126 protein-coding genes, 3 pseudogenes and 1 riboswitch (2 of these 130 only partly in view) are annotated in these 107,184 nt (G+C 64.3%); of the genes and pseudogenes, 60 read left to right on the plus strand and 69 right to left on the minus strand.

What is annotated here, in order from left to right:
* The 5 genes in view from JG743_RS22130 to JG743_RS22150 are tightly spaced (at most 7 nt apart) and all read left to right on the plus strand, a layout consistent with a single transcriptional unit that may run on beyond the window.
* Positions 1-1,179, plus strand: the 3' portion of a protein-coding gene (locus tag JG743_RS22130; protein ID WP_202292867.1) for a bifunctional alpha/beta hydrolase/class I SAM-dependent methyltransferase. It extends 633 nt beyond the left edge of the window; 1,179 of the gene's 1,812 nt are visible here — the last part of the coding sequence; the start codon falls outside the window, past its left edge; it ends in the stop codon at positions 1,177-1,179.
* Positions 1,180-1,186: 7 nt separating this feature from the next.
* Positions 1,187-2,530 (plus strand): phosphatase PAP2/dual specificity phosphatase family protein, encoded by a 1,344-nt coding sequence (locus tag JG743_RS22135; protein WP_446720870.1) that lies wholly within the window; start codon positions 1,187-1,189, stop codon positions 2,528-2,530.
* The gene (locus JG743_RS22140) at positions 2,527-2,961 is read left to right on the plus strand and encodes a hypothetical protein (RefSeq protein WP_202292868.1); all 435 of its coding nucleotides are present in this window, start codon (positions 2,527-2,529) and stop codon (positions 2,959-2,961) included. Before JG743_RS22135 ends, JG743_RS22140 begins: the two co-directional genes overlap by 4 nt.
* Before the next feature lie 7 nt (positions 2,962-2,968).
* Positions 2,969-3,637, plus strand: coding sequence for a lysophospholipid acyltransferase family protein (locus JG743_RS22145; protein ID WP_202292869.1), 669 nt, complete (start codon positions 2,969-2,971; stop codon positions 3,635-3,637).
* On the plus strand, positions 3,637-4,584 hold the full coding sequence (locus tag JG743_RS22150) for a phosphatidate cytidylyltransferase (RefSeq protein WP_202292870.1): 948 nt from the start codon (positions 3,637-3,639) through the stop codon (positions 4,582-4,584). The genes JG743_RS22145 and JG743_RS22150 overlap by 1 nt, the downstream gene beginning before the upstream one ends.
* Before the next feature lie 380 nt (positions 4,585-4,964).
* On the opposite strand, the gene JG743_RS22155 is transcribed toward JG743_RS22150, so the two are convergent.
* Positions 4,965-5,399 (minus strand): hypothetical protein, encoded by a 435-nt coding sequence (locus JG743_RS22155; protein WP_202292871.1) that lies wholly within the window; start codon positions 5,397-5,399, stop codon positions 4,965-4,967.
* 116 nt (positions 5,400-5,515) lie between these two features.
* Between JG743_RS22155 and JG743_RS22160 the strand changes: the two genes are divergently transcribed.
* Positions 5,516-5,701: a hypothetical protein gene (locus tag JG743_RS22160; protein WP_202292872.1), complete on the plus strand. Its 186-nt coding sequence runs from the start codon at positions 5,516-5,518 to the stop codon at positions 5,699-5,701.
* Between the two features lie 79 nt (positions 5,702-5,780).
* On the opposite strand, the gene JG743_RS22165 is transcribed toward JG743_RS22160, so the two are convergent.
* On the minus strand, positions 5,781-6,740 hold the full coding sequence (locus tag JG743_RS22165) for a hypothetical protein (protein WP_202292873.1): 960 nt from the start codon (positions 6,738-6,740) through the stop codon (positions 5,781-5,783).
* A 317-nt stretch (positions 6,741-7,057) separates the two neighbouring features.
* Here JG743_RS22165 and JG743_RS22170 point away from each other — a divergent pair, with 317 nt between their 5' ends.
* Both JG743_RS22170 and JG743_RS22175 read left to right on the plus strand, forming a co-directional pair.
* Positions 7,058-7,297, plus strand: coding sequence for a hypothetical protein (locus JG743_RS22170; protein ID WP_202292874.1), 240 nt, complete (start codon positions 7,058-7,060; stop codon positions 7,295-7,297).
* A gap of 28 nt (positions 7,298-7,325) precedes the next feature.
* The gene (locus JG743_RS22175) at positions 7,326-7,559 is read left to right on the plus strand and encodes a hypothetical protein (RefSeq protein WP_202292875.1); all 234 of its coding nucleotides are present in this window, start codon (positions 7,326-7,328) and stop codon (positions 7,557-7,559) included.
* Between the two features lie 84 nt (positions 7,560-7,643).
* Here the strand turns inward: JG743_RS22175 and JG743_RS22180 are convergent, their stop codons facing one another.
* Both JG743_RS22180 and JG743_RS22185 read right to left on the minus strand, forming a co-directional pair.
* Entirely contained in the window at positions 7,644-9,650 is a 2,007-nt protein-coding gene (locus JG743_RS22180) for an AI-2E family transporter (protein ID WP_202302858.1), read from the minus strand.
* 151 nt (positions 9,651-9,801) lie between these two features.
* Positions 9,802-10,155: a cupin domain-containing protein gene (locus JG743_RS22185; protein ID WP_202292876.1), complete on the minus strand. Its 354-nt coding sequence runs from the start codon at positions 10,153-10,155 to the stop codon at positions 9,802-9,804.
* Between the two features lie 177 nt (positions 10,156-10,332).
* Here JG743_RS22185 and JG743_RS22190 point away from each other — a divergent pair, with 177 nt between their 5' ends.
* The 3 genes from JG743_RS22190 to JG743_RS22200 all read left to right on the plus strand — a co-directional run bounded on the left by JG743_RS22190 (position 10,333) and on the right by JG743_RS22200 (position 13,969).
* Positions 10,333-10,554, plus strand: coding sequence for an alkylphosphonate utilization protein (locus JG743_RS22190; protein WP_202292877.1), 222 nt, complete (start codon positions 10,333-10,335; stop codon positions 10,552-10,554).
* A gap of 89 nt (positions 10,555-10,643) precedes the next feature.
* Complete coding sequence (locus JG743_RS22195) at positions 10,644-11,600, plus strand: IS5 family transposase (protein WP_202292878.1); 957 nt, start codon at positions 10,644-10,646, stop codon at positions 11,598-11,600.
* 392 nt (positions 11,601-11,992) lie between these two features.
* Positions 11,993-13,969: an acyltransferase family protein gene (locus JG743_RS22200; protein ID WP_244672865.1), complete on the plus strand. Its 1,977-nt coding sequence runs from the start codon at positions 11,993-11,995 to the stop codon at positions 13,967-13,969.
* A 201-nt stretch (positions 13,970-14,170) separates the two neighbouring features.
* Here the strand turns inward: JG743_RS22200 and JG743_RS22205 are convergent, their stop codons facing one another.
* Positions 14,171-14,926, minus strand: coding sequence for a haloacid dehalogenase type II (locus tag JG743_RS22205; protein WP_202292880.1), 756 nt, complete (start codon positions 14,924-14,926; stop codon positions 14,171-14,173).
* An 83-nt stretch (positions 14,927-15,009) separates the two neighbouring features.
* On the minus strand, positions 15,010-15,894 hold the full coding sequence (locus tag JG743_RS22210; protein ID WP_202302860.1) for a DMT family transporter: 885 nt from the start codon (positions 15,892-15,894) through the stop codon (positions 15,010-15,012).
* Between the two features lie 247 nt (positions 15,895-16,141).
* On the opposite strand from JG743_RS22210, the gene JG743_RS22215 reads away from it, so the two are divergent.
* Positions 16,142-17,032, plus strand: a complete 891-nt coding sequence (locus JG743_RS22215; RefSeq protein WP_202292881.1) for a LysR family transcriptional regulator — start codon at positions 16,142-16,144, stop codon at positions 17,030-17,032.
* A gap of 57 nt (positions 17,033-17,089) precedes the next feature.
* On the opposite strand, the gene JG743_RS22220 is transcribed toward JG743_RS22215, so the two are convergent.
* Positions 17,090-17,764, minus strand: a complete 675-nt coding sequence (locus JG743_RS22220; RefSeq protein WP_202292882.1) for a protein-L-isoaspartate(D-aspartate) O-methyltransferase — start codon at positions 17,762-17,764, stop codon at positions 17,090-17,092.
* Positions 17,765-17,927: 163 nt separating this feature from the next.
* Between JG743_RS22220 and JG743_RS22225 the strand changes: the two genes are divergently transcribed.
* The 3 genes and pseudogenes from JG743_RS22225 (at position 17,928) to JG743_RS22235 (ending at position 20,491) form a co-directional block, all read left to right on the plus strand.
* Positions 17,928-18,245 (plus strand): hypothetical protein, encoded by a 318-nt coding sequence (locus JG743_RS22225; protein ID WP_202292883.1) that lies wholly within the window; start codon positions 17,928-17,930, stop codon positions 18,243-18,245.
* A 379-nt stretch (positions 18,246-18,624) separates the two neighbouring features.
* A complete protein-coding gene (locus JG743_RS22230; RefSeq protein WP_202292884.1) occupies positions 18,625-18,987 on the plus strand; it encodes a hypothetical protein in 363 nt (120 codons plus the stop codon).
* 221 nt (positions 18,988-19,208) lie between these two features.
* Positions 19,209-20,491, plus strand: a pseudogene (locus tag JG743_RS22235) (DUF763 domain-containing protein).
* Positions 20,492-20,517: 26 nt separating this feature from the next.
* On the opposite strand, the gene JG743_RS22240 reads toward JG743_RS22235, so the two are convergent.
* The 6 genes from JG743_RS22240 to JG743_RS22265 form a co-directional block, all read right to left on the minus strand.
* Positions 20,518-20,976 carry a hypothetical protein gene (locus JG743_RS22240; RefSeq protein WP_202292885.1) on the minus strand — a complete coding sequence of 153 codons (459 nt, stop codon included), beginning with the start codon at positions 20,974-20,976 and terminating at the stop codon, positions 20,518-20,520.
* Positions 20,973-21,269, minus strand: a complete 297-nt coding sequence (locus tag JG743_RS22245) for a hypothetical protein (protein WP_202292886.1) — start codon at positions 21,267-21,269, stop codon at positions 20,973-20,975. Before JG743_RS22245 ends, JG743_RS22240 begins: the two co-directional genes overlap by 4 nt.
* An 87-nt stretch (positions 21,270-21,356) precedes the next feature.
* Positions 21,357-21,791 carry a hypothetical protein gene (locus JG743_RS22250; protein ID WP_202292887.1) on the minus strand — a complete coding sequence of 145 codons (435 nt, stop codon included), beginning with the start codon at positions 21,789-21,791 and terminating at the stop codon, positions 21,357-21,359.
* 230 nt (positions 21,792-22,021) lie between these two features.
* Positions 22,022-22,615 (minus strand): DUF6456 domain-containing protein, encoded by a 594-nt coding sequence (locus JG743_RS22255; RefSeq protein ID WP_202292888.1) that lies wholly within the window; start codon positions 22,613-22,615, stop codon positions 22,022-22,024.
* Between the two features lie 182 nt (positions 22,616-22,797).
* Complete coding sequence (locus tag JG743_RS22260; protein WP_244672866.1) at positions 22,798-23,604, minus strand: GcrA cell cycle regulator; 807 nt, start codon at positions 23,602-23,604, stop codon at positions 22,798-22,800.
* Positions 23,605-23,690: 86 nt separating this feature from the next.
* Positions 23,691-24,029, minus strand: a complete 339-nt coding sequence (locus JG743_RS22265; RefSeq protein ID WP_202292890.1) for a hypothetical protein — start codon at positions 24,027-24,029, stop codon at positions 23,691-23,693.
* A gap of 208 nt (positions 24,030-24,237) precedes the next feature.
* On the opposite strand from JG743_RS22265, the gene JG743_RS22270 reads away from it, so the two are divergent.
* Positions 24,238-24,870, plus strand: a complete 633-nt coding sequence (locus JG743_RS22270) for a LexA family transcriptional regulator (RefSeq protein WP_202292891.1) — start codon at positions 24,238-24,240, stop codon at positions 24,868-24,870.
* 3 nt (positions 24,871-24,873) lie between these two features.
* Here JG743_RS22270 and JG743_RS22275 read toward each other — a convergent pair whose 3' ends face one another.
* Positions 24,874-25,473, minus strand: coding sequence for a hypothetical protein (locus JG743_RS22275; protein ID WP_202292892.1), 600 nt, complete (start codon positions 25,471-25,473; stop codon positions 24,874-24,876).
* Between the two features lie 208 nt (positions 25,474-25,681).
* Between JG743_RS22275 and JG743_RS22280 the strand changes: the two genes are divergently transcribed.
* Positions 25,682-26,731, plus strand: coding sequence for a tetratricopeptide repeat protein (locus JG743_RS22280; protein WP_202292893.1), 1,050 nt, complete (start codon positions 25,682-25,684; stop codon positions 26,729-26,731).
* Between the two features lie 476 nt (positions 26,732-27,207).
* Here the strand turns inward: JG743_RS22280 and JG743_RS34780 are convergent, their stop codons facing one another.
* Positions 27,208-27,495 carry a hypothetical protein gene (locus tag JG743_RS34780; protein WP_244673244.1) on the minus strand — a complete coding sequence of 96 codons (288 nt, stop codon included), beginning with the start codon at positions 27,493-27,495 and terminating at the stop codon, positions 27,208-27,210.
* 48 nt (positions 27,496-27,543) lie between these two features.
* Here JG743_RS34780 and JG743_RS22285 point away from each other — a divergent pair, with 48 nt between their 5' ends.
* Together JG743_RS22285 and JG743_RS22290 are read left to right on the plus strand one after the other, a co-directional pair.
* Entirely contained in the window at positions 27,544-29,661 is a 2,118-nt protein-coding gene (locus tag JG743_RS22285; protein WP_274608546.1) for a tetratricopeptide repeat protein, read from the plus strand.
* 23 nt (positions 29,662-29,684) lie between these two features.
* Positions 29,685-30,464, plus strand: a complete 780-nt coding sequence (locus tag JG743_RS22290; protein ID WP_202292894.1) for a hypothetical protein — start codon at positions 29,685-29,687, stop codon at positions 30,462-30,464.
* A gap of 42 nt (positions 30,465-30,506) precedes the next feature.
* On the opposite strand, the pseudogene JG743_RS22295 reads toward JG743_RS22290, so the two are convergent.
* The 4 genes and pseudogenes from JG743_RS22295 to JG743_RS22310 form a co-directional block, all read right to left on the minus strand.
* Positions 30,507-31,531, minus strand: a pseudogene (locus JG743_RS22295) (ABC transporter substrate-binding protein).
* The gene (locus tag JG743_RS22300) at positions 31,532-32,308 is read right to left on the minus strand and encodes an ABC transporter ATP-binding protein (protein WP_202292895.1); all 777 of its coding nucleotides are present in this window, start codon (positions 32,306-32,308) and stop codon (positions 31,532-31,534) included. It lies immediately after the preceding pseudogene.
* Positions 32,305-33,093 (minus strand): ABC transporter permease, encoded by a 789-nt coding sequence (locus JG743_RS22305; protein ID WP_202292896.1) that lies wholly within the window; start codon positions 33,091-33,093, stop codon positions 32,305-32,307. Before JG743_RS22305 ends, JG743_RS22300 begins: the two co-directional genes overlap by 4 nt.
* A gap of 343 nt (positions 33,094-33,436) precedes the next feature.
* Positions 33,437-34,045 carry a Ykof family thiamine-binding protein gene (locus tag JG743_RS22310; protein ID WP_202292897.1) on the minus strand — a complete coding sequence of 203 codons (609 nt, stop codon included), beginning with the start codon at positions 34,043-34,045 and terminating at the stop codon, positions 33,437-33,439.
* A riboswitch (TPP riboswitch) is annotated at positions 34,036-34,148 on the minus strand. It overlaps the preceding gene by 10 nt.
* Before the next feature lie 210 nt (positions 34,149-34,358).
* Between JG743_RS22310 and JG743_RS22315 the strand changes: the two genes are divergently transcribed.
* Positions 34,359-34,709: a hypothetical protein gene (locus JG743_RS22315; RefSeq protein ID WP_202292898.1), complete on the plus strand. Its 351-nt coding sequence runs from the start codon at positions 34,359-34,361 to the stop codon at positions 34,707-34,709.
* Between the two features lie 54 nt (positions 34,710-34,763).
* Here JG743_RS22315 and JG743_RS22320 read toward each other — a convergent pair whose 3' ends face one another.
* Together JG743_RS22320 and JG743_RS34205 are read right to left on the minus strand one after the other, a co-directional pair.
* A complete protein-coding gene (locus JG743_RS22320) occupies positions 34,764-35,267 on the minus strand; it encodes a porin (protein WP_202292899.1) in 504 nt (167 codons plus the stop codon).
* A gap of 14 nt (positions 35,268-35,281) precedes the next feature.
* Positions 35,282-35,713 carry a porin gene (locus JG743_RS34205; RefSeq protein ID WP_244672867.1) on the minus strand — a complete coding sequence of 144 codons (432 nt, stop codon included), beginning with the start codon at positions 35,711-35,713 and terminating at the stop codon, positions 35,282-35,284.
* Positions 35,714-37,284: 1,571 nt separating this feature from the next.
* On the opposite strand from JG743_RS34205, the gene JG743_RS22330 reads away from it, so the two are divergent.
* From JG743_RS22330 to JG743_RS22340, 3 genes are all read left to right on the plus strand, one after another.
* Complete coding sequence (locus JG743_RS22330) at positions 37,285-37,857, plus strand: hypothetical protein (RefSeq protein ID WP_244672868.1); 573 nt, start codon at positions 37,285-37,287, stop codon at positions 37,855-37,857.
* A 708-nt stretch (positions 37,858-38,565) separates the two neighbouring features.
* Complete coding sequence (locus JG743_RS22335) at positions 38,566-38,769, plus strand: hypothetical protein (protein ID WP_202292901.1); 204 nt, start codon at positions 38,566-38,568, stop codon at positions 38,767-38,769.
* A gap of 208 nt (positions 38,770-38,977) precedes the next feature.
* Positions 38,978-39,178, plus strand: a complete 201-nt coding sequence (locus tag JG743_RS22340; RefSeq protein WP_202292902.1) for a hypothetical protein — start codon at positions 38,978-38,980, stop codon at positions 39,176-39,178.
* A 68-nt stretch (positions 39,179-39,246) separates the two neighbouring features.
* On the opposite strand, the gene JG743_RS22345 is transcribed toward JG743_RS22340, so the two are convergent.
* Both JG743_RS22345 and JG743_RS22350 read right to left on the minus strand, forming a co-directional pair.
* On the minus strand, positions 39,247-39,474 hold the full coding sequence (locus JG743_RS22345; protein WP_202292903.1) for a hypothetical protein: 228 nt from the start codon (positions 39,472-39,474) through the stop codon (positions 39,247-39,249).
* Between the two features lie 413 nt (positions 39,475-39,887).
* On the minus strand, positions 39,888-40,142 hold the full coding sequence (locus tag JG743_RS22350; protein ID WP_202292904.1) for a DUF2934 domain-containing protein: 255 nt from the start codon (positions 40,140-40,142) through the stop codon (positions 39,888-39,890).
* 185 nt (positions 40,143-40,327) lie between these two features.
* On the opposite strand from JG743_RS22350, the gene JG743_RS22355 reads away from it, so the two are divergent.
* Positions 40,328-40,540 carry an RNA-binding protein gene (locus tag JG743_RS22355; protein ID WP_202292905.1) on the plus strand — a complete coding sequence of 71 codons (213 nt, stop codon included), beginning with the start codon at positions 40,328-40,330 and terminating at the stop codon, positions 40,538-40,540.
* A 3-nt stretch (positions 40,541-40,543) separates the two neighbouring features.
* Here the strand turns inward: JG743_RS22355 and JG743_RS22360 are convergent, their stop codons facing one another.
* Together JG743_RS22360 and JG743_RS22365 are read right to left on the minus strand one after the other, a co-directional pair.
* The gene (locus tag JG743_RS22360; protein ID WP_202292906.1) at positions 40,544-40,753 is read right to left on the minus strand and encodes a hypothetical protein; all 210 of its coding nucleotides are present in this window, start codon (positions 40,751-40,753) and stop codon (positions 40,544-40,546) included.
* A gap of 108 nt (positions 40,754-40,861) precedes the next feature.
* Entirely contained in the window at positions 40,862-41,161 is a 300-nt protein-coding gene (locus JG743_RS22365; RefSeq protein ID WP_202292907.1) for a DUF1236 domain-containing protein, read from the minus strand.
* Between the two features lie 199 nt (positions 41,162-41,360).
* On the opposite strand from JG743_RS22365, the gene JG743_RS22370 reads away from it, so the two are divergent.
* A complete protein-coding gene (locus JG743_RS22370) occupies positions 41,361-41,690 on the plus strand; it encodes a DUF982 domain-containing protein (protein WP_244672869.1) in 330 nt (109 codons plus the stop codon).
* A gap of 9 nt (positions 41,691-41,699) precedes the next feature.
* Here JG743_RS22370 and JG743_RS22375 read toward each other — a convergent pair whose 3' ends face one another.
* A complete protein-coding gene (locus tag JG743_RS22375) occupies positions 41,700-42,017 on the minus strand; it encodes a hypothetical protein (RefSeq protein ID WP_202292908.1) in 318 nt (105 codons plus the stop codon).
* A 164-nt stretch (positions 42,018-42,181) separates the two neighbouring features.
* Between JG743_RS22375 and JG743_RS22380 the strand changes: the two genes are divergently transcribed.
* The 3 genes from JG743_RS22380 to JG743_RS22385 all read left to right on the plus strand — a co-directional run bounded on the left by JG743_RS22380 (position 42,182) and on the right by JG743_RS22385 (position 43,338).
* Positions 42,182-42,505: a hypothetical protein gene (locus JG743_RS22380; protein ID WP_202292909.1), complete on the plus strand. Its 324-nt coding sequence runs from the start codon at positions 42,182-42,184 to the stop codon at positions 42,503-42,505.
* A gap of 195 nt (positions 42,506-42,700) precedes the next feature.
* Positions 42,701-42,832: a hypothetical protein gene (locus JG743_RS34600; RefSeq protein WP_274608504.1), complete on the plus strand. Its 132-nt coding sequence runs from the start codon at positions 42,701-42,703 to the stop codon at positions 42,830-42,832.
* Positions 42,833-43,056: 224 nt separating this feature from the next.
* Positions 43,057-43,338, plus strand: a complete 282-nt coding sequence (locus JG743_RS22385) for a hypothetical protein (protein ID WP_202303169.1) — start codon at positions 43,057-43,059, stop codon at positions 43,336-43,338.
* 30 nt (positions 43,339-43,368) lie between these two features.
* Here JG743_RS22385 and JG743_RS22390 read toward each other — a convergent pair whose 3' ends face one another.
* From JG743_RS22390 to JG743_RS22400, 3 genes are all read right to left on the minus strand, one after another.
* Positions 43,369-43,785, minus strand: a complete 417-nt coding sequence (locus tag JG743_RS22390) for a hypothetical protein (RefSeq protein WP_202303171.1) — start codon at positions 43,783-43,785, stop codon at positions 43,369-43,371.
* A 152-nt stretch (positions 43,786-43,937) separates the two neighbouring features.
* Positions 43,938-44,159 (minus strand): hypothetical protein, encoded by a 222-nt coding sequence (locus tag JG743_RS22395; protein ID WP_202292910.1) that lies wholly within the window; start codon positions 44,157-44,159, stop codon positions 43,938-43,940.
* A gap of 215 nt (positions 44,160-44,374) precedes the next feature.
* A complete protein-coding gene (locus JG743_RS22400) occupies positions 44,375-44,674 on the minus strand; it encodes a DUF1236 domain-containing protein (RefSeq protein ID WP_127284198.1) in 300 nt (99 codons plus the stop codon).
* 224 nt (positions 44,675-44,898) lie between these two features.
* Between JG743_RS22400 and JG743_RS22405 the strand changes: the two genes are divergently transcribed.
* From JG743_RS22405 to JG743_RS22420, 4 genes are all read left to right on the plus strand, one after another.
* Positions 44,899-45,690: a DUF1236 domain-containing protein gene (locus JG743_RS22405; protein ID WP_202292911.1), complete on the plus strand. Its 792-nt coding sequence runs from the start codon at positions 44,899-44,901 to the stop codon at positions 45,688-45,690.
* 226 nt (positions 45,691-45,916) lie between these two features.
* On the plus strand, positions 45,917-46,873 hold the full coding sequence (locus JG743_RS22410; protein ID WP_202292912.1) for a diguanylate cyclase domain-containing protein: 957 nt from the start codon (positions 45,917-45,919) through the stop codon (positions 46,871-46,873).
* 232 nt (positions 46,874-47,105) lie between these two features.
* Entirely contained in the window at positions 47,106-47,402 is a 297-nt protein-coding gene (locus JG743_RS22415; protein WP_202292913.1) for a GYD domain-containing protein, read from the plus strand.
* 401 nt (positions 47,403-47,803) lie between these two features.
* Positions 47,804-48,052: a hypothetical protein gene (locus JG743_RS22420; protein ID WP_244672870.1), complete on the plus strand. Its 249-nt coding sequence runs from the start codon at positions 47,804-47,806 to the stop codon at positions 48,050-48,052.
* A 67-nt stretch (positions 48,053-48,119) separates the two neighbouring features.
* On the opposite strand, the gene JG743_RS22425 is transcribed toward JG743_RS22420, so the two are convergent.
* From JG743_RS22425 to JG743_RS22455, 7 genes are all read right to left on the minus strand, one after another.
* Entirely contained in the window at positions 48,120-48,527 is a 408-nt protein-coding gene (locus JG743_RS22425; RefSeq protein ID WP_202292915.1) for a hypothetical protein, read from the minus strand.
* Between the two features lie 277 nt (positions 48,528-48,804).
* Complete coding sequence (locus tag JG743_RS22430; RefSeq protein WP_202292916.1) at positions 48,805-49,587, minus strand: hypothetical protein; 783 nt, start codon at positions 49,585-49,587, stop codon at positions 48,805-48,807.
* A gap of 296 nt (positions 49,588-49,883) precedes the next feature.
* Positions 49,884-50,291, minus strand: coding sequence for a TadE/TadG family type IV pilus assembly protein (locus JG743_RS22435; RefSeq protein ID WP_202292917.1), 408 nt, complete (start codon positions 50,289-50,291; stop codon positions 49,884-49,886).
* Complete coding sequence (locus JG743_RS22440) at positions 50,281-50,670, minus strand: TadE/TadG family type IV pilus assembly protein (protein ID WP_244672871.1); 390 nt, start codon at positions 50,668-50,670, stop codon at positions 50,281-50,283. The genes JG743_RS22435 and JG743_RS22440 overlap by 11 nt, the downstream gene beginning before the upstream one ends.
* 55 nt (positions 50,671-50,725) lie before the next feature.
* Positions 50,726-51,910, minus strand: a complete 1,185-nt coding sequence (locus tag JG743_RS22445; protein WP_244672872.1) for a pilus assembly protein TadG-related protein — start codon at positions 51,908-51,910, stop codon at positions 50,726-50,728.
* A gap of 209 nt (positions 51,911-52,119) precedes the next feature.
* Complete coding sequence (locus JG743_RS22450) at positions 52,120-52,356, minus strand: hypothetical protein (protein ID WP_202292919.1); 237 nt, start codon at positions 52,354-52,356, stop codon at positions 52,120-52,122.
* A 1-nt stretch (position 52,357) separates the two neighbouring features.
* On the minus strand, positions 52,358-52,528 hold the full coding sequence (locus JG743_RS22455) for a hypothetical protein (RefSeq protein ID WP_202292920.1): 171 nt from the start codon (positions 52,526-52,528) through the stop codon (positions 52,358-52,360).
* Between the two features lie 94 nt (positions 52,529-52,622).
* Here JG743_RS22455 and dinB point away from each other — a divergent pair, with 94 nt between their 5' ends.
* Positions 52,623-53,903, plus strand: coding sequence for a DNA polymerase IV (gene dinB / locus JG743_RS22460; RefSeq protein ID WP_244672873.1), 1,281 nt, complete (start codon positions 52,623-52,625; stop codon positions 53,901-53,903).
* A gap of 49 nt (positions 53,904-53,952) precedes the next feature.
* Here the strand turns inward: dinB and JG743_RS34670 are convergent, their stop codons facing one another.
* Together JG743_RS34670 and JG743_RS22470 are read right to left on the minus strand one after the other, a co-directional pair.
* On the minus strand, positions 53,953-54,642 hold the full coding sequence (locus tag JG743_RS34670) for an excalibur calcium-binding domain-containing protein (RefSeq protein ID WP_342215658.1): 690 nt from the start codon (positions 54,640-54,642) through the stop codon (positions 53,953-53,955).
* A gap of 14 nt (positions 54,643-54,656) precedes the next feature.
* Positions 54,657-55,100 (minus strand): SRPBCC family protein, encoded by a 444-nt coding sequence (locus tag JG743_RS22470; protein ID WP_202292922.1) that lies wholly within the window; start codon positions 55,098-55,100, stop codon positions 54,657-54,659.
* 352 nt (positions 55,101-55,452) lie between these two features.
* Here JG743_RS22470 and ade point away from each other — a divergent pair, with 352 nt between their 5' ends.
* Positions 55,453-57,162, plus strand: coding sequence for an adenine deaminase (gene ade, locus JG743_RS22475; protein ID WP_202292923.1), 1,710 nt, complete (start codon positions 55,453-55,455; stop codon positions 57,160-57,162).
* Between the two features lie 120 nt (positions 57,163-57,282).
* Here ade and JG743_RS22480 read toward each other — a convergent pair whose 3' ends face one another.
* From JG743_RS22480 to JG743_RS22500, 5 genes are all read right to left on the minus strand, one after another.
* A complete protein-coding gene (locus JG743_RS22480; protein ID WP_202292924.1) occupies positions 57,283-58,557 on the minus strand; it encodes an FAD-dependent oxidoreductase in 1,275 nt (424 codons plus the stop codon).
* Between the two features lie 56 nt (positions 58,558-58,613).
* The gene (locus JG743_RS22485; protein WP_202292925.1) at positions 58,614-59,993 is read right to left on the minus strand and encodes a pyridoxal phosphate-dependent decarboxylase family protein; all 1,380 of its coding nucleotides are present in this window, start codon (positions 59,991-59,993) and stop codon (positions 58,614-58,616) included.
* Positions 59,994-60,070: 77 nt separating this feature from the next.
* Positions 60,071-60,799, minus strand: a complete 729-nt coding sequence (locus JG743_RS22490; RefSeq protein WP_202292926.1) for a GNAT family N-acetyltransferase — start codon at positions 60,797-60,799, stop codon at positions 60,071-60,073.
* 69 nt (positions 60,800-60,868) lie between these two features.
* The gene (locus tag JG743_RS22495; RefSeq protein ID WP_202292927.1) at positions 60,869-61,603 is read right to left on the minus strand and encodes a class I SAM-dependent methyltransferase; all 735 of its coding nucleotides are present in this window, start codon (positions 61,601-61,603) and stop codon (positions 60,869-60,871) included.
* A 32-nt stretch (positions 61,604-61,635) separates the two neighbouring features.
* Positions 61,636-62,523, minus strand: coding sequence for a ketopantoate reductase family protein (locus JG743_RS22500; RefSeq protein WP_244673215.1), 888 nt, complete (start codon positions 62,521-62,523; stop codon positions 61,636-61,638).
* On the opposite strand from JG743_RS22500, the gene JG743_RS34215 reads away from it, so the two are divergent.
* The 4 genes from JG743_RS34215 to JG743_RS22515 all read left to right on the plus strand — a co-directional run bounded on the left by JG743_RS34215 (position 62,452) and on the right by JG743_RS22515 (position 65,007).
* The gene (locus JG743_RS34215) at positions 62,452-62,619 is read left to right on the plus strand and encodes a hypothetical protein (RefSeq protein ID WP_244673245.1); all 168 of its coding nucleotides are present in this window, start codon (positions 62,452-62,454) and stop codon (positions 62,617-62,619) included. The two genes, JG743_RS22500 and JG743_RS34215, sit on opposite strands and share 72 nt — an antisense overlap.
* A complete protein-coding gene (locus JG743_RS34785) occupies positions 62,601-62,828 on the plus strand; it encodes a hypothetical protein (RefSeq protein WP_202292928.1) in 228 nt (75 codons plus the stop codon). The genes JG743_RS34215 and JG743_RS34785 overlap by 19 nt, the downstream gene beginning before the upstream one ends.
* Before the next feature lie 134 nt (positions 62,829-62,962).
* Positions 62,963-64,363, plus strand: a complete 1,401-nt coding sequence (locus tag JG743_RS22510; RefSeq protein ID WP_244672874.1) for a sensor histidine kinase — start codon at positions 62,963-62,965, stop codon at positions 64,361-64,363.
* Positions 64,360-65,007 (plus strand): LuxR C-terminal-related transcriptional regulator, encoded by a 648-nt coding sequence (locus tag JG743_RS22515; protein ID WP_202292929.1) that lies wholly within the window; start codon positions 64,360-64,362, stop codon positions 65,005-65,007. Before JG743_RS22510 ends, JG743_RS22515 begins: the two co-directional genes overlap by 4 nt.
* A 156-nt stretch (positions 65,008-65,163) precedes the next feature.
* Here JG743_RS22515 and JG743_RS22520 read toward each other — a convergent pair whose 3' ends face one another.
* Positions 65,164-65,748: a hypothetical protein gene (locus JG743_RS22520; protein WP_244672875.1), complete on the minus strand. Its 585-nt coding sequence runs from the start codon at positions 65,746-65,748 to the stop codon at positions 65,164-65,166.
* A 414-nt stretch (positions 65,749-66,162) separates the two neighbouring features.
* Positions 66,163-66,642: a hypothetical protein gene (locus JG743_RS22525; protein WP_202292930.1), complete on the minus strand. Its 480-nt coding sequence runs from the start codon at positions 66,640-66,642 to the stop codon at positions 66,163-66,165.
* A gap of 546 nt (positions 66,643-67,188) precedes the next feature.
* Between JG743_RS22525 and JG743_RS22530 the strand changes: the two genes are divergently transcribed.
* Entirely contained in the window at positions 67,189-67,299 is a 111-nt protein-coding gene (locus tag JG743_RS22530; RefSeq protein ID WP_202292931.1) for a putative RiPP precursor, read from the plus strand.
* Positions 67,300-67,308: 9 nt separating this feature from the next.
* Here JG743_RS22530 and JG743_RS22535 read toward each other — a convergent pair whose 3' ends face one another.
* Positions 67,309-67,716, minus strand: coding sequence for an EamA family transporter (locus tag JG743_RS22535; RefSeq protein ID WP_202302883.1), 408 nt, complete (start codon positions 67,714-67,716; stop codon positions 67,309-67,311).
* 719 nt (positions 67,717-68,435) lie between these two features.
* Between JG743_RS22535 and JG743_RS22540 the strand changes: the two genes are divergently transcribed.
* The 4 genes from JG743_RS22540 to JG743_RS22555 are packed head-to-tail and all read left to right on the plus strand — an operon-like array spanning position 68,436 to position 73,520.
* Positions 68,436-69,635, plus strand: a complete 1,200-nt coding sequence (locus tag JG743_RS22540; protein WP_202292932.1) for an acyltransferase family protein — start codon at positions 68,436-68,438, stop codon at positions 69,633-69,635.
* Complete coding sequence (locus JG743_RS22545; RefSeq protein WP_202292933.1) at positions 69,632-70,744, plus strand: glycosyltransferase family 2 protein; 1,113 nt, start codon at positions 69,632-69,634, stop codon at positions 70,742-70,744. Before JG743_RS22540 ends, JG743_RS22545 begins: the two co-directional genes overlap by 4 nt.
* Positions 70,744-71,745: a glycosyltransferase family 2 protein gene (locus tag JG743_RS22550; RefSeq protein ID WP_244672877.1), complete on the plus strand. Its 1,002-nt coding sequence runs from the start codon at positions 70,744-70,746 to the stop codon at positions 71,743-71,745. The genes JG743_RS22545 and JG743_RS22550 overlap by 1 nt, the downstream gene beginning before the upstream one ends.
* Complete coding sequence (locus JG743_RS22555) at positions 71,742-73,520, plus strand: ABC transporter ATP-binding protein (RefSeq protein ID WP_202292935.1); 1,779 nt, start codon at positions 71,742-71,744, stop codon at positions 73,518-73,520. The genes JG743_RS22550 and JG743_RS22555 overlap by 4 nt, the downstream gene beginning before the upstream one ends.
* Before the next feature lie 71 nt (positions 73,521-73,591).
* Here the strand turns inward: JG743_RS22555 and JG743_RS22560 are convergent, their stop codons facing one another.
* The 4 genes from JG743_RS22560 to minC form a co-directional block, all read right to left on the minus strand.
* Entirely contained in the window at positions 73,592-75,010 is a 1,419-nt protein-coding gene (locus JG743_RS22560; RefSeq protein ID WP_202292936.1) for a hypothetical protein, read from the minus strand.
* Positions 75,011-75,431: 421 nt separating this feature from the next.
* On the minus strand, positions 75,432-75,704 hold the full coding sequence (minE, locus tag JG743_RS22565) for a cell division topological specificity factor MinE (RefSeq protein WP_126055418.1): 273 nt from the start codon (positions 75,702-75,704) through the stop codon (positions 75,432-75,434).
* Positions 75,701-76,516, minus strand: a complete 816-nt coding sequence (minD, locus tag JG743_RS22570) for a septum site-determining protein MinD (RefSeq protein WP_202292937.1) — start codon at positions 76,514-76,516, stop codon at positions 75,701-75,703. The genes minE and minD overlap by 4 nt, the downstream gene beginning before the upstream one ends.
* A gap of 115 nt (positions 76,517-76,631) precedes the next feature.
* Positions 76,632-77,396, minus strand: a complete 765-nt coding sequence (gene minC / locus JG743_RS22575) for a septum site-determining protein MinC (RefSeq protein ID WP_202292938.1) — start codon at positions 77,394-77,396, stop codon at positions 76,632-76,634.
* Positions 77,397-77,667: 271 nt separating this feature from the next.
* Here minC and JG743_RS22580 point away from each other — a divergent pair, with 271 nt between their 5' ends.
* Positions 77,668-78,123 (plus strand): hypothetical protein, encoded by a 456-nt coding sequence (locus JG743_RS22580; protein ID WP_202292939.1) that lies wholly within the window; start codon positions 77,668-77,670, stop codon positions 78,121-78,123.
* A 66-nt stretch (positions 78,124-78,189) separates the two neighbouring features.
* Here the strand turns inward: JG743_RS22580 and JG743_RS22585 are convergent, their stop codons facing one another.
* The 11 genes from JG743_RS22585 to JG743_RS22635 form a co-directional block, all read right to left on the minus strand.
* Complete coding sequence (locus JG743_RS22585) at positions 78,190-78,651, minus strand: phasin (RefSeq protein ID WP_202302885.1); 462 nt, start codon at positions 78,649-78,651, stop codon at positions 78,190-78,192.
* A gap of 663 nt (positions 78,652-79,314) precedes the next feature.
* Positions 79,315-79,740 (minus strand): globin family protein, encoded by a 426-nt coding sequence (locus JG743_RS22590; protein WP_202292940.1) that lies wholly within the window; start codon positions 79,738-79,740, stop codon positions 79,315-79,317.
* Positions 79,741-79,884: 144 nt separating this feature from the next.
* On the minus strand, positions 79,885-80,034 hold the full coding sequence (locus JG743_RS22595; protein ID WP_202292941.1) for a hypothetical protein: 150 nt from the start codon (positions 80,032-80,034) through the stop codon (positions 79,885-79,887).
* A 66-nt stretch (positions 80,035-80,100) separates the two neighbouring features.
* Positions 80,101-80,367 (minus strand): hypothetical protein, encoded by a 267-nt coding sequence (locus JG743_RS22600; RefSeq protein ID WP_202292942.1) that lies wholly within the window; start codon positions 80,365-80,367, stop codon positions 80,101-80,103.
* Between the two features lie 14 nt (positions 80,368-80,381).
* Complete coding sequence (locus JG743_RS22605; RefSeq protein ID WP_202292943.1) at positions 80,382-80,708, minus strand: DUF2934 domain-containing protein; 327 nt, start codon at positions 80,706-80,708, stop codon at positions 80,382-80,384.
* 94 nt (positions 80,709-80,802) lie between these two features.
* Positions 80,803-81,621: a transglutaminase-like domain-containing protein gene (locus JG743_RS22610; RefSeq protein ID WP_202292944.1), complete on the minus strand. Its 819-nt coding sequence runs from the start codon at positions 81,619-81,621 to the stop codon at positions 80,803-80,805.
* 4 nt (positions 81,622-81,625) lie between these two features.
* Complete coding sequence (locus JG743_RS22615; protein WP_202292945.1) at positions 81,626-81,901, minus strand: DUF1488 domain-containing protein; 276 nt, start codon at positions 81,899-81,901, stop codon at positions 81,626-81,628.
* The gene (locus JG743_RS22620) at positions 81,898-82,224 is read right to left on the minus strand and encodes a hypothetical protein (protein WP_202292946.1); all 327 of its coding nucleotides are present in this window, start codon (positions 82,222-82,224) and stop codon (positions 81,898-81,900) included. Before JG743_RS22620 ends, JG743_RS22615 begins: the two co-directional genes overlap by 4 nt.
* A complete protein-coding gene (locus JG743_RS22625) occupies positions 82,221-82,463 on the minus strand; it encodes a hypothetical protein (RefSeq protein ID WP_202292947.1) in 243 nt (80 codons plus the stop codon). The genes JG743_RS22620 and JG743_RS22625 overlap by 4 nt, the downstream gene beginning before the upstream one ends.
* Positions 82,464-82,554: 91 nt before the next feature.
* Positions 82,555-82,914, minus strand: a complete 360-nt coding sequence (locus JG743_RS34220; RefSeq protein WP_244672878.1) for a hypothetical protein — start codon at positions 82,912-82,914, stop codon at positions 82,555-82,557.
* Positions 82,911-83,174 (minus strand): hypothetical protein, encoded by a 264-nt coding sequence (locus tag JG743_RS22635; RefSeq protein WP_202292949.1) that lies wholly within the window; start codon positions 83,172-83,174, stop codon positions 82,911-82,913. The genes JG743_RS34220 and JG743_RS22635 overlap by 4 nt, the downstream gene beginning before the upstream one ends.
* Before the next feature lie 510 nt (positions 83,175-83,684).
* Between JG743_RS22635 and JG743_RS22640 the strand changes: the two genes are divergently transcribed.
* The 4 genes from JG743_RS22640 to JG743_RS22655 all read left to right on the plus strand — a co-directional run bounded on the left by JG743_RS22640 (position 83,685) and on the right by JG743_RS22655 (position 85,997).
* Positions 83,685-83,876, plus strand: a complete 192-nt coding sequence (locus tag JG743_RS22640) for a hypothetical protein (protein ID WP_202292950.1) — start codon at positions 83,685-83,687, stop codon at positions 83,874-83,876.
* Between the two features lie 135 nt (positions 83,877-84,011).
* Entirely contained in the window at positions 84,012-84,206 is a 195-nt protein-coding gene (locus JG743_RS22645; protein WP_202292951.1) for a hypothetical protein, read from the plus strand.
* A gap of 78 nt (positions 84,207-84,284) precedes the next feature.
* The gene (locus tag JG743_RS22650) at positions 84,285-84,455 is read left to right on the plus strand and encodes a hypothetical protein (protein WP_244672879.1); all 171 of its coding nucleotides are present in this window, start codon (positions 84,285-84,287) and stop codon (positions 84,453-84,455) included.
* Positions 84,456-84,602: 147 nt separating this feature from the next.
* On the plus strand, positions 84,603-85,997 hold the full coding sequence (locus JG743_RS22655) for an FAD-binding oxidoreductase (protein WP_244672880.1): 1,395 nt from the start codon (positions 84,603-84,605) through the stop codon (positions 85,995-85,997).
* Between the two features lie 172 nt (positions 85,998-86,169).
* On the opposite strand, the gene JG743_RS22660 is transcribed toward JG743_RS22655, so the two are convergent.
* Entirely contained in the window at positions 86,170-86,751 is a 582-nt protein-coding gene (locus tag JG743_RS22660) for a TetR/AcrR family transcriptional regulator (RefSeq protein ID WP_202292954.1), read from the minus strand.
* 194 nt (positions 86,752-86,945) lie between these two features.
* Between JG743_RS22660 and JG743_RS22665 the strand changes: the two genes are divergently transcribed.
* Entirely contained in the window at positions 86,946-88,079 is a 1,134-nt protein-coding gene (locus tag JG743_RS22665) for an alpha-hydroxy acid oxidase (protein ID WP_202302887.1), read from the plus strand.
* A 34-nt stretch (positions 88,080-88,113) separates the two neighbouring features.
* On the opposite strand, the gene JG743_RS22670 is transcribed toward JG743_RS22665, so the two are convergent.
* On the minus strand, positions 88,114-88,800 hold the full coding sequence (locus JG743_RS22670; protein WP_244672881.1) for a BA14K family protein: 687 nt from the start codon (positions 88,798-88,800) through the stop codon (positions 88,114-88,116).
* 101 nt (positions 88,801-88,901) lie between these two features.
* A complete protein-coding gene (locus tag JG743_RS22675) occupies positions 88,902-90,041 on the minus strand; it encodes a KamA family radical SAM protein (protein ID WP_446720871.1) in 1,140 nt (379 codons plus the stop codon).
* A gap of 346 nt (positions 90,042-90,387) precedes the next feature.
* On the opposite strand from JG743_RS22675, the gene JG743_RS22680 reads away from it, so the two are divergent.
* The 3 genes from JG743_RS22680 (at position 90,388) to JG743_RS22690 (ending at position 91,982) form a co-directional block, all read left to right on the plus strand.
* Positions 90,388-90,597, plus strand: a complete 210-nt coding sequence (locus tag JG743_RS22680; protein ID WP_202292956.1) for a cold-shock protein — start codon at positions 90,388-90,390, stop codon at positions 90,595-90,597.
* 116 nt (positions 90,598-90,713) lie between these two features.
* Complete coding sequence (locus JG743_RS22685) at positions 90,714-90,950, plus strand: hypothetical protein (protein WP_202292957.1); 237 nt, start codon at positions 90,714-90,716, stop codon at positions 90,948-90,950.
* A gap of 96 nt (positions 90,951-91,046) precedes the next feature.
* Positions 91,047-91,982 (plus strand): hypothetical protein, encoded by a 936-nt coding sequence (locus JG743_RS22690; protein ID WP_202292958.1) that lies wholly within the window; start codon positions 91,047-91,049, stop codon positions 91,980-91,982.
* Between the two features lie 54 nt (positions 91,983-92,036).
* Here JG743_RS22690 and JG743_RS22695 read toward each other — a convergent pair whose 3' ends face one another.
* From JG743_RS22695 to JG743_RS22705, 3 genes and pseudogenes are all read right to left on the minus strand, one after another.
* Positions 92,037-93,215, minus strand: a complete 1,179-nt coding sequence (locus tag JG743_RS22695) for a multidrug effflux MFS transporter (RefSeq protein WP_202292959.1) — start codon at positions 93,213-93,215, stop codon at positions 92,037-92,039.
* Positions 93,216-94,130: 915 nt separating this feature from the next.
* Entirely contained in the window at positions 94,131-95,198 is a 1,068-nt protein-coding gene (locus tag JG743_RS22700) for a cyclic nucleotide-gated potassium channel (RefSeq protein WP_202302891.1), read from the minus strand.
* 177 nt (positions 95,199-95,375) lie between these two features.
* Positions 95,376-96,934 (minus strand): annotated as a pseudogene (locus JG743_RS22705) (serine hydrolase).
* Positions 96,935-97,217: 283 nt separating this feature from the next.
* Between JG743_RS22705 and JG743_RS22710 the strand changes: the two are divergent.
* The 3 genes from JG743_RS22710 (at position 97,218) to JG743_RS22720 (ending at position 98,881) form a co-directional block, all read left to right on the plus strand.
* A complete protein-coding gene (locus tag JG743_RS22710; RefSeq protein ID WP_202302893.1) occupies positions 97,218-97,586 on the plus strand; it encodes an ArsR/SmtB family transcription factor in 369 nt (122 codons plus the stop codon).
* Entirely contained in the window at positions 97,583-98,110 is a 528-nt protein-coding gene (locus JG743_RS22715) for an SRPBCC family protein (RefSeq protein WP_202292960.1), read from the plus strand. Before JG743_RS22710 ends, JG743_RS22715 begins: the two co-directional genes overlap by 4 nt.
* A gap of 195 nt (positions 98,111-98,305) precedes the next feature.
* Positions 98,306-98,881: a dihydrofolate reductase family protein gene (locus tag JG743_RS22720; protein ID WP_202292961.1), complete on the plus strand. Its 576-nt coding sequence runs from the start codon at positions 98,306-98,308 to the stop codon at positions 98,879-98,881.
* Between the two features lie 58 nt (positions 98,882-98,939).
* On the opposite strand, the gene JG743_RS22725 is transcribed toward JG743_RS22720, so the two are convergent.
* On the minus strand, positions 98,940-99,344 hold the full coding sequence (locus tag JG743_RS22725; protein ID WP_202292962.1) for a VOC family protein: 405 nt from the start codon (positions 99,342-99,344) through the stop codon (positions 98,940-98,942).
* A 147-nt stretch (positions 99,345-99,491) separates the two neighbouring features.
* On the opposite strand from JG743_RS22725, the gene JG743_RS22730 reads away from it, so the two are divergent.
* The 4 genes from JG743_RS22730 to JG743_RS22745 all read left to right on the plus strand — a co-directional run bounded on the left by JG743_RS22730 (position 99,492) and on the right by JG743_RS22745 (position 105,702).
* Entirely contained in the window at positions 99,492-100,190 is a 699-nt protein-coding gene (locus JG743_RS22730) for a helix-turn-helix transcriptional regulator (protein WP_202292963.1), read from the plus strand.
* Between the two features lie 87 nt (positions 100,191-100,277).
* Positions 100,278-101,939 (plus strand): acyl-CoA synthetase, encoded by a 1,662-nt coding sequence (locus tag JG743_RS22735; RefSeq protein ID WP_202292964.1) that lies wholly within the window; start codon positions 100,278-100,280, stop codon positions 101,937-101,939.
* Between the two features lie 93 nt (positions 101,940-102,032).
* A complete protein-coding gene (locus JG743_RS22740) occupies positions 102,033-102,926 on the plus strand; it encodes a hypothetical protein (protein ID WP_202292965.1) in 894 nt (297 codons plus the stop codon).
* A 178-nt stretch (positions 102,927-103,104) separates the two neighbouring features.
* Positions 103,105-105,702, plus strand: coding sequence for a bifunctional diguanylate cyclase/phosphodiesterase (locus tag JG743_RS22745; RefSeq protein WP_202302895.1), 2,598 nt, complete (start codon positions 103,105-103,107; stop codon positions 105,700-105,702).
* A gap of 94 nt (positions 105,703-105,796) precedes the next feature.
* Here JG743_RS22745 and JG743_RS22750 read toward each other — a convergent pair whose 3' ends face one another.
* Entirely contained in the window at positions 105,797-106,687 is an 891-nt protein-coding gene (locus JG743_RS22750) for a LysR family transcriptional regulator (protein WP_202302897.1), read from the minus strand.
* A gap of 107 nt (positions 106,688-106,794) precedes the next feature.
* Here JG743_RS22750 and JG743_RS22755 point away from each other — a divergent pair, with 107 nt between their 5' ends.
* A protein-coding gene (locus tag JG743_RS22755; protein WP_202292966.1) for an aldo/keto reductase crosses the window boundary here: on the plus strand, positions 106,795-107,184 show its 5' portion. It continues 774 nt past the right edge of the window; only the first 390 of its 1,164 coding nucleotides appear in the window; it begins with the start codon at positions 106,795-106,797; its stop codon lies beyond the right edge, outside the window.

Here is a 107,184-nt window from a genome sequence, read left to right on the forward strand (position 1 = left end):
ACAAGGCCGATCGCCTCCAACATACTGGTCGAGCTCTACACGCATGCGGCCCGCATCGTCGCGGACGCGCGCGCCATCACCGTGCCGACGCAATTGCTGATCTCGGGCGCCGACTGGGTGGTGCGGCACGGGCCGCAGCACGAATTCTTCGTCAACCTCGCAAGCCCGGCCAAGGAGCGGCACGTGCTGCCCGACTTCTTCCACGACACGCTCGGCGAGCGCGATCGCAAATACGCGCTCGACCTGATCCGGCCGTTCCTGGAAAAGCAGTTTTCGGCGCCGGAAAAACCGATCGACCTCACAGCGGCCGACCGCGCTGGGTACACGCGCGACGAGGCCGACAGGCTCGCCTCGCCGCTGCCGCTGCTCTCGCCGAAAGGTCTCTACTGGGCATTGAGCCGCGCCTTCATCCGCATCGGCTCCTGGTTCTCCAACGGCCTGAAGACCGGGATTACCACCGGTTTCGATTCCGGCTCGACGCTCGACTATGTCTATGAGAACGAGGCACGCGGCGTCAGCCATATCGGCCGCATGGTCGACCGCACCTTCCTCGACGCCATCGGCTGGCGGGGCATCCGCCAGCGCAAGCTCCATCTGGAGGAATTGATCGACAATGCCGCGGCGCAGCTCAAGGCCGCCGGCCGGCCCGTGCACATCGTCGATATCGCCGCCGGCCATGGCCGCTACGTGCTCGATGCCGTCGCCAAATGCCCGACGCCCCCGGCGAGTGTGCGGTTGCAGGACTATTCCGAGCTCAATGTCGGGCTCGGCACCAAGCTGATCGCCGAACGGCACCTGCCGACCAGCGTCACCTTCCGCCAGGCCGACGCTTTCGACGCTGCGATGCTGGCCGCGCTGAAGCCGGCGCCGGACCTCGCCATCGTCTCCGGCCTCTACGAGCTCTTCGCCGACAATGCGCTGATTTCCCGCTCGCTCGGTGGGTTGGCCAGCGCCATGCAGCCCGGCGCGCTGTTGATCTACACCAACCAGCCCTGGCACCCGCAGCTGGAGATGATCGCGCGCAGCCTGACCTCGCATCGCGGCGGCCAGGCCTGGGTAATGCGGCGGCGCACGCAGGGCGAGATGGACCAGCTGGTGCAGGCCGCCGGCTTCGAGAAGATCGACCAACGCATCGACCAGTGGGGCATCTTCACCGTCTCGGTCGCCCGGCGCGTCTGAGGAAGCCGTGCCCGCCGCCACAGATCCTCTCCCAGCCCCCGTCGCGACCGAGCGGCCGAAGGACGCCTTCGGCGCCATCCTGCTCAGGGCAGCGCTGTGGCTGGCGCTGCTCGCGCCGCTGTTCTACTCCACCTACGGCTTCGCCAACTGGCTGGCCTCGCGCCGCGACGATGTCGGCAGCATAGTCTTTGCCTGGGAGCGCGACATCCCGTTCATGGCCTGGACGATCGTGCCCTACTGGTCAATCAACCTGTTCTACGGCCTGTCGCTGCTGCTCAACGACACCAAGGGCGGCGTAAACCGCCTCGCCGGCCGCTACCTCACGGCGCAAGCGGTGGCGGTGACCTGCTTTATCCTGTTCCCGCTCAGGGCGACCTTCGTGCGGCCGGAGACAACGGGCCTGCCGGGCTTCCTGTTCGCGGTGCTCGGCGGTTTCGACAAGCCGTTCAACCAGGCGCCGTCGCTGCACATCGCGCTCCTGGTGATCATCTGGGATCACTGGCGGCACCGGCTGACCGGCATCGTCGGGATCGCCTGGCACGCCTGGTGCTTCCTGATCGGCGCCTCGGTGCTGACGACATGGCAGCACCATTTCATCGACATCCCGACCGGCGCATTGCTCGGCCTGTTCGCGCTGTGGCTGTTTCCGCGCGAGGGCGAGTTGCCCTTCGCCGGCTTCCGACTGGCCACCGACAGCACAGCGCGGCGGCTAGCCTTGTTCTATGCGCTGGGCGCCGCGCTGTTGCTGGCGGCCGCGGCCGGCGGCGCCCTCGTCTCGGCGGTTGCGCTTGCCCTGCTCTGGCCAGCGCTGGCGCTCGCCATCGTCGCCTTCGGCTATGCCGGAGCCGGCGCCAAGGTGTTCCAGAAGGCGGCGGACGGCAGCGTCTCGCTGGCCAGCCGCCTGTTGTTCTGGCCCTACCGCATCGGCGCCAAGGTCAATCTGTGGGCATGGACGCGCAAGCTATCGCCAACGGTACCGGTCGCCGACGGCGTGTTCCTCGGCCGCTTCCCGACCGCGGCCGAGGCCAATGGCTTCGGCACGGTGATCGACCTTGCCGCCGAACTGGAAAGGCCGGGCGGCGCATCCTGCCGCTGGATCAGCCTCGCCGTGCTTGATCTCTTGCCGCCGTCCGGAGCGAAACTTGCCGAAGCGGTACCGGCGGTCGAGACGGCTCGCCGCAAGGGGACGGTGTTGATCTGCTGCGCGCTCGGCTTCCAGCGCAGCGCCACGGTCGCCGCCGAATGGCTGGTCGGCACCGGCCGCTCGCACACACAAGCGCAGGCGCGGAAATTGCTCGCCGCCTCCGGCCGTCCGGTACACATTCACGCTGGGGCGGACGAAGCGGCATGAGCAGCAATAGCTATCAGGACAGAGCCGGCGCCTTCGCCGCCGGGCTGATGGTGCAGGCGGTGTGGCCGCCGCTGCTGGTCTCGGCTTGCGTGCTTGCAGCACCCGTAATCGGCCTGGTCACCGGACCGCAAGCGACTGCGCTGTCGGCGGCAGCCTGGCTGGTGGCGGCGGTGGGAGCCCTCGCCACCCTCGCCTTCTCCGCGCTCCTGTTGTTCGATGCGCTGCTGTTCCGGCTGATGGCAAGCCATGACAGCGAGGCTTCGGGCGGCGCCGCGGTCGATGAATTGCTCGCCCGCATGCGGCTGAAGCCCAAGCCGCCCGCCACCCGTCCGCTCGACCAGCGCATATCGGGCACGCGGCGGCTGCTCATGAGGCAGCGCCTTGCCTTCGCTCTGTTCACGGCGGCTTCACTCGTGGCGGCGTATCTCTGAGACCCCGATGACAAAACTCCACATCCGCGCCAACTCCTTCACCCTCCTGCAGACCATCACCTCGGTCGGCCTGTCGGCGCTGGCCTGGGTGGTGACTGGTGTCCGGCCGATCTGGAACGGTAGCCAGCCGTCGGAGCGGCAGCGCATCTATTTCGCCAACCATGCCAGCCATGGCGACTTCATACTGCTCTCGGCCTGCCTCAGCGAGAAGGTGCGCGCCCGCACCCATGCGGTTGCGGCGGCCGAATATTGGGGCAAGTCGCGGCTGCGCCGCTACATCGCCGAGGACATGCTGTCCTCGGTGCTGATCCACAGGCAGTGGACCGAGGAGTCACAGAACCCGATCTCGATCATGCTGTCAGTGCTCGACCAGGGTCATTCGCTGATCCTGTTTCCCGAGGGCACCCGCAACACCACGGACGAGCCGCTGCTGCCGTTCCGTTCCGGCCTCTACAATCTGTCGATGGCGCGGCCGGAGGTCGAGCTCATCCCGTGCTGGATCGAGAACATGTCGCGGGTCCTGCCCAAGGGCCAGTTCCTGCCGGTGCCGCTTCTGTGCCGCGTCGTCTTCGGCCCGGCTGTCACCATCACCCCCGGCGAGGAACGGCGCGCCTTCCTCGAACGCGCCCGCCAGACGCTGCTCGCGCTCAACCCCCGCCCTGACCGAGACGATTGATGCCATTGCCGCCGATACATGAAACCTTGATCCTGGTCGTCGGGCTGGTGGCCGTGCTGTCGACGGCCAGCCTTACCGCCGGCATCCTGTCGTGGCGGGCGCCGAAGCCGCTGTCGCCGACGCTCGTAAACCTCACCCAGCGCATCAACGCCTGGTGGGTGATGGTGGTGGCGATCACCGTCGCCTTCTTCTTCGGCCGCACCGGCATGACCATCCTGTTCGCGCTGATCTCGTTCGCGGCGCTGCGCGAGTTCGTGACGCTGACGCACAGCCGACGCAGCGACCATTGGGTTCTGCTCGGCATGTTCGGCATCATCATCCCGTTCCAGTACTGGCTGGTGTGGACGGCGTGGTACGGGCTCTTCACCATCTTCATCCCGGTCTACTGCTTCCTGCTGATGCCGGCGATCACCGCGCTCAACGGCGACACCGAGCGCTTCCTCGAGCGCGTCTCGGCGCAGCAATGGGCGATCATGATCTCGGTCTACTTCGTCAGCCACGTGCCGGCGCTGCTGACGCTCAACGTGCCAGGCTTCGAGGGGCGCAACCTGCTCCTGATCGCATTCCTGATCATCACCGTGCAGGGCAGCGACGTGCTGCAATACATCTTCGGCAAGCTGTTTGGAAAACACCTCCTGTCGCCGACCGTATCGCCGTCAAAGACCTGGGAAGGGCTGGTCGGCGGGCTCGCGGCGTCGAGCCTGCTCGGCGCGCTGTTGTCGTTCCTGACGCCGTTCTCGCCGCTGCAGGCGGCAGCGGTGGCCCTCGTTGCCTGCCTGATGGGCTTTCTTGGCGGCCTCGTCGCCTCGGCCATCAAGCGCGACCAGGGCGTGAAGGACTGGGGCCATCTGATCGAGGGCCATGGCGGCATGATGGACCGCGCCGACAGCCTGGTCTTCGCCGCCCCGGTGTTCTTCCACACAGTGCGCTATTTCTGGTCGGCGTGAGGCCGCGTTCAGCTTGCGACCGCAAGCGGCGTCCGACACCAGCCGATCCCATTCAGGTGGCGGCCGCTGCAAAGAAGAGCCCGCCGGTGTGCAGCCGGCGGGCAGATTTGGTGTCGATAGCGAGAGAACCTCGCTGGGTTAGAAACGCGCGGTCGACGATTTGGTTTCGTGCCGGGGCCGGGCAGCGGCCCTATGGTAACGACAAGCAAAAAGCTCGCCCGGCGTGACCGGCGAGATGGCTCTTGGAGGTTGGGAACTGCCCCGCCTAACTTGCCGCAGTTTCATGACGGTCCGATGAACCAACCACGCGCCCTTTCGGGCGCCGGCTGGCGGTGCATCGCCCCGATACCGTTGGTTAGACCTGGCGGCCGCCCAAGCGCCTAGTCGCGTGCCCTGCGGATGGAAGAGATGAGCTCGTCGACACGATCCACCGGGTGAGCATGCGGCTTGCCAAGCGATCGAGCATCCAGTCGGTTGTCATAAATGCGCACCAGCAGATCGCAGGCCACTTTGGCGCGCTGCCAGGTGCGACCCACCAGTGAGCGGCCTCCCAAGCTACCAGGAGCGTTTTCAAACTCATCCCACACCATCCAGTTTCCCGAAGGTTCTGGACGACAGCGGAATCTTGCCTTTCCATGATCCTGCATGGCCTCGAAACGGGAAAGGCGCACTGTTGGTTCGATGACAATCGAGGCGATGGTTAACTGCGCCGAGGGTTGTGGCATCCTCCGCGATCGTGCCACGGGCGATAGCTTGTTCGCGACGCTGAAGAGATTCTTCGCACCAGCCGCGTCCGAGAGCTGCAGCGCTGCCACAAACAACCGCCGCCTCGACCAATTGTGACCTCGAGCCGGCAAGCGACAAATGCGCGAACCGGAACCAACACTTCTCAGTCCTCGTTCATCCGATGATGCAAGAGAAGGACACAGAGATGGCCACCAAGAAAAAGAAAGGAAACGAGGAGGCGAGCCGCGTGGTGAAAGGGCAAGAGCTCGAGGTGGAGCACCTGACGGAAATTACCGACGTCTCGCCGAAACAGGCGCGCGCCTTGTTGCGCAAGCATGGTGCCGACTGGACCAAGCTCAAGGACGAAGCCGAAGATTTGAAGGAAGACTGAAAGACTCGGCGCGGCTTCTTCCGCACGGACAGGCATTTCTGGTCGGCGTGAGGGAGATCGCAGCTGAGGCGCCGCGCCTTCACCCATCAAGGGCCACTGAACCCTGCCCCGAATGCCGCAGCCAGTGCCGGTCGAAGACGTCAAGGATGGCGCGGAACTCGGTCGGCGGGATTTGGTGGACGCCGCCATCGCTGCCGCCGACGAGGAAGCGCGTGAGCTGCCGGTCGACCTGCTCCGGCTGCTCGATGGTGATGCCGAGCGATGCCAGATCCCCCGATATCGACTGATCGGGCAGCAGGTATCCGCCCCACGAGGCGGCGCCCGGCACCGGAGCGCGCAGACGCACGATGAGGATCCGTGTCAGCGACGGCTGCGCCTCCGGGCCGATGATGGCGGTGCCGCACATATAGCCGCCAAGCACGCTGCCCGGCTGCGACTGCGGGAACAGGCTGATGAAGAACTGGGCATCGCCGCCGACTTCCTTCAGATGCACGTAAAGGGCGCGCTTGGCCGGCGTGACCGGGCCGCCAAGCACCAACTGGCCGGTCGGCAAGGACTCGCGATAGGTCGCGGTCAGGCCATGCAGGCCCGGCCCTGGCTCGATCGACAGGATGCCCTTGATGAACTGGCCGCGATAGTAGGGCGACCAGGCGCGCGAATAGCATGCGTAGATCCCGGCGAGCGCGTTGGCCTGGCTGCGCTCCTCATGAGTGAACGCAGTCTCGAACTGAGTGCTGGCGCGGCGTTCGAGCTCCGCTCTGTCGACGCCGTGACGGTCCGAGATGGTGGCGGTGAAATCCGGCAGGTCGCAGTCGGCGATCCAGGCGCCCGGGTGCTCCAGGCGGAGCAGCTTCGCCCAATCGTCATAGACGCTGTGCTCACGTGGTTGGGCGCGGCCCTGCAGCCATTTGTCGGCGCGGCCGAGATCGAACGCGGTCTTCGGATTGACGGCCCGGAACGCCGCCGCCAGCTCCTTGCGGGTGACGGTTCCCAGCAGGGCTGACGTCAGGCGCAATTTCTGCGCGATATGCTGTGCCATGCCGCTGCCCCTTGCTGCCCGCCGTCAGCCATAACATGCCCTGGCGCATCCTCCCATTGTACTTTTCCACAAGCTAATATTCCAGGAATTCCAAAGAATTCCACGGCATTCCGCACGTGCTGCCTTCTCGGTTGACCGGCCGGCGCTAAGCTCGCCGCGGGCAAGGGGCAGACCGTCAGGACAACACACGGAATGTGGGCTGGGCACGTCTTCCTTCGCAGAGCAGTGACACGCTTCAACCAAGCAACGGCGAAGCCAGGCTCAGGGAGCCTGGAGCAACCGAACCGTAATGCCACTCAACCTGAAGGAACGACCAGATGACCTCGAACGCCTCCTCCAAGCTGACCTTCATTGTATTTACCGCCGGATGCATCGCATTGGCGCTGCTCTTCCGATACGCGCCGACCGGTGACTCTGCGTCGAAATATGTCAAAGGCCCAGCGGCGCAGGCCGCGCAGCCGACGCGCATCGACATCGACAACGCGGCACACGCGATCCGCTTCTACATCGACGGCAAGCAGGTCGCGCTGCTCGACGAGTCCGGTTTCAAGCAATGAGGCCGTGGAACCAAGGAAGGAATCCGTCATGAAAGTCGTTCTAGCCGCGCTGTCCGCGCTCCTCTTCATGCTTGTGTTCGCGCAGGCCGTGGAGGCCAAGAAGAAAGTTCCGGCGAACCAGGACAACGCCGCCAAGGTCGAGGAAATCCGGCCGCCGCTCGACAACACATCGACAGGCGGGATAAGGCCTGCCGCGGAGGCAAAGGCGCCGGCCACCGACGGGTCGCAGTACCCGCCGGCGCTGTATCTCAATTTCCAGTAGGCGACGACCGGGTCGGCACGACGGAGGGGCGCGAGGGACCGCTGTCGGCAGAGAACCGGCGCACGCACATGGCCGAAGGCGCCGTCAGCCGGCAGCCGCCGCCGGCACTTTCCTGGCGGCAGGCCGGGCGCGGCGCGGGCGGCGCTTGGCGGCGAGCTTGAGGGCCACCGGCGGTGCGCTCGACAGCGCGCCGGTGACGGCGTCGACCATGCCATAGGCGACGAAATCGGCATTGAGGTCGCCGGCCTCGGCGGTGGCGGCCTGCTTGTCGCTGTTGCCGGTTTCCGACCAGAAGACGATGCCGACCCTGAGCTTCGGCCTGCGGCGCTTCAGCCTGCGCACCAGAAAGCGTGCATGCTTGACGGAGTCCCGGTTGAGGAAGCCGATGACGACCGTGTCGAGCCCGTCGAGTTCGAGATGGCGCACACCGTCGGGCTCGATATCGGTGAAGCCCGCCTTCGTCACCGCGGCGCCCTGCACTTCCAGCACCTGCGCCAGCATGGCAGCGGCGGCATCGTCGAGTTCGCCGCGCCCGCCGGCGCATAGAACCGCAATGCCGGTCCCATCCGGCAGGTTCACCTCTTCGGCCTCCTCGGTCTCCTTGTCCTCGCCGGCCTTTCGCTCGGACGCCTTGCGTTCGCCGGCCTTGTCATCGCCCGATCCGGCGGCTTCCGGCTCGACCTCTTCCTCTTCGGCTTCCTGCTGGGCGCTGTCGTCGAGGTTCGCCACCAGGATCTCGGCGCTGCCGGCCACCAGGCGCCGCTGCTCATCGTCCAGCACGCCGCGCATGCGATCGTGCTCGCCGAGCAGCAAAGCGGGGATAGCCACCTTGTCGTAGAACTCGAACAGATATTTGTCTTCCAGGAATTCCTCGGCGTGGTCGGTCGCCTCGTCGGGGTCGCCGGCCAAGAGTCGCTGGTAAAGCCGGGCATGGGGCTCCAGCACCGGCTCGTTGCCGAACAGCACGTCGAGGAACTCGAATTGCGGCACATGGCGGCCGAGCACGACCAGGCAGACGGTGAGCGGCGTCGACAGGACCAGGCCAAGGGGACCCCACAGCCATGTCCAGAAGATCGCCGCGACGATGATGGCGAGTGGCGAGAGGCCGGTGCGCGAGCCGTAGAGCCAGGGTTCGATCACATTGCCGGTGATCAGCTCCATCACGATGAACAGGGCCGCCGTCCACAAGAGCAGCGCCCAGCCGGGCGCCACGGCCAGCGCCAGGAACAGCGGCAACAGCGCGCCGATGATCGGGCCGATATAGGGGACGAAGCGCAGCGCCAGCGCCAGCATCCCCCACAACAGCGCATTGGGGATACCCAGCACCCAAAGACCGATGGTGATCGGCACGGCATAGACGATGTTGACCACCAACTGCATCAAAAGATACTGGCCAACCCGCTTGCCGGCATCCTGCAGCGCCTGCGTGGTGCGGTGGAGATCGCCATAGCCGACGAGGCGGATGAAGCGGTCGCGCAGATCCTCCCGCTCCATCAGCATGAATATGACCACGACGATGACCAGGCCGGCCGAGGCGAGCGGGCTGAGCAGCGGCGCGATCAGGTTCTGCAGCACCTGTAGCGGCTTTTCATGCGCGACGATCTCGACCGGGATCGGATCGCGCTTCGGCGCCTCGGTCGCCGATGGCAGTTGCGGCTCCTGGCGCTCGATCTCCTGGCCGACGCGCTCGATCACCCCGCTCAGCCTGGCGATGATGCCGCCGCCGAGGCCGCTTTCCTTCAGCGAGCGGATCTTGGTCAGGATGTTGATCTGATAGACGGGGATGTTCTGGGCGAGATCGCTGACCTGCGTGGCGACGACGAAGGAGAACAGGGCAAGGGCGGCGAAGGCGCCGAGCACGCTGGCAATGACGGCGGGAAGGCGGGGGATCCCGGCGCGCTTGAGCGAGGCGACGACCGGCGCTATGGCGAAGGTGAGCAGCAGCGCGATAGCGATCGGCAGGAAAACCTCGCGGCCAAAATAGAGCGCGGCGACCGTCGTCACCACAGTGGCGACCGTGGGCAGGACCGTGCGCGGATGGCCCCTCGATGCCGCGAGGAGACTGGCCAGTCCCGGCTCCGATGCCCGCATGCCGTTCCGACGATTCACCTGATGCCTCCGCCCTGCCAAAGGCCATGATCGGCCATATTTAGCCGGCAGGCAACGCGCTCGCCCATCGCCCGGTTCCGGTGGGGCGGCGGCGAAGCTGCAGATCTCTCCGTGTGCCTGGCGGCGGGCCGCCTCAGCCCACCCTGACGACGAAATGCTTGGTCACCGGCTCGACGATCTTCCAGGTTCCCTTGAAGTCGGCTTCGACAACGAAGGCATCGCCCGGGCCGACCTCGACCGGCGTTCCGCCGTCGGGGGTGATGACGATGCGGCCGGCGATCATGTGCACGAATTCGTAGTCGGTGTAGGTGGCGTGGTAGGTCCCCGGCGTCGCCTGCCAGGTGCCCGACATCACCTTGCCGTCGGCGGTGGTGTGCTGGACTGCGGTCTTCATCGTCGGCCTGCCCTCGACCACCACCCAGCCCGGCAGGTCGCCGGCCTCGGCATTGTCGACGGCGCCGAATTTGAGAATGGTCTGGTCGGTCATGGTGGGCTCCGTTTGAACTCAGCCGGCAGTGGCTGGCGGTGCATAGCCGATGCGCGGGGGCCGGGCAACGCGGCTGGGGTGTGTGGTTCCGATATCTGCCGGCCCGCTTGACCATGCCGCCATCGGCGGGATAGGCCGGGTCAAAAGCTCCCTATTCCACCCGATGAAAGACCGGCCATGACAGAGACGATCGTAAGAGACAGCAATGGCACAGAGCTCCGCGAGGGCGATTCCGTCACCCTGATCAAGGATCTGAAGGTCAAGGGCACATCGGAGACGATCAAGCGCGGCACGCTGGTCAAGAACATCCGCCTCACCGGCAATCCCGGCGAGATCGAGTGCAACACCAAGCAGGTCAAGGGCCTGGTGCTGAAAACCGAGTTCTTGAAGAAGGCGTGATTGGGCGGGCCTTACCTTCTCCCCTTGTGGGCCTGTTGCGTAATTGGCTGGTTGTGATTCTCTGAGGGCGGAAGCCGGGGAGAGTCGCAATGGCGGTGAAGCAGACAGGTCAGTTGAGCTTGGCGGAAGCGTTTCTTGGCAGCAAGCTTCCAGGTGGCTCTTCGCCACTCGATCGGCTGTCTGGTCTGGTGAAGTGGTACCGCTTCGAGAAGCTGCTTGGCGCGCTGCGCGATGGCGGGCCGGGACGCGCGGCCTGGCCGCCGCTGGTGCTGTTCAAGGCGCTGCTGCTGCAATCGCTCTATGGGCTGTCGGATCGCGAACTGGAGGAAGCGCTGGGCGACCGGTTGTCGTTCCGCCGCTTTGTCGGGCTTGGTCTTGAGGAGAGCATCCCCGATCACACGGTGCTGTCACGCTTTCGCAATCTGCTTGTCGGCGAAGGGTTGATGGAGAAGCTGTTTGGCGAACTGGACCGACAGCTGGAGAAAGCCGGTGTGATCCTGAAGCGTGGCACGATGCTGGATGCCACGCTGATCGATGCCGTCTCGGCGCCGCCGACGCCGGAGCGGGTGTCGAAGGACGCAGACGCTCGCATAACCGCACGCAAGGGCAAGGGCGGCCTCACCTTCGGCTACAAGGCTCATGTCGGGGTGGATGAGGGATCGGGCCTGATCCGCACGGTGATCACTACACCGGCCAACGTCAACGACACAGTGCCGGCCGATCGCTTGATCTGCGGCGACGAGAAGACGGTGTGGGCGGATGCCGCCTATGACACCCATGCCCGCCGTGCCCGGCTCAAGGCTGAGGGCAAGAAGGTGCGCATTGCGCGCCGCCCCAACAAGCATCATGCGCTGCCGGCGCGGCTCAAGCATTACAATCGTCTGATCGCCAGACGGCGAGCGGCGGTGGAGACCACCTTCGCCACGCTCAAAAACCGCATGAGGCTGACCACGATCCGTTATGTCGGACTGGCCAAGGCTGCTGGTCAGGTGACGATGGCGGCGATCGCCTTCAACATGCGCCGATGGGCCGCCATCACGGGATAGGTGCGCCTAGCGACCGGCCAAAGGGCCGGACCACCACCCTTAAACCCCCAACCAGAAGCCCAATCCCAGAAGCAAAGCGAAAGCCAACGGCGAAATCGCTCCGCAAGCCTCTCCCCGATAACTACGCAACAGGCCCCTTGTGGGAGAAGGTGGCCGAGCGCAGCTCGGACGGATGAGGGGTGCTCCAGCTTGGCGCCAGCCTTCCCCTCACCCGGATTGCCCGCCGATTTGTGAAGGACAAATCGGGGCAATCCGACCTCTCCCACGAGGGGAAAGGCAGGGCGCCCCCTCCACTTATGTTGCACTGCGTTAAATATGTTGCATTGCGATATCGACGCTCAGGGTCGAGTCTGCCCCTGGGTGGGCTGCCAACGACCAGACGAGGCGTCGTATTGACAGCACAATTCCCGGCCTCGGCCGCATTCCGACCCGACATCGAAGGCTTGCGCGGGCTGGCGGTGGCCGGCGTGATCGCCTTCCATTTTGGGCTCACGGCGCTCCCGGGCGGCTTTGCCGGCGTCGACATCTTCTTCGTCATCTCGGGCTATCTGATCACCCGCCATCTCGTGAACGAGATCAGCGAGACCGGACGGCTCGACCTTTGGCGCTTCTATGCGCGGCGCGCGCGCCGGCTGCTTCCGGCCGCGCTGTTCGTCATTCTCGCCACGCTGGTCGCCGGCGCCTTCATCCTGTCGCCGGAGGAGCAGTCGCTCTATTCCAAGGGCGCCATGTTCGCCTCGGCCTACATGATCAATCTGTGGCTGATCCGCTGGTCGTTCGACTATTTCGCGTCCGACGCCGCCAACAATCCGTTCATCCATTTCTGGTCGCTGTCGGTCGAGGAGCAGTTCTACCTCGCCTGGCCGGCGCTGCTGATGCTTGCGGCATGGCTGAGGCCGGGCAAGCGGGCGGTGATCCTGGTGATCGGGCTTGCCGGCCTTGTCTCCTTCGCCGTCTGTGCCTGGCTGACCACCGTAGCCCAGCCCTGGGCCTTCTATTTCTCGCCGTTGCGCGCCTGGGAGTTTGCCGCCGGCGGACTGGCGACGCTGGTGCCGGCAGCGGCCTTGCGGGAGCGCCGCGGCCTGAGCGCCGCGATGGCCTCGGCGGGCCTGGCGCTGATTGCCATCGCCTATCTTTCCTTCAGCGAGGACGCCCCCTTCCCCGGCCTGCTGGCTTTGGTGCCGGTGGCCGGCACCGTCCTCATGCTGCTGGCGGGAGCGGCCGGCGCCAGGAATGGCCTCAGTGCCGTCCTGGCGCTGCCGCCCTTGCAGTGGGTCGGCAAGCTTTCCTACTCGCTCTACCTCTGGCACTGGCCGGTCATCGTCTATGCCGGCATGCTCACCGCCGATCTCTCCACCGCGCAGCGCCTGTTCTGCCTGGCGCTGACGCTGGCGCTGTCGGCCTTCACCTACCTGTTCATCGAGAACCCGATACGCCGCAATGGCTGGCTTATGGCCAATGCGGCGCGGGCGCTGGTGCCGGCCGTCCTCCTGACCGGCACCGGCGTCGTCGCCGCCTACGCCAATGCGCGGCTGGCCGTGCACGACCTCGACCCCGAGCAGCGCGTCATCGCCGAAAGCGCGGCGCGCCCCTCCACCGCGCGCGCCAGGAACGGCTGCGTGCTCGACTACGAGACGGTGACGCCGAAACCCTGCGTGTTCGGCGCCAAGGACGCGCCGCGCACGATCGCGCTGTTTGGCGATTCGCATGCCGACCATTGGTCGACGCCGTTGATCGAGGCGGCCGAGAAGAAGGACTACCGGGTGGTGACCTGGCTCAAATCGTCCTGCCGGGCCTCCAGGCTGACGATCTGGGCGACGAAGCTGAAGCGCGACTACACCGAATGCGACGAATGGCGCGAGCAGTCGATCAGGGAGATCATCGCCATGCGGCCGGCGCTGGTGGTGATCTCGGAGATCGCGCTGAGCAGCTCGCGCAAGATGTCGGAGGGCATGGACGAGCCGGAAAGCCAGGACGCCGACTGGAAGGTCGGCCTGCGCTCGACGCTGGAGACCTTCAGCAAGGCCGGACTCAAGGTCGCCTTCATCCGCGACGTGCCGTTCAACGACGAGCATGTCGACACCTGTGTGGCGCGCGCGCTTTGGCGCGGCGAGACGCCATCGCTCTGCGACCAGACGCGCGCCTATGCCGCCAATGACGGCATGGCCGCAGTGGAGCGCGACATCGTGCAAAGCGTGCCAGGCGCCTTCTATGTCGACCTCACCAGCCAGTTCTGCGACCAGACCACCTGCCACGTCTTCATCAACGGTAAGCTCGCCTTCCGCGACCGCCATCACCTCGCGACCCCCTTCGCGGAATCGCTAGAGCCGGTGGTGGAAAAGACGGTGCTGCGGGAGATGGGGAGCTAGGGGGCGAGAGCCTTGCCTATTGCGGTCTTTCAGTTGCCAGCGGCGCTTGCCGGAGCTGCGGTACTCATGCGCAGACCGACGGCATTTCTGATGGAACGCCAATAGACGCTCGAACGAGCAGCGACGAAGGCAGCGTGGCGATCGCCTTCGTTCACCAATATCTGGCGAATCACGAGAGATCGGTTCGGCCGACGCGTGCTGTCAGGCGACAGGCGGCCTGGCGGCTCTCATGTCGGCCACCCGCAATTCTTCAGCGTGCGCCTTCACGAGGTCGCTCATGCTGTCGAAGCGGAAATCCACCGTCGGCATGTCGCCGGGGTTCATGGTGGCGCCGAAGCCCTGATCGGCATGCCGGCGATAGATCCAGCACGATGTGAGACCGAAGCGGTTGGCGGGAGCGTGATCGTGGAACATGCTTTCCGCCGTATGCAGGATCTGTCGCTTCTCGAGCCCGATTGTCCCGAGCTTTTCGAGCATATAGTCGAAGTTCCGGTCGGAAGGCTTGTAGGAACCGATATCTTCCGCCGTGTAGATCGCATCGAAATCCACGCCGAGCTTCTTGTTGCTGAACGAAAAGCTCTCGTTGTCGACGTTGGAGAGGATGATCAGCTTGTAGTGCTTCTTGAGATACCGCAGGGCTTCGGCGGAGTCGGCAAAAGCCGGCCAATCCTTGACGCTTTCGCCATACGCCACACAATCCTCGCGGGTGACGACGACACCCCATTCCTCCGCCAGTCGCTTGTAAACGATCGACAGAAGGTCGCGGTAGCGTTTCCCCGGAGTCCATTTCTGCTGACTGGATTCGTGCCGGGCATGCGCCTCCAGAATGTCGTTACGGCTCAAGTTGCGGGCAGCCCGTTCGGTCAGCGGCTTCAGGCCGTCGATCATGCCGGATTCCCAATCTATCAGGGTACCGTAGCAGTCGAAGGTCAGGGCTTTGAAATCTGTGAGCTTCATGGGTTTACCTCCTTGATGTCCATGATTGAATCGACGCTGGAATAGATCGCGATCGGTGCATCGTACGAGCCGTGTTCGACTGATTATCCGATGTGCTGCTGACTGAGCTCCAGGTCCTTCCACGCTGCGCTGCGCGACGATGTGAACCAGACACCAAACAGTGTCACCGCAAGGCCAACGAACATCGCCGTCGAAAGCGGCTCGCCGAACATCGACCAGCCCCAGAGCATCGTCACCGGTGGGCTGAGATAGATCACACTGCTGACCTGCGAGGCCGAGTAGAGGCGCAGGCTCAGATAATAGGTGCTGTAGCAGAAGAAGGTCGAAAACAGCACCAGCCATGCGATGCCGAAGCCGAAACGGGCATCGAGGGGCGGCATCAGCCCGCCATTCCATTCGGCGCACGCGGCGAATGGGATCGCCGCCGTCAGGCATTGAATGCACAGGCTCTGATGGATGGGCATATTGATCGTCCCCATCCGCTTCTGCACTACCGTCGCCAGCGCCAAAACCATCATGGAAGTGACGGTCAACAGATATGCCCAGGCCGGAGCCGTCCCGAAGGTCAGGCTGTCCAGCGAGACGATGAGCACGCCCGTCACTCCGAGAGCCGTTCCGATCCATTGCCTCCGTGTCAATCGGTGTCCCAGAACCGGCTGCGACAAGGCCGCGATGGCGAGAGGGACAAGATCGGAAATCAGCGCGACTAGGCCGGTCGGCACGCGCTGGCCGATGGCAAGCGCGAATCCGCCCAGATAGAGGAACATCATCGCCACGCCGAAGACCATCTGCTGGATCAAGGCACGGGCGCTTATGCGCGGCCTGATCAGCAGGGCAAATGGCAAAAGGATTAATCCCGACATCAAGGTCCGCCAGAACAGGACCAGCATGACATCGGCATTCTCGCTGGCGTAGCGGATGCCGACGAAGCCAGAACTCCAGCTTACGACCAGGGCCGTCGCCATCATTGGCCACACGAGGAGATGGGTTTTGGTGTGCAGGAGCGTCACGGGATCTCTTTGGTCTGGCGCCCGTGGCCCGGAAGCGGATCACGGCCAATGTTGGCGCGGACTATTGACGACACGCAACGCATGTTGCACATGACAAATTTCGATACGTTCATGAAATAGCCACGAAAACGAGCATAGCAGCTTGCCTGAAAAGCGTCGGTGGATCAGAAATTGGCGCGCTGCTTTGGTTCGAGCGAGGATTGTCATGGCCGGAGTGATGAGCCGTCGCCTGGATGTCGACGCCTTACGCGCACTGGTCGCGATCGAGAAGAACGGCGGCGTCACGCGCGCGGCTGAGATCCTCGGCTTGTCGCAGTCGGCTGTCAGCCACAAGATCAGGCGACTGGAAGCGAGCCTCGACTGCGAAATCCTCGCCCGGAAAGCAAACGCGCCGATGTTCACCACGGCCGGACAGGATCTGCTTGGCTATGCGCGGCGCATTCTGGGCATCCATGACGAGGCGGTCCTGAGCCTGTCGAAAAGCACGTTGCAAGGCAAGATCGCGCTAGGAATGACCGAGGATACGACCTGCACGGACCTTTCGCGCATTCTTGGCCGGTTTCGCCGGCTCTACCCAGAGGTGAGCGTCCGCACGCAAGTGCGCATGAGCCTCGTATTGCAGGAGCAGCTCAGCCAAGGAGCCCTTGATGCCGCCATCATCCAGGTATTCCAGCACGAGGTCCGTCCCGCCGACATCCTCCTGTTCCGCGAGACTCTGCATTGGGTGAAATCTCGCGACCTGGTTCTGTCGAAGGGGGAGCCGATTCCATTTCTTTCCTTCGATGAAAACTGCTTTTTCAGGCGCTGGGGCATCGACGTCGGGCAGGACGAGGGTACGGTGTTCGAGACCGTGTTCGAATGTTCCAGCGCAGCCGGAATCATTGCAGGCGTGACCGCGGGACTCGGTGTCGCACTTTTGAGTCAGCGGCACCTGCAGCCCGAAATGGAAATTGTCGACAACCAATTCCCCAAGCCTCCGGACCTGGCTTATGTGATCAGGCGCGCGCGCACCCCCCGAAACCCCGCGCTAGAGACCTTGGTCAGGGAGATCGAGGCTGAAGTAAAGCGCTACGGGGCGCTTCAAATCGCCGTCTGAGCGCGTCGGGCCGCGAACGGTCGGAAAGGCGCGGTCGCGCCAGCCGTGCGCACCTCATCAGACGGTTTCGAGCCGGCTGAACCGAACCGGGATGAGTTTGCGTGTCTTGAGTTGCCCAGCCGCGTCCTTGTCGATGACAGTCAGAAACTGACCCTCTTCAGACGCCAAAGGCAGAACCAAACGTCCCGCCGGCTTGAGCTGATTCAGCAAAGCCGGCGGCGTACGCTCGGCCGCCACGCTCACCAGGATCTTATCGAATGGGGCGTGCTCGGGCCAGCCGCGAGACCCGTCTCCGACACGGATGGCGACATTGGAGATGCCAAGGCCCTGCAGCAGAGCCTCGGCTTGGCTTGCGAATTCCTCGATGATTTCGACGCTCCAAACTTGTCCGGCGAGTTCCGCGAGGATCGCGGTCTGATAGCCGAGACCAGTCCCGATCTCGAGCACTGACTCGTGGCGTCGGGGAGCAAGGAGATCGGTCATCAGGGCGACCATGAAGGGCTGTGAAATGGTCTTGTCGAAGCCGATCGGCAGCGGCATGTCCTGGTAGGCATAAGGCGCGACCGAGGCTGGCACGAAGAGATGCCGGGGAACCTGCCGCATCGATGCCATCACGCGCTCGTCGAGCGTCGCCTTGCCGATTTCCTCGCTTGAAAGGTCGGCAAGGATCGCAATCATCTCGACCATGTGCCTGCGTAACACCGTAAGGTGCTCTTCGTTCATCGGTTTCATGACGGCGGGGCTTTCCACGACCAGTCTGCCAGATAGCTTTATATCCTGTTTGTGTTGTCACGGTGATGCCCGCAGGCCCGCGTATCAGACCCAAACCACTTTTTATCGGAACAGCAGCGCGTCTCGGGGGTTTTATTGGATCAACCTTGAAAAGGAGGTAGCCATGAAAAAGCTCCTGCTCGCCTCCGTCATCGCTGTTGCGTCTGCGGCGGCCATGATCGGACCGGCCGGTGCTGACAGCCTGCGGTTCGGCATCGGCATCGGCCCCGCCTATGACGATGACTATTATGGCGGCTATGGCCCCTACTATGGCGATCCTTATGTCTATCGCCCGCACTATCGGTACAATGTCTACGACGACGGCTACCGTCCGCGCTACTACATGCGCCATCACCGCAATTGCTGGACCGAGTACCGCAGGCACTGGCGCCACCACCACCGCGTGATCGAGAAGATCCGCATCTGCGAACGGCGGTGGTAAGCGGTTGATACCGGCGTCCCCTTCTTCCATTGCGGGAGAAGGGGAATCGCGCTTGCAGATCCCGGCCGATCGGATCATCTGTTCAGCGCCGGGGGGTCGGCGGAGGCAAGGATTTGACGCAGCGAAGCGGCAGTGCCGACCTGCCTCTGCATGGCGGGCGGCTCCCGAAATGGCTGGGCTGAAGCGCGGGCTGGACCCGCTTGCCGGCGAGCTTGACATCCATGTTTGCGGTGGCGGTCAACATTGACGCCCCCTTGCCGCTGCTTCGCGGCAATCTCCTCCTCATGGGCCAGATCGACACCGGCGAATATTAGCGATCGGGAACATAGGCCTCCTGCGGTGCGTTTAGCCGATGATCAGCCTTCAGGAGGAGGTTGCCATGAAAAAACTGCTACTTGCTTCAGTGATCGCCGTTGCCTCCGCGGCAGCCACGGTCGCGCCGGCGGATGCGCGCGGATTGGGATTTTTCGGTCCCGCTTTCGGTCCGTTCGGCGGCTTCAGTCCGTTCTACGGTGGACCGTTCTATGGTGGACCATTCTATGGCGGCGGACCGTTCTACGACTATGGCGGGCGCTATTACGGCCCGCGCTATTACGATGACTATTATCCCGGTTACGTGGTCCGCTATCCGCACCGCTACTACTATCGGCACCACCATTACCGCCACTGCCACGTGAAGTGGGTGAGGCACTGGCACCATCACCACCGGGTGCTGGAACGCGTGCGGATTTGCCGTTACTGACCTTCGTCATCCTCGGGCTTGACCCGAGGATCGATGCCGTGACGCTAGTCGTACATGCGGCGGATCAGAATTCCGCATTGCCGCAACGCTCGAAAGTCACAGCAATGGATCCTAGCGCGCGTCGCTTCGCTCCTTGCTCCGCCCTGGGATGACGAAGCAGCGGGCGCCTTGCAAATGCCACCCCTGCCATCTACCTCTCCGGTATCCAGGGAGACAATCGCGTGACGCAGCGAAGCGGCAGCGCCGACCTGCCGCTGCATGGAGGGCGGGTCCCGAAATGGCTGGGTGAGCGCATGACGCGGCTGGGCGCGGTGCTGTGCGAAGCCATCATCCACCATTACGGCCGCGACGAGCTGCTCAGGCGGCTTGCGCATCCCTTCTGGTTCCAGTCCTTCGGCGCCGTGATGGCATGGACTGGCACTCTTCCGGCATCACCACCTCGGTCATCGGCGCGCTGAAGCGCGGCCTGAACCCGCTCGCGGGCGAACTCGGCATCCATGTCTGCGGCGGGCGCGGCGCGCATTCGCGCAAGACCCCGGGAGAGCTTATCGCAATCGGTGACCGCGTCGGCCTCGACGGCTCGGTGCTGGCCACCGCCAGCCGGCTGGTGGCGAAGGTGGACAGCGCCGCCGTGCAGGACGGCTACGACCTTTACCTGCATGGCTTCATCGTCACCGATGACGGGCGCTGGGTGGTGGTGCAGCAAGGCATGAACGGCGACGCCCGCCAGGCGCGCCGCTACCACTGGCTGTCGGAGGGGCTGACGAGTTTTGTCGACCAGCCGCACGCGGCGATCGAGGGCGAGCGCCAGGGCGAGATCGTCAACCTCACCGACCATCGCGCGGAAAAGGCGCGCGGCGGCCAGATCGCCCTTCTGAAGACGATGAGCCCGGAGAAGATCCTGACCGAGCTTGCGGTGCTGGAACCGCAGCCCGAGCCCGAGCCGGCCGCGCAGCCGCTGCTTCCCAACCTGATCATGCCCGCGCATCACGACGTGCGCGAGAGCGACATCGTCATGCGCCGCCTGCACGGCAACATCTCGGCGGCGATCGAGAGCGGGCCGAAGGATTTTCCCGAGCTGCTGCTTGTGCCCGGCGTCGGCCCGCGCACGGTGCGGGCGCTCGCCATGGTGTCGGAAGTGGTGCACGGCGCGCCCTACCGCTTCTCCGACCCGGCGCGCTTCTCGCTCGCCCACGGCGGCAAGGACCGCCACCCCTTCCCGGTGCCGCTGAAAGTCTATGACGAGACGATTTCGGTGCTGAAATCGGCGGTGAGCAAGGCGAGGCTCGGGCGGGATGAGGAGCTGCAGGCGCTGCGGCGGCTGGATGGCGAGTCGCGGCGAATGGAGCGCTATGTGACGGGGCCGAGCCTGAAGGAGATCGTGGCCGGGGAGATGGACCAGTCGCATCTGCTGGGCGGGCGGAGTGTGTTTGGGTGGGAGAAGGCGCCTGAGGGTCCTGAGGTGGAGGAGCCGAATTTGGGGAAGACGGCGCGAGAGGTTTGATCGGCCCTGTCCGAAGCTCGGCAAATTCAAACTGCCGTTGAGTCCTCGACCCTGCCCGGCATGTCCGCAGGCTGCTTCATTTTCAGACCGGCGATCAGGCAGAAGGTCAAGGCAGTCAGCCCACCTATTACGGCAGAAACGGCACAGACGATAAGTTTGATCGACGTGGAAGATTCATAGCCCGGGGATTCAACGGACCACAGGAAAATGACACCTGCCGCGGCGCCGGCTGGCAAAGCCCAGCCGATGCAGTTCAGGCCAGCCAATCCATGCCTGAAGTAAAGGGCGCCAACGATCAGCGCCCCAAGGCCGATGCTTACGGGATAGCTGATCGCCATGAACACGAGAACGATGTCCAGAAGCTTCTCCATATGTCCCGGGCCTGAGTAGGGATAGCCCGATCCGACAAGCATGCCGACACAGTAGATGATCGGGCCAGTTGCCGGTGCCAGCGCGGCGGCCAGAAGAAATCGCCAGAGCTTCATCGATCCTCACCTGCAGTCCCATTTCCCCTGGGCGATCCGCCATTCTGAAACAGGCCGCTATTTTGCAGCCGGACCCAGCGCAGGACGGCCCCGGCACCAGCCACAAGCGCGATCAAACCGATTGCCAGGTACACCCAGAAACCGACCTGCAGCGATGCAAGCCTTGGCTCCGACGCCGGAAATTGAGACAGCCAGGCAAGCGTGACCGCTTGCCCGATGGCAAGCAGCGCCATGATCAGCGACACCGCGGCGATGGCGAAATGGGCCAGGAATTGCCTCTTCCATGGCTTCATGTCTGTCTCGCTGTCAGCCGCATGTGCTGGTGCTCCGGCTCCATCACGAATTCCAGCTCGATGGTCTTTCCAGTTCCCATCGGTCCATCATTGGTCAGCGCCCAACATCCAGGCCGTGTGTCTCATCTCGTCACTGACCTCCAACCCGTTGAGGTCCCGGTAAACGAACTGCGCGAGCACGATGGACGAGGTCTCGAGTTCCTTGGACTTGAATGATAGCCCCAGGTAGTCCGCCACGTCCTTTCGACGAAGTTTCCATGCATATGTGGCGCAGAGGATGATGTGGTGGACGTTGTAGTCGCTGCTTTTCAGGCGACCAACCGTTTCCTCCAGGGCCTGGTCTTGCTTGCCTTCCTCCCAGAGAACTTCGCACTCATATGCGTGCCGTTGATCGGGTTCAGCGCCATAGGTCTCGTCCAGGAACTTCCGCAATTCAGCGAATTTTTTCTCGCGCAGAAGCGTCATGCGGATTTCTACATTCCTCTTTATGTCCTCCAGAATTTCATCGTCGCCCTCATCCATTCGGCTCCTCCTTTTGGTGCTCAACCGCATGGGAGTTGAACTCACAGCGCCTCGTGCAGAAAGACCAGCACCAACTGCTTGCAGCGATAGTCCAGCACCTTGTCCCGCTCCGCCGATTGCGTTGCTTTAACAACAACGCAAGATGATCGCATGAATACCTGTCTTTCGCCAATTTGGCTTTTCCATCGCTGATTATGGTTATTCCACCATCAACCAGTGTTTTCTAATATTCACCCCGCCCGCCGCCCCATCATCCCATAGTGAACCGCCAGCAGGTCCAGCCCGACCTTCAGCAGCTTGACCACCACATCGCGCCCGTCGCCGGTGCGTTCGGCGATGGCCTTCACTGACTGGCCCTCGAGGCAAACCTTGCGCACTACGTCGGCCACCTCCCAGTGGGCAAGGGCTGCGGCGGCATGGGCGTGGGCGCGGCCGGCGTTGAGCACGCGGTCGGGGATGCCGTTCACCCGGCTGCCGTCGACGCGCTCGTTCCAGGACTGGGGCTGCAGGCCCTCGCGATGGGCGCGCTCGAAATCGTTGCGAAAGCGCCCTCCTGCCTCGCGCTGCTGGCGGGAGAGCGAGGTGATGCCCACCAGCGGGTCGACGTTACGCAAGCGCACGATGCCGCCGGTCGAAGTGTAGCCGCCGTTCGAGACCTCGTAGAGGCGGCGCGCCTCGGCGGTGCCGGCGGTGAGGCGCTGGCGGCCGAAGGCGTCTTCCTTCAGCGCGAAGTCATGGCCGACCTCGCGGCGGATGCGCACCTGCTCGGCCTCGCCCTTCGGCAATTTCGGCGGCTGCGGTTTTTTGGCGGTCCTGCGGGGCATGAGGGTCCTTGGGTTGGTTGTGGGCGGGTGTTCCAGGACTTGGGTTCCTCGCCCCCACAAAGTGGGGGGAGAGGTGGCCGCGAAGCGGACGGAGCGGGGGAGCGGCGTGCGTGACTTCTCAAACGGTCAGAGCGCGGATTGCGGGAAGCATGAGAACATTGGCGACTTCGGCGTCCGCACCCTCACATGCCCCTCCCGCGATGCCCATGAAACCGTGCATGATGATGCGCGCAATAGCTGCGCGTCGGTCGCGTGCGCAGGCCGCAGCACAGCATCTCCGGTCCGGGGCGAGCGCCCGGGGCATCCTTCTGCGGATCTTCCTCCAGCGCGAGATCGAGCGGCGCGCGGCAACGGCCGAACAGGCAGTCGATGAAGCGCATGGCGGCGACATGCGGCTGGCGGCCGGGCGGCGTTGGCCGCGGGGCCGCTGGGATCTTGTAGAGCTGCGCTTCGGATCTCTCGCGCTCCAGCCCGCCCGGCGCGAGCCATGCCGGCGGCAGCGTGCGGGCGGGTTTTCTTGGCCTGGGCTTGGCGGTGGTGCGGGCCGTAATCGCGGATGCATCCGCGGAGGGCCTTATGACGGACATGCCGGCGGGACAGCGCCCCCCTCTGCCCTGCCGGGTATCTCCCCCACAAGGGGGGAGATTGGCGGTTTCGGCGCTGGCGCCCTCCATCAACTGAGCGTGTCCGGAAAGCGCCGACGGTTCGCAGAGCGTCACCCCTCCAGCGGCAACCCTGCTCCGCTTGCCTGGACGATCGGGCCGCATCGCATTCTTCCTCGGCCGTCCGTCGGCGCGGCCACCCTTGGGGTTGGCGAAGCCGATGGCGCGCAGGCCGGTGTTGCGATGGACGATGCCGATGATGGCATTGCGCGACACGCGCGCGCCGCGCAGCGCGCTGAAGCGCGCGGCGATGCCGGAGGCCCAAAGCCCCTCCCTCAGCCATGTCGCGATTTCGGTGAGTTCCTTCTCGGTATAGGCGGCAGGCATATCGGCATCCATCGGTTTGCGGCCTCGCGGGCGAGCGCCAGGGTTCGGCCCGAAGGCCGTCGCGAAATCGTTCGGGTGAGATCGGATCAGGCGGGGCCGCGTGCCTCGCCCTCAAGGCGCAGAAGCGCTGCCTCGGCCGCCTGCCTGGTCAGGCCGGACACCGCCCGGCCGGTTGCGCGATCGAAGAGGATGACGGTGCCGTCCTCGGTGCGGATCAGGGAGGTGGCGTCGGCCCGCGGCGGGCTGGCGGCCTGGCAAAGACAGGGGGCCGGAGCCGGGGGAGGAGCGGCTCCGGCCGTTCCGGCCGACCGGGGTGCGGGCGGTTCGACCGGATCCGGGACGAAGGTCCCGGTGTTCGTCCGGACCGGGGAGGAGGACAGCCCGGACGATCTGGATTGAGAAGGCGATTGGAAATGCACGCTCATGCCGCCTCCCCTTGCGGCGCGCGATGGCCGGCCGGCCCCGAAATGCTCATGGGCAGCTCAGAGACGCTCGTGGGCAGAGCCGAAACGCTCGTAGGCAATGCGGAAATGCTTGCGGGATGCTCATTCATGCGCTAAGCGTACGTTATGTACGAATGGTGCGCAAGCGAAATCGTACACTTTGGACGACAATTTTTGGGCATTTTGTACGATGATGGATTCTCGGCACAGACTGCAGCAGGCGCGCGCCCAGGCCGGCTATGCCTCGCCCAGCGACGCGGCGCGGGCGCTGCGCGACATCAACAAGAACACGCTGATCAGCCACGAGAACGGCAACCGGCCGCTGTCGCGCAAGGCGGCGGAGAAATACGGCCGCCTGTTCAACGTCGACCCCGGCTGGCTGCTGTTCAATGCCGACGGCAGCGAGGCCGCGCCGGTCAGCCTTGCGCCCTCGCCGGTCACCGTCGACGTGCCGATCGTGTCCTGGATCAGCGCCGGCGAGCTCGGCAGCCAGGACGGCGTCGTCAACCTCTCCGACTATCCGACCATCCCCACCGCCGACCTCGAGGAAGGCGAGTGGATCGCGCTGCGCGTCGACGGGCCATCGATGAACAAGATCTCGCCACCGGATTCGATCATCTTCGTCAACCTGCGCGACAAGCGGCTGGTGACCAATGGCTGCTACGTGATCTCGGACGAGACGGGACGCGCCACCTACAAGCGCTGGCGCCCCAACGACACCCCGCCCTTCCAGCCAGCGTCCTATCTCGACATCCCGCCGCCGGAGCTGGAGGGAGCGATCACCATCATCGGCCGGGTGAAGCGGTCGATGATCGATATGTGAGCGTTACAGCTGCGGCAGGGCTTTGCCTTCGGCTTTCAACTCATCGAAGTAGCGGTTCATCGCTTCAGGCGCCAACGCAACCAGGTTCTTGAGGTAGGGGCTGCCGCGCAGATCGACACTCAACGAGCGCTTGCCCGTTTGACTGATCTCAAGCGCGTCGAAGCCACCTTTGCCTCGACCGTACTGATATTGAAACTCGACGAGGTTGCGGTCAAAGACCTCGCGGTAGGGCTTTAGGACGTGGCAACCGGTTTCGATGATCGACGTCTCGGTGGCAAACAGCCGCGCTCGCAAAGGGGATAGCGATAAGACGAAGGAAATCAAAAGAACACCTGCCACGGCAATGCCAAGCAGCACTCTGGTTGTCGTCCTGGTCATGGGATAGTGAAGGAAAGCGGCGTTCTCGGAGCTAAAGCTGTATTGGGCGTATCGAACGGCCTTCTCTTGAGCCGTCCTTTCCATGACTGTGAGGAATCCGTTCAGGATCAGGAAGAGCACTGCGGCGCCTGTCCCACAGAAAAGCGCGGCCGCCAGATAGGCATCCAAGAAGCGCACGCCGCATGAGTATGAGGCAAGAGCCCCATCACTGAGCGTCATTTCCATTTCGAAGACTCGCCCCCAGCACTCACCCAAATGCATCACATCATATTTGGACGATGCTAGGACAGGTCAAGTGTTTCTTGGCTCCCGCCAAATGGCCTTCGTGAAATAGCTCACGAAATCCGAAAGATGCTCTTTCTCGATACGGAAATTTCTGCTTGCATGCCGATCGTCGGCCGAGGTCAATGGTTTTCGGGGGAGAACCGGCGAAATGACGAACCGGGAAGGCGTGGGCGAAAGCCGGCTGATACGGCTGGTGCGAAAATGGCGCCTTCTGCTGTTGCTGCTGCTGACCGGCCTCGCCGCGCTGGATGTCCGCGGCGCGATGGGAATTGCCAGCAATCTCGCCTATGCGGCCTGCATCGGCAATGCGGCCGATCCGGCCCGCCGGCTCGAAGCCTGCACGCAAATCATCGATAACCAGGCCGAGGGTCCTGACAGGCGCGCGACAGCCTACTTCAAGCGCGCCTACGCCTGGTCCATGGAAGGCGATCTCGACCGCGCCATCGCCGATAGCGACCAGGCGATAGGCCTCAATCCTGAATACGCATCGGCTTACTACAACCGCGGCTACGACTGGGCCACGAAGGGCGATTACGACCGGGCCATTGCCGATCACGGTCAGGCGATCGCCTTCGACCCGAAAAGCAGCGCTGCTTACAACAACCGGGGCCTTGTCTGGTCGTACAAGGGCGACAATGACCGGGCCATCGCGGATTACAACCTGGCGATCATCGCCGACCCCAAGAACGCATCCGCATACCTCAACCGCGGCGGCGCATGGGCGGCGGAGGGCGCCTTCGATCACGCCATCGCCGACTACAACCAGGCCATTGCCTTCGATCCGACACTCATCGGGGTCTATGAAAATCGTGGCCTGAGCTGGGGCGGCAAAGGCGACTACGACCGCGCCATCGCCGATTTCAACGTGGCCATCGACCTCGATCCGAAACGCGCCTACGCCTATTACGGCCGGGGTCTAGCCTGGTCAAACAAGGGCGACGACGACCGCGCGATCGCCGACTACGACAAGGCCGTGGACCTCGACCCGAAGCTAGCCGATGCGTACTACGCGCTGGGCTTCGCCTGGGCGCACAAGGGTGATCACGACCAGACCATCGTCGACTACGACCAGGCAATCGCACTCAATCAGAAATCGGCCGATTTCTACAGCGCCCGAAGCGCCTCCTGGAAGGCGAAGGGGAACCGCGAACGCGCCGAGGCCGACCGGAAGATGGCGGCTGGCCTTGGCGGGAAGTAGGTGGCCAGGCAGGAAGGTCGCGTTCCTTCGCGCCTCCAGTGCCTTCGCTTGGCTCAGGCCGGGCGCGCAATCCAGCCACTGCAATTTGTGCTTGCATTCTGGAACAAAATGAGAACTATACAGTAACTGCAGCGACAGATGCAGTATCGGGGGGAGGATCACCAATGTCACGCCGGACAGGCGCGTTTGCGCGCGCATTAGCTGCATGGCGTTCGCGCCATTGCTCTTTACGGCTGGTGCTGGCCGGGCTGGCGATGCTCGCCGGACCAGTCGGTCCGGCATTCGCGGCTGGCAAGGACTACGCCGCATGCTTCAGCGACGGCAAGGTTCCTGCGGACCAGCAGATCGCCGCCTGCACGCCTATCGCCGAGGACAGCGCGGAAATCCCCGATGCGACCAGTCAGGCTTATGTCCCTGTACCCGCCATGCCGCAGGCGGCCAAGCCTACCCCGCCTGCCACCTACGAGCCGCCGCAACTATACGCCAAGCAGGATAATTCCGCCGCCATCGCCTCGAACCTCAAATCGGGGTTGCAGCAGATGCAGGTCGACCCCAAGGGCGCGATAGACACGTTCAGCTTTGTCATCCACCTCGATCCCTACAACGCCGATGCCTATTACAACAGATCGATCGCCGAGGCCTTGGTTGGCAATTTCGACCTCGCCGTCGGCGACTGCCGGCGAGCCGTCGAGCTCGATCCGAAGCGCGCCGGCACGTGCTGGGAACACTTGCCCGGCGAACAAGGCAAGCCGGCTGTCGCGCAAGCAAACAGGGATCCGGCGACCGCCGGAACTCTGCTCGAGCGCGCCCAGATGCGGCTGTCGAAATATGGCGTCGAGGGCGCGCTGCTCGATTTCGACAAGGCGATCGGCCTCGATCCCGACAATGCCGACGCCTATTTCGGCCGCAGCCGCGCCCGGATGCTCAAGGGCGATCAGGCCGGCGCGGCAGCCGATTGCCGGCGCGCCATCGAACTCGACCTGAATCGGACAGGAAGCTGCGGCGAGCAGGTCGTCGGCGGCGAAAGCAGGCTCGCTCCGCCGCCGGACATGCAACAGCCGAACCCCTCCGTTGCGGCTGCCGTCGAAACCCTGGCCAAGCAAATCGGGCAAGGCAAAGCAAAGCCAACAGACAAGTTTTCCGCTTCACAGTTGTCGGAGATGCTTCAGGCGACCAACCCGGACGTTCTGTTCGCGTTACTGCGAGGCGACAAACTGGCAGCCGCAGGCAAGTATGACGAGGCCATCGCCTCGTATGATGAGGCAATCGCGCTCGACCCCGATAGCCCCTTCGCCTATTTCGGCCGCGGCAAGGTTTGGGACTCCAAGCAAGTCTATGATCGGGCGATTGCAGACTATGACAACGTGATCCGGGTCCTGCCGAATCTGGTCTCGGCCCGCATTCGCCGCGGCATGGCCAGGGCCACATCAGGCGACGACGAAGGCGCACTCGCCGATTGCGGCCTAGCCGCGGAACTCGACCCCAAGACAATGAATGCCTATTTCTGCATGGGCATGGCCTGGCACGCGAAGGGCGATGCCGGCCAAGCGATCACCGCCTATTCGGCGGCGATCGAAATCGATCCGAAAGATGCCCTCAACTATTACGGGCGCGGCGTAGAGCGGGCTGACAGCAAAGACTATGAAGGTGCCATTGCAGACTTCGACCAAGCGATCAGACTGAATCCCGATAATGCAGACTTCGCGACTGCCCGAGAGGCGGCGGTGGCCGCGTTGAAGAAAGGCGGCGCGGCGCCCGACGCCGTCGGCTCTGATCCGAAGAACGTCCAGGTCGTCATCGATCGCGGCGATGCCTTTTACAAGAAGGGCAAGTATGATCGCGCCATCGCTGAATACAGCCGTGCGCTCGCTCTCGATCCGAAGAGGGCGTCCGCCTATATCGGGCGCGGCATATCGCTTGTCGACAAAGGCAAATACGACGCGGCGATCGACGATTACAGCAAGGTTATCGCGCTTTATCCGACCAATCACGACGCCTATCTCGGCCGTGCCGTCGCTTGGACCAAAAAGAAGGAGGCTGATCGCGCCATTGCCGATTTCAGTCGCGCAATCGAAATCGACGCCGGTTACGCGCCGACCTATTTCGGGCGTGGCAGCGCCTGGTTCGCCAAGGGTGATTTCGACAAGGCGATCGCAGATTATGATCAGGCGTTGAAGCTCGATCCGCAGATGAGCCTCGCCCGCAAAGGCCGCAAGCTTGCGGTGGCGGCGAGGGAGAAGGCGAGCGCCTCGAAAGAGTCAGGCGTGGTCGCCGGTCAGGCCGGTGAGGCGGCGACCAAGCCAAGCAGCGGTTCGCCTGCAGCGCAAGCATTCAGCAAGGGCCGGAAGCTGCATCAAAAAAACGACTATGACGGCGCCATTGCCATGTACGGCAAAGCGATTGCGCTCTTTCCAGAGTTCCACGACGCCTACCTAGCGCGCGCCATGGCCTGGGAGGGGAAGAGCGATTACGGTCATGCCGTCGCCGATTACAGCGAAGCGATCGCGCGCAATCCGAGCAATGCCGAGACATACTACGACCGCGGCCGGAACCGCGGTTTCCAAGGCGATTACGACGGAGCGTTTGCGGACTACGCAAAGGCCATCAGTCTCAATCCCAAGGACGCGCGGGTCTATGCCGACCGAGGCATCTTGTGGATGGGCAGGCATGAGGACGCTGCGGCCCTGAAGGATTTCGAGAAAGCTCTCAGCCTCAACCACAAGAGCCCTGTTGCCTATTTTGGCCGGGGCGTAGTCCGGACCAGCAATGCAGACTATGACGGGGCGATCGCCGACTTCGATCAGGCGATAAAACTCCAACCGGATTTCGCAATTGTCTACAAAGCCCGAAGCCGCGCTTGGGAAGCCACGGGCAATCATAAGCGTGCCGAGGCCGACCGCAAGAAGGCGTTGAGTTTCGGACTGAACTAGACGGGTATCGGGAGGGGCGGCGGATGTCGCGTTGGAAGGGTCTGGGTGTTGCGGCGGTCGCCGCTTTGTCTTTCGTTGCGGTGAAGATGCTGCCTTGGGTGCTCGGCTTTGCCGGCGGCAAATATCTCTATCAGACCGTGGCGGGATCATCCGCGCCCCAGGCGCTGACGACAGCCGACGTCAATGCCGAGATCCAGAAGCAGGGCTTCCAGATCTTCAAGGCGATCGCCCAGGAATTTCCGGATGACTATGATGCTATGCTCAGCAAGATCACAGCCGCGGCCCGTTCGGAGAGCGAGCTAGAGGTGCGCAATGCGAGCAGACAGGCGGTCGCCGATCTGAGGCATAGATATGCACCGCTCCTGCCTTCAACGCCGGACAGCAACGCCTCGGAAGCGCTTTCCGCGCAGCTCGACATGCTCAATCATGTCATGGCGCGGGAAACGCCGGCCACCTGCAACAATTATCTGCGCAACGGGCCGGACGCGATCAGCGCGCCCAGCGACGACTTCATGGCGGATCTGGACAGGATCGGCGCGACGTTGTTCCACGCCTTTGGCGCCGCCAAAGGCAGCGGCCTGCTAGCAGCTGCGCCAGCGGATCAGGACTGGTCGCTGGTGGCCGATGCCTTCACCAGCAACGGCGGCACGCCTGCCGAGATGGACGCGATCGCGAACGTGAACCAGGACTTCGCGGGCCTATGTCCCGCTGTGGCGAAACTCTACATGGCTGCCCTATCGCTGACGGGCGAGCCCGGGCGGCACATCAAAACCGCCCTACTCTACGAACTCGCGAAGAATTAGGCGCCGTGCCTTGGAATTGCCTGGCAAGTCCCGACGAGACGCTTACGCAAGAAGATCATTGCTGAAGTAGGCGGAGAAATCCGGTTTTTCCTTCAGCGGTTTGCCCTCGCCATCCAGCAATATCCCCGACGCAAACAGATAGCTGCCCATCGCCTCCATCTTCGCCTTGTCCATCGTGCCGATGGCGCCTGCCGCGCTCTTCAAAAAGTGCCCCTCGTTCAGCGCCTTCAGCGAGGTATGCACCAGCGCCGGGTTGGCGAGCGTGTCCTTGTTGGCGGCGATCAGCAGGTCGCCTGCCTCTTTCGCGTGGTCGACGGCGAAGGCGTAGCCGGCCCGCGTAGCCTCGACGAAGGCTGCGGCCGCCTTCGGGTTGGCTGACAGGAAAGCGTTGCTCGAGACGATCAGCGTGGTGTGCTCGTCGGGCACGCCGTAGTCGGCGTAGCGGAACGAGCGCTGCTTCAGGCCCTTCAGCTCCGCTTCGACGCCTTCCCAGGTCGAGACCTCCAGCGTGAAGTCGACGGCGCCATTGGCGAGCGCCTCGTAGGCCGAGGTGCCGAGCGTCACCGTCTCAAAAATCCCCTTGCCGCCGTCATGGCGGATGATGGTGGAGATCAGCGCGTTCTCCCAGGCGCTGCCGAAGCCGCCATAGGTCAGGCCGTCGAGATTCTTCGGGCCTTTGATCGCGGCACGGTCGGCGTTGAAGACGACGCGGCCGGTCTCCGACTGGACGACGGCGTAGACCGCCTTCAGGTCGGCGCCCGCGCTCTTCTGGGTGAACAGGCCGAGCGACCCGGAAATGCCGAAATCGGCGACACGGTTGGCAACCGCGTGCCGGCGCCGGTGTCGCCATAGGGCAGGATTTCGACGTCGAGCCCGGCACCGCGGTAGAAACCCTTGTCGCGGGCGACGAACAGGCCGATGTGGTTGGTGTTAGCGGTCCAGTCGAGCGCGACAGTGATCTTCTGCGCGGCGGCCTGGGCGCGAGTAGTCGCGCCAGCGAGGGCCGGAAGCGGCAGGCCGGCGGCGAGTGCCAGAAACAGCGTCTGGCGGCGGGTGAAGTCAGTCATTCAGTCTCTCCTTTGGATGATGGTTTTTGCGGGACCGGCGCCGGAAAGCAGAGTGTCGAGGATGCCGGCCTCTATTGCCGCGGCCTCGCGGGCCAACTCGACGCTCTCGGAGCGCGGGCGCGGCAGCGGCACCGCAACCTCGCTGACGATGCGCGCGGGCCGCGCCGAAAACACATAGATGCGGTCTGACAGAAGCACGGCCTCGCGCACGTCATGGGTGATGAGCAACGCCGTCCAGCGGTGGCTCCGCCACATCTTCTCCAGCCAGCGCTGCATGGCGGCGCGGGTGAGCGCATCCAGCGCTCCAAAAGGCTCGTCGAGCAGCAGCATGTCGCGTTGCTGCACCACGGTGCGCAACAGCGCCGCGCGCTGGCGCATTCCGCCGGAAAGCTCGGCCGGCCAGGCGCGTTCGAAGCCGGCGAGGCCGAACTCGGCAAACAGCGGCGCCACGCGCTCGCGCGCCGCCCGACGGCGCACGCCCTGCACCTCCAGCCCGAGCGTGGCGTTGTCGATGATGCGCCGCCACGGCATCAGCGCGTCGCGCTGCGGCATGAAGGCGAAGCGGCGGCCATGGTCGTCGAGCGGCGCGCCGTCGAAGCGCATTTCGCCCTCGCCCTTCAGCGCGCCGGTGAGCAACTGGAACAGCGTCGACTTGCCGGCTCCCGACGGCCCGAGGATGGAGACGAACTCGCCCGCCGCGACATCAAGCGAAATGCCTGACAGGACCTCGAGCGCGCCGAAGCTTTTGCGCACGTCGCGGAGTTCCAGCCGGGTCATGGCGACCCGTCCCGGGCATGTCCAGGCTTGCGATCGCGCCCGCCGCGCTCGCTCTTAGCATTTTCCCAGGGCATGGCCAGCCGCTGCACCAGCACGGCCAGGCCGAACAAGGCTAGCGTAAGCGCGGCACTGACGGCGACTGCGGCAAGCACGAGGTCCGGCCGGAAATTGTTCTTGGCGCTGAGCATGTAGATGCCCAGCCCTTTCGCCGCGCCGGCATATTCGGCGAAGATCGCGCCGACCACGGCATAGGTGATGGAGATCCTCAAGCCGGCGAAGAAATAGGGCAGCGCCGAAGGCAGCCGCGCCAGCCAGAAGATGCGCCAGCGCCCCGCCCCCATGGCGGCGAGCATCTCGGCGATCTCCTTTTCGGTCGCGGCAAAACCCTCGACCAGCGCCACCATCATCGGGAAGAAGGTGACGAGCGCGACGAGCAGGATTTTTGGCGCGAGCCCGAAGCCGAACCAGAGTACGACCAGCGGCGCGATCGCCACCAGCGGCAAGGTCTGGCTGGCGATCAAAAGCGGAAACAGCGCGCGCCGCAGCCGCGGCAGGAAATCGACCAGCGCCGAGAGGATGAAGGCGGCGAAGAGCGAGCAGGCAAAGCCGGCGGCCGTGGCACGGATGGTGGGAAGCGTGTTTTCGGCCAGCGCTTCGCGGTTCTCCCAGGCCTGCAGCAGCACGCGCGACGGCGCCGGCAGCACGGTAGGGGCGATGCCGCCGAGGCGGGCGTAGAGCTCCCATGCGGCAAGCAGCAGCGCGAAAGCGAGGGCGGCGGGAACCAACTTGGCGAGGGTCGAGGTGAAGGCTGATCTCCCCCCTTGCGGGGGAGATGTCCGGCAGGACAGAGGGGGGTGTGACGGAGCGCCAGCTTTTGAAATTTGTCCTGAAGGAACTGACGAACGCCGCGCATGTAGCCAACTGACAGGCCGGCGGGACAGCGCCCCTCTCTGCCTTGCCAGGCATCTCCCCCACAAGGGGGGAGATTGGCCGTCGCCTCGGCTTTCGCCAATCACCGATGACCCCGCTCCCTCTTCTGAGAAGCGGTCAGATGCGGGGATCTCTCCCCCACGCAAAGGGTCGAACGGAACAGCCACGACAATATCCTCGACAGCGCCTGCGCGCCGCTCAAACCGCGGTCGGGCTGTTCGCCGAAATGGTGATGTCGAGGGTCACATGACCGGCGCCGGGGCCGAAGCGGCAGAAGGCTTCGGCGAGCGTGGCAAAGATCGCGCCGGCATCGCCGCGCAATTTGGTGCAGAAGTGCTTCGAGCGCTCGAAGACGCCCGACTGCTTCAGGAAGTCGATGCAGCCATAGATCTCGTCCATATGGTCGCCAGTGCCCATCACGTAGAGCGAGAACTGGGCGGCGGCCGGCTGGTCGACCGAAGGCGTCGCCTGAACGGCGCGGATGGCGGCCAGCTTGCGCTCGTCCAGCGGGATCACCGGCCCGCCGATCTCGTCGGAGCGGCAGATCGGATCGTCGGGCTCGCCGGGACAGCCGCGCGAGACCGCCGCCGAGAGCACGCAGTGCTTGCCGCTCCTTGCCGCCGCCACGAACAGGTCGCGCATGGCCGGGAACAGCACCTCGGGCGGCCCGACCAGAAGGGTCGAGATGTCGTCGGTCTCGATCCGCAGCCTGTCGCGCCAAGGATCGAGCGCGCCGAGCGCGCCGAGGATGACGCCGACGAAATCGTCGGCCATCGGATAAAGGGAAATCTGTGCGCCGGAAAACATGGCCCGCCTCGCTCCGCTGGTATTATCCAGATCAGCTTTAGGGTCCGGAGGCTTGCCGCCCCCATCTCAGCCCCGACCGTACGGAGCACCCCTGTGGATGCGGCGGTTAAAGCACTGTTTGGAGGCTTGGGGAAGCGGTTTTTGGCGGCCTCCGTCAGACCAAGCGCCTCATCTCCCCCTAGGGGGAGATGGCGCGTCACAAGATTTTTGCGGGTTTCTCGCAGCCATCCAATCGTTCAATTTGTACGAATGTTGCTTGACCGATATTCGTACGTAAAGTACGATATTTCCCTTCTTCTCCGGAGGGACCTCCTTGAATACCGCGAACCACGCCGCCTTCGCCGACCTCTCCCGCCCGCTTTTGTCGCCACTGCCGCTCGAGCAGCGCGAACGCCTCGCCGGCGCCTGGCGGATGGCCAGCCAGGACATCGCCGAGGACATCCGCTTCATCCGCCAGTACCTGAAGGTCATCGCCGAGAAGGACGAACGCCTGTCGACCGGCACGCTGGTCCACAGCCGCGCCTATGTCGAGGCCTGTGCCGGCTGGCTGCCCCAAACCGTGGCACGCTATCTGCGCAACCTGCGCGCCATCACCGAATGCGAGCTCGCGATGACGGCGGCGGGCGTCAGGTTTGCGCTGTCGAGCGATGCGTGGGAGGCTTGAAGGGCGGGCGCTTCCCCTTCTCACCCCACAAGGGCGAGAAGGTCAGATGCCTCCCTACCAGCTGAACTGCAGCCCCGCATTGCCGCCGACGGTGCCGCTGGAGAAGGCGATGCCCATCGTCCCGGTCAGCCGGCCGCCATGGGCAAAGCCTTCGCTCAGCACCGCAGCTCCGGTGAAGCCGAAGGCGTCGGCGCCGCCGGCATTGCCCCAGTTGACGCGCAGGCCGAAATGCTCGCCCTGGACGAGATCCGGCGCGGCAAGGGCGGCCGAGATCGAGGCGTTCTCGAAGGCGCGGGTGACGCGGTTGTCGATGTCGTCGACATGGCTGGCCAACGCGGTCTTGCCGGTGACGGTGGTGGTGCCGCCATTGCCGTCATCGACCTCCTTCCTGGTGTCGCCGGTCTGGGCGTTGATGCAGGTGTCGGTGCCGGGGCTGTAATAGTAGTTGGCACCGTAGGCATAGCACAATTTGACGTATTCGACCGGCTTCGCCAGCGCCGGCGCCGACAGGCCGCAGAGCGCGCCGAGCATCGCCGGCGCAAGAAGATATCTGAGCATGATGGCCCCCGGCCTTACCAGGTGAGCTGCAGGCCGGCATTGCCGCCGACGGTCTTGCCCGAGAAGGCGACGCCCGCCGCGCCGGTCAGCCGGCCGGTGCCGCTGGGCAGGAAGCCCTCGCCCAGCACGGCCGCTCCGGTGACGCCCATGGCATTGGACTGGCCGGCATTGCCCCAGTTGACGCGCACGCCAAAATGCTCGCCATGGACGAAATCCGGACTGGTCAGCGCCGAGGCCACCGAGGCGCTTTCGAAGGCGCGGGCGACACGGCCGTCAATGTCGTCGACCTTGCTTGCCAGTGCGGTTTTCCCCACGACGACGCCATCTTCGGTGGCGCGGCGCGTCTCGCCGGTATCGGCGTTGATGCAGGTATCCGTGCCGGGGCTGTAGTAGTATCGCGCGCCATAGAGCGAGCACACACGGACATACTCCACCGGCGCCGCCAAGGCTGGCGCCGACAGACCGCCTGCCGCGGCCACAAACACAAATGAAATGAACCGGTTGATGCCTTGCATTGCCCCTACCCCGAAGCTCGTTGCCGAAAAAACCCTGGCGCGAAAAGGCGCACGCGGGCGCGTGCGGTGTCAACGGCGCGATCAGGTCAATACATGACTTTTACTGGGTGTATTTTGGTTTGCATCGCGCATGTTGCGGCGATGCCGCGCCGGATGTCTCGCTACACTAGTAAATCCCCCGCGCGCTCAACCAAACCAATCGCATGCATTCTAATATTCTTAAGCTTGCCTTCAGGTGGTGCCGAAGGCTCGGCGCCGCCTGTTCGACCTTATCTCCTGCCCTACAAATCCAAGACGGTGTTCACCCGTTGAACTTGTCCGGAAACTGTTTGGCGATGCCTTCCGTCAGCATGTACAGCAACGTTCCGTCATCGGACCACGGTCCCCACGATCATGAGACTGAAGTCTCACCGCCACGCGCAGAAGGCCAAGCTGTCATTTTCAAGGAAACCGGAGCCTTGCCAACTCATTGGTAAGCGGACCACCGGATTACGTCCCTTCATCGGCGGTCATCGGGTGCCCGTCCATCGTCCCCCGTGTGTCGGCGGGCACCCGCCCACGCAGTGATCCCATGCGCCTGGGAGACATGATAGCGAGCGCCCTCGCCTTGCTGCTGTTGACGTCTCTCGCCGGCGGCATTTTCCTGGTGTTCGGAAGGCCGCTCTGGCGCGAGCGCTTTGGTCAGATGGGCATTGTCGCGAAAAGCCCGCGCCACGGAGGGACCGATGACGCGGGCCGGCTGGTGTTTTGTCCACCAGCCAGCGCGGGACGCCAAGCAGCGACGTCCGACGCAACACCTCAACCATTCGATGCGGCCAATGTTCCGTCCGGTCGCCGACATGCATCAGCCAAAAAAGGTGCTTTTAGGCCGACTGAACTAGGGCACTCAGTCTTAATTGAGTGATCCCTAATATTCTAATAGATTAGTCATGCGGGGGCTGGGGCTTCTTCCTTTCCCGCAAAAAGGCCGGTGCGGTGCGATAGATCTAGCAACGAGCGCCCGACTGCACCGGCCATTTCACTCCCTTACCTTGGTCAAGATGGGGCTGGCGCTCTCATTGACGGCGTTGCAAACAATTTGAATAAATTAGCGGTCGCTAACGAGCTCATCAGATCATCGTGCGCGAATGGCTGGAGACCAACGCCTTCTACCGGTGCGAACGATCGACGAGGACAGCGGGACGGACGGCAACGCGTAGATGCTTCCGCGCGATACGGGCCCTGAAATCGCTGGATTCTTTGCATTTAATACTTGACACCTAAACTCATGATTAAATAGATGAGCCCCGCGTCGGATCTCCGGTCCGAGCGGATTCGTGAATGCAAATCAACAATGACGGTGTTCGTGCGCAGCGACGCGCTATCGCGGCGTGAACATATCTTTGCGCCTTTTCGGGGGGAAGTTGAGCGGTCTGGATTTCTCGCTGAGTTTGGCGCCGGTCTTGGCATCCTACATCCGCACACTGCTTCGGCTGCTCCATTTCGCGGGCCTGGTTTTCGGGTTGGGCGGCGCCGTCTTCCTCGATCTGCTGTTGGCACGCTACCGTCGAACGGTCGTGACCGCCGAGCTTGTTGGCCATGTTGGATGGATCAGCCGCCTTGTGGCGATAGGGCTCCTGATTCTCTGGATTTCCGGCATCGGATTCCTACTGCTCTATCAGGTGACGGAACCGCAAAAGCTGATGAACCCGAAGATCTGGGCCAAGGTGACCATCGTCGCCATCCTGTCGATCAACGGGTTGGCCATTCACCGGCTTGTGCTGCCGTTCCTACGCCAGCGGATCGGCCATCAGCTTCTGTCGGGGATCAATGGCCGCACCAAGACGGCGTTGATCAGCTGCGGCGTCATTTCCGCTGTATCCTGGACCGCCCCGGTCGTGCTTGGCGCTGTGCCGCAGTTGAATTTCGTCGTGCCCTGCACCGTCATTCTGGCCACCTACGCCCTGGTGCTAGTGCAGGCCTTCCTGATCGCGACATTCGTCCTGCGGGACGCAGCCGGACGCGAGGCATCTCTGTCTGATCTGTCCGACGGCATTGAAGAACAACCCCTGCACCATGCGGCGCCGGCGACCTGAGCCATCCTAGCGCTTGTCGAAAGTCGGCTTCCAGTCGTAGGTCGCGATATCGACGTCCAGTCGAGGCCGCGCCGGGTGAAGATGCGCACGCCCTCGGCATCCCTGATGATCTGGGAGCGGTAGCCGTCGAACTTGACTTCATGAATCCAGCCATCGCCCTCGGGAGGTCCACGAGGGTAGGCATCAGAGGCTCGATGAACTCCAACCGCCCCCCGCCGGCACGCTTACGCTTAGAACGCCCCGCAACATCGAATTTGATTCAATATCGCACGGCCTTTTCCGTTCCGTTAGCTCTCGCTAAAAAGCCCGCCGACCGAAGCCGGCGGGAGGTCTACCGTGTCACCAGAGGTACAATCTGGCGAACAATAAACGGCTCAAGCCGGCTTATGTTTCAGCAATCCCTAAAATGTGAAACCCGCCGCCTTGACATGGCAGCGGGCCTTTCACAAGGAGACCGGAAGGATGGTGGGGCCATGCCTTCCGGCCGGCATTTCCAATGAGACGCGCCAGATTTTGTTCCCGCGCCATTTTAGGAAAATTGAATATTCCAATGATCGGCCTATAATTTGCCAGCCGGCAACCCTAACCCCGTTTGCCGGTAGGCCCGGCGGTCAGACCCCGAGCCCCCGCCCATGACCGCCGAGCCGCTGGAAATCGGCTTGGCAACGCTACGGCGGGAGTGCCGCAACAGCGAAGGGAGCCTCTCCCATGGGCACGGCAGCACTGCGGCTTCGCTCGATCCGACAAGCGTTGTTGCCGCTGATGGGGTTTACCGACTGGCACGAAAGCGTCAGTGTTGAAGGCACGCCCATTTGGAAACGCTACATCGCGAGAACGGATTCATGGGAGATCCGTCCGATGACGTCCAAAGAGGAAGCCGAGGCTTTCTGGTGGTGTCGTCCGCCGTATTGAGCGCGAAGTGGCCTCCACATTGGCTCTCCCCGCGTCCGCGTGGTTCGCCTGCCGCGCATGGGTTTTCATTCCTACAACCAGCGAGCCGCCGCACACGGAATGGAACGTTTCACGCAATTGCCAATTGGTGGACTCGCACGGCCTGCCGGGGGTTAAATTCGCGGCAGGCGAAGGAGGGCGAAATCGCGAACAGGGAGGAATGTAATCGATGGAGTACGACTACGAGAACAATCTACCTGACGAGCAGCCTTATGAAGTCATCGCGTTTGCCAGGAAGCACGGACTGACCGTGCCGGCCGCGGATGCGGTCCTCTTCGCCAAGGGCCCGTCGCGCAAAGCGTGCGACGCCGCTGCATTGGCTTTCCTGTGCGCGGTGGCGCAATACGCCGACAGGCGCTCCCGGCACTAGAGGAATGGCGCATGGGCGTGGCGAAGACCTGTCTCGCCACGCAAGTGCCGCCGGCTCCGTGCCGGCCGTTACCTCAGGCCAAGAAAACTCAATATCGCGATGACGATGACCACGGCTCCAACCAGCCAGATGATGTTGTTCATGACGTGCTCCTTCGCAAAGATGGGTGCTGGAAGGACAACATGAGCGACAGCTAAAGGTTCCGGTCGCAGGTGCGCCAAGGCGCCGAGGAGAAGGCGGCGCCGCGCCGTTGCAACAAAACGGCTTCGCAATCGTTTTTCATTCGCCAGATGCACTCTGGCTACTCCAAACCTCCTCCCGCCGGCAGGGCCGGCGGGTCTTTTCGTTGGCTTGGCCGGAATGCCATGCCGTCGATTTCGATCCGGTCGATTTCGATCCGAAGACGGACGACGACGATGCCCTTCGCAGGGGGCGGCCCAGCGGACTCGGGGGGCGGGCCGCTGAGCCTGACCAACGCCGTTTTTTCGAGGGGGGGATAGCCGCTGGCTGGCTACGCACTATAGCCGATTTTATTAGCCTTAGCTAATTTGCGTGCGATCCGGCGCAGAGCCTGCCCAGGGGCGATCCCTCGATGCGCGGCGGCGCGAGATCGAGTCGCGCTATTGGATGCAGAAGACGCCACGGCGTAACGGAAATTGCTGCGAACCACATACGCCACACACGGCGGCGCATGTGGTCAGCCTGGCGTTCAGCCTTTGCCCGCCTTCGGCTTGGCTGCCTTTGGCTTGGCGGCGGCCGGCTTTGCCGTCTTGGCGGCGGCGGCTTTGCTAGGCTTGGCGGCAGCCTTCTTCGGCGCCGCCTTCTTCTTCGGCTTGGCGGCCTCACCATCGATCTCGGCCGTGGCCTGGTCCCAATGCTGCATGTCCGCGCCTTCAGGCCGGCCGGCCTGTTCCCAGATCGCGTGTGCCCGCTGGCGAATGCGTTCCTGCCTGTCGTCCGTCACTGTTGCCTCCGTGCTGGGTCCAATCGGTGGGTCCAAATCCCCGGCAAAGATTAGCCGAAATTTGAGCCGGCGTCTTGGGTGGAGAGCGAGACAGGTGCTCAGTTGACGAATGGGGCAGTCGAAGTCCTTCGCAACGAGTCGGTTGTATGAGATAATCGTGCCGCAGGCCGCATTTGAGGCGGCAGATGCCAACGCATGGCCACGGCGGAATATATGAACCCGCTGATCTGGACTTGATCCAGCGGGTGTTCGACAAGCTGTGCGCCGAGCGCCGTCTCGCCCTGAAAGACAAGGAACAGAGGGAAGCGCTCGCGGAAGACGTCTTCAGCGTTTTCCAAATCGGTGTGACGGACGAAACGGAACTGTGGCGAGCGCTTTCGAAGCGTCGCAGGGCCTAGCTCCTACTCGGCCAGGACGGCGACGCCCAGCAAGGCCGCCTTCTTGGTGATCAGGCCGGCGAGATCGGCATCCGAACGCTCGGTGCCGGTGCGCCGGCGCAGCTCGTCGATCGCATCCTTCATCGACAGCAATCCGGTACCCCGCTCGGCCAGCAGCTTGTCGCAACAAGCCGCCACATTCTCTGAGTTTCGGGTCTCGACATGCGGCAACATGGACGTGCTCCTTTCCCACCCAAAACCCCTCGCCCCGCCGCTTCGCCAGGGAAGCGGCGGGGCCGTCATGCTTAGCCGGATCCGGCCATCACTCGATGACCTAGGTTATCACTCGATAACCTCGACAACCCGGCGCGTGCCGGGATCGACCAGCACTGTGTGGTCACCGACGACCGTGTATCTGTACTGGGTGTCGGGAACCTCCCGCAGCTCGACCGTATCAGGCAAGGTCGAGCCGACATTGAGCTCGACGCCCAGAAGGTTGATCGAGGCCAGCGGGTGCTTGTGAACGTATTCGCGGATGACGGTGCGCTGCTCGGGCGTCACGATCACTTGATCCGCGACGGCCGCGCCGATGCCGGCAATCATCGCCAGGCCGGCGACAGCAGGAATAAGGGCGATTTTCATGTCTGCCTCCTGTTGGTTGGTTGCGAGCGTCGCCGCCTCCGCGGCCTGCGGAAGCATGAGAGTTCGAATTGGCGGGCTCTCAAAGGCAAACGCCGCGGCATGGCTCTTGTTCCGCTGGCGGGCACGAATTGATCCATGCCGGAACCCTGCCGCCATGCGCCGCATTGAAGGCGAATGATTCACAAGCGGAGGCGCGAAAATGATTGAGGACATGCCATTCGACCCGCCGGTCGCCATCGCCGTTGGCGCCGGCTTCAGGCGCGACATCGCATCGCTGGCGCAAATGCAGAATTTCCTGAAGGAATGGCCGCTGGCCGAGAACGACGCGCTCCACGCCAAGGCGCTCGGCGCCTGCGAGGCGGCACGAGCCGGAGACGCAACCCTGGCGCAGACACGGCGCGCCTTCATGGCCTTCGCCAGGGCGGCCGGCATCATCTGGACAGGCATCGATCCGGTGACGACGCTGCGCCGGGCCAGGGTCAGGACGATGCGCGCCACGCACGCCGGGCGCGACCGACACCCGCGCTGACCTTCATCGCTATTGCTTGGGCTGCGGCGGCAACTCGCCTGGCCTGATCACCGGCATGTTGCCTTGCTCGGGCGCCGGCTGGGCCATGCCCTGGTCGCCGGTCGGCGGCGGCTGCAGCACACCGCCGCAAGGTTTGAGCTTGCCGGTGAGTCCATTGTCCGTGCCGGTGTCGGCGGCCGGCTTCTGGTCGGCACTGCCTGGCACTTGCGGCTCGGCCTGGCATGGGCCGGCGGGCGCCTGCGTCTGGTCGTTGCTGTCCTGAGCGGCCGTCGGACCGGCCAGCGCCATGACCAGAAGCGCGCATGGCGCAAAGGCGAAAGGTCTCATGGTCTGGCTCCTTTCCTTGTCCGGAAAAGGATGCGGGCGCCGATTGGTTCCCTGGCGCCGGCCGGGCGCCCCCTCTCCGGCGAGGGCGTCGCGGGAACCGGGGGCCAGGCCGCGAGTTCAAATCCTGAGACCGGAGTTTCAGTGGCGAGCCAAAGGAGGCAGTCATGGGACCACGCAAGAAACCGAATGACGAGGTCGAGCCGTCAGTGGCCGGCGACAAGGCCCAGGCGCCAAACGACGAGGTCGAGGCGCCCTCACCCAGCCAGCAGGATTGGGACGCGATCAAGGGCGCCAGGATCCTGCCGGACGGCGCCCTACCGCAAGAGGAAGTGCCGGGAACCACCGGCATCGAGAAGGCGGGCGCCCTGCCGGAAGAGGACGACGACAATCCCTACCAGGAGAGCGACGAGGCCTTGCCCGACGATGCCGAAGAAGCGGCCATCGCGCGCGATCCGGCAAGACGCGGCGGACCTTTCGACGAGGTGTGAGGCCGACGCTGGCAGGCGCGCGGATACCCTGCCGAGAGCGAGGCAGATGTCTGTTTGGCTAGTAGGGTGTCAATCTAACGAGCCAAATCGGAAATGGCGGTCCGGTCCTCGCCAGGACGCTATCGCTTGGCCCATGGGCGGAACATTAGAACTCTCTAACAGTTCTATCTTGGTGCGTTTTCCAAGAGTTGAACAATGGCCGTGTCGGCGTTTGATTTCGTCTTTTTTTCCGGCCTGACGGGCGACGATCTGTTAGGTGGATTCGTCTCGCTACTGGCGTGCCTGGTGCTTTTCAACGTTATGGCGGAGGACCGCCCAAATCGGTAGCCCGCAGGCTGCGGCTCGGTGAGATTCTCGCAAGATGGCTCGAGAACAAAGTTCGCCTCCTGTCGTTGGAAATGCCGGCCGGATTGTCCCCATTCACGGGCAACCGTTCCGTCCAGGAACGCGCCTGCGTGGCTCCGAAGGCTAAGACGCGGCCGGCGACCCAATGGGTCAAGCCGGGGCTGATCGGCGTGTGAAGCACCTCCGCAGTGCGGAGGATCTGCGCTATGCCTCGCTACAGGATTTCCGCGACCGGACGAAAAAGCCTTGTCAGCAAAGAGCGGCTCGAAACAAAAGTTAGTTTCAGCGGTTCCTCTTCATTGGAGGAACCTATGTGGCCGACAATCAACGATGGGGATGAGCACCAGGCCCCCCTAAAACTGTTGGCCGATCGACTGGCGAGGGAGACTGGTATCAGCGAGGATGAAGCCGAGCGGCTGATCAAGCTGATAGGGACTGATTGGAACTCGCTGCTTCGCGAGGCCAAGTTCCTGAAAGGTCGACACTAGAGGTGTCGCCAGAGGTGTCGCCGCCGAGCGCTAACCGATCCGCCTGATGCGGCCCTTTTCGAGGTGAAATACTCCGTTGTTGCCGCCTTGCTTCTCAAAGTCGGTTTGTAACTCATCCCAGGTGCCAAGGTATTTTCCGCAATCATCGCAAAAAATCGGCGTGTCTGGACCGGCATCCTCGGGAATTCTCAGCCTGATGGTCAAGCAGTATGGGCATTCCAGCTTGTGATCGAGATATTTCGGGGGCTTCCGCTCCGGATGCCCTGACTTCCGCGCGATCCATTCCACGAAGTCAGGATCGACGGTCTCAAAGCCGGTGAAATCGCGGACCATCTGCGCGGCGAATTCGCGCCATTGGCTTTCTGGAATCTTCCCTTGAATGATCGCCCGGCGAAAAGCACTTCGCAGAATTTCGCTGTCGCTTGCCGAGACCTTGTCGCGTGGCATTGTCGTGATCCCGCACAGATAGGCGGAAGCACTGCCAGCTTCCAAGCGCCCGCATGCCCCTATTCGATACGGGCGGCTTGGGAATTATACGCCGCACTGCGAATTTCGCGAGTCCTGCAAAAATTGGCCCGACACGCAGCCGCCGGCGGCGCTCAGTTCGGCGCGCCGTCGCCCACCGTCTCGGCAACGAAGGAGGCCGCGATCAGGTCGTCGGCGTCGATGCTTAGGGAGCCGTCGGCGCCTCCCATGATGGCGACGACCTTCTGGAAAGTCTTCATCTCATGTTCGGTAATGCGGGCGTTTCGCATCCTGGCCCGCAGGTCGGCGACACGCATCCCCAATGCCAGGGATGTTCCGATTTCACGTTTCGACATAACAGTTATGCTCCCTCCCCCAACCCGTTTCTTCTTCGCCGGTCGCTTGATTCGTTGCCCTGCTGAGTACTGCCTACTAATGAGGCAGCACAAAGTCAGACGCGGCAACGCACGGCGAGAGGGAAGGTTCCTGCATATATCTGCATATAATGGTCACGAAATAATACCGGGTGGCCCGCCCACCGCTCCGGCAAGCGGCGGACTGCCTTTTCAGGTTACTGGATGATCTTCACGATTTTGCGAGTTCCCGGATCGACAAGCACGGTCTGGTTGTCGACGACCACGTAACGGTATTTCACGTTGGGAACTTCGCGCAGCTCTACCGTATCGGGAAGTGCGGTGCCGACATTGAGCTCAACGCCAGGAAGCTTGACCGAAGCCAGCGGCTGCTTGTGCACATATTCCCGGATGATGGTTTCCTGCTGGGGTTCGATGATGACATCCTGAGCGGCCGCGGCGCCCATGCCGGCGAGCAGCAGCAGGCCTGCGGCGGCTGTCTTGAGATGCAGTCTCATGATGGTCTCCTGTCTTGACCGGCGACCTCTTCCACCACGCGCAAAATGCCGTCCGCAGCCGGGCCGCCTCGGTCGTTAACGTCACGGCACTGGGCTTGTTCCGGGCATTTTTTTGACTTCGTGGCCGAGCCGACTTGCTTTGAAAGGCGGCCGATTTGCTTCGGAACAAAGGTCCCGAGTGAGGGTTACCCCAACGAAGGGACTACACTTCGAGGAGAGTTCTCATGAAACAGATTCTGATCACCAGCATGCTCGCGCTCGGTGTCGGTTGCGGCGCCGCGATGGCCCAGGCACAGGCGCCGGCCGAGGTCCAGCCAAGCGGTGACGCCAATTGTGTCGCCGGCGCTGCCGACTGCCAGAAGGGCGGCAATGCCGGTGAGCAAGCCCAGGGCAAGGCCAAGATGAAGACCGAGGAACAGGCGCAGGGCAAAGCCAAGGTGAAGACCGACGAACAGGCGCAAGGCAAGGCCGGCGCAACCACCGAGGAACAGGCCCAGGGCAAGCCGAAGTTGAAGACGGATGAGCAGGCGCAGGGCAAGGCCGGCACCGCCACCGAGGAGCAGGCCCAGGGCAAGGCAAAGGCGAAGACCGAGGAACAGGCTCAGGGCAAGGCCGGCACCGCCACCGAGCAACAGGCCCAGGGCAAGCCGAAGCTGAAGACGGATGAGCAGGCGCAGGGCAAGGCCGGCGCCACCACCGAGGAGCAGGCCCAGGGCAAGACCTCGACCCAGACCGACCAGGGCTCGACCGCATCGATCACCAATGTGACGGTCGAACAGAAGACCGAGATCACCAATGTGATCCGGGAGACGAACGTCTCGCCGGTCGCCAGGGTCGATTTCGACATCTCCGTCGGCGTCGAAGTGCCCCGGCACAAGGTGCGGCTGCATCGCCTGCCGGCGCGCATCGTCAAGATCGTTCCAGCCTACGAAGCCTACGAATATTTCGTGCTGGCCGACGGCAGGATCGTGATCGTCGATCCGGACACGCTGAAGATCGTCATCATCCTGACCTGACGCGCGTTCACGAGGCCGCGTCACCAGGCCCGCCGCGCCCTATGGCATGGCGGGCCTTCCCGTTCGCGGTGCCCAGGAAACGGACACAGACGCCGCCGCCGGCGCGACGTTAATCCGGCGGCAATCCTTTCATATTAGCGTAGCCGAATATTTCGGGGATTGCTGAGGGGGTCAGCGGCCGATGGCGATGGTATTACGTAGCGCGGCTGGCGCATTGGAAGCAGACGTGCCGGCAAACCGGGGCACGGCGGACCTTGCCGAAGCGATCGGCCGGATGGCGCAGTTGATGGAGCATTCGCGCGAGCGGATCCGGCTGCTGGAGGCGGTGATCGAGAATTTCCCCGGCGGCGTCTCGCTGTTCGACCAGGACCTCAACATGGTCGTCTGCAACCAGCGGCAACGGACCCTCCTCGACTATCCGGACGACCTCTTCGCCAATGGCTATCCGTCGATGGAGATGCTGTTTCGCTTCAACGCCGAGCGCGGCGAATACGGGCCGGGCGAAGTCGAGCTGCATGTCGCGCGCCGGCTGGCGCTGGTCAAGCAGCGCGAGGCGCATGTCTATGAGCGGACCCGTCCGAACGGAACCATTGTCGAGGTGCGCGGCATGCCGATCGAGGGCGGTGGCTTCGTCACCACCTATTTCGACGTCACCGAGCAGCGCCGCGACCAGGCGACGATCGCTCATATGGCGCATCACGACGCGCTGACCGACCTGCCCAACCGCATGCTGTTTTCCGACCGGCTGCACAGCGCGGTGGCGCTTGCCAGGCGGGGGGCGCTGATGGCCGTGCACTATCTCGACCTCGACAAGTTCAAGCCGGTCAATGACGGTTTCGGCCACAAGGCCGGCGACAGGCTGCTGGTCGACGTGGCCGCCCGGCTGCGCGGCACGGTGCGCGACCACGATACGGTGGCGCGGCTTGGCGGTGACGAATTCGCCATCGTCCAGACTGGCATCGCCGAAAGGGCCGATGCGGCGGCGCTTGCCTCGCGGATCATCGATCGCTTCCGCGAACCCTTCACGGTCGCCGGCGAGCCGCTGGTCCTCGGCCTCAGCGTCGGCATCGCGCTGGCCCCCGGCGATGGCGTGAGCAGCGACGAGCTGCTGCAGAAAGCCGACATGGCGCTCTACCGCAGCAAGTCAGGCGGGCGCGGAACATTCCATTTCTTCGAGGCCTGAGGTCCCTGGGGCCGACGGCAAAACTGGCTTCCCCAAACATTCGCAAGTGCTAATATGATTGCGCGCGGAGAGAACACCCAATCTCCGCGTGGAGCGCCGGCCGAGTCTCCATAAAGCTGCCTCGGCCGGCACTCCTCCTCGCGTGCCGCCTCGATGGCACGATCTCGTCGGGAGAAACAACGGCCGCGGCGGAGACGCTTCCGCACGCCCCCGACCGCAATGGGAGGAAATCATGTCGCATTACGTTATACTCGTGAACTTCACCGAGCAGGGCGCCAAATCCATCAAGGACACGGTGAAACGTGCGGAGAAATTCAAGGCGATGGCCGCCGAGAGCGGAGTGAAGGTGAACTCGTTGCTGTGGACGCTCGGCCAGCACGATGTGGTGGCGGCCGTCGAGGCCAATGACGACATCGCCGCAACGGCCCTCAGCCTCTCCGTGGCGTCGCTCGGCAATGTGCGCACGCAGACGTTGAAGGCCTTCGACGCCGCCGACATGGCGAAGATCCTCGGAAAGATGGTGGTCTGACCGCAAGCAGCCCGGCGCGAGGCGACACGCCGGGCATGCCCCCGGGGGCACGTCCAAAAGGCGGCCTGACACGCCCAAAAGGCGGCCCTGGCACGCCCAAAAGGCGGCCCTGACGCGCCCAAAAGGCGGCGCTTCGGCTGGGGCAGCGGGCTCGCCTCAACCGCCAGTGGAAGAGATCTAGACAACCCTTGCACCCAAGGTCGTAAGGCCCTAAGTCCTAAGACGTAGGTCGCAAACAACAGGCCGAAAGGCAGATGAGAGCGCGGCACAGTGCCAACTTGCGACCCTGCGTGAAAGGTGCAACGCTCGAATAGGGTAGAGACATGGGCGGGCATTCCGGACACTAGACAGTCCGGAGCGTTCGATTGGGCAAAATGTATTTTCCGCAGTTTCTTGTGGGAATGTCGGTCACGCTTCTCGTGGTCCTTGGATGGACCTACGCGGAGACGGGATCGCTTTGGCAATCGCTGGGCTGGGCCTTCGTCGCCGCCCTGCTGCTGCAAGTGGGTTATTTCATCGCCGTGCTGGGGATCATCTACGGCCGCGGCTCTTCAGCCGCCAAGACCAGCGACAGCTCGATGCCGGCCAAGATACCGGGCCCCTTCAAGCGCGACGGCATCATCTACAGTCTGCTGTCGCGGCTGCTCTAAGCGCCTGGCGATTGGCCAATCTCCCTTTGCGGAGGAGATTGGCAACTGCGCCGCCGGCGTCAGTTCCTCAGCGAGGCGCCGACTGCAGGCCTGAGGCGGCCGGCACTGGTTCGGACGAAAACACCACCACGGCGAAGATCAGGATGGCGGCGGCGACGATCAACGAGCCGCCGGCCACGACCGGCTCCAGCGTCGTATTGCCGTGCAGCATGAGGTAGAGCGCGGGCATCATGATCACCAGGCCGAGCGTGTAGAGGCCGTAGTGGATCATGGCGATGCGGCGGGCCGCCTTGGCCGGATTGAGCGCGTAGTAGCCGCCGAACAGCGCCGACGTAACCCAGCCGAGAAGGTTGATGTGGGCATGCGCGGGAAACGCGCCATGGTCGCCCGAGATGGCCATTTCCAGGCCGGCGGCGACGCCCAGGATAAGAAACACGATGGCTGTTTTGAAGAAGAGTTCCGAAACCCGTGGCATGCTGTTGTTCTCCCCAATGCCGTTGAACCCGACTCTGGGACGGTACACGAGCCAACGAATATTAGCTATGCCGCACTTGGGGTTAGCAACCGTTGCGTGGGTGCGCGCCGGAGCGAAATTGCCGGCGGCGATGTTGCCGTTCTCTCCCGGAAGTCGAGGAGATGTAGGCGGGCGCGAACGCGGACGGCACGACTTTGTTCTACGTCGCGAGACGCTCAAAACAATGCCGCCGGGTGGAGCCCGGCGGCATAATTTCGTCTGAGTCCTTCGATCGGCCTTACGGCGTTGCCGGAGCCTCTTCCGCCAGCTTGGCGGCTGCCTGGTCGATCTTGTCGGCAAGCACACCCGTGGCCCAGTCCTTGACCTCGTCGTCGACCGGCTTGTTGGCCATGCCGGCAAGTGCATCGTCGAGCGATGGGACGGCGGCAGCGGCTTCGTCGGCCTTGGCCTGGGCGTCGGCTGCGGCGTCGATCAAGCCCTGCTGGGCGTCGATTTGCGATTGCACATCGGCGATCTGCCCGGCGAGAGCCGCCTTCTCGTCGTCCGTCATGTTGGTCTGGTCAGTCGCTTTCAGCCCGTCGAGCTCCGTCTTGAGAGAGTCAATCTGAGCCTGCGCTCCGGCGGCCGCGGCGGCGGCCGCGTCGGCCGCGGCCTGGGCGTTCTGGGCAACCGCGGATCCCATCACGTAAGCCTGCACGCTGGCGAAGTTCTTGCTCTTGGAGTGCATGTAGGCGTTGATGTTGCGTTGCAGCGAGTTCAGCCGGCCGAGCTTGGCGTGGAGATTTTTCTCCTTGGGCGTAGCGGCGACCTCGACGTCATCGACGGCGGCCTCTGTCTTCTTGCCCGACTTGGCCGATGCCGACTTGCCGTGCGTGCCGCTCTTGCCGGAATTGCCCTGCGTGCCGCTCTTGCCGGAATTGCCGCCGCCGTTGCCGCCGCCACTGTTGCCATGGCTGCCGCCATTGCCATTGCCGCCGCCATGGCCGTTGCCGGCCAGCGCAGGAGCTGCGAGAAGCGCGAATGCGGCCACCGCCGCCAATAGGGATTTTCGGGTTGTCATAGTACCTCCTCGGGGATTCGCCACCTCGCCCACCCGCTATAGCAGCGTCATATGCGAATTTGCTAATTCCATGGAGTAAACTTTAGATAAATACAGTTGCGATGCGCGAGTACCGCATCGAGAGACATGGATAAGCTATTGAATTTAAATATGATTATGGCAAACCGACAGCAACTGCACCCTTTGGACCGCAGAAGCCCTATACTGATCAGACCTTAGTCCTAACTGACCTTGAGACGCAGTTACGCCAGCAACATCTTGCAGACATCAAGTGAAACCTTTTGGCGGCAAGATGCTCAGCTTGCAACCAAGGGTACAGTGACTGTCGTTGCGTAATTGATCGGGTACTGGTCGAAATACGGAAACTCGATGACGAAGGCGTAGCTGGCGGTCAGATGCGCCATCTTGAAGCCGCCGCTGGCAGGATCGGTCGCTATCGTCACGACCACGTTCTTCAGGCCCAGCGCCAGCAGTTTCTGCGTGGCGATCGCCTGGATCTGGCTCTGCGTAAGCGTGTTGTTGAGCTGCAGGGCGCGGGCCGACGTTTCCAGCGTGTAGCGGACGGTCGACGTGGCATTGAACGACCAGCCAAACGCGAAGATTCCGAACAGCAGCATCACCAGGAAAGGCGCGATCAGCGCGAACTCCAGCCCGGCGCCGCCGGAACGGTCGCGGAGCCATCCGGCGATCCGTTCAGCGGACACGGATCACCTCCTGATGGGTCATAACCCGCGGATCCGGAAAGACGCCGAAATTGAACGGCGGCACCCAGGTGCCTGTCGCCGAGATCTGGACGAAGACATTCGGCAGCTTGGTTCCGCCGCAGATCGTGGTCTCGGTCACGACCGTGGTGCCGCACAGATAGGACCGAACCAGTACGACCGCGGCATCGTCGGGCTTGTTGTTCCAGCTCGACAGCGCGACCGCCTGCGTTCCCGTGTCATTGGTCGCGCCGGCCATCACGAGATTGGCCGCGGTTTTGACGCCGGCGCGCATCTGCAGGTAGCTCGTGATGTAGGACCAGCCGTCGGCGATGCCGAGGCAGACGAAGCACAGGATGGGCAGCACCATGGCAAATTCCACGGCGGCTATCCCGGATCTATCCCGGAGAATGCGCGAGATCCGCCCAGCCATCCCGCTACTCGACCAGCTGAACGGACTGCGTCGCCGGAATGTCCTTCATCCCAAGGCTGGTGCAGTTCTGTTTGATGGTCGTGCTGCCGGACCACTGGATGGTATCGGCGACGACCTGGGTGCAGCCGCCGTTCCCGGAGAAGTTGCCGAGGTAATTGACCTGCTGCCTGGGGAAATAGATGGCGCCGGTCAAAAGCGACGTCGCCGTGCCGTTGAAGGTGCTCTGCGCCGCGGCCCCCGTCCTGTCGCCATAGAACAGCACGCCGGAATAGGTGCCGGAGGTCGGCGCGCTCAGCGTCACCGTGGCGGTGCCGTTCATGCTGACGGTGTTGCTGCCCGCCATGAAGATGGTTACCCCGCTGCCGGCGACGACTGCGTTGGCGTTGACCTTCATGCCGCCCTGCACGACATAGACGCCGGGCTGCAGGGTGACATTGCCCTTGAGATCCATGCCGCTGCAATAGGTTCCAGGCTGGAGCGTTTGCGTGGTTTTGTTGCCGTTGACGCTCTTGCACGGGTTGCCGCCCGTGGGCGTCGGCAGGCTGGAGTAGGGATCGGATGCGGGCAGGGCCTTGGTGAGGTTGGAACTGCAGGTCGTGGTCACCGGGTTGTTCAGCACCATGCCGCCGACCGTGATCAGGCAGTCGGCCTTGATCGTCGCCGATCCCTGGGTCCTGATGGCGTCCGCGGCAACCGAGTCCGACATGACCGAGCAGCCGGTGAGGTTGACGGTGGTGTTGCCGGAAAAGAGCGCAGCCTGGACCGCCGAAGGACTGAGCGCCAGCACGCAAGCCTTAGAGGCGTCGGTGATGAGCGCCACCGCCCTCGCCCGCTGCGGAACGGGAGTGCTGTTGAAGATCGCCGTGAAGTAGCGATCGAGGTTATGCTTGACGATGACCTCGACCGCCTTCTTCGCGGTGTTCGGGCCGGACAATGGCGGCGTGTTGACCTCGATGGTGCCCGGCGCGACAAAATCGTTCGAGGTCGCCGACTGGGTGGCGGCGGCGACGATGGTCGGGTTGTCGGAACCCGCGATCTTCTCGAGCGCGCCGGCATAGGCCGCGGCATCGGCGACCGCCTGCAGCTTCAGGCTGCTGTAGTACCAAAGCGAGGTCTCGACACCGAGGCCGGCGCCGCCGACGACGACCGGCAAGGCGAAGGCGAAGATGACGGCGACGTTGCCGCCCACGCCTCTGCTTCCCAGCAGGCGACGAAGGTGATCCCTCATAAAGAAACGGACGCGCGGTGCCATGCTTCCATATGAGCAAGCATGCATAAACGAATGGCTAATTTTTTCGCTCGACTTGTCGCGGGCGGCGCTTGAAGGGCCATTTTTTTCAAAGGCTTGAACTGCGCGGGCCCTCCGGCTAGCGGCAGCATATAGCAGCTTATGTCGGCTTACGGCGCTCTCAGAATGTCGGCGCCGGGCTGCTCGTCGAACAGCACCGTGCAGCCGCGCTGGAGCGCCACCGCCGACAATGCGTTCGCCACCGTCTCGTCGGGCGAGATGAAGTCCCCGGTCAGCACACGCAATTCCTCCACCGCCCGCGCCATCGACACGAGCCGCCCGGCGGCGCGGCCGGTGGCGCAGGCATCGACGATATAGACGAGGTCTGTGATCTCGAACTGGCCCATCTCAGGCCTCCGCAAAACAGCATCCCTTCCAGCCATAAACGCCGCCGACCAGACGATGTTCCGGCCACGCGGCATCGACCTTGGTCGATGCTGCATTGCGCTCCAGACTCCCATCCGAGGCACAAAAAAACGATATTCCGCCGGAATCTTGCATCCTCGCGATCACCGCCATGCGTGCCCTCGCCGACGGTTCGGCACCGCTTGACAAAAGACCCTATTTGTTCTCTTTTTGTTCGGCAAAAAATTCCTTAAAACAGGCCCTGCTAATGCTGCAACGCCGCAAGGTGACCGGGATGGTGCAGGGCACGGAAGCCACCATCCTGCACGCCGATCTCGACGCCTTCTATGCCTCGGTCGAGCAGTTGCTCGACCCGTCGCTGAGGGGCAAGCCGATCGCCGTCGGCGGTGGCGTGGTGCTGGCCGCCTCCTATGAGGCGAAAGCCTTCGGCGTGCGCGGCGGCATGCCTGGCCGCAAGGCGCGCGAGCTCTGCCCAGAACTCATCTTCGTCGGCGGTCGTTTCAGCGAGTACCAGCGCCTCGGCGACGCGGCGATCAAGGTGCTCGATGATTTCACGCCGCTGGTCGAGCGCATCTCGATCGACGAGGCCTTCGCCGACGTCGCCGGCTGCACGCATCTGTTCGGGCCGCCGGACGAAATCGCCCGCGCCATCCGCCGTCGCGTCAAGGCCGAGCTCGGCCTGCCGATCTCGATCGGCGTGGCGCGCACCAAGCACCTCGCCAAGGTCGCCTCGCAGGTGGCGAAACCCGACGGGCTTGTCGTGGTCGAGCCCGGCACCGAACTCGCCTTCCTGCACGACCTGCCGGTCACGCTGATGTGGGGCGTCGGCCCGGCGACCAGGGCACGGCTGGCCGAGATCGGCGTCGAGACCATCGGGCAGCTGGCGCGCAGCCATGGCGGCGCGCTGAAACGCCTGCTTGGCCCGGCCGCAGGCGAAAAGCTCGCGGCACTTGCCTGGAACCGCGACCCGCGCCGGCTGGAGACGCACCGCCGGGCGCACTCGGCCGGCGCGCAGTCGGCGCTTGGGCGCAAGCCGGCTGTGGCGCGGGTGTTCGTGCCGACGCTGCTGCACCTGGCCGACCGCGTCGCCAGCCGCTTGCGCGCCAAGGCGCGTCCCGGCCGCACGGTGACGGTGCGGGTGCGCTTCGCCGATATGCGCGCCGTCAGCCGCTCGGTGACGCTGGAGCAGCCGATCCAGGCCACCACGATGCTGGCCGAGATCGCCGAGGAGCTGGTGCGCGGCGTGCTCGCCGCCAATGCGCAGGAGCGGGAGATTTCGCTGCTGGCGATCTCGGTCTCGCATCTGGAGGAAAGTGCCGAGCTGCAGCTCGAACTACCGCTCGGCCTCGCCGACGAGAAGCTCAAGCCCGGCAGCCGCAAGGGCCTCGCCCGCTTCGGCGCCGACCGCGCCATCGACAAGATCCGCCAGCGTTTTGGCCGCGAGGCCGTCGGCTACGGCACGGTGGCGCTGGAGGCGGCGCGCTCGGTGCCGGACGAATTCAGGGAGCTGGCGGAGAAGGAGTTGTAGTTGGCGAAGGCGCCCGAGCTGGCCGCTTTCGCCAATCGCCAACATCGCCCTACCGGCGACCGGTGCTCCAGTAGCGGTGAACCCTGACACCGCTGGCGCTTCCGCCGTGCCATGGCTCGCAGGCGATCCCATCGCGGTCGGCGTCATGTGTCGGCCAGTAGCCGGGTTGTCCGCGACGCGCGGGAGCCAGACCAACGAAGCGAGCGGCCGTACAGTTCGGGAAAGCGGCAAGGTGCCTGAGGGCCGTCGCCGGCGAGTCGATCCGGATGCCGACAAAGCCGTAGACGATGTAGCCCGACAACAGGATGAAGGGTGCAAAGAGAGCTGCCCATCTCAGCCAGCCCAGACTGCGATGGTGACGAGGTGCAGGCCAACGCAAGAATGGCAAAAGCATTCTTGGCACGCCCCCGGTTCGGTGCCCGGAAAAGCCTAACCTAAACCGCCCGCAGCGACAATCACGTCGGCAGCAAAGTAAAGATGTGCGGAGGCCTGCCGGATGCGCATGCCTTCGGCGTCGAACACCCGTGCGCGCCGGCTGGAAGCGGAGCGTGATAGTCTCGCCGAAGTGTGGCTGGTCCTCGCGCCGCTCGGCGACCACGGTCTCGCCGGTTGGCCATGCACACAGGAGGTCGAGCCGAGGCGCTCGGTGACATCGACGGCAAGCGAGAGCGTCACGCCCTGCTCTGCCCCGCCCTTGGCGGGGAGAGGAAGGCGTCGATGCCGTCACTGTTGCGCCCATTTGGGCGATATACCTTACTGATTGATCTCGGGCTCGACGAGTTTTGCCAGGTTGCGGAGCGACTCCTGCCAGCCGAGATAGCAGGCTTCGACCGGAATGGCGTCCGGAATGCCTGCCTGCGTGATATCGAGATCGGTGCCGCGCGATACTTTCTTCAGGATCACGGTGACCTGGATCTCGCCCGGCAGATTGGGGTCGTCGAACCTGTCGGTGTAGCGCAGGCGCTCGCCCGGAACGAGCTCGAGATATTCGCCGCCGAAGGAATGGCTGTCACCGGTGGTGAAATTGCGGAAGGACATCTTGAACGTGCCGCCGACCTTCGCCTCGAAGCTGTGCACCGTGCAGGTGAAGCCGTTCGGCGGAAGCCATTTCGCCAGCGCGTCCGCTTCCGTGAATGCGCGGTAAACCTTCTCCGGCTTGGTCGCCAGAACGCGGTGCAAACGTACGGTGCTTGGCATATCGTATGTCCTTTCTGATTTGCCGATCGATGCCCCAAGGACGCGTGGGGGCCGGCCGGCCCGACACGGGCTCTCAAAATTCTTGAAGGCCTGTCCTCTCTCGCACCCTGCCCTGCTCAGCGAAGCATGTGACGCGAATGCCTTCAACCCATCGCCTTGCGGACGGATTTGGAGAAAGGCCGGTCGCGGCAAGCTTGCGGGCATGCCGGGGAGCGGCAAGGGAAGCGGACGTCGCGACGTTGCCCCAGTCTGCGGCGGCTCGACGAGGCCTGCCGGCACCGGCCGATGTCACGACCCTTGACCGCTCCGGCGGTTGGGACGAGCGTAGCGGCAGACTTTGCGTGGGGGACCCATGGATTCGAAGAAACTGCTCACCCGCATGATCCGCGCCGGCGCCGGCGAGATCCCCGCCGACCTGGTGATCCGCAACGTGCGGCTGCTCGATGTCGTCACCGGCACGGTGAGCGAAACCGATATCGCCATCGTCGCCGACCGCATCGTCGGCACCCATGCGCGTTATCAGGCGGCCGAGGTGATCGACGGCCGCGGCCGCTTTGCGGTGCCCGGCTTCATCGACACGCATCTCCACATCGAATCCTCGCTGGTCAGCCCGCTCGAATTCGACCGCTGCGTGCTGCCGCACGGCGTCACCACCGTGCTTTGCGACCCGCATGAGATCGCCAATGTGCTGGGCGTCGAAGGCATCCGCTATTTCCTCGACTGCACCGAACGGACCATCCTCGACGTGCGGGTCAACCTTTCATCCTGCGTGCCGTCGACGGTGTTCGAGACCTCGGGCGCACGGCTGGAGGCGGAGGACCTCATCCCGCTGCGCACCCATCCCAAGGTGGTCGGCCTTGCCGAGGTGATGAATTTTCCGGGCGTGCTTGCCGGCGACGAGGGCATGATCGCCAAGCTCGACGCCTTTTCCGACGGCCACATAGACGGCCACGCGCCGCTGCTCAGGGGCCAGCGGCTCAACGGCTACCTGGCGGCGCGCATCCGCACCGACCACGAGACCACGACCGCCGCCGAGGCGCGCGAAAAGCTCGCCAAGGGCATGGCGATCCTGATCCGCGAGGGTTCGGCCTCCAAGGACCTCAACGCGCTGGCCGAGATCCTCGATGCCGACACGTCGAGCTTCGTGGCGCTCTGCACCGACGACCGCAATCCGCTCGACATCGCCGAGGAAGGCCATCTCGATTCCTCGATCCGGCGGCTGATCGCCAAGGGTCGGCCGCTGCATCACGTCTACCGCGCCGCCAGCCATTCGGCGGCGCGCATCTTCGGCCTCACCGACCGCGGCCTGGTGGCGCCCGGCTGGCGGGCGGACATCGCCCTTCTCGACGACCTCGAGGACTGCCGCGTCAGCGACGTCATCGCCGCCGGACGTCTGGTGACGCCGGCGCTGTTCGAGACGCGGCGGGCGGTGGCGCCGGTCGGCCTCGGCTCGGTGAAGGCCAAGCCCGTCACGGCGGAGGCCTTCCGCGTCGAGGCCAGGCCCGGCCGCAACCAGACGCCGGTGATTGCGATCAAGCCCGGCCTGATCATCACCTTCCGAGAGGACGCCGCCCTGCCCGTCCTCGACCAGTGCCTGCAGGCCGACACGGAAGCCGACATCCTCAAGGCGGCGGTGGTCGAGCGGCACGGCAGGAACGGCAATATCGGCAAGGGTTTTGTCAGGGGCATCGGCCTCAAACGCGGCGCCATCGCCTCCTCAATCGGCCATGACTGCCACAACATCACCGTCGTCGGCGCCACCGACGCCGACATGGCGGTGGCGGTCAACCGGCTGATCGAGATGGGCGGCGGCATGGCGGTGGCCGACAACGGCGTCATCACCGCCGAGCTGGCGCTGCCGCTGGCCGGGCTGATGAGCCTTGAATCCTTCGAGACCGTCACCCACGCCCTGCACCGGCTGCGCGAGGCGACGCGCGACATCGGCTGCACGATCCCCGAGCCCTTCCTGCAGGTGGCGTTCCTGGCGCTGCCCGTCATCCCGCATCTCAAGCTCACCGACATGGGCCTGTTCGACGTCGACCGGTTCGGCTTCGTCGAGTGAGACGGCATCCGGGCCGCCCCTTCGGGAGACCGAGAGTGACTCCTCCCGGCCACTTGCCGGGATAATCACCCGATGCGCTGTCCTGCATCAAAGTGATTATCCTGCCGTGCGATGCTGATCTCAGATTTCTCCGAAGTAACGAGCACGCGCCAGATCATCCGAGGGAGCCTCGGGTCCCAATCCGACGACATCCGGAACCCGCGTCGGATCGCGGGCAAAAAGCGCAAAGGCATGCTGGCGCCGCCGGTCGGCCGCCTCTCCGCGCTCGAACAGCAAAGCTGTCTCCATCGCCTCCAGTCGTCGCATGCAGCCGTAGAAATCATCGTGGTCGCCAGCGTAGGCCTCGGCCGCCGATCGCCAGTCGGGGTTTTCGAGCAATCGGTCCCGCAACAACCGGACATCGCGAAGCGTCCGTGACAGCCCCCTGCCCCAGGCAGGGTCGGTGGCGGCCGCTGTATCGCCGACCAGAACAACCCCGTCGCGACAGGGCCTGTCGACCCATCGATGCGACCCGTCGAAGCTGGCAAACGGACCTGCCTGCCGTGCCCGATCGAACCAGTGGCCGGGCGCGCCCGTTGCATGCAGCTGCCGTATCATCTCCTCCACCGAATGACGGCCGGAAAGGCGCTTCGGCAGAACATCCTTGTGGTGGATGAGATAGATGCGGTTGCGCCCAGGCGCAATTTTCATCGCGATTGCCATGCGCCCGCCCCTGGGATCATAAAAGAGATTGATGGTGTTTGCCCGCGGTGGGGCATTGCTGGCGAGAAACTCCGAACAATCGACGTCGCCCTCCAGGATCATGCCGGCCGTGATCAGCTGTTCCGGGTCATGCCTCACCTCAAATCCAAGAAGCGAACGTAGACGCGAGTCCTTGCCATCCGCCAGGACGACCAGGCGCGCCGAGAGTCCCTTGGCGTCGCTGCCGATGTGAACTCGTGGGACATCGCCAAATGTCACCGCCGAGGCCACGCTCCCGCGCTTCACCTCCGTTCCCAGGTTCTCGGCATGTTTCAACAGAACCGTTTGCATCTGCGGATGGGGAAACGTCATGCAACAGGTCCGGGAAGGCGTCGTCGCGATCAAGTCCCGCACAGCCTGCAGCGAGCCGTCCCTGAATCTTGAATAGTAGGCCGCCTCGGTGGCGCAACTTCCCAGAAGCAAAGCATAGATGCCCAGGCGCTGGGCCTCGAGACTTCCCCAGGGCATGAGAACCTCTCCACGGATGCGGTCCCTGAATTCGTCCTGCTGTTCGACGATGAGAACTCGCGCGCCGCGACCGGCAAGGGCGATGGCCAGCGAGGATCCCGCAAGACCACCACCAACAATGATCAGGTCATAGTCGGCGCCAGCGCCGTTGGGTAACAGAGTCCGGCCGTCTTTCCTCTCTGCCATGGCTGACTCCCAAAGTACCGTCGAGGCCATCAGACCGGCAGTCGGCGAACTCAGCCTCAATCGTTGAGTTCATCGGCTGCCGCGATCACCTCCGAGACGATTTCGAGCACATTGCCGTCCGTCGTGCGGTGGTTGACGAAGCATGCCCGCAGCGCGAACTGGTCGCGGACCGACGCGTTCGACAGATAGACGCGACCGCGGGCATTCACGCGTCTCAGGATCGCCCTGTTGTCCTTGGCGCGATGGCGGAAACAGACCGCGCTGAGCGGCACCGGCGCCAGAAGCTCCAGCTCCGGATGCGCCTCGACCGTCTCCGCCAAAAGCCGGGCATGGCGCAGGTCCTCGGCGATCGCCTCGCGAAAGGCGCGGCGCCCGTGATATTGCAGCGACAGCCAAAGCTTCAGCGCGCGGAAACGCCGCGACAGCTCGAACGATTCCTCGAAGAAGGCGAAACCTTCCGTTGGGTCCTGACTCAGCAGGCCGACATAGTCGTCGCTGTGCGAAAACGTCTTGCGCGCGATGTCCTGGTGGCGATGCAGCAGGCAGCCGCAGTCGAGCGGCTGGTACAGCCATTTGTGCGCGTCGAGCGAAAGCGAATCCGCCAGCGCCAACGAATTGAGCTGATCCGGCAAGGCCAGGGCCGCCAGAACGCCATACGCGCCGTCGACATGCAGCCACAGGCCCTCGCGCCCGGCGATAGCGGCGATCTCGGGCAGCGGGTCGATGGCGCCGGAGACGATGGTGCCGACCGTGGCGACGATCGCGACAGGCATTTGTCCGGCCGCACGATCGGCGGCGATGGCCGTCTGGAGGGCGTCCGGACGCATCCGGAACTGGTCGTCGACGGGTATCAGGCGCAGGTTCGCCGTGCCGATGCCGAGCAGCGCCACCGCCTTGGGAATAGACATGTGCACCTGCTCGGACGCATAGATCACGCCGCCGCGCACCCCTGTTTCGTTGGCCGGCAGCTTTGCCTCCCGCGCCATCGCCAGCGCCATCAGGTTTGCCGCCGAGCCGCCGCCGCACAGGCTGCCGGTGAAGCCGGCGCAGCCGACCGCCTCCGCCAGCCAACCGACGACGGCGTGCTCGATCGATGTCGCCGCCGGCGCCGATCGCCACGAGGTGACGTTCTGATTGAGCACCGCCGCCAGCAATTCACCCACCGCCCCTACCGGCTCGCCGGAACCGAAGACATAGGCGAAGAACCTGCCGGCGGATGGTCGCGCATGCTCGGCGATCAGCTTGAAGTCGTGCAGGACGTCACGGCCTCGGCCTTCCTCGGCCCAAGGCCGCGAGAAGAGCGCGGTTGTCTCCCTGCCGCTGGTCGACGGATAGGCCGGACGGTCGTCGAGCGAGGCCCAATAGGTCGTGGCGAGGTCCATCGCCTCGTCCGCCAGCTGCGACAATTCCTGATTGGAGATTTCGAGCGCCTTCATTGGCCTGCCCCCCTGCAAGCGAAATCATTGGAGTTGATTAGCACAAAACCGGCATCGTCATTGGCAAGGGTTTTCCGTCAGATCGGCAGGGGCGGATCCGCCAGCTCCACAGGATCATGGCCGGCAGCGGAACGGATTTCGGTCAGCGACCAGACCTGCCGCCCATCGCGGAAGTTCGCGGGATCGAGCCAGGCCTCGAGGGCGGCGCAGCGGGCCGGCCATTCGCTGGCAAGCATAGAATACATGCAGATGTCGCAGGGCTTGCCCTTCAAGAACAGGCCCTGACGGAGCATGCCCTCGTAGACGAAGCCGAGCCGCTCGGCCGCCTTGCGCGAGCGGTGGTTGGTCGAAGTGCAGGTCCATTCGAGGCGCCGGTAGCCGAGGTCGTCGAAGACGTGGCGCAGGATGAGGTAGAGCGCCTCGGTGGCGAGCCGCGTGCGCTGCAGGGGCGGCGTGTAGAGCACGTAGCCGAGCTCGACGACATGGTGCGCGGGTCTCGCCTCCATCAGGCAGAGCCATCCGAGCGGCTGGTCATCGGGACCGTCGACGGCGAAGAAGGCACGCTTGGTATCGGCCACGAGGGCGGCGATATGCTCGGCGAAGGCTTGTTCGGTGGCGAATGGTCCCACCTTCATGTCGACCCAGGTGGCCTGCGTATGCTCGTCATGCGATAGCGGATAGAGCTCTGCCGCGTCGCGCGCGGCGTCGAGCGGCCGCAGCCGCCCCCAGCGGCCGGCAAGCTCGATGGGGATGGGAACCGGCGCATCACCCGGCGTGACCTCGTTCGGTTTCAGCTTGGATGACATTGTCGTGCGCACCCTATCTTTTGACGCAGTTGCGGACGGAAAGCTGTTTCACACTTTTCCTGGAATGCCCTAGTTCCAGAACCGGAACATCCTGCCCATCCTGTTCGGCATCATGAACATCTCCTCCGCCCGGCGAAAGCCGGCATCCCGGCCCATGCTGAGCCATGTGTCGACGGTCTCGGGGAAATCGGCCAGCAGCATATGCCGTTCCATGGCGGCGAATTCCTCGTCGGAAACGGCCGACCATTCGTCACGCAGCAGGGAGAAGCGGGCGAGCCAGGCGGCGCGATCCTCTCCCCTTAACAGCGCCGGCTCCCAGATGGCGAACAGGCCTGCGCCGCCCAGGGCCCTCCGGGCGTGCCGCATCAGTCTCGCCTTGTCCTCGGTCGGCAGGTGGTGCAGCGACATGCCGATCCAGATCACGTCGACGGGTTCCGACCAGGTCGCCATCGCCGCCGCGAAATCGCCGCAGCGCAGTTCGACCGGGCAAGGGAGATCCTCGAGCACGCGAGCCGCCAGCCGCAGCGATGCCTCGGACAGGTCGATGCCGACATAACCGCCGATCGCCGTCGTCTTCAGCATCGCGGCGGAGGCAGCGGCATCGCCGCACGCCACGTCGAGGAACCGGAACGATGCCGGCGCGTGTTCGGCGAGCTGGTCGCGCAGCAGGCGGTAGACCTCGCGATGGAACATGAGGTTCGCGGCCACGATCCTGCGGTAGGTGTCGAGCTCCTGGTTGAACATGTCCTGGGAGCCGGCTGGCTCGCTCCCTGTCGTCACCGGCATGCCTTCGCTCGATGTCACGATGCCCTCCATGGAAGGTCGGTGGGATGCCGCTAGGAAGCGGCACCTGCTGCGTAGAGATGCAAGGCGCGGAAGACCGCCGTGTGGCCAGGGGTCGCGATACCGAACTCGACGCCCAACGCGTGCATCCGCCCGGACAGCCAGGCGACCTCGATCGGCTTTCCCCGTTCGAGGTCGTTGGCCATCGACGATTTTACGTGCCGTGGAAATGCGGTCCATCTGGTCATTACGCGCCCCTCGAACCCCTCGGCCATCGGATGGCCGGCGGCCGCGGCGACCGCCATCCCCTCGTCGCGCAACTGCTCGATGAAGATACGGGCTTCAGGGTCGTCGAGGATCGGACCGATCCCGGAGCGCATGAGCGACGTTCCGCCGGAGAAGGCCGCCAATGTCACGAACTTCTCCCAAAGGACATCCTCGATGTCGGCAACCGGCTTCAGCTCGAGCCCGACGGCCCGATCGCACAGTGCCTGGAAGTCCTTGATGACAGGGTCGCGGTATCCGCCGACGAGGATGTCAAGCAGCCCGCCCGCGTGGACGACTTCTCCGGGCTGTTTGATGAATGCGGACAAGTAGGTGGCCCCACCGATCACCCTGTCGCTGGGAATATGGCGGCGCAGTATGCCGATGCCGTCGATGCCGTTTTGCAGCGTCACGACGCGCGTGTTCCCGCCGATGAGCGGCCCGAGCGCGGCGGCGGCCTTCTCGCTGTCGTAGAGCTTGACCGCGAAAATCACCAGATCGACAGGACCGATGTCGGCCGGCGCATCGCTCGCGGATACATTTGACAGCAGGATGTTGCCGAGGTCGCTTTGAATGCGCAGGCCGCTCTGGCGCATTGCCTGCAAATGGGCACCGCGAGCAATGAAGCTGACGTCGCCCCCCGCCTCGGCGAGCCTGGCGCCGACATAGCCGCCGATGCCGCCCGCTCCTATCATTGCGATCCGCATGCCGTCCCCTCGACGCCCGCCGCCGTGATCGGCCGCGCGAAGCCGGAATGGCTTCCACCAGCCTGATCAATATTAGCATTTCCTTGAATACACAGCCAGCGGGCGGAGATCGCGACGAGCCCTACCTTACCTCCCGCCACGCCGCGATCATGGCGTCGGCGGCGTGCTCGCCCTCCCTTTTGTCGGTCAGCCAAGAGATGACCGACACCCGCATGGCCTGGCGGCCGCGCCACCTGGCGCCGCCGGCGAAGGCGATGCCATCGGCCTGCAGGTAAAGACCGATCCCCCCGCCTGTCCGAGACTGTTGCCGCGCCTGGCCGAAAGAAAACCCGCGTGGCCACACCAAGGTCGATGTCGCAAACGCCGCGCTAAGCCTATAGTCTTCTCAGCCAGGGGAGAGGTGGTGCGATTGCTCGAAGCTTTCTTGGGGGGATATTTGCGGCGCTGGGGCAGGCTTTCGCTCGCCCTGCAGTTCTTCATTGCCGGCGGCGTCGGACTGCTGGCGGCAATGCTTGTGGTCGGGCTTTGGGTGACCTCGCAGATCCGGGAGGGCGTGATAACCAACTCCGCCGCGACCACGGCGCTCTATGTCGACAGCGTGATCGCGCCGCTGCTGCCCGACATGCGCAAGAGCCGCGAGCTCGGCGACACCGTCAAGCGGGCGCTGGACGAGACGCTCGGCCAGGGCGCGCTCGGCAACCGGCTGGTCTCGTTCAAGCTGTGGCGACGCGACGGCACCATCCTCTATGCCAAGGACCCGACATTGATCGGCAAGACGTTCGAGCCGAACGCACACCTGATCGCCGCCTTCGGCGGCAATGTCGTGGCCGAGTACAACGACGTCTCCGACGATGTCGAAAACAGGGACAACAAGACTTTCGCCCAGCCGCTGTTCGAGATCTACAATCCGGTGCGCGAGCCCTGGTCGGGCGAAGTCGTTGCCGTGTCGGAATTCTACGAGGTCGCCGACGAGTTCCAGGCGACGCTGAGGGCGGCACTTTGGTCGAGCTGGCTGGTGGTGGCGGGCGCCACGGCGGCGGCGCTGGCGCTGTTGTCCGGCATCGTCTTTCGCGGCAGCCGCACCATCGAGACGCAGCGCGCGGCGCTCGAGGCCAAGATCGCGGAATTGCAGGCGGCGCTGTCGCAGAATTCGACGCTGCGCCAGCGCGTGCAGCGCGCCTCGCGTCGCGCCACCGCCATCAACGAGCGCTACCTCAGGCGCATCGGCGCCGACCTGCATGACGGGCCGGCGCAGCTTGTCGCGCTCGCCGCGCTCAGGATGGACAGCCCGATCCTGCTTGATCCCGCCGCTTCGAGCGAGTTGCGCGAGGCCGAGATATCAGGCATCCATAAGACGCTCGGCGAGGCGATGCGCGAGATCCGCGGCATCTGCAACGGTTTGGTGCTGCCGCAGATCGAAACACAGGCCGTGCCCGACATATTGCGGCTGGCGGTGAAGGAACATGAACGCCGCACAAGCAGCAGGGTGGCGCTGACGCTTCCCGCCCGCTTGCCTGAACTCGGCACTTCCGAGAAGATCAGCATCTACCGTTTCGTCCAGGAAGGATTGAACAATGCCTGGCGGCACGGAAAGGGCAAGGATCAGGCGGTGCGGGCAGGCACGAAAGGTGGCAGGCTGATGGTCGAGGTGATGGACGGAGGTCCCGGCTTCGATCCGGGCAAGAGCGAAGGGCTCGGGCTTGCGGGCTTGCGGGAACGCATCGAGAGCATTGGCGGGCAGTTCGAGACGCTGTCCGGCCCGCAAGGCACGCGATTGGTAATTACATTGTCTGTCGAGGAGCAGCCGTGACCGGAACCATCCGCATCGCCATTGTCGACGACCATCCCCTGTTTCGCGAGGGTGTCGCGCGCAGCCTGGGCGAGATCGGCGGCTTCGCCGTCGTTGGCGAAGGCGCCAGCGCCGAGGACGCCGAAAGGCTGGTCCAGACGATCGCGCCCGATATCCTCCTGCTCGACATCAGCATGCCTGGCGGCGGGCTCAATGCCGCGGCCACCATCCTGTCCGGCCACCCCGGCCAGAAGATCGTCATGCTAACCGTGTCGGAGACCAATGCCGACGTCGCCCAGGCGCTCAACACCGGCGTGCGCGGCTATGTGCTGAAGGGTGTCGGCTCCAAGACGCTGGCCGAGATCCTCAGCGATGTCGCGGCCGGCCAGAGCTATGTCTCGCCGACGCTGTCGGCGAGACTGTTGTCGGACCTCCTGCAGCCGGCGAGCCGTAAGCCCGATCCGCTCAGCCAGCTCACCGGTCGCGAGGCCGAGATCCTGCGGCTGGTGGCGGAGGGCCTCAGCAACAAGGAGGTCGCCGCCAGGCTTTCGCTGCAGGAGAAGACGGTCAAGCATCACATGACCAGGGTGCTGGCCAAGCTCAACGTGCGCAACCGCACGGAGGCGGCGCTGCTGATGCACGAGGCGAAGGAACGAGGGCTGTAGGGACGAAAGGGATTAGGGATTGGGCAGTAGGGAAGACTGCTACTGCCTACTGCCTACTGCCTACTGCCTACTGCCTACTGCCTACTGCCTCAAAAAATCACCCCCGCCCTCAGGACGGGGGTGCGTGAGGCACAGAGAGGGGGTAGCTCCCTGCCCTCACAAGGCCAAAAGGCGCGCCACATCCTCAGGCGTCGCCTCGCGCTCGATGATGGTGCGGCCAAAGGCATCCTCCATCTCGAAACGGCCGTTCTGGATTTCTTCCTTCATGCCGTCGAGATGGGTGACCTTGATCGTGCTGCCATCGATCTCGATTTTGTCTCCGGTCGCCGCGTTGACGTGGCTGTTGTGATTGGCGCTGTTGCCGCGGTTGGCGTTGTTGTTGCCTGAGTTGTTGCTACCGCTATTGTTGCTGTTGCCGCCGCCGGAGCTTGAATTGCCGCCGCTGTTGCCATTGCCGCCGTTCCCGTTCCCGCCATTGCCGTTGCCGCCATTGCCATTTCCGCCATCGGCGTAAGCCAAGGTAGGAACGATCCTGGCGGCGCCGTAAATCTTAACGTGGCAAGGCGCGATCGTCAGCGCCAGCGCCGTCGAGATCCCCAGAGCAAGCCGGCTCAGCCGGTTCAAGGACAGTTTGGGCATCCTTCTCTCCCTGCCGGCGTTCTGAGCGGTCTGGCTGACCGCGGCCGGCATGATTGAGAAGGCGAACATCGATGCATACGCACGCGCGCGAAAGCGGCCCACGACCCATGCCTTGCCGGTTCGGACCTTTTTTACGGCCAGTGCCGGACCTATGTCGCACTGTCGGCGCAACGCCGCCAGGCGCGCGCCCGCCAACCGCGAACCGAGGCCGGCTTACGGGGCATTAACCAAACCTCTTGGAAAGCGGAGCGTAATTCTCTAGAACTATAGCGCGAGAAAAACACAGGACCGCGCCAACGAAACGCGATGCGCCAAGGGTCGCCCAGCAGGAATGCGAGGCGGACCCAAAAAAAAATACCCCCGCCAGAGAGCGGGGGTAAGGTGAGCAACGAAAGTCCTGTCAACCGATGATCAAGAACCGAAGAGACGAAGCAAAAGGTGGCAACCTGATTTTGCAGCGCTGACCTTCGGTCCCGAAAAGATCACTCCAGATAGAACCTCGCTCTCACAAACCGTTCAAAAACTCTTCAACCGCGCCACATCGGCCGCGGTTGCCGCTCTTTCGACGATGGTGCGCCCAAGCGCGTCCTCCATCGTGAAGCGGCCGTTTTCGATTTCTTCCTTCATTCCGTTAGGGTGCGTGACCCTGATGTTCTTGCCGTCGATTTCGACCTTGTCGCCGGTTACGGCGTTGACATGATCGACAGAGACATCGTCGGCCTTGCCTTTGCTGTTGCCCTTGCCGTTGCCGCCGGCGTTGCTGTTGCCGCTGTTTCCGTTTCCGCTGCTATTGCCGCCGCTGTTTCCGTTCCCGCCGCCGCTATTGCCGCCGCCGTTTCCGTTCCCGCCGCCATTGCCGTTGCCGCCCTTGCCGGCATAGGCCTTGCTCGTGGCGACACCATCGACTGAGAGGTGAAAGGGTGCGAAAATCAGCGCAAGCGCGGCGAATACGCGCAAGACAAGCCAGCCCAGTTGGCCCATGCGCAGTACGCGCATCCCACTCTCCCCTTGCCGGTCAACCGGCGCGACAGCTAGCCGAAAACCCCAACGGCATTGTCGATGAGAAAGCATTCACAAATCGCGGGGCTTCGCGAAAGTGGCCCACGACCCTTGTCTTGCCTATTCAGACCTTTTGCTTGGCCGATATCAGACTTAGGTCTTAGTTCAACCTCAGGATGTGGTCCTGCGCAGTGTCCTGCAAGGCTGATTCAGGAAGCACCGGCGCCGCAATCCGGGCCGGCGACGCCGCCCCCACTGGAGCAGGCACCCGCACTGCCGGCAGGAACTGGCCAGAATTGCGGAAACGCTTCGCCCAGACGGCGCTGGGAGCCATGAAGGCAAGGCGGCGGCCGAGCATATTGCCTGGGGGCATGTTCCTGAACGAAGCACAGGTCAGGAATAGCATACATCGAAACAATGACTTAAGTGGCGTCTCTAATGCGATTTGAGACCCAAGTCATTTGACCGGCCGGGCCGACGAGCCGGACGGTTGACAGGCCCGATTCGTCTGGCAAACTCGCCCAGCATTTTCTGGAGGGTGGGATGACCAAGAAAACCTATGAAAAGCCCGAGCTTGTGAAGAAGGACAAGCTTTCGCGCGTGACCGCTGGCAATGGCGGTTCGGTGATCGCCAATGGCCCTGGGCCGTCCTGACGCAAGCCTTCAAGGGCAGAACTCAAATCTCTGGCCTGGCAGCGGCGTTGGCAATCGTGCCGTCATAGCCGTGCCGAAGGCTGCCGCAATGATGGCTGCAATGCCGGCGCATTGCAGTGCCGTCAGGCTCTCATGCAGGAACAGGAAGCCGATCAGCGCGCCCAGCGCCGGTTCCAGGCAGGTCAGCATGCCATAGACCCTGGCCGGCATCCTGGTCAGCGCCACCATCTCCAGCCAGAACGGCAGTGCGCTCGAGAGCAGTCCGACGAGCATGGCGCTGATCAGGATCGACGGCTGGGCGAGTACCGGCTCGACGCCGGCAAAGCCGAAGGGCAGCGCTACAAGCGCAGCGATCGCCATACCCCAGGCCGTGGTGCGGACGCCAAGCTCGGCACCGGCCTTCTGCGCAAAGACGATGTAGAGCTCCGATCTGCACCGATGTCATGGCGCAGAGAAGCGCCGCGACGGGCATGGCGCTGGCTTCTCGGCGAGGTTTGACGATCGGCGTCAACGTCGCTGTTCTCCCCTACCCTTGCGACTGCGTGCCTGGGATAGAGTCAACACGCCTGCCTGTCGTGGCCGCAAAGAGGATGGTTGATGGGCAACAGCGAGGTTGGCCGCCGGAGGCCAAAAGCCGAGACGCTGGCGGGACGGGCGCGCTCGGGTGTGGAGGATCGCCAACGCATCCTATTTCGCACCGACTCTCGTTGCATCGCACAAAGCTTGCACCAGCCATCCGTCTACCATGCGGCAGCCAGAACGGAGAAATGAAAAGTTTTTATCTATATACTGCCGAAATGCCCGCGAAAGTTGCGAAGCATCTTCTAAAATGCAACCCGATCAATACTTTCAGGCAGACAGCATTGTCCCTGGCATGATTGTGGTGTCTTACCAGCTCTCGGGCACGAGATTGCGGAGTATGGCATAATATTGGCAATTTCGTGCCATTTCTGCGCCCTGTCATCACAGATGTATTTCAACACGGTAAACATTTTGTGTTGCATTGCAGCATTCCATGCTACACTCGTTAGCAGTTGCGAATGTGCCGTGGAGGAGTTGAGCAGCTTGGGCCTTCTGCTGACCGGCGCCGATTTCAATCCAGCCTCAACGAATGATGACGCCGGCGGAAGCCACTGATGGCAAACGTGCGCGACATACAGCTCGATGCGCTGCGCGCCGTTGCGGTGACGATGGTGCTCTATGCCCACTTCCTGGCGCCCGGCGGGACTTCCTTTGTCGGCCATCTCGGCGTCAGGTTGTTCTTCGTGCTGTCCGGCTTCCTGATCACGCGGCTCCTGCTCGAGGCGCGCGACGCCGCCGCGTTCGAGGCGGGACCGGCGCTAAGGGCTTTCTACATCCGGCGCATGCTCAGGATATTCCCGCCCTATTTCGCCGTGCTCGGCCTCGTCTGGCTGGTTAACCCGGATCAATCGTCGAGGGGATCGCTGGTCTGGCATGCGCTTTACCTGTCGAATTTCTGGTACGCATTGCACAATGAATGGACCCCCTGGGTCCTCTCCCATCTCTGGAGCCTGAGCATAGAGGAACAGTTCTATCTAGCCTGGCCGCTGATCGTGCTTCTGGCGCCACGCCGACGCCTTGAGTCGATCTGCATCGGCGTCATTCTGTTGTCGCTGTCGTTTCGCTTCTACTGGCCGATCGCCGGCACCCCTGGCCCTGCACGCGACCTGCTTCCGCCCGCATCGATGGATGCGCTGGCATCGGGTGCGCTGCTTGCGGCTTGGCGATCCAGAACTGCCGGCTTGCCGCAGTGGTTGCGGCTTGGCTGGCCGGCGCTCGCGGCAGCGTTTTTCGTCTTGCAGTGGTTTGGTCCGACGCCCGAAAATCCCGTGCAGGAATGGGGCCGCTGGTTGCTCCTGGAAGTCCTGCCTCTCGCGCCGCTTGTCATGGTCGTTGCAAGCTGCTCGTCTGGCGTTGGCGGCTATCGCGGACGGCTTCTCGACCTTTGGCCCCTGCAGGCCCTTGGCCGTATCAGCTACGGTGTATACCTGTACCACAACATAGTCCTGGCGCTTGCCGTCATGTCCCAGCCCTGGATCCCCCTCAACGTCTCTGGACAGGGGCCGGGACGGTTTCTGATTGTGGGAACGGCCACTGTCATCGTGGCTTCAATTTCATGGCTGGTTCTCGAAAGGCCGCTCAACAGCTTCAAGCGCTACTTTCCCTATGTCGCCAAAACCCGTGCCAGTATTCAGCCACGCGTCGATACAAGCGATGCCGCATGGCTCGGGCGAACTGCAGGCGCATATCCTACTGGATCGCCCGATGGCCGCGCGCCGTCGCTCGACCTCCAGCGAAAGGATGCGCGCCAATGACTGCCGCGCCGCTCGTTTCCGTGCTTTTGCCGGTCTACAATGCCGGGCCCTACATCGCCGCCGCGATCGGCTCGATCCTGCGCCAGGACTACGATCGCCTGGAGGTGATCGCGATCGACGACGGCTCGAGCGACAACTCGCTGGAGATCCTCGAGCGCCACCGCAAGGCCGACAGCCGCGTCAGGCTCGTCTCGCGCGAAAACCGCGGCCTCGTCGCCACGCTGAATGAAGGGCTGCAGCTCGCCCGTGGCGAACTGGTCGCCCGCATGGACGCCGACGACTTCGCCTATCCCTGGCGCCTGTCGCGCCAGGTGGCGCTGTTCGCCGAGCGGCCGGAGCTCGGCTTCTGCGGCGCCGGCATAGACATGCTGCAGCACGGCCGCATCAAGAGCGGCGTGCCCGATCCGGTGTTCAAGATCGGCCGCATCCCGATCCTGTCGCAGTTCTTCACCATCTTCATGCACCCGACCGTGGTCTACAACCGCCAGGTCATCGGCGACGACAGCCTGCGCTACGATCCGCAATACAGGCATGCCGAGGATTTCGATCTCTTTCGACGGCTCGCCGCCCGCTACCCGGCGGCGATGATGCCGGAGAACCTGCTCGTCTACCGCATCCATCCGGGCAGCGTGACCAGCCGGCACAGCGAGGAGATGCGCCGGACGCATCTCAGTATCGTGGCCGAGAATCTCGAGCGCGAGGGCCTGGCGGAGGCGACGCAGGACCTGCGCGCCATCGGCGAGGATGTTTCCTTCGATACGGTCGCCCGCGCGGCCGAATTCATCGTCGCGCTGGAGGAGCGGATCGCCTCACTTCCCGACGAGACACGGCCGAGCTTCGCCGCCGGCGCGCTCAACCTGTTCTATTTCCTCTACCAGCTTGTCGGCGACGAGAAGACGCCGCCGCTGACGCGTGAGCTGCTGACGCGGACGGCGAAATGGGACGCCATCCGCCGCCGCGAGAAATACGCGCTCAGCCCCGGCAACTGGGCTCCCTGGCTCAGCCTCGCCTCGATCACCGCCGGCAAGAAGGCCGACTGGCTGGCCTATTATCTCAAGACCAAGCCGGAAGCCGAAGTGCTGAAGCCTTTTCGATTGGGGGTGGCATGATGGATAGGCCCGTTGTCCAGCCCGCCCGTCCGTCTTCACCCCGCAGGCAGCGACCGGAGGTCTCCTTCATCGTCTGCACGCGCGACCGCGCCGCGGTACTCGAAGCCTGCATCGCCTCCATTCAGACCGCCTGCCGGGCGCATCCGGCCTTCCCGGCCGAGTTGGTGGTGGTCGACAATGGCTCGCGCGACGGCACGACAGAGCGCCTGGCGTCGATCGCCGAAACCTCGCAGGTGCCGATCACCGCGCTTCTCGAGCCGCGGCCCGGACTGGCGGCGGCGCGCAATGCAGGGCTGGCGCGGGCCCGCGGCCGCGTGCTGGTCTTCGTCGACGACGACTGCAAGCTCGACCGGACCTATCTGCGCGACCTGCAGCGGCATTATGCAAGCGGCGAGAAATGGCTGATCCGCGGCGGCCGCGTCGAGCTCGGCGACGCGCGCGACCTGCCCTTCACCATCAAGCGTTGCGAACAGCGCCAACGGCTGACGCCGGCCGTGCATCCGGGCGGCTTCGTGCTCGGCTGCAACATGACCATGCACCGCGACGTCGCCGCGCGAATCGGCCCGTTCGACGAGCGCTTCGGGGCCGGCGGCGCGCTGCGCTCGGCCGAGGACACCGACTATCTGGTGCGGGCCATGCTCATCGGCATGCCGGTCGAATACGTGCCCGACATGACCATTTTCCACCATCACGGCCGGCGCGACCGCAAGGCGATCGACCGGCTGCACCGCGACTATCATTTCGGCAATGGTGCGCTCTGCCTGAAGCACATCCGGCGCGCGCCCTGGCTGCTGCGCCACTTCTACTGGGCGGCGCGCGCCGCACTGCGCGAGCTTGCCGGCGGGCCGAGGTTCGACCCCGAGCTCAGGCTGTCGCACTGGCCCGTTGTCGCCATGAACCTGGCGGGGGCGGCGAAATTCGCGCTGCTCGTCATCGCCAGGCGGCCACCGCCCGAACCGTTGCGCGCCGAAGCGGGTGAAGCCGAGGCCAGCGCAAGATGATCCGGCCGCTGCCTCCCGCCCTCTCCATGCTGCGCAGTGCGCTGGGCGGCAGGCTGATGCGCCTGCTGCCGGTCGTGGTGCTGCTCGGCCTTGGCGGCGCGGCGCTCGAGGGCCTAGGCATCGGCCTGATCATCCCGCTGCTCGGCATCATCATGGGCCATGGCGACGCTTCCGGCATGGGCGGTTTCTCGGCACTGCTGCAGAAGGTAGGTGCCGGGCTTGGCGAGCGCGAGCGGCTGGTCGCCATCTCGGCGGCGATCCTTGGCTCGATCCTGCTCAAGAACCTGCTCGGTTACGCCAACACGGTGCTGACCGCCCATATCTACGGCAAGGCGAGCTATTCGCTCCGCAGCGCGCTGTCGGAACGGCTGCTCAGGATCGGCTATCCCTTCTTCCTGAAGGAGAGCCCGGGCCGGCTGCTCAACATCATCTCCAACGAGTCCTGGCGCGCTTCCGACGCCATCCAGGCCCTGCTCGGCTCGGTCGTCAGTGCCTCGGCGGCGCTCATCCTGCTCACCTTCCTGCTGCTCCTGTCATGGCAGATGACGCTGCTGGTGACGCTCGGGCTGGCCCTCGTCCAGGTGGCGCACGCGGTGCTGTCGGCGCACCTCAAGGCGCCGAGCCGCAGCGTCGCGGCGCGCAACAGCGCGCTTGCCTCGCAGATGCTGCATCTCGTGCATGCCGGGCGCCTGATCCGCATCTTCGGCCAGGAGGAGCGCGAGAAGGCTGCCTTCGACAAAGCCTCCGACGGCGTGCGCCGCGCCTCCTTCGTGCTCTCGACCCGCCAGGGCGCGCTGCCGCCGCTGACCGAGGTGCTGCATGCGCTGCTGTTCCTGGCGACGGTGATCGGCGCTTATGTCGCCAATGTCAGCTTTCCGTTGACCGCCGCCTTCCTGATCCTGCTCTACCGGCTGCAGCCGCATATGCGAGCCTTGCAGATGTCATGGAGCCAGTTGCAGGGGCTTTCGGGCTCGCTGGAGGAAGTGACCTGGCTGCTCGATCCCGTCGGCAAACCCGCGCCGCCGCGGGGCAGCCTGCCGTTTCCAGGGGTTGGCGAGAGGATCGCCTTCGAAAGCGTGAGCTTCACCTATGCCAGCGAGGAGCAGCGGGCGGCGGTGCTGCACGCCGCGACATTCGAGATCAAAGCGGGACGCTCGACAGCGCTGATCGGCCGCTCCGGCGCCGGCAAAACGACGATCGTCAACCTTCTGTGCCGCTTCGTCGAGCCTGACGGCGGCGAGATCCTCGTCGACGGCACGCCGCTCAGCGAGATCGATCCCTCTGGCTGGCGTCGCCACATCGCGCTCGCCAGCCAGGAGCTGGAGCTGGTCGACGGCAGCATCCTCGACAACATCACCTATGGCCACGACACCGCCACGCCCGCGGACGCCGAGCGCGCGGCGCGGCTAGCCGAAGCGCATGAGTTCATCGAGCGGCTGCCGCAAGGCTACGCCACGGTGGCCGGCTATCGCGGCGTCAACCTCTCGGCCGGGCAGCGGCAGCGCATCGCGCTGGCGCGGGCGCTGGTGCGCGACCCCGACATACTGATCCTCGACGAGGCCACCAACGCGGTCGACGGGCTGTCGGAAGCGGCGATCGTGGAAACGCTGAAATCGCGCGCCGGCCGGCGTACGACGCTGGTCATCAGCCATCACCACTCAACGATCTCGTTCTGCGACGACGTGGTGATCCTCGAGCACGGCCGGGTGAAGAAGCAGGCGGCGTTCGCGACGCTGGCCGCGCGCAGCATGGACGAGCTTTACCAGCCGGAGTGAAGCGGCGCCGAAACTGCCGATCTCCCCCACGTGGGCGAGATCGGCAGCTTGGGGCTTTCGCCTTGCCAAGCCTACGACGCGTGCAGCCGGCGGCGCGCCCGCCGGCGGTGCGTGGGGTGCGCGGGATCGGCTACCACGCCGGCGATCTCGACGACATTGTCCTCGCGGGTCCTGGCGGCGGTGACCCGGTGCAGGCGCTCATAGGGCAGCAGTTCCTTGATGCGGGCGTTGAGTGTGGCGACCTCCGCGCGCAGGTCCTCGCATTCCTGCTTCTGGATATCGAGCTCGATCTGCTCGGAGGCCTGCTGCAGCGATAGTTGCGAGAGATTGGCGTTGACGGCCGAGAGGTTCATCTTGACGCTTTCGCTCTCGTTCCTCAGCACCGCCAGCTTCTCGTCGGCGATCTGCTTTTCGGCCAGTGCGTCGCTGGCCTGCGCCTTGAGTCTGGCGATCTCGGCGACGGCTTCGCCGTTCTCGTTCGCGGCATGCTCCAGCCGCGCCTGCAGGGCCTGGATCTCGGCACGCAGGCCGCGCATTTCCAGGAGGCTGCGGGCGACCTCGGCCTCGCGGTCGGCTTCCATCTGGCTGCTCGCCTCGGCCGATTCCTGGAGCTTCGCCTGCGCGTTCTCCAGCGCCTTCTGCAGCCGCGCCTCTTCCTTCTCGCTCCTGCCCAGCGCCGCCGCCAGGTCGGTGATGCGCGCCATGTCGGTGGCATGCATGGCCGCGACCTCGTCCAGCTTGTGGCGCGCCTCGGCCTCGCGCTTCTGCGACTGGTCGAGGTCGATCGCCAGGCTGACCTGCTTTTCCCTCAGCATCTTGCTTTCGCTGGCGCTCCGGTTGGCTTCGACGGCCTTGGCCGAAAGCTGCTTGGCCATGTCGCCGAACTCGGCCTCGCGCCTGGCGCCGGCATTGGCCGCCTCGACCAGTTCGAGCCTTGCCGCGGCGAGCGCGGCGCGCAGCGCCTCCCGCTCCTGCACCAGGCCGGCCTCGCGCTGCTGCAGCGCCTCAAAGGCGCCGTCGCGCTCGCGCTGCCTGCGCGCCGCCTCGGAGAGCTGATCCGACAGCGCCCGCTGCTCGCCGGCAAGCCCGACGTTGGTGAGCTCCATCTCGTTGGCGCGCAGGATGTCGCCGTGCAGTATGCCGAGGAATTCGCGCGTCAGATGGTGCGAGGTGGCGACCTCTGAGAGCTTGCCGGAGATCTCCTCCAGATGCCCCTGCGCGTCGCGGAACAGGCCGTCCAAGGCGCCCAGCGCGGCAAGCCGGGTCTGCGTGTGCGGGGTCAACCGCGGCGGGCGTTCGGGACCGTCAGCATCGGCCTCGGGCCGTGGCCCGTCATCTTGCGCCGGGGCATCCTCGTCGCCGGCATCGGCGTCTTGCAACAACTGTTCTTCGTCGAGGCAGGCATCAAATGCTTCCGCCAGATCCGTCTGGAGCTCCTCGAACGCCTTGTCCACCTCGTCGGCACGCTTGATCAGTTTCTTGAAGTTCATAACAGAACACCTTCTACGCACACACGATCCAGATACTTAACGAATTGCTAATATTCGCTTTTACACCCGCGACTACCGCAAGGGAAGTCCTCCGATGGGACTAGCGTGCATAGGGAATACACCGCCCCAGGTGGTGCTGCTGAAGAGCGCGCGGACGTTTGGGAGCTTCGGGTGCGAAGATTGGGAGGCTGGTGCAACAGCGCAGGACAAGTATCGCCGCGTTCCGTCGCGCCCCCCTCTGGCCTGCCGGCCATCTCCCCCTCAAGGGGGGAGATTAGCGGCTTCGGCGCTGGCTCTCATCCTGCGGCTTTGGAGATTGGCGAAACCGCCAGTGACGATCAATCTCCCCCCAAGAGGGGGAGATGTCCGGCAGGACAGAGGGGGCGCTGTCCCGCCGGCTGTCAAAAGTTACTGCTGATCCCTACCCCGCCAGCGCCAGCGGCGTGGCGCTCTTGTTGGGGATCTGGATGTCGATTTCGAGCGTCGACATGGTCTTGCCGCGCTCCATCGAGACCTGCAGGTAGTCCTGGTCGATCTGCACGTGCCTGGCAATGACCGCCATGATCTCCTCGCGCAGGACGGAGACGAGATCGGGCTGGCCGCGGCTCTGGCGCTCATAGGCGAGCAGCAGCTGCAGCCGCTCGCGCGCTACCGGCGCGCTGTTGCGCCGCTTGAAGAGGTCGAAAATGTTCATGCCGCCCTCCTTCCGAGCAGACGGTCGAGAAAGCCCTTGCGCTCGAAGGGCACCACCACCGGCAGGTCCTCGCCTTCGAGCCGCCTTGCCGCGTCGAGATAGGCCTTGGCGGCGCTGTTCAGCGGATCGGTGAGCGTCACCGGCGAGCCGAGGTTCGAGGCCCTCAGGACATCCTGGCTCTCGGGGATGATGCCCAGGAGCGGCGTCGAGAGTATCTCCAGCACGTCGTTGATCGAGAGCATTTCGCCGCGCGCGGCGCGCGCCGCGTCATAGCGCGTCACCAGCACGTGCTTCGCGATCTGCTCGCCCTGCTCGGCCTTCATGGTGCGGGCGTCGAGCAGGCCGATGATGCGGTCGGAATCGCGCACCGAGCTGACTTCCGGGTTGGTGACGATGACCGCCTCGTCGGCGAAGCGCATGGCGAGCTGGGCGCCGCGCTCGATGCCGGCCGGGCTGTCGCAGAAGACATAGTCGAAGACGGAGCGCAGCCGCTCGATCACCTCGCCGACGCCCTCCTCGGTCAGCGCATCCTTGTCGCGCGTCTGCGAGGCCGGAAGCAGGAACAGCGTCTCCACCCGCTTGTCGCGGATCAGCGCCTGCGAAAGCTTGGCCGTGCCCTGGATGACGTTGACGAGGTCGAACACGACGCGCCGCTCGGCGCCCATGATCAGGTCGAGGTTGCGTAAGCCGACGTCGAAGTCGACCAGCGCCACCTTCTTGCCGGATTTGGCGACCGCCGCCCCTAACGCCGCCGTCGACGTCGTCTTGCCGACGCCCCCCTTGCCCGAGGTGACCACGACTACCTTGCCCATGAAATGCCTCCGTTTGGCGATTGTTATTTCGGCCGTGCCAGGCACGGTGTTGAAGGACCATCGCACGCGAAACCGGTCCCAGGCTTACGATTGCGCCGCCCCAAATCGGCCGGGGTCAGCCGAGCGGCACCACACACAGCACGTCGTTTTCCAGGAAGGCCTGCACCGCCTTGCCGCGCGAGACCTTCTCCATCTCCTCGGCGGTGGTGTACCAGCCGTCGACCGAGATCAGCTCGGCCTCGTTCTTGCGGCAGAAGACGCGGGCCGAGATGTTGCCGAGCGCGCCGGCCGAAGCGCGGCCGCGCAGCGTGCCGTAGACATGGATGGAGCCGGCGGCGACGATCTCCGAGCCGGACGCGACCGAGCCGAGCACGATGACATCGCCATGCGCATGGAAGATCGACTGGCCGGAGCGGATCGGCGTGCGCACCATCAGCGTGTCGCCGCCCGGCGGCGTCGCCTTCGTCTGGCCGCCTGCCTTGCCGTCCCCGGCCTTCACCTCTTCAGCCTTGCCCTCTTCCGCCATCTTGCGGCCGGGATGCAGCAGCAGGCCATCGCTGGTCGCCTCCTTGGCGCCGATCAGTTTCGGCGGCAGATGCGCGCCAAGCTCGGCGCCGCCATCCATCTCGATGGCATAGACGCGGATGTCGCGCTGGCCCAGCACGCCAACCAGCGAATCGATGGCCGCGACATCGGGCTTCAGCGTGTTGAGATCGAGCACCACCGGCCGCCCGGCAAAATAGCCCGGCGAGTTGCCGATCCAGCGATCAAGGCTCTCCAGCCAGACATCCAGAGGCGCTTCGGGGGTGAGCGTGAAAGCGACGAATGAGCGGGCACGAAAACGGATGGATTTGGTCTCGACAGGGGCTGCGAAGGTCACGGGAAGCGATTCCTTACTGATAGGTAAACGCTAGGGGCCGAATGGTTAACGAATGGTTAATTTTGGGGGTTGGGAGCGTTAAGAGCTGACTTGGCCAACTGTTGTGGCGAGGTGGTCACAGGGACCGGATCCATCCTGAGGGGGCGGTTAGATGGCAACCGAGGACCCGACCAACGGCTGCAGCATGTGAAGTTCCTAATATACGCAGGTATGCCGCACCGGGCACGATCTGGCGCGGCTGATTTCCACTCTTTCCGGAAGGAGACGGGGCATGCGCATCAATCAGGCAGGCAGCAGGCGGTCAGGCAGCAAGTGGGCAGGCAGGGCAAGCGCGACATTTGGCGCGCTGTTGCTGGCATCCCTTGCAGGATGCATGACGTACCGGGCGAGCGGCAGAGACACATTCCAGACCAGCGGCATAGAAGAATGGTTGACCGCGACCGATGCCGATGCGGTGGTCAATCAGATGGCAGCGAAGGGACTGATGCCGGCATCCATCGACTGCCGCTTCGACCGTGCCGTTCCGGGTCAGGTGGCTTACGTCTCGAAGTTCACCTGGCAGCGGGCTCCGGCAAACACACGTTATCATTGGGAAGTCGGCGATCCGACCTACCTCGCCAGCAAGGAACTCAAATCCAACCGTGTTGGCCTTCACCGCATCGCCGCGAAAATCGTCCGCGATCCCGCCACCGGCCGAAAGGTTGGATGCTCGATCTGGACGAATTAGTCCCAACGAATGGGGCTACAAGGCGCCAAGCCGGCGCGAGGCGCCGGCTTGGGTTGCCTCAGGCAATCAGGCAGCCTTGCGTTCCTTCAGGGCCTTCTCAAAGGCATCCTTGATCGGCTTGGACAGGTCCTCGGTTGCTCTCAACATCAATGCCTGGAGGGCCTTGGCCTGCTCGGCGGACTTTTCGATCTGCTTGTTCAGGAAGGCGGTCTGCAGCTCGAGGAACTCGGACGGCGACTTCACGGCCATCAGTGCTTCGAGGTGCGTGAAGGAGGCTTCGGCATTGGTGCGCAGAGCGGCAATCATCTGCAGGGACACCTCGTTGCCGGTGGTCTTGGCCATTTCGAGGCTCGACTCAAAGGCCTTTTGAGTCGTCTCGGCGCCCGAACTCAATTTGGAAAATACTTCCTTCGACTGTTCAACGCCCTGCTCGGCGACAGCGCGGACCTGCTCGACAGCCTTGGACGGGTCGAAGGCAGGGGTTTCGACGTTTTCGATGGTTTCGGTCTTGGCGGGGAGCTTGGACATTCTTTCCATCCTTTTTCCGGGGGCGGCCTCAAAACAAAGCCGTCCCTTCGTACGAAACCGTCGCAACGGATTTATGAAGCCCGGACGAGTTTGCCCGAGCGGGGTGCGCGCCCGCGCGGCGTGCTTTTTCATTTCTTGCCAACGCCAACCAAGAACGCGGACAGGCCAAGAACCTAGAGGCTTTCGCCATAGCCGAGCGTATAGGCGACGGCTTTTGATCGGGCTCATCCGATTGGAGGACAGGAGGAGCCGCAACACAGCCATTTTATCAACTTAGTGGTGAAGGCATGACCGGCCTACAATCTTTCCAGCCGGCAAACCTACCCCGTTTGCAGGTCAGACCCCGGCGGTCGAACCCCGAGCCCATGCGCCTTCCGGCCGCTGGGCTTTTCGGCCGCCGGGGCCTTCAGCCTCGCCAGCGCGTTTCCTGATCATCTGTCCCTCCTCAAAAGGGAGAGGCCCCTACGCGATCACGCCATACGCCCCGAATAGAACTCTGCTAGTTTGTTCGCGCGGCGGACCCCGGTTCGCCTGGCCGGCGCCATATACCCCAACGCCCCCCGCCCAATGTGGCGTCGGCCAACTTCCATCCGTTGCGCCCCCTAGCGTCCCGGAACGGTATGTGTAAGACGGTTTTGGTCGCCCTCGACCGCACCCATCCCCTCACGCCGCGATCTGCGCCTCGCGCGCGGCCGCAATCATCACACTCGCCAGCAACCCATAAGCGGCCTCCCAGGCCTCGCGGACCGGCCGGGTGAAGGCCTCGCCCAGGCCGGCGGCAAGGGTCTCGATCAGCGCCTGGCCGACGATCGGGTAATGATGCTCCTCGACGCCGTAGCCGACGTGGCGCCTGGCGAGGTCGCGCACGGTGGGCAGGATGGTCTCGGCGCGGTCCAGCCCATGCACGACGAAGCCGAGGGCCGCCATCAGCTTGGCGCCCTGCTTGGTCATGTCCCTTTCCGGAAACAGCGCCCGAAGATCGCCGTCGATGGCGAACAGGCGTTCATAGAATATGGCGGCGGCGGCCACGCGGATCGGGACGACCTCGCGAAAGCTGTCCTGGACAAGTCTGATCTGGTCGGGTGTCATGCGCGCGCTCCAATGGTTGGTAAGCGGCGACTGTCCTACCAGGGCGTTTCGCACTCATGTCGCCGCTCGCGCGGCGTGTTTCAGCGATGTCTCGTCGCGGTATCAGGTTGGGGCCAATCCCCTCGCCGGTGCCATCAGCGCCCATCAATGGCGCTTGAAGTACTGCACCTCGCGCTCGTGCTTCTCGGCGGCCTCGCGGGTGTCGAAGGTGCCGAGGTTGCGGCGCTTGCCGGTCTTTTCGTCCTTCTTGCGCGAATAGAGCCGGAATTTTCCGGATTTGAGTTTTCGGATCATCTGTCTCTGACGCCTCGAAACCGATTCAACCGACTGGCCTAACGCCCTGTTTTGATAACCCTGCGGCTAGTGGCGCGGATGCGATCTGGACTCGAAAGGGTTCTCCGAGAGCCGGGCCGTGCGCTGATCATCCTGCCGCGACGACCGCTTCTTCGGCCTGGGCTCGGCCTTGACGATCGGCGTCTTCGCAATCAGGTAATCGGCCCGATTTGTCCGGTAGTCTTCCTTTTGGATTTTTTGCACAGCCATCATGATCTCCTGACAGAGTTCAACGCGCATCGGCGCCACCCGTTCCAGCATTGCCGCCAGCGCGGACTGGCCGTCCGGGTTCAATGCAAGCCCGCAAGCTAAAGCCGCCGTCTTGCCTTGAGGCTGCGGGCGGCCGACTCGATCGCGGCGCGGTCGTTGCCCAGCCTGTCGATCAGTTCCTGCGCCTCGTCGCCCGAAATACCGGCGCGCATGGCCAGTTCCTCGACCGTCAGGATGTCGGTGCTCGCGATCTCGCGGGTTTTGGGCAGCGCGTCGCCCGCCGTCAGCGGCAAGGCGGCCTCGCGGTCGATTTCCGCCTCGGCCTGGTCCCAGTGGCGCTGGTGATTGCCGAACAGGCGGCCCTCGCGTTCCCAGATCTCGTAGGCACGCTGCCTGATCTTTGCCAGCCGATCGTCATCGCCCATTGTCCGTTCCTCCATTTCAGCTGTTTCTGAAACGCCGGGCGCGGCCGAACGATCCAAGAAATCTGCGCGATCGACCGGCAAGGTCCGGAACGGATTACTGCGCAACCAGCCCCGGCACCTCATAGGTCCAGACCCGGAACGCCTTGAGGACATGCGGGCCGAAGGAGTTGATGAGGGGAATATCGGCCGCGTCGCGGCCGCGCGCGACGACGACCCTGCCGATCCTGGGCGTGTTGTTGCGCGGGTCGAAAGTATGCCAAGCGCCTTCCAGGAACACCTCGATCCAGGCGCTGAAGTCCATCGGGTCGACGACCGGGACGCCGATGTCGCCAAGATGTCCGTTGACGTAGCGGGCGGGGATGTTGAGGCAGCGGCAGAGCGTCAGCGCGAGATGGGCGAAGTCGCGGCAGACGCCGATGCCCTCCTGGTAGGCCTCGAAAGCGGTTCGCGTCGATCTCGCCTGCATGTAGTCGAACCGGATGTGGCCATGGACGAAGTCGCAGATCGCCTGCACGCGGCCCCAACCCGGCGCGACGGCGCCGAACATGTCCCACGCCGTCTGGCTGAGGCGGTCCGTCTCGCAATAGCGGCTGCCCATGAGGTAGACCAGGCAGGCGTCCGGCAATTCCTTGACCGCGACTTCGCGGGCGGAAGGCGACTGCCTGTCGGTCCTGCCGTCGTCCTCGATGGTCGCGTCGCCCCACATCGTCAGGTCGCCAGCGGGCGCGATCAGCCGCCGGCAGCGGTTGCCGAAGAGATCGCGGTAGGTCGATGTCGGAACGGCGGGCGTGGTGAACAGGGTTTCGGGCACCCTGATATCGGCCGCGCGGTCCTCGTGGACCGAAAGCAGGCAGACCAGGGCCGTCGGCTGCTGGCAGGTCAGTGTGATCTCATAACCGTAGCGGATCAGCATCCGGTTACCGGAAATCGGCAGCGGTTAGAGTGTAGGAGTCGCCGCGCTTGCGGGCATAGGCTTTGCTGGCAACGTCCAGGATTGAGGCCCGCAAGGCGTCGAAGGCCGAAAGATAGGCCGTCTCGGCAGTTCCCTTGCCGCCCAGGGCGACGCCGGATCGCGCCAGCGCCTCGGCCTCGACGAAGAAGCGGACCTTCGACATGCCGTCGTGACCGATGAAGCAGACGGCGTTGCGCGTTTCATCGAAGCTGCGGCTGGGGTTTGGAAAGGCGAGCGTCATGACTGGCCTGCTTGTGTCTGGCTAGCGCCAGGAGCCAAAGACCGCGCCGCGGCCCGCTCCCTTCTGCGCTCGCTGTTTCGACGATTGAGGGACAACATGCCGTGCGTCGCGTCCGAACGGTTCAGGCCGATCATGAACGCGCCGTCCACATGTGCCGGAATGCCGGTGAAGACGTGATAGACGGTCCAGGAACGATCGGCTTCGACGCGGCGGCCATACTGATGATCCCGGAAGTCGCGGGCCAGCGCGCCACCCTCGTTCTCCCAGACCCGAAGTGCCTCGGCATTGCGTGCGCTATCGGTTCTGTTCTTGTTGCCGTTCATGATGTCGACCTTTCGTCCTTGTCCGCCTGCGCGGCGATGACGCCGGAGTAGATCATTGCGCCGTCGGCGTCGGCGATGGCGACGGCATCCGGCCATTGCGGCATGTTCAGCGTCCGTGCCAGAATCCGCGCGATCTCGATCGCGTCGTCGAGGCCTGCCGCCAGCGCCGACTCGCGGCCGATGAGGGCGTGCGCGTCGTCGGCGGCGCGGGTGCGGTAGAATTCGATCACGATCTTCATCGTCGTCGGCGCCCCGCTCTCCCGTCAGCCCTTGCCCTTGCCGCGGGCGACGACACTGGCAGCGCCCTTGACCTGGCTGCCGAACAGGCTCTCAGGCATGACCGGCACCTTTTCCTGTTTCGGCTTCCTGATCTCGCGGTTCGATCGCTTCTGTCCCTTGGCCATGTCCAAACGTCCTTTCGATGAGCGTTATGCCGTCGCCCGGCAATGTTCCGGCCGGTTCGAGGCTGTCCTCGGTCGCCACCCGTTCATGCGGTTCGCCTTCGCTGCGAATGCGGTATTGCGGCGAGTTTCCCTTCGGCGGGAGCACGCGGGTGACGCGGTAGATCTCCCCGACCCTTGGACCCGCGCCAAGGCCGCCCTTCAGCCGCACGGCCTGCCCGACGTCGAAAAGATGCGCCGCGGCTCCGTGCTGGATCGGGCGTGCATTGCGTTGCATGAGGGTTGTCATGATTGTCTCCGGTCCTCGACGAGCGCCGCCTCGAGCGAGGCTGCTTCGATCGGCACCATTTGCTGCGTCGACCCCTTCGTGGAGATCGCCGGCAGGTGAATGAAAGTGGCCACGCGGCGCCATGCGGTGCGGGAGGGCCCTTCGAGGGACTCCTCGTCGAGATCGACGCGGTATTCTCCGGGTGGCTGCGGCGCATCGAAGCCCGGCAGCACAAACGCCGAGTTGAAGCGAACGACTGATGGCGTGGTGCGAGTGGTCATTTGCGGCTTTCCGCGGAAACGCGCGCATGCGCCTTCCGCTTCAATTCCAGCCGAACCGCCGAAACGACGTCCGGTGCTGCCAGTACATCCGTGGTCAACGCCGGCATCATTTCAGGGTTCGAACGAAACGAAATGCCGCGCCGGAGCGGCGCGATGCATTCGCTATCGAAAATTCGGAGGCGGATGGCGAGGCTTCGCTATACGAAAGGCCACCTCGACCAAATCAACGAATTTAATATATGCGCCCCAATTGCGCCGCGAACAAGGAGGCGGCGGCATTTTATTTTTATTGGTTAAATAAAATATCTGAATTTCATGCCCGAAAAACAGGCAGAAATTCGCCTTATCCGCTCTAATATTTTCGAGCTTAGAAATATTTCGGCCAGATATTTTTGCAAACCCGACAATTAATTTCTGCGCTCCTATCTATCCCATGCCAAGGCGTCTATAAGAAAGGTTTGGACGCCAGGAAGAAGCTGCCATGCAGGCGCAACCGAGAAGGAGGCGAACATGGCAAACCGCTACGCGCTTCGGATGGAAGGTCGGAACAGCTGGACAGTTTTCGACATCTTCACGGGCCAGCCCGCCGAATTTGAGCAGAAGCTCATGGTCGGCATCAGGACGCACCGTGCTGAAAAGACGGTGGTCAAACTGAACGCGCAGGATGCCAAGAGGCGGGAAGAGGCCGACAGGAGACCCTGATCGGTGCCGCCGCCAAACGTCCGCGGGAAATGACCGCCAGCGTCTCATCCGGGCATACAGTCCTGCGCTCGCCGGTCATAGCATGGGCACCGGCGCTCAAGAGCGTCCATCGTGCCCTTTGATGGGAGTTGCATCATGGAAAGCGATCTTCCGGCCGATGCCATTTCGACCTTCGACTGCAACATACTGCGCGACGCCTTCAGGACATCGGTCATTGAAGGTCAGATCCCCGAAGACCAGTGGGACGCATGCGCCGCGCAGCTAATTCGAAATTATACCGGCAACTTCGATTGCGATTCAGCGCTGTTGGCCTGGGTCATGCAGAAATGACTTTGTCGAGGCGGTTGCGGTAGCTGCTAGCCACTCCCCTGCCAGCTTTTCACCTGAAAGGACTACGGATTGAGAAACATGAAAACCCCGGACGCGCCCCCGATCGCGATCATACCGATCGTCAAGTCAAACGTCTTGTCCGCGCGGCTCACGATCAGGAAGGACGAAGCAGCAAGGCGCAAGGTCGCCGACACCGACGGAACGGTGCGGCGGGAACGTGAACTGGCGGAACGCAACCGTCTGATTTGACGCGCCAATCTCCGGCGCGTGCCGCGAGCGCCTCGGCCGCCACCAACGACAATCCAATCTTCGGCGACGCCCCCGCCCCGGGGAGTGACTCCAAGGCTGCGCTGCCATTATAGGTTGGAGTCCCAACCTTGAATGGAGTCCACCAGCGTGAGCGACAACGCCCTCATCGCCGAATTGCGCGCCGCCTGCCCCAACGCCGTGGTGTGGGACGAGGCCGAGCTCGCCAGCCGCGATCCGGGCTTCGACCAGCGCAATTTCGGCGCATCGGCGCTGGTGCGGCCAGCCGACACGGAGGGCGTGGCGGCGCTGGTGAAGTTCTGTGCGGCGCGGGGTTTGAGCCTCGTCGCTCAGGGCGGGCGCACCGGGCTGACAGGGGCCGCCGCGACCGTGGCCGGCCAGGTCATCTGCGACCTCGGTGCCCTGAACAGAGTGGAAGAGATCGACCCGTTCGCCCGCGTCGCGATCGTCGGGGCCGGCACGCCGCTCTCGATGCTGCAGGAGGCGGCGGCCGTGCACGGGCTCGACCCGAGCATCGACCTTGCCGCGCGCGGCTCGTGCACCATCGGCGGCATGGTTTCCACCAATGCCGGCGGCATCCAGGCTTTCCGCAACGGCACGATGCGCCACCGTGTGCTCGGCCTCGAAGCGGTGCTGCCCGACGGCAGCGTCTTTTCCGACCTAACCCGTGTGCTCAAGACCAGCGCCGGCTACGATCTAAAACATCTGTTCATCGGCGCCGAGGGCACGCTCGGCATCGTCACCCGCGTCGCCTTGCGGCTCGATCCAGTGGCGGGGGCGAGCGCCACAGCACTGGTCGGCGTGCCGGATGCGGCAAGCGCGCAGCGCATCGTGCGGCATTTCCTCGGCGCCACCGCGACCCGGCTCAACGCCGCCGAGATCCTGTGGCAGCGCTTCGCTGCCGCCATGAACCGGATGCTCGGCTTCGCGCCCGGCCAGCTGCCGCTCGATGCCCCTTGCCTGCTCGTGCTCGAGCTTGGCGCCGACAGCGTCGAGGCCGCATCGGACGCGCTGGAGGACGGGCTGGCGGCGATCTGGGAGGAAGCCGGCATCATCGACGGGCTGGTCGCCACCTCGGTCGCGCAGGCCGAGGCGATCTGGCGGCTGCGCGAGGAGACCGAGATGATCGAGCGAATGCACCATCTGCCGCCTTCCTTCGACGTCTCGGTGCCGGCGGGCGGGCTCGATGCCTATGTCCAGCGCATCGAGGCCGAGCTGAAGCGCATCGACGCTTCCTACGCGCCTTACGTGTTCGGCCATCTCGCCGACGGCAACCTGCACATCTCGATCAACACCGACGGCCCGGTCCCGCACGCGCTGCACGAGGCGATCGAGGACGTGCTCTATGAAGGCCTGCAGGCAAGCGGCGGCTCGTTCTCGGCCGAGCACGGCGTCGGCCTCGACAAGCGCGACGCCTACGAGCGCCACGCCGACCCGGTCAAGCAGGCGCTGGCAAGGGCGATCAAGGGGCTGATCGATCCGGGCAATGTGATGAATCCTGGGAAGATTATTTCCGGGGAGTGAGGCTCGCAGGATCCAGGTTCCTCGCCCCCACAAAGTGGGGGAGAGGTGGCTCGGCGAAGCCGAGACGGAGCGGGGATTGTGGCGCGGGCCTGCGCCAGGTGTGCTCCTGGGAGAAGGGTCTGCGCTCTACGAGACCCCTCTCCGGCCGCTTCACGGCCACCTCTCCCCCGTTTCACGGGGGCGAGGAAGCCAGGCTGATCAGCCGCTTCGCGGCCGCCGCCGCGGCGGTGCAGTAGTTGCGGTCGCCGTGGACGAGGATCATCACCATGGCGCCCTCGACCAGCAGGAACAGCTCGCGCGCCCGCTCGGCCGGCGACGGCACTTGCGCCTCGGCCAGCAGGGTCGCCAGATGCCGTTCCATCAGCGCCTTGTGCTCGCGCGCCATCGAGCGGGCGGGATGGCCGGAGAGGTCTGCGAGCTCGATCGCCAACCGGGTGAAGCCCGATCCCGCCCAGCGCGGTTTTGCCGACCATCTGGCCAGCCCAGCGAACAGCTTGTCGATCAGCTGCTCGGCGCCGCCCGAGAGGTCGATGCCGTAGGTCTGGAACTCGGCGAAGGCGCGCTCGTGCTGCGAGGCGAGCACCGCCGTCAGCAGCGCGTCCTTGCTGTCGAAATGGTAGTAGAGCGTCTTCTTGGTGACGCCGGCGGCGGTCGCGATCTCATCCATGCCGACGCGGAAGAAGCCGCGGCGGCGAAACAGCTTGTAGGCCGCCTGCAATATCACTGGCCTGGTCTGGTCGGACGATCGGGGCACGGGTTTGTCGCCGCTCGATTGTATACTCGCTAGTGAGTTTACATCGACCATGGCGCGGCATTCAATGATCAGCAACGGCTAATGTTGGATGGGAGGCGACGATGGAAAGAGTAGTCCCCACGGCACTCGATGTTCCCACCGGGATCGTGGTGTTGCCCGACAAGGTCGGCGCATCATCGGTGGCGCCCCGGCTGCTGACCGGCATGACCTGCATCGAGGATCTCAGGCAGGCCGCCCGCCGCCGCGTGCCAAAGGCCTTCTTCGACTATGTCGAGGCCGGCGCCTATTCCGAGCAGACCTTGCGCGCCAATCGCGCCGATCTCGAGCGCCTCAGCTTCCGCCAGCGCGTGCTGGTCGACGTCGCGCAACGCGATACGGCGACCATCATCCTCGGCGAGAAGGCCGCGCTGCCGATCGCGCTGGCGCCGATCGGCATTGGCGGCATGCAGTGGGCCGATGGCGAGATCCTCGCCTGTCGCGCCGCGCAGGCCGCCGGCGTGCCCTATACGCTGGGCACGATGTCGATCTGCTCGATCGAGGACGTCGCCGAGGCGGTCGAAAAACCGTTCTGGTTCCAGCTCTATGTGATGAAGGACCGCGGCTTCGTGCGCTCGCTGGTCGAGCGCGCCATTGCCGCCCGCTGCAGCGCGCTGGTGCTCACCGTCGACCTGCAGGTGCTGGGCCAGCGCCATATCGACGTCAAGAACGGGCTCGCGGTGCCGCCGGCGCTGAAATTGAGAAATATCCTCGACATGGCGTCAAGGCCGGGCTGGGCCTGGCGCATGCTCAGCGCCAAACGCTGGACCTTCGGCAACCTCGCCGGCCACGTGAAGGGCGAGCAAGGCGTGAAGGAGCTGGCGGACTGGGTGTCGCACCAGTTCGACGCGACGCTCAACTGGAGCGATGTCGAGTGGATCCGGAGCATCTGGCCGGGCAAGCTCATCATCAAGGGCATTCTCGACACGGACGACGCGCGGATGGCCAGCAAAGCCGGCGCCAGCGCCATCGTGGTGTCCAACCATGGCGGAAGGCAGCTCGACGGCGCGCCGTCGACGATCTCCAAACTGCCGCGGATCGTCGAGGCGGTCGGCGCCGAAACTGAGGTGCTGTTCGATGGCGGCGTGCGCTCCGGCCAGGATGTGATGCGCGCGCTGGCGCTGGGCGCCCGTGGCTGCCTGGTCGGGCGGGCCTATATCTACGGGCTCGGCGCCGGCGGCGAAGCGGGCGTCGCAACAGCCATCGAGATCCTGCGCAAGGAGCTGTCCGTCACCATGGCGCTGACCGGCACCAGAAGCGTCGAGGAAATCGACCGGCGGGTGTTGGATTAGGGGGGGCCAAGGCTGGCCGGCCGGAAAACGCCCCCTACTCGCACTGCCGGCGCGGGCCGCCGTCATAGGGCTGGTAGCTGTTGTCTTCCGGCCGGTAGGAGCGATAGCGGCTGAAGCAAGAGGCGACATGGCCGGCGGAAGGCCCACTCGATGCGCCCTCGGCCGAGACGTCCTCGCCCGACCAGCCCTGATACGTCGTGGCGTAGCCATCCATCGCGGCGGCGTCCATCGAGGTGTCCCGCACCTTGACGTAGCCCTGTTCGGTGGCGCCGGCGTCGATGTAGGGCGAGATGCATGGGCGCTGCTCGCCGCTGTAGGACCTGTAGCTGTTGTCGTCCGGGCGATAAGAGCGGTAGCGGCTCGCGCACCATTCGACATGGGCGGCCGGCAGTTCCGCGGCCTGCGCGCTATCCTCGCCGGCGGCCAACACCTCGGCCTGCCCATCGCCCGCCGACGGCTCGATCGAGGCGGTCACCTCGGGCCCGATCTCCGGCTTCGCGGCATTGCTGGGCTTGGGGTCCATCGGAACCGGACGGGAGGGAAGTCGCTCCAAGGCCTGGCTGGCCGCGCCCACGGGCCCGGCATTCCTGGTCCAGAGCTCGGCCACGCCAGCGCTCGGGGCGACCATGCCCGCCGGCTTGGCGGCCAGAAGCCAGGTGGCGAAGGCCAAGCCGCTGGCGAAAACCGCAAGGGTCAGCACGAAGCCACCCAGAATTGCCAACAAAGCTCTCACGCCACGCCTCCTTCAGCCCCCGCTCATAGAATGCGGGGCGGTGAGGCTGGTTCCAACCGAGGGAGTGCAAGGGGCGAGGAACCCAAGCGTCAACGGGCGCCCACCACCTCCTTATACGCCCTCACCTCACCGTCCTGCCCGCGGATGCGCCAGGTCTCGCCATCCCGCCCCTCGATCGCGCACGACGCCAGCGGCACCTTGCCGCCGCCTTCGGGCAGGTCGATGACATAGGTGGGATTGCAGATGCCCGACAGCCGCTGGCGCAGCGCGCTCACCAGCGCCTGGCCCTCGGCGATGGTCGTGCGGCGATGCGCCATGCCGCGCGCGAGGTCGCCGTGGTGGAGGTAGTAGGGTTTGACGCCCAGCCGGTACATCAGCTCGCGGCAGAGCTCCTCCAGCGCCTCGACCGTATCGTTGACGCCCTTCAAGAGAACGCTCTGGTTGAGCAGCACGAAGCCCGCCTGCCTCAAGGTGCGGCAGGCACCTTCGGTAGCGTCGGTGATCTCCCGCGCGTGGTTGAAGTGGGTGACGACGGTGACCATCAGCCGGCCTTGGAGAGCCTTAACCAGTCCGGCGGTGACGCGCGAGGGCAGCGCTACGGGAACGCGGGTGTGGATGCGCAACAGCCGCACATGCGGGATCGCCTCGACGCCGGCGCGGATTTCGCCGAGCGCCTTGTCGGGCAGCGAGAGCGGGTCGCCACCGGTCAGGATCACCTCACGGATTTCGCGATGGCCGGCGATGTAGGCCAAGGCAGGCTCAAGCGCCTCGCGCGTATAGCCGCGGCCGATCGAGGTCAGCGACTCCTTGCGGAAGCAGAAACGGCAATAGACCGCGCATTGATAGGTCGGGAACAAAAGCACCCGGTCGGCGTGGCGGTGCGTCAGCCTCGGAACGGGACTGAAATCATGATCGCCGATCGGGTCGTCGAGCTCGCCTTCCGTCGCCACCAGCTCTGCCGGCGACGGGATCACCTGCGCCCGGATCGGATCGTGCGGGTCGTTCCAGTCGATCAGGTCGAGATAGGGTTTGGGGGCGCGCACCTTGTGGTGCGCCGCCGCCTGCTGCGCCGCCGCGCGCTCAGCGGGCGACAACGGCAGCGAATTCAGGTCGCGGACATGGCGCACGCCGGCGCGCACATCGTCCTGCCAGACGGCATCGGCGGCGCGCTCATCGGCCGTGCTGGCGTCGGAAATGCCGGCGTCCGGCATATCGAGGTCTGAATTCATCGGAGGCTCCTTGAACTTGCGCCGCTGGATACAGCATTGGAGCCCAAGGGTGAACCCGGAAGGCCGCGCGCGAGCCAGGCAGCCGCTGATCGATTGATCCGGTCCATCAGATGGAAATCCGCAAGCCGGCCTGGCCTGTTTTTCAGGGCGAAAGAATTATTTTCGGATCGCGCCTTGTCTGAAAACCCATATGGCTCTATGTTGAAAGTATCGATCTTGCTTGTTGAACTTTGTTCTGGCGCAATCTGCGCTCTTGGCGACCTTCCTCTCAAAATCGATCTGAATCGTTTGCCGCGCAGGCTGTGCGGCGAGCAATTTTTCTGTGACTGATTGAAAGGAAATCGTCATGAATACTGGTACCGTAAAATTCTTCAATGCGACCAAGGGCTTTGGCTTCATCGAGCTGGGCAACGGCCAGCCGGATGTCTTCGTGCACATCTCGGCCGTCGAGCGCGCCGGCATGCGGTCCCTCGTCGAGGGGCAGAAGGTCAGCTTCGACGTCGTGAAGGACAACCGCAACGGCAAGAGCTCGGCCGAGAACCTTCAGGCCGCGTAACGAGAACTGCGCTTCTGGTCCTTGACCACGGATGTACTGGCACTGACTATCGAGGCGCATTGGAGAGGCCGGGTTTCGCCCGGCCTTTTTGCTTTTTCAGGATTGGAGACCGTCAGATGCGGCACCAGCCGGTACCCGAAGGAATATTCAAGCCGAAGCCGACAGCCGGCGAAACCAAGCAGGACGCCACGACCAGGGCGGCCCGCCAGATCCTCGACGGGGAAGTGGCCGAACGCGAGCGAAAGACCGAACGCTTGAGGCAGGCCAGGCTTGCCATGCAAGCCATCGAGGCAGCCAGCCCCGCGGCCAGTTCGCCGGCGAAAAAGCGAACGGGCAAACGCAAGCAGGCATAGCAGCGCGAAGGCCGACGCCGAGGCCCCCTGCCCCGAACCATAGGTGTTTGAGCAAAAAGGTACTAATCTGCGCAGGCTGGGCTTCGGGGCAGGCCAATGGATTTCAGCGCAGGCCATGGCTACCTTCTCATCGGCGGGCTCATCCTGGTTGGCGCCGGGCTGCTGATCCTTTCGCTGATCGTCAATCTTCGTGTGGCGCACAGCGTGCGCGACGAGGTGCGCCATCGTGAAAAGCTGCTGGAATATTACCGCAACATCTTTTCGCAACTGGGCGTGATTCTGATCGGCATCGGCGTCTCGCTGTTCATCTTCTTTTTCCAGCAGAACTACCAGGACCAGCGCAAACGCGAGACGGAGCTGCAGCAGGTCATGGCAAAGCTGGCGGCACGCATTGCCCGCGGCGCCCCCGTCATCGAAACGCTTGGCGAGTTCGACGACGTGTTGGATAAGGGCGGCGCCTATGTCAGTCCAGAACTCGGCGGAAAGAACGCTGCGATCAGCGCTGAGGGGGCCGAGCTTGGCAAGCAGGTCGGCAAGATCCGGCTGGTCGAACGCGACGTCGATGTCCGGGACTTCGACATATTGAACCTGTCGCGTGATTTCGAAACGACGTTCATTGTCAACGAGCTCGATCCGACGCTGTGGTTCAACATCGTGCGGGACGAGAGCGAGATCAAATATGCCAGCACCCAGCTCGCCCTCGACTACAAGGACCTGCAGGAGGCGATCGGCGACGAGCCGATCGAGCTTGCTGTCGCCAATCCCGACAAGGAACGGAAGATCAAGCACGAGGTTCTCGACATCCTCTATGATGCCGACCTGCTGCGCCAGCGCAGCAGGCTGTTTCTCGGCCGCGCGTGCTGGCTGTTCAGCAAGGGCAAGAGCTTCGTCACCCTTCGACCCGCCGACGAGATCGAGGCCGATGCTAGGTCGCAACAGGAATGGATCGAGCGATCGAAACCGCTGCTGACACAGTCAAGGTCGGGCAGCGGCGATTGCTTCAAGCTGCTCCACTACGGCCAGGCGCCGTGAGCTGAGAGCGAGCGGGCGTACGTTGGCGTGGGTACACCTCTGACTAATCCTGGACTACTGAGCCGGTCCACGACGTTCGCGAGCGACGCGCCGAGCAAGCACGACGCACACCAGGCAGCCCGCGCCTGCGAGACCCATCACGATGCCCATCGGTGCCGGCGTGCCGTTGGCGAACAGGCCGACCAGGGCCGAGCCGACCATTCCACTGCCGTACTGGATGGCGCCAACAACCGCGGAGGCCGCGCCGGCGCGCTGCTTGACGCTGGAGAGCGCACCGGCGACGGCATTGGCGAGGATAAGACCGTTCATCGCGGTGAACAGGAATTGCGTGACGATGAGGCCGGCAACGCCACCGAAGCCAGTGATGGTCACCAGCGCTAGGGCAATGCCGAACACGCCCGCGCCCAATGCCCCCGCCAGCAACATGCGGTCGCTGCCAAAGCGGGTGACCAAGCGCGAATTAAGGAAGTTGGTCGCCATGAGGCCCAGCACGCCCGACGAGAACACCAGACCATATAGCTGAGGGCTTAGGCCGTGATAGCTGATGTAGGCGAAGGCACCCCCGGCAATGTTGGCAAAGACGCCGACATAGAAGAAGCCGACGGCTGCCGCGTATCCAAGCAGCACGCGATTGCGAAGTACCGAGCTGTAGCCGACGATGGCTTGCCAGGCGCTGTCGGCATGCCGCTTCTCGGGGGGCAGTGTCTCGGGAACCGTCAATATCGCGATCACTGTGATGCCTCCGATCGCGACGAGGGTCCAGAAGATGGCCTGCCATGATGCGGCTGCCAGGATCTGCGCTCCAACGCTCGGTCCCAAAAGGGGTGCGACCGCCATGACCGTCATCAGGGTCGATAGGACCTTGGCGGCCCGGTCCCGCTCGTAAAGGTCGCGCACCATGGCGCGGGCCAAGGCGACGCCGGCGCTTGCACCCAGAGCCTGCACGACCCGCCAGCCGATCAGTTGCCAGCCATCGGTCGACAGTGCGCAGCCGGCCGAGCCGATGGTGAAGACGACGATGCCAAGTGCCACTGGCCCCCGCCGACCAAAGCGGTCACTGACCGGTCCCCAGAAAAGCTGACCGAAGCCGAAGCCGAGAAGGTAGCCGGAGATCGCGAATTGCAGCGTGCCCTCGCTCGCTCCAAGGGCTGCTCGCATGGTTGGCAAGGCGGGCAGGAAGAGATCGGTCGAGATAGATGCGAAGCCGAGCAAGACGGCAAGGATGAACAGCAATCGGACTCCGCCAGGATCAGCCCCGTCGCCAGTCAAAGCCCAAATCTCTCCACCATGGATGCATTCCCTTCCCGAAGACCGCGTGAAGCCCTCGGCTGCCTATGTAGCCTATGCTCGGTCCCGAGATTAGGGTGATTAATCTGAAGAGACCTATGAGCTCAGCTCAACAATGGCGATTAGCCCATCGACGGTATGATCCTGGTGGTGGCCCGCGAGCAAAGCTCTATTCGCGGCGGCAAAACCGGGCGCAGAGCGGGTTGAGAATGAGCGGATGAAGCCCGGCGTTGTGGGTGTCAAAGCCCAATTACTCTCAACGGTCGGGTTCGACTCATTGCGGCCTTTCAGCTGCGATCCTCGCCTGTTGGAGCGTTGGTCATTCGGAGACCAATGGTGTTCTTGGTGGAACGCTAATATAGATGGACGCTCGAATGGGCAGCGCCTGACGAATGCCATGCGAAGGTTCATCCTCACAGCAATATGTATCGCCGCCGCAACAGGCGCGAACGCCCATGATTGGTACGAGGACAAGATTGACCCGCTGACGAAATTCAAGTGTTGCGGTGGTCATGATTGCCGCGCCATCCCTCCGTCTTCGGTGCGGGCCAGAATTGACGGCGGCTACACTTACCTGCCGCATGGTTTCACCATCCCACGGGACCGCGTACAGGAATCCCCGGACGGCCAATTCCATATCTGCGAGAATACCTACGTCATAACCAATCAGCCGTATTTGCGCTGCTTTTTCGCACCCCGTGTCAAGGTCTCGATGCTTCTCCCACGTTGAGGCCAATACTGCGCGTCGCAGCCCGGATCGACATCGGCAGGAAATTGGGCAACCTTGCCGGCGCATCCTACTCCTGACGACTCAGGATGGATGAAACACCATTGCAGTTCGGAACTGCACACCTGGTACGGTCAAGCCGTCGGCGCCGCGCTGCGCCGCTCGAGCGCTGTCTTGCGGATGATTTCGGCGATCTCCGGGCTGCTGCTGCACAGCATCTGGAAATCCACCGCGTGCAGCGACAGGAGTGAGACCGCCGTTGCGGCGCTGACGGTCGCCATACGCGGTTCGCCGCTGATCAGCGCCATCTCGCCGAAGAAGGCGCCAGGGCCAAGCTCGACCGGGTTCGGCGTCGCGACGGTGACGCGCCCCTCCACGACGAAGAACATCTGATCACCGGGCTCGCCTTTGCGGCAGATCACGGCGCCCGCCGGCACCGTGCGAGGTCTTAACGCGCGCACGATCTCGACCAGCACGGCCGGGCCGAGCTTCTGAAACAACGGCACGCCGGCGACCAATTGCCAATTACGGACGAATTCCCCGCGGCGAACTTCCTGAGAGAAGCCGGTGGCAAGAATGCCGGCCCAGAGCGCGAAGATGCCAATGCCGCTCATCATGACCGCCCCGGCAAGGACGCGGCCAGCGAAGCTTTGCGGAATTTCGTCGCCATAGCCGGTGGTGGACAGCGTGACCACCGCCCACCACATTGCCTGGGGGATGCTGCCGAACTTTTCCGGTTGGATGTCGCGCTCGATAACATAGCCCGCGAGCGCGACGCCGAACAGAACGACGCCGAAGAGCGTGGTGACGCCGATCAGGTTGCGCGCCTCGTTAGCCAGCACCCTGCCCAGCACCGGGAAGAAGGTCGAGTCGCGCAGCGGTTTCAGCAGCCAGACGGCACAGTAGAGGCTCCAGTCGGGCGTGCCGACGAGCAGAAATGCGGCGAGTGGAGCCAGGACCGCGAGCACATCGATGGCGATTGCCGGCGTCCTGTCGTGAAGGTCTCCCGCCCGGCGCTTGAGCAGCGTCGCGGCCATCTGCACAAGATAGGCGCCCCAAATGACGGCGAGCAGGGCAAGCAGAGCCAGTCTGCTTCGTCCCGAAATGTTCGGTGTCGTGAGCGCAGCCACCGCCAGGAGCCCTGGCGCAGCCAGTACCGCGTTGAGCGGCGCGTAAATTCTCAGGAAAGGCAGTACCGACATGCTGTGCCCACGAGCCGCCACTATCCTCCAAGATAGAATGCCTTCAGGGCAAGCGCAAAGGTGCTTGCTATCGCTGCGATCTGCATCCCCAACGGCCAAATCAAATGTCCGGGATTGCTTCGTGAGCGGACCTGAACGGACGGGCTACAACCGACGAGAATGACCTTCTCAGCCATTCTAGTCGGCGACACGCCGCAGCGTGCCGAGATGATTGTCGTCGAGAAACCCGATGGTCATTGCCGACGCCTTGCCGTCGGCGCCGACGGCAAAGCTGACGCCCGTCGGCCTGTCCGGCGTCTCGGCATCGGGGAAGGTCAGGAACAAATCGCCGTCGAAATGCGTCAGGGAATAGGACCGGGCACCCCCCGGGCCGACCTTGAGGACGAGGCCGTCTCCCGCGCTCGCCACGACCGCATCGCCGATAAAGTCGTTGGTGTAGCGGCCGGTATAGCCACTGGCTGGCTCGGCCGGCCTTGCCGGAGACGGCGGCGCGGCATAGGTGGCCTTGGCCGCCTCGACCACCGGACCGAACATCCCGCCGTAGATGCCGTCCCACGCCTTGATCCAGTCCTTCTCGACCGAACCGTCGAAGACGAGATCGGCGAAACTGTCGGACAGCCCCTCCGGCACACCTGTCGGGAAGGCGTTGGCTAGGATGACGATGCCAAGCTTTTCCTTCGGGAAGATCGTCACCAGGGTCCGTGCGCCGACGCTGAAGGCGCCGGCATGGCCCCAGCTCAAGCCGTGCCGGCCGAATTCGACGTTCCAGCCGAGGCCGTAGAAGGATTCGCCGCCGGAGACCGGGTTCCTGCCCGCGTCATCAGCGGCACATGCGTCTGGCCCAGCGCGTCGGCGGCAATCAGCGTCTTGCCGGCATAGACCCCGTCGCCCAGCACGAGGCGCAGCCATTGCGACAGATCGCGTGCGGTGGAACTGACGCCGCCGGCGGGCGCTTGCGCGTCCGGATCGCGCTTGATCTTCGCCGCCCAGGCGCCATCGACCCTGACGTGGAGTGCCGCGCGATCGGCGTGCTTGAGGAAATCCGCATGACGCGAGCTGGTCGAGGCCATGCCGAGCGGTCGGTAGAGCTTTTCCTCGGCGACCTCTTCCCACGGCCTGCCTGTCGGCTTGGCGGCAGCGACGGCACCCTCGGTCAGTCCGAAATTGCTGTAGGAATAGCCGGCGCGAAAGCTCGACGAAGCCGGAACGAAGCGCAGGCGGTGCAGGATCTCGGCGCGATCGTAACCAATGTCCTCGAGGTCGTCGCCGGCGGTGCCCGGAAGCCCGCTTCGGTGCGAGAACAGGTCGCGGATGGTGAGTTCGCTGGTCGGATAGGCTTCGGCGAGCCGGAAAGCCGGATCGAGGTCGGCGATCTTCGAATTCCAGGACACGATGCCGTCGCTGACCAGCGCCGCCACGACAGTGGCGGAGACCGGCTTGGAAAGCGAAGCGATCTGGAACACCGTGTCGGCGTCGACGGCCTCCGGTTTGCCGGCCTCGCGATGGCCGAAGCCTTTGAGGAAGACCACCTCGTCGTCATGCACGACCGCGATGGCGAGACCGGGCACGCCACCGTCCGCGACGGTGGCTTCGGCTAGCGCTTCGAGCTTCGGCAGGGCGGCTGTGATGCGCTCGGGCGTGATGGGGTCGGCCGACGCCGCAGCAGGGGGCCAAAACGCCAGGATGGCGATGACGGCCAAAATCCTCAAATGACAGAGATTCCAATCAGGCCGCATGCTGGCGCCTCCCCTCCCTGCATTCACCCGCCAATGGTACAGGCCGGCGCAGGCGAGGCCAAGCCTTCGCTCCGATGGCAATCGGCTTGAGGAACACGGCTTTCGTCCGGGCGACATCGTGGGCGGGAAGCCGGAGCGAAGTGCTGGTCTCCATGTCGCGGGGAGATGTTCGGCAGCACAGAGCGGGGCGGCGCAGAGCGCCAGCCAACTGAAGACTCCCACTCCTCCAAAAAATTCAACCAAACGGTTGACAATCATTTTTGCCTCCTCCATATTCAACCACATGGTTGAATTACTTACAGACGAGATGGACCAGATCTTCCACGCCCTAGGCGATGCGACCCGTCGGCAGATGCTGCGGGAACTCGCTGGCGGCGGGCGCACAGTAAGCCAACTGGCCGAGCCGTTCGCAATGTCGCTGGCGGCGGCGTCCAAGCACATCAAGGTGCTGGAGAACGCCGGGCTGATCCGCCGCGAAGTGACGGGGCGTACGCATACTTGCCACCTCGAAGCCGGGCCGCTGGCCAGCGCCTATGAGTGGCTCGGAGCTTACTCGCGCTTCTGGACAGGGCGGCTCGACATACTGGAACGGTTGCTGCGCGAGGACGATGGCCGCAAGGCCGCGAACGAGAAGAAGGGAGACCAGACATGACCGACCGCAACGGTTCCTATGGCACACTCATCGAGCCAGCCACCTTGATGATCGAGCGGCTGCTGCCGGGTCCGGCCGAGCGCATATGGGGCTACATCATCGACCCGGAATTGCGCCGCCAGTGGCTGGCCTCGGGCCCGATGGGCAACACCGCAGGCGCCGCCTTCGAGCTGGTCTGGCGCAACAGCGAGCTCACGGATCCGCCGGGCGAGCGTCCACCCGGCTTTCCCGACGAGCATCGCATGCCGGGCGAAATCGTAGAGATCGATCAGCCGCGCAAGCTCGCCATCACCTGGGGCAGCACCGGCGGCGTCACCTTCGAACTCAAGCCGCAAGGCACGGACGTGCTGCTCACCGTCATCCACCGCCGCCTGGGCGAGCGCTCGATGCTGCTCAACATCGCACCCGGCTGGCATATCCATCTCGACATCCTCGCCGCCAGGCTGCGCGGCGAGCGGCCCGAGCCGTTCTGGGATGGCTGGCTGCGGCTGAGGAAGGATTACGACGAGCGCCTGCCGGCTTGAAGCGAGAGAACGCGAACCAGGAAAGGAGACGATAAACAGGCACTTCGAGACTTGACTGAACGACGACCGACAAGCGGGCGATAGCCCGCATAACGACCGCTGCCCGTTGCAGCGGCAAACCCCGAACATTCCCGAAATTTTCAACCGCCGGCCCGCGGGCCGCACAACTGCGCCTTGAGCGCCATGGAGAAAGCTATGCGTAAATTGATCGCCGCCATGAAGATTTCCATCGACGGCAAGGCGGAGGGGCCGTCCGGTATCGCCGACTGGGTCCATGCCTGGTCGGAGGACTACGGGCTGATGGATCAGGTCGATGCCTGCATCCTGGGCGGCCGTATGTATCCGGGCTACGAGCAGTACTGGACCGCGATCCAGAACGCGCCGGACCAGCCGCTGCCGATGACCGGCAAGCCGGCGGCGCGCGAAGAACTGCCCTGGGCGCGCTTCGCGGCCAAGACGCCGCACTATGTGCTGTCGAACACGGTCACTTCGGCCAGCTGGCCGACGACGAAGTTCCTGCGTTCGGCCAACGATGTCGCTGCGCTGAAACGCCAACCCGGCAAGGACATCTACCTTATGGGCGGCTCGACCATCGTCGACAGCCTGAGCGAGGCCGGCCTGGTCGACGAATTCCGCTTCGTGCTCTACCCGCTGATCGCCGGCGAGGGAAAGGTGCTGTTTGCCAGGACCGCGCAACGGCGGGAGCTGGAACTTGCCAAGGTGGAGCAGTTGCCGGGCGGTCGGGTGAGCGTTGTCTACAAAGTCGCGTAAGACCGTAGCGCGGCGCCCCTCTGTCCCGCCGAAGGACAGAGGGGCAGGCGCTTCTGACCTAGCGCTCGAACTTCTTGATTGCCTCTCGTGTGACCGGCGTGAAGAAATTGACGAGATTGCCGTCGGGGTCCCGGAACAGCAGCGAACGGTTGCCCCAGGGCATCGTGGTCGGCGCCTGCACCAGTGAGCCGGCGATGCGATCGGCGAGCCGTCGGTACTCCGCATCGACATCGGCGACGCGGAACTCGATGATCGCCGTGCGGTTGGCGGCAGGCTGCGCGACATGATCGCCGCCGAAGAGCTGCAGGGTACGCGTGCTGCCGATGGCGAGCGTGCCGGCCGCGGTGATCAGCTCGGCGAAATCCTCGGTGTAAAGCGTCAGCCGGGTGCCGGTCATCTCCTCATAGAAGGCGACCAGCCGCCTGACATCGGCGGTGATGATGCGGATCGAAACGAAATTCATTTTCAGTCTACTCCGTCGTTTGGCCGTGGAGTCTTCTCCGTCGGCGGGCCGCGGAGTGTTCTCCGTCGGCGGAAGCGCCCGTCGAGGCGCCGTGTCCGCCTTGTGGACCAGGGCTGTTGCCAGCATAGTGGCAACAGGAGACTTGCCTTGCGCCGCGCCGACAGACTGTTCCAGCTCATCCAGATCCTGCGACGCTCGACCCACCCGATCACCGCCAGCCGGATCGCCGAGGAGCTCGAGACCTCGCGCCGTTCGGTCTATCGCGACATCGCCGACCTCATCGGCCAGCGCGTGCCGATCCGCGGTGAGGCCGGCCTCGGCTACGTGCTGGACCGCGACTACGACATGCCGCCGCTGATGTTGACCCCGGACGAGCTGGAGGCGGCTGTGCTCGGCGCGCAATGGGTGGCCGACAAGGGCGATGCGGTGCTGGCGGGTGCGGCGCGCGACCTGATCGCCAAGATTGCCACCGTTGTGCCCGAGCGCCTTCGCCCGTTCGTCAGCCAACCCAGCGTCGGGGCGCCGCTCAGCCGGGCGAGCCTGCCCGACGGGCTGGATGTCGCGCGGGTTCGCGCATCGATCCGCACGGGCCACAAGATCCGCATCCGCTACCGCAACAAGCGCGACGAGGACAGCGAACGCGTCATCTGGCCGACGATGATCGGCTATGCCGAAACGGTGCGGCTGCTCGCCGCCTGGTGCGAGCTGCGCCGGGATTTCCGCCATTTCCGCACCGACCGCATCAGCGCCGCCGCCTTTCTCGACGAGCGCATCGGCTGCCGGCCTGCAGAGCTGCGTAGCCGCTGGAAGCGGCACATGGAGGCGCAAGGATTGCGCCTGCCCTAGCCGCAATCGACCGGAGCCGCCTTTTCGGGCAATCTCCCATCCGTCGGCGGATCATGGGCAGATGATGGCCGCCGAGGGAGGATTGCCATGACCAGGACGCCAGCCGGGCTGCCGCGCTACGACGACGCCGTCGCGCATTTCCACATCGAGGACGAGATCGCCAAACTGCACGGCGATCCGGCGACCGGCATCAATGCCTATGTCGAATGCTGCGGCCGCTACACGGGGCAAAACCGTCTTGCGCTGCGCGCCATCTCCGCCGGCGGCGAGCTGCGTGAATTCAGCTTTGACGATCTCGCCGACATGTCCGGCCGCGCCGGCAATATGCTTAAGGAGCTTGGCGTTCGCCCGGGCGATGTGGTGGCCGGCATGCTGCCACGCATCCCCGAGCTGGTGGCGTTGATCCTCGGCGCATGGCGCATCGGCGCGGTCTACCAGCCGCTGTTCACCGCCTTCGGCCCGAAAGCGATCGAGCACCGCCTGAGCTACAGCAAGGCAAAGCTGGTGGTGACCAATCTGGCAAACCGCGGCAAGCTCGACGAAGTGGAGAACCACCCACGCGTCGCGACCATCCTCGGGGCCGGCGATGCCCTGCCCGCCGGCGATATCGATTTCCGCGCCGCGCTGGCCTCCGCCTCGCCCGAGTGTGAACCGGTGATGCGCACGGGCGACGACCTGTTCATGATGATGTCGACCTCCGGGACGACGGGACACCCGAAGGGCGTGCCGGTGCCGCTGAGGGCGCTGCTCGCCTTCGGCGCCTACATGCGCGACGCGATCGGGCTGCGGGCCGACGATGTGTTCTGGAACATCGCCGACCCGGGCTGGGCCTATGGGCTCTACTACGCCATAACCGGCCCGCTGCAGCTCGGCATCGCCACCACTTTCTACGAAGGCGCCTTCAACGCCAAAAGCACCTACGACATCATCGAGCGGCTCGGCGTCACCAGCCTCGCCGGCTCGCCGACCGCCTATCGCCTGTTGATGGCGGAAGGCGCTGAGGCCGCAGCCCGCGTCAAGGGCAGGCTCCGTGTCGTGAGCAGCGCCGGCGAGCCGCTCAACCCGGAAGTGATCCGCTGGTTCGACGCCAACCTCGCCGCCCCCATCCACGACCATTACGGTCAGACCGAGAACGGCATGATGGTCAACAACCATCATGGCCTGGCGCACAGCGTGCGCGCGGGCTCGGCCGGCTTTGCCATGCCCGGATACCGGATGGTGGTGCTGGATGAGGCGGGCAACGAGCTCGGCCCCAATCAGCCAGGCATCCTCGCGGTCGACATCGCAAGATCGCCGCTGCGCTGGTTCGACGGCTATCACCAGGCCGAGACGCCGGCGATCTCGGGCGGCTACTACCGCACCGGCGACACGGTGGAATACGAGCCGGACGGCTCGGTCTCCTTCATCGGCCGGGCAGACGACGTCATTACCTCGGCCGGATACCGCATTGGCCCGTTCGACGTCGAAAGCGCGCTGATCGAGCATCCGGCGGTCAACGAGGCGGCGGTCGTCGGCGTGCCCGACCCGCAACGCACCGAGATCGTCAAGGCTTTCGTGGTGCTGGCCTCAGCCTATCAGGGGAGCGAGGCGCTCGCCGAGGAGTTGGCCCAGCATGTCAAGAAACGGCTCTCGGCGCATTCCTATCCACGCGAGGTCGAGTTCGTGGCCGAACTGCCGAAAACGCCGAGCGGCAAGATCCAAAGGTTCCTGCTGCGCAAGGCCGAGGTGGAGAAGCGCAAGGCCGGGTAAAGATTCGGCTCTGCGTTGATTTCCGCCACGCAAAAGCCGCCAATTCGGGCGAAGGCTGCCGGGGCTATTGATCGCTAATCTGGGGGCTAAATCATGCGATTGGTCTGGACGCTTCTCTTCGTGCTTGCGGGCAGCGCGGCACTCGCTGCCTCACCGGAGGACGACTATATCGCCGCGCGTGACAAGGCGATTGCCGACATCGCCGCGCAGCAAAGCGCGAACGCTCCCGTCGAAACGCTCGATGCGGTCGGCGCGAAGGCGCTGGCCGATCTCGAAAAGCGTCTTTCCGCCCTTCTCGGCCCGCTGGCGGTTGAGGGTTTTCCGGCAACCGGCACGATCAATCTCCAAAGCCTGAGCGACTCCGACATCGGATTCGGCATGCTCGACGGGCTGAGATACGCTACGAGCGACGACGGCCCGAGCCTTGTCGCGACCACGCGCGGGCTTGCCGAACGCTGGCTGCAGTCCAGGGCCGACGAGACCGACGAAAACCTCAAGCTGCCCGCCGGCATCGACGAGGCGCTGAAGCTCGACGCCTTCTACACCCAGGCCATCGGCGCCGACGCAGCCTTCGTGAAGACGCTCGACTTTGCACTGAAGAAGCCTGGAGGCGCCGACATGGCGATCGCGCGGCTCGGCGGCTGGACTCAGGACGTCGGGCCGATCTACGACCAGCAGGTCATCGTCACGCTGGTCAAGGGCGATCGCGTCCTGATCGCCGAGGCAGCCGCTGCGCCCGCCGTTCCGAAGATCGCGGCCTGCGATGCGCTTTGGACCGCGGCCGACGCCGCCGCCCAGAAATTCCAGGAGGCCTACCAGGCTTCGGAACTCAAGGACGAAAAATCCTACGATGCGGCCAATGTCGCCTGGGAAAAAGGCGACGCCGACTACCGCGCCTGCATGGGCGAGCGCCTGCCGGGCGACGCGGCGTTCCCGGCGCTGCTTGCCCAGGCGCAGCAGCTTGCAGACCAGATGGCGGGAAAGTAGGCGCTGAGAGGCGCCTGCCCTGGCGCTTCCATCCCCGCGGCAATCGGCCCGATGCTGAAACTTCTGGCCAGCCTGGAAGTCTAAATTTAAGCACTTTCTACTAGGTTCGACCGACTGACTATTGTCCAGGAAGGGCATTCGGGTCGAATTGGCCAAAACGGATTCCAGCGTCGGCCGCATCAGGCAGGCCGTTTTTTCCACCGCCAACGTGCCGGCGGCGATAGCCTTTGTCGTGCTTCTGATCTGCGCCATTTTTGCCGACCAGCAGAACAGAAAAGTCTCCGATCAACTGGTGCGCGCCGATGTCCTGGCCAAGGTCAACATTATCCGCGCCAAGCTCGAGGGCAACATAAACGGCAATCTCCAGCTCACGCAAGGCCTGGTGTCGGCCATCGTCACCGAGCCCTATTTGGGCCAGCAGAGATTTGCCTTGCTTGCCGGCAATCTGTTCGAGCAGAAGTCGCAGTTGCGCAACATCGCTGGCGCGCCGGACCTCGTCATCTCGCTGATGTACCCGATGAAAGGCAACGAGAAGGCGATCGGGCTCGACTACCGCAAGAACGAAGCGCAACGCGCGGCTGCGCTTCGGGCGCGCGACCGGCATGAACTGGTGTTCGCCGGCCCGGTCGACCTGGCGCAAGGCGGGCGCGGCTTCATAGGCCGCATCCCGGTCTTCGTGCCGACGGCGGGCGGCGGCGACCGCTTCTGGGGCATCGTCTCGGCTGTGGTCGATGTCGACCGGCTCTACGCGGCGAGCGGCCTCACCGATCCCGGCATCGACATCGATGTCGCGCTGACCGGCAAGGATGCACTGGGCGACGGCGGCGAACGCTTCTTCGGCGGCGGCAATGTCATCGCCGGCAACCCGGTGACGGCCGAGGTGGCGCTGCCCTCGGGCTCGTGGCGGATTTCGGCCATTCCCAAGGGCGGTTGGCCAGCGGCGCCGAAGAATGAGCTGACCTTGCAGGCACTCATGGCGCTCGCCGGCGTGCTGGTGGTGCTGCCGATCCTGGTGGCCGGACGGCTGTTCGGCGAAAGGCAGAAGAACTATGCCGAGTTGAGACGTCTGTCCGGGCGGCTGGAGCTGGCGCTGGAGGCTTCAGGCATCGGCGTGTGGGAGCATGATCTCGCCAGCAACGAACTGGTGTGGGACGAGCGCGTCAACGAGATCTACGGCCTGCCCGCCGACGGCAAGCCGCGTGGCTACGATGACTGGGCAGGGACGATCCACCCCGACGATATCGAGCGTGCGCGGCAGGATTTCGACCAGGCCGCGGCGACAAAGGGCCTCTACTCCTCGCAGTACCGCCTCGTCCACCATGACGGCACGATCCGCCATGTCCGCACGCGCGCGACGTTCTTCCAGGACACCGGCGGCACGCCGAAGATGATCGGCGCCGAATGGGACGTGACCAGCGACGTGCTGCTCAACGAGAACCTCGTGCGTGAGCGGCAGCTGTCGGAATCGAAGAACGCCGAGCTAGAGGCCGCCAGTGCCCGCATCGAGCATGTGGCGCTGCACGATTCGCTGACCGGCCTGCCCAATCGCCGCTATCTCGATGAGATGCTGGCCGAAAGCGGTGAAGCCGGCCGGCGCACGGCGCTGCTGCATCTCGACCTCGACCGCTTCAAGCAGATCAATGACACGCTCGGCCACGCAGCGGGCGATGCCATGCTGATGCATGCCTCGAAGGTCATCAAGGCCAACGCAGAGCCTGCCGACTTTGTCGCGCGCATCGGCGGCGACGAGTTCGTGGTGGTGAGCCATGCGGATGGCAACGACAAGCTTGCAGAACTCGCCAGCCGCATCATCGAGGAGATGCGCCAGCCGGTGAACTACCAGGGCCACCAGTGCCGGTTCGGCGTCAGCATCGGCATTGCCGCCAATGATGGCGTCGACGCCAGGCAATTGCTCGTCAATGCCGATCTCGCGCTGTACCGGGCGAAGAGCCATGGCCGCAATCGCTACGAGTTCTTCAACGAGGAGCTGCAGAGCGAGATCGTCCGGACCAAGCAGATCGCCGATGAAATCCTGGGCGGGCTGGAGCGGAACGAATTCATCGCTTACTACCAGCCGCAGTTCGACGCCAGGACGCTCGAGATCGTCGGCGTCGAAGCGTTGTCTCGCTGGAAGCATCCGCGCCGCGGCATCCTCGCGCCTGCCGCCTATCTCAAGGTGGCCGAAGAGCTCAACGTCGTGGCGCTGATCGACCGCACCACCCTCAAGCAGGCGCTGGAGAATTTCGAGCGCTGGTCGCATCTCAACATTCCGCGCGTTTCGGTCAACGTCTCGGCCAGGCGTCTTGAGGACCGGGACCTGATCAAGGGTTTGCGCAAGCTCGCCATCAAGCAAGGGACCGTGTCGTTCGAGCTGGTGGAGTCGATCTTCCTCGACGAGAACGACGACTTCGTTTCCTGGAATATCGAGCAGATCAAGGAACTCGGCATCGACATCGAGATCGACGATTTCGGCACCGGCTACGCCTCGATCGTCAGCCTGCTCAAGCTGCAGCCGCGCCGGCTGAAGATCGACCGCCAGCTGATCACGCCGATCACCGGCTCAACGGCGCAGCGGCGGCTGGTGTCGTCAATCATCGAGATCGGCAAGTCGCTCGGGATTGAAGTGGTGGCCGAAGGCGTCGAAACGATGGATCACGCGCGCATCCTCAAGGAATTGGGTTGCGACATCCTGCAGGGCTACGCCTTCGGCACTCCGATGGACGCCAAGACCTTCAAGGCCTTCGCCCAGTCGCGCAAGTGGCTCCAGGCGGGGTAGCGGCTAGGCGCCCTACCCCCGCAGCCCACGGCGGCTATGCGCCGCATGTCGGTCATTACCGGCGTTGGCTGGAGTCGGACACGTACCGCACCTATCAGCTGCCCCGATGACGCAGAACGTCCACCAGGACGGATAGCGCAGGTGACGTGTGACGCCGGCTTGGGTAATACAGGTGATAGCCCGGGAAGTACGGGCACCATTCCTCCAGCACCCGGATGAGCCGCCCCTCCGCAATGTGGGGCAGCACCTGATCCTCAGGCATATAGGCGACTCCCAGCCCGTCCAGCGCTGAACTCAGCCGCATGCCAAGATTGTTGAAGATCAGCTGACCGTCGCCCCGCACCTTTACCTCGCGGCCGTCCTTCTCGAGACCCCACGGAAACAGCCCGCCGTAAGTCGGCAGCCGCATGTTGATGCATTTGTGCGCGGTAAGGTCCTGCGGGGTTTGTGGGGCCGGGAAGCGCTTGAAATATTCCGGCGAACCAACCACGGCCATGCGGATGTCGGGCCCTATGCGGACAGCCACCATGTCCTTCGCCACCTGCTCACCCATGCGGACGCCGGCGTCGTAACCTTCGGCGACAATATCAGTCAGGCCGTAGTCGACGATGATCTCAACCTGGACGTCCGGATAGTCCGGCAGGAACCGTTTGAGTGCGGGCTGCAGAACGGCAATCGCCGGGTGCTCACCGGCGGTGATGCGGACCCTTCCGGCCGGTTTTTCGCGTAGCTCGTTCAAAGTGGCCAGTTCGGCCTCGATCTCCTCGAACCTTGGGATCAACGTGCGCAAAAGGCGATCACCGGCTTCGGTTGGTGCCACACTGCGCGTGGTCCGAGTGAGAAGTCTAAGTCCGACCCGCTCCTCAAGATTGCGGACGGTCTGACTGAGCGCCGAGGGTGATACCCCCAGCTTGGCTGCCGCGCGCGTGAAGCTCCGTTCCCGGGCGACAGTCGCGAATGCGGCAAGATCGTTGAAGTTCTGCATGGCGTATTTGTTAGTCCAGCCAACAGGATCATGCGGATTGTAGCAGGTTATCGCATGATGCCGCATCCCCTATCTTCTTCGCAGCATCAGCGGAAGGAAGAGCAAGCATGGCAAACGAACGCATTTTGAGGATGGGGCGCCGTGGCTTTCTGGGCGCGGCGGGAAGTCTCGCGGCGGCGCCGCTTCTCGTAGCCACCGGATCCAAGGCGCCAGCCCAAGAGGCCGCTCAAGGGACGGGCGTCAGCAGCACCGCATCGCTGAGCGGGCGGCGGAAGTTGGGTTCGCTGGAAGTCTCGAGCCTTGGCCTCGGTGTCCAGAACATGAGCCGGACCTATCAGACGACAATCCCGACCCGGCCCGAGATGATCAACATTATCCGGACTGCCTTCGATCGAGGTGTGACCTTCTTCGACGCCGCCGAGGCCTACGGCCCGCACGAGGTCGAGCGGATCCTTGGCGAGGGAGTAGCGCCGTTCCGAGACCGTGTCGTGATCACC

It is taken from the genome of Mesorhizobium sp. 131-2-1 (genome assembly GCF_016756535.1).
GTDB lineage: Bacteria > Pseudomonadota > Alphaproteobacteria > Rhizobiales > Rhizobiaceae > Mesorhizobium.

What these genes read in the sequence shown, in the direction of transcription:
- JG743_RS22265 (WP_202292890.1), bottom strand. Translation starts at nt 24,029, where the DNA reads ATGAGCGTGCATTTCCAATCGCCTTCTCAATCCAGATCGTCCGGGCTG.
- JG743_RS22580 (WP_202292939.1), top strand. Translation starts at nt 77,668, where the DNA reads ATGCGCATCAATCAGGCAGGCAGCAGGCGGTCAGGCAGCAAGTGGGCA.
- JG743_RS22450 (WP_202292919.1), bottom strand. Translation starts at nt 52,356, where the DNA reads ATGGGCCAGTTCGAGATCACAGACCTCGTCTATATCGTCGATGCCTGC.
- minD (WP_202292937.1), bottom strand. Translation starts at nt 76,516, where the DNA reads ATGGGCAAGGTAGTCGTGGTCACCTCGGGCAAGGGGGGCGTCGGCAAG.
- JG743_RS34215 (WP_244673245.1), top strand. Translation starts at nt 62,452, where the DNA reads ATGGGCACCGCGAGCAATGAAGCTGACGTCGCCCCCCGCCTCGGCGAG.
- JG743_RS22415 (WP_202292913.1), top strand. Translation starts at nt 47,106, where the DNA reads ATGTCGCATTACGTTATACTCGTGAACTTCACCGAGCAGGGCGCCAAA.
- JG743_RS22525 (WP_202292930.1), bottom strand. Translation starts at nt 66,642, where the DNA reads ATGCGCGTACTGCGCATGGGCCAACTGGGCTGGCTTGTCTTGCGCGTA.
- JG743_RS22180 (WP_202302858.1), bottom strand. Translation starts at nt 9,650, where the DNA reads ATGCGGGCATCGGAGCCGGGACTGGCCAGTCTCCTCGCGGCATCGAGG.
- JG743_RS34670 (WP_342215658.1), bottom strand. Translation starts at nt 54,642, where the DNA reads ATGGGCGCAACAGTGACGGCATCGACGCCTTCCTCTCCCCGCCAAGGG.
- JG743_RS22400 (WP_127284198.1), bottom strand. Translation starts at nt 44,674, where the DNA reads ATGAGACTGCATCTCAAGACAGCCGCCGCAGGCCTGCTGCTGCTCGCC.
- JG743_RS22230 (WP_202292884.1), top strand. Translation starts at nt 18,625, where the DNA reads ATGAAAAAACTGCTACTTGCTTCAGTGATCGCCGTTGCCTCCGCGGCA.
- JG743_RS22735 (WP_202292964.1), top strand. Translation starts at nt 100,278, where the DNA reads ATGACCAGGACGCCAGCCGGGCTGCCGCGCTACGACGACGCCGTCGCG.
- JG743_RS34220 (WP_244672878.1), bottom strand. Translation starts at nt 82,914, where the DNA reads ATGACAACCCTCATGCAACGCAATGCACGCCCGATCCAGCACGGAGCC.
- JG743_RS22365 (WP_202292907.1), bottom strand. Translation starts at nt 41,161, where the DNA reads ATGAAAATCGCCCTTATTCCTGCTGTCGCCGGCCTGGCGATGATTGCC.
- JG743_RS22555 (WP_202292935.1), top strand. Translation starts at nt 71,742, where the DNA reads ATGATCCGGCCGCTGCCTCCCGCCCTCTCCATGCTGCGCAGTGCGCTG.
- JG743_RS22255 (WP_202292888.1), bottom strand. Translation starts at nt 22,615, where the DNA reads ATGCCCCGCAGGACCGCCAAAAAACCGCAGCCGCCGAAATTGCCGAAG.
- JG743_RS22700 (WP_202302891.1), bottom strand. Translation starts at nt 95,198, where the DNA reads ATGTCGGTACTGCCTTTCCTGAGAATTTACGCGCCGCTCAACGCGGTA.
- JG743_RS22710 (WP_202302893.1), top strand. Translation starts at nt 97,218, where the DNA reads ATGGTTGAATTACTTACAGACGAGATGGACCAGATCTTCCACGCCCTA.
- JG743_RS22625 (WP_202292947.1), bottom strand. Translation starts at nt 82,463, where the DNA reads ATGAAGATCGTGATCGAATTCTACCGCACCCGCGCCGCCGACGACGCG.
- JG743_RS34600 (WP_274608504.1), top strand. Translation starts at nt 42,701, where the DNA reads ATGGCCGTGTCGGCGTTTGATTTCGTCTTTTTTTCCGGCCTGACGGGC.
- JG743_RS22420 (WP_244672870.1), top strand. Translation starts at nt 47,804, where the DNA reads ATGTCGGTCACGCTTCTCGTGGTCCTTGGATGGACCTACGCGGAGACG.
- JG743_RS22340 (WP_202292902.1), top strand. Translation starts at nt 38,978, where the DNA reads ATGGAGTACGACTACGAGAACAATCTACCTGACGAGCAGCCTTATGAA.
- JG743_RS22275 (WP_202292892.1), bottom strand. Translation starts at nt 25,473, where the DNA reads ATGGAAATGACGCTCAGTGATGGGGCTCTTGCCTCATACTCATGCGGC.
- JG743_RS22640 (WP_202292950.1), top strand. Translation starts at nt 83,685, where the DNA reads ATGGCAAACCGCTACGCGCTTCGGATGGAAGGTCGGAACAGCTGGACA.
- JG743_RS22220 (WP_202292882.1), bottom strand. Translation starts at nt 17,764, where the DNA reads ATGAAACCGATGAACGAAGAGCACCTTACGGTGTTACGCAGGCACATG.
- JG743_RS22645 (WP_202292951.1), top strand. Translation starts at nt 84,012, where the DNA reads ATGGAAAGCGATCTTCCGGCCGATGCCATTTCGACCTTCGACTGCAAC.
- JG743_RS22650 (WP_244672879.1), top strand. Translation starts at nt 84,285, where the DNA reads ATGAAAACCCCGGACGCGCCCCCGATCGCGATCATACCGATCGTCAAG.
- JG743_RS22225 (WP_202292883.1), top strand. Translation starts at nt 17,928, where the DNA reads ATGAAAAAGCTCCTGCTCGCCTCCGTCATCGCTGTTGCGTCTGCGGCG.
- JG743_RS22190 (WP_202292877.1), top strand. Translation starts at nt 10,333, where the DNA reads ATGACAGAGACGATCGTAAGAGACAGCAATGGCACAGAGCTCCGCGAG.
- JG743_RS22615 (WP_202292945.1), bottom strand. Translation starts at nt 81,901, where the DNA reads ATGACGCTCGCCTTTCCAAACCCCAGCCGCAGCTTCGATGAAACGCGC.
- JG743_RS22185 (WP_202292876.1), bottom strand. Translation starts at nt 10,155, where the DNA reads ATGACCGACCAGACCATTCTCAAATTCGGCGCCGTCGACAATGCCGAG.
- JG743_RS22740 (WP_202292965.1), top strand. Translation starts at nt 102,033, where the DNA reads ATGCGATTGGTCTGGACGCTTCTCTTCGTGCTTGCGGGCAGCGCGGCA.
- JG743_RS22390 (WP_202303171.1), bottom strand. Translation starts at nt 43,785, where the DNA reads ATGCCACGCGACAAGGTCTCGGCAAGCGACAGCGAAATTCTGCGAAGT.
- JG743_RS22405 (WP_202292911.1), top strand. Translation starts at nt 44,899, where the DNA reads ATGAAACAGATTCTGATCACCAGCATGCTCGCGCTCGGTGTCGGTTGC.
- JG743_RS22170 (WP_202292874.1), top strand. Translation starts at nt 7,058, where the DNA reads ATGACCTCGAACGCCTCCTCCAAGCTGACCTTCATTGTATTTACCGCC.
- JG743_RS22335 (WP_202292901.1), top strand. Translation starts at nt 38,566, where the DNA reads ATGGGCACGGCAGCACTGCGGCTTCGCTCGATCCGACAAGCGTTGTTG.
- JG743_RS22455 (WP_202292920.1), bottom strand. Translation starts at nt 52,528, where the DNA reads ATGGCGGTGATCGCGAGGATGCAAGATTCCGGCGGAATATCGTTTTTT.
- JG743_RS22620 (WP_202292946.1), bottom strand. Translation starts at nt 82,224, where the DNA reads ATGAACGGCAACAAGAACAGAACCGATAGCGCACGCAATGCCGAGGCA.
- JG743_RS22375 (WP_202292908.1), bottom strand. Translation starts at nt 42,017, where the DNA reads ATGAGACCTTTCGCCTTTGCGCCATGCGCGCTTCTGGTCATGGCGCTG.
- JG743_RS22270 (WP_202292891.1), top strand. Translation starts at nt 24,238, where the DNA reads ATGATGGATTCTCGGCACAGACTGCAGCAGGCGCGCGCCCAGGCCGGC.
- JG743_RS22720 (WP_202292961.1), top strand. Translation starts at nt 98,306, where the DNA reads ATGCGTAAATTGATCGCCGCCATGAAGATTTCCATCGACGGCAAGGCG.
- JG743_RS22175 (WP_202292875.1), top strand. Translation starts at nt 7,326, where the DNA reads ATGAAAGTCGTTCTAGCCGCGCTGTCCGCGCTCCTCTTCATGCTTGTG.
- JG743_RS22485 (WP_202292925.1), bottom strand. Translation starts at nt 59,993, where the DNA reads ATGAAGGCGCTCGAAATCTCCAATCAGGAATTGTCGCAGCTGGCGGAC.
- JG743_RS22150 (WP_202292870.1), top strand. Translation starts at nt 3,637, where the DNA reads ATGCCATTGCCGCCGATACATGAAACCTTGATCCTGGTCGTCGGGCTG.
- JG743_RS22300 (WP_202292895.1), bottom strand. Translation starts at nt 32,308, where the DNA reads ATGACCCGGCTGGAACTCCGCGACGTGCGCAAAAGCTTCGGCGCGCTC.
- JG743_RS22490 (WP_202292926.1), bottom strand. Translation starts at nt 60,799, where the DNA reads ATGTCATCCAAGCTGAAACCGAACGAGGTCACGCCGGGTGATGCGCCG.
- JG743_RS22260 (WP_244672866.1), bottom strand. Translation starts at nt 23,604, where the DNA reads ATGCCTGCCGCCTATACCGAGAAGGAACTCACCGAAATCGCGACATGG.
- JG743_RS22310 (WP_202292897.1), bottom strand. Translation starts at nt 34,045, where the DNA reads ATGTTTTCCGGCGCACAGATTTCCCTTTATCCGATGGCCGACGATTTC.
- JG743_RS22675 (WP_446720871.1), bottom strand. Translation starts at nt 90,041, where the DNA reads ATGAATTCAGACCTCGATATGCCGGACGCCGGCATTTCCGACGCCAGC.
- JG743_RS22360 (WP_202292906.1), bottom strand. Translation starts at nt 40,753, where the DNA reads ATGTTGCCGCATGTCGAGACCCGAAACTCAGAGAATGTGGCGGCTTGT.
- JG743_RS22370 (WP_244672869.1), top strand. Translation starts at nt 41,361, where the DNA reads ATGATTGAGGACATGCCATTCGACCCGCCGGTCGCCATCGCCGTTGGC.
- JG743_RS22470 (WP_202292922.1), bottom strand. Translation starts at nt 55,100, where the DNA reads ATGCCAAGCACCGTACGTTTGCACCGCGTTCTGGCGACCAAGCCGGAG.
- JG743_RS22160 (WP_202292872.1), top strand. Translation starts at nt 5,516, where the DNA reads ATGGCCACCAAGAAAAAGAAAGGAAACGAGGAGGCGAGCCGCGTGGTG.
- JG743_RS22715 (WP_202292960.1), top strand. Translation starts at nt 97,583, where the DNA reads ATGACCGACCGCAACGGTTCCTATGGCACACTCATCGAGCCAGCCACC.
- JG743_RS34785 (WP_202292928.1), top strand. Translation starts at nt 62,601, where the DNA reads ATGGCTTCCACCAGCCTGATCAATATTAGCATTTCCTTGAATACACAG.
- JG743_RS22240 (WP_202292885.1), bottom strand. Translation starts at nt 20,976, where the DNA reads ATGAAGCTCTGGCGATTTCTTCTGGCCGCCGCGCTGGCACCGGCAACT.
- JG743_RS22480 (WP_202292924.1), bottom strand. Translation starts at nt 58,557, where the DNA reads ATGGCAGAGAGGAAAGACGGCCGGACTCTGTTACCCAACGGCGCTGGC.
- JG743_RS22595 (WP_202292941.1), bottom strand. Translation starts at nt 80,034, where the DNA reads ATGATCCGAAAACTCAAATCCGGAAAATTCCGGCTCTATTCGCGCAAG.
- JG743_RS22545 (WP_202292933.1), top strand. Translation starts at nt 69,632, where the DNA reads ATGACTGCCGCGCCGCTCGTTTCCGTGCTTTTGCCGGTCTACAATGCC.
- JG743_RS22385 (WP_202303169.1), top strand. Translation starts at nt 43,057, where the DNA reads ATGCCTCGCTACAGGATTTCCGCGACCGGACGAAAAAGCCTTGTCAGC.
- JG743_RS22250 (WP_202292887.1), bottom strand. Translation starts at nt 21,791, where the DNA reads ATGGATGAGGGCGACGATGAAATTCTGGAGGACATAAAGAGGAATGTA.
- JG743_RS22550 (WP_244672877.1), top strand. Translation starts at nt 70,744, where the DNA reads ATGGATAGGCCCGTTGTCCAGCCCGCCCGTCCGTCTTCACCCCGCAGG.
- JG743_RS22290 (WP_202292894.1), top strand. Translation starts at nt 29,685, where the DNA reads ATGTCGCGTTGGAAGGGTCTGGGTGTTGCGGCGGTCGCCGCTTTGTCT.
- JG743_RS22590 (WP_202292940.1), bottom strand. Translation starts at nt 79,740, where the DNA reads ATGACACCCGACCAGATCAGACTTGTCCAGGACAGCTTTCGCGAGGTC.
- JG743_RS22140 (WP_202292868.1), top strand. Translation starts at nt 2,527, where the DNA reads ATGAGCAGCAATAGCTATCAGGACAGAGCCGGCGCCTTCGCCGCCGGG.
- JG743_RS22145 (WP_202292869.1), top strand. Translation starts at nt 2,969, where the DNA reads ATGACAAAACTCCACATCCGCGCCAACTCCTTCACCCTCCTGCAGACC.
- JG743_RS22610 (WP_202292944.1), bottom strand. Translation starts at nt 81,621, where the DNA reads ATGCTGATCCGCTACGGTTATGAGATCACACTGACCTGCCAGCAGCCG.
- dinB (WP_244672873.1), top strand. Translation starts at nt 52,623, where the DNA reads ATGCTGCAACGCCGCAAGGTGACCGGGATGGTGCAGGGCACGGAAGCC.
- JG743_RS22750 (WP_202302897.1), bottom strand. Translation starts at nt 106,687, where the DNA reads ATGCAGAACTTCAACGATCTTGCCGCATTCGCGACTGTCGCCCGGGAA.
- JG743_RS22205 (WP_202292880.1), bottom strand. Translation starts at nt 14,926, where the DNA reads ATGAAGCTCACAGATTTCAAAGCCCTGACCTTCGACTGCTACGGTACC.
- JG743_RS22215 (WP_202292881.1), top strand. Translation starts at nt 16,142, where the DNA reads ATGGCCGGAGTGATGAGCCGTCGCCTGGATGTCGACGCCTTACGCGCA.
- JG743_RS22680 (WP_202292956.1), top strand. Translation starts at nt 90,388, where the DNA reads ATGAATACTGGTACCGTAAAATTCTTCAATGCGACCAAGGGCTTTGGC.
- JG743_RS22540 (WP_202292932.1), top strand. Translation starts at nt 68,436, where the DNA reads ATGGCAAACGTGCGCGACATACAGCTCGATGCGCTGCGCGCCGTTGCG.
- JG743_RS22165 (WP_202292873.1), bottom strand. Translation starts at nt 6,740, where the DNA reads ATGGCACAGCATATCGCGCAGAAATTGCGCCTGACGTCAGCCCTGCTG.
- ade (WP_202292923.1), top strand. Translation starts at nt 55,453, where the DNA reads ATGGATTCGAAGAAACTGCTCACCCGCATGATCCGCGCCGGCGCCGGC.
- JG743_RS22355 (WP_202292905.1), top strand. Translation starts at nt 40,328, where the DNA reads ATGCCAACGCATGGCCACGGCGGAATATATGAACCCGCTGATCTGGAC.
- JG743_RS22395 (WP_202292910.1), bottom strand. Translation starts at nt 44,159, where the DNA reads ATGTCGAAACGTGAAATCGGAACATCCCTGGCATTGGGGATGCGTGTC.
- JG743_RS22380 (WP_202292909.1), top strand. Translation starts at nt 42,182, where the DNA reads ATGGGACCACGCAAGAAACCGAATGACGAGGTCGAGCCGTCAGTGGCC.
- JG743_RS22725 (WP_202292962.1), bottom strand. Translation starts at nt 99,344, where the DNA reads ATGAATTTCGTTTCGATCCGCATCATCACCGCCGATGTCAGGCGGCTG.
- minE (WP_126055418.1), bottom strand. Translation starts at nt 75,704, where the DNA reads ATGAACATTTTCGACCTCTTCAAGCGGCGCAACAGCGCGCCGGTAGCG.
- JG743_RS22425 (WP_202292915.1), bottom strand. Translation starts at nt 48,527, where the DNA reads ATGCCACGGGTTTCGGAACTCTTCTTCAAAACAGCCATCGTGTTTCTT.
- JG743_RS22285 (WP_274608546.1), top strand. Translation starts at nt 27,544, where the DNA reads ATGCGGCTGTCGAAATATGGCGTCGAGGGCGCGCTGCTCGATTTCGAC.
- JG743_RS22690 (WP_202292958.1), top strand. Translation starts at nt 91,047, where the DNA reads ATGGATTTCAGCGCAGGCCATGGCTACCTTCTCATCGGCGGGCTCATC.
- JG743_RS22685 (WP_202292957.1), top strand. Translation starts at nt 90,714, where the DNA reads ATGCGGCACCAGCCGGTACCCGAAGGAATATTCAAGCCGAAGCCGACA.
- JG743_RS22210 (WP_202302860.1), bottom strand. Translation starts at nt 15,894, where the DNA reads ATGATGGCGACGGCCCTGGTCGTAAGCTGGAGTTCTGGCTTCGTCGGC.
- JG743_RS22605 (WP_202292943.1), bottom strand. Translation starts at nt 80,708, where the DNA reads ATGGGCGATGACGATCGGCTGGCAAAGATCAGGCAGCGTGCCTACGAG.
- JG743_RS22530 (WP_202292931.1), top strand. Translation starts at nt 67,189, where the DNA reads ATGACCAAGAAAACCTATGAAAAGCCCGAGCTTGTGAAGAAGGACAAG.
- JG743_RS22195 (WP_202292878.1), top strand. Translation starts at nt 10,644, where the DNA reads ATGGCGGTGAAGCAGACAGGTCAGTTGAGCTTGGCGGAAGCGTTTCTT.
- JG743_RS22245 (WP_202292886.1), bottom strand. Translation starts at nt 21,269, where the DNA reads ATGAAGCCATGGAAGAGGCAATTCCTGGCCCATTTCGCCATCGCCGCG.
- JG743_RS22320 (WP_202292899.1), bottom strand. Translation starts at nt 35,267, where the DNA reads ATGCTCAGATATCTTCTTGCGCCGGCGATGCTCGGCGCGCTCTGCGGC.
- JG743_RS22280 (WP_202292893.1), top strand. Translation starts at nt 25,682, where the DNA reads ATGACGAACCGGGAAGGCGTGGGCGAAAGCCGGCTGATACGGCTGGTG.
- JG743_RS22585 (WP_202302885.1), bottom strand. Translation starts at nt 78,651, where the DNA reads ATGTCCAAGCTCCCCGCCAAGACCGAAACCATCGAAAACGTCGAAACC.
- JG743_RS22635 (WP_202292949.1), bottom strand. Translation starts at nt 83,174, where the DNA reads ATGACCACTCGCACCACGCCATCAGTCGTTCGCTTCAACTCGGCGTTT.
- JG743_RS22430 (WP_202292916.1), bottom strand. Translation starts at nt 49,587, where the DNA reads ATGACAACCCGAAAATCCCTATTGGCGGCGGTGGCCGCATTCGCGCTT.
- JG743_RS22560 (WP_202292936.1), bottom strand. Translation starts at nt 75,010, where the DNA reads ATGAACTTCAAGAAACTGATCAAGCGTGCCGACGAGGTGGACAAGGCG.